Origin of the sequence: Amycolatopsis sp. NPDC049691 (assembly GCF_040675005.1) — a bacterium.
GTDB lineage: Bacteria > Actinomycetota > Actinomycetes > Mycobacteriales > Pseudonocardiaceae > Amycolatopsis.
Genome location: NZ_JBFANX010000024.1, coordinates 1 through 112,305 on the forward strand (window position 1 = coordinate 1; position 112,305 = coordinate 112,305).

A 112,305-nucleotide genomic window follows, 5' to 3' on the forward strand; every position below is an offset into this window, starting at 1 on the left:
TCGGGGTGTTGTGGGGGGGGGGGGCGCCTATGCCCGCCCGGCGGGCGGTCGGGGTGTACAACAGCCGGGGGGCGGCCCGCGCGGGGGGGCGGGCGCCCCCCCCCCCCACCACCGTCAACGCCAGCGCGACGAGCGCCTTCCGCATTTAGCTGTTGCCTCCCGACTTGGCCGTGGCCTTGCGGGCCCGGATGGTCGCGCCGGCCCCGACGCCGAGGCCGATGGCGCCGACGAGCAGGCCGGCGCCGCCGAGCCAGCGGGCCGTGCTGTCCGACGTCGCCGCCGCGGCTTCAGTCTGCTCCCCGGTGGTGGACGCCGTGTTCGCACCCATCGCGGCGTGGTCGCCGTCACCCTCGGCCTTCGCCGCCAGCTTGACCGACGGTGCCGGGTGCTCCGGCTCCTCACCGCCCGCCGGGGTCGGCTGGTTCCAGTCGACGACCTTGCCGTCGCTGTAGGTCTGGTGCGCCGGGAACTCGATCTGGTCCACATTGGTCGGCAGCGGGCCGAAGGAGACCGAGAACTCCTGGTAGTCGGTGGCCTTGAGCTCGCTGCCCGGCTGCGCGGTCCACGTCACCGCGGTGACGGCTTCGGTGATCTGCGTGCCGTTGTCCTTGGTGACCGGGGTCGGCAGCTTCGACTTGGTCACCTGGGCGGTCCAGCCGGGGACGGGCTTGGTCCGCACCGAGCCGATGCCGTAGTCCGCCTTGAAGTCGACGGTGACCTTCGTGGTGGTGATCGGGTCCTTCTCCTCGCTCGGCACGCGGAACACGATCGCCGCGTACCCGCCCTTCGTCGGCTGCGGGCCGTAGACGTTCGCGGTGACGTGCGCGGAGGCGACGCCGGCGCCGAGGAGACCGGCGACACCGACCGTGGCGGCGAGGAAACCGGCGCGCTTGAAGACGTTCTGGGACATGGGTTCACTCCTGATGAACTCAAGAAGGGGCAGCGGACTCGGGGGTCCGCTGTTTCGGGGATGAGCTGGGTTCAGGAATGAACCGGCGGGCCGCGCCGCCCGCGGATCCGGCGCAGGTCGACGCCGACGAGGTGCCCCGGCGCCGCGGTGCGGGCGGGGACGAGTGCGGGGGCCGCGGCCGGCACCGGCAGCGGGGTGAGCAGCCGCGGCAGGATCGCGCGCAGCACGGCCAGCACCGTGAGCAGCGTCGCGTCCGCGCGGGCGAGCAGGAGCGCGGTGACCAAGGTCGCGATCGAGTGCGCGGCCACCATGCCGAGCCCGGTGCTGCCGGGCATCGTGTACATGTCGTGGTGGCCGGCGAGCGTGGTGAGCAGCAGGTGCATCACGAGCTGGGCGGCGCCGAGCAGCGTGATCGTGGCGAGCGGTCCGCGTGCCTTCCGGGCCAGCGCGGTCGCGGTCCAGCCGAAGAGGCCGGTGAGCAGCACGGTCATCGCCGGGTCGGGCAGGCCGCCGTCGGCGAGCCGGTGGGCAGTGACGGAAAGTGCCGCTGCGGACACGGCGAGCGACACACCCCGGGTAGCACCGAGCACGGCGGGACGCCGTGCCGGGACACTCATGAGGAGCAGCCTAAGGGACCTCGCCCCACGTGAGCGTGTGATCCCGTGAGGTGAGCACACATGAAGTTCACGTTTCGCGTCACGACGTGGTTCAGGTCATTTGTTGCCGATCACGTCGGTGCAGGCCAAGGTGGGCGGAACCGGTGGGCCGAAACGGGGGTTTGGACCGGCCATGAGCTGGGTACTGAGCCGTCGGTCAGGAACTAGCCCGTTCGGGTGAGAGCCTGCGCAAAGGGCGGGAGAGCGGACACGGATGAACCTCTTCGACTACATCTCCGACCGGGCGAGCAAGCTCTGGCTGGAGGCTTACCTGCACACCAGCATGGTGGTGCAGTGCACGATCCTCGCCGCGGTGCTCGGCGTGCTGATCGGGATCGCGGTGTACCGCAGCCCGATCGGTTCGGCGGTGGCCACGGCGCTGGCGAGCACGATCTTGACGGTCCCGTCGTTCGCCCTCCTGGGCCTGCTGATCCCGCTTTCGGGGCTCGGCCCGACGACCGCCGTGATCGCGCTGGTGCTCTACGGCCTGCTGCCGATCGTCCGGAACACCATCGTCGGGCTGGACGGCGTCGACCCGGCCGTCGTCGACGCCGCGCGCGGCATCGGGATGAGCCGCTTCGGCGTGCTGACCCGGGTCGAGCTGCGGCTGGCGTGGCCGGCGATCCTCACCGGCATGCGCGTGGCGACGCAGATGCTGATGGGCATCGCGGTGATCGCCGCCTACGCGAAGGGCCCCGGCTTCGGCGCCGAGGTCTTCTCCGGGCTCACGAACGCGGGGAGCACGAACTCCCTGAACCAAGCCGTCACCGGAACGGTCGGGGTCGTCATCCTCGCGCTGATCCTCGACGGCATCTACGTCCTGATCAAGCGCTTCACCATTTCTAGGGGTGTCCGTGGCTGAGAACGAGGAAGTCTCCGGCGTCGAGATCGAGCTGGAGCACGTCACCAAGCGGTACCCCGGCACCCGCGAAGCGGCCGTCGACGACTTCTCGATGGTCGTGCCCGCGGGCAAGATCGTGGTCTTCGTCGGCCCGTCCGGGTGCGGCAAGACCACGACCATGCGGATGATCAACCGGCTGGTCCAGCCGACGTCCGGCAAGATCACCATCGGCGGCGAAGACGCGCTCAAGCTCGAAGTCGACACCCTGCGCCGCCGGATCGGCTACGCCATCCAGCAGGCCGGCCTCTTCCCGCACTTCACCGTGGCGCAGAACATCGCGGTCGTGCCGGGCCTGCTCGGCTGGGACAAGAAGAAGGTCAACGACCGGGTCGAGGAGATGATGGACCTGGTCGGGCTCGACCCGGCCGACTTCCGCGACCGCTTCCCGCGCCAGCTGTCCGGCGGGCAGCAGCAGCGCGTCGGGGTCGCGCGGGCGCTGGCCGCGGACCCGCCGGTGCTGCTGATGGACGAGCCGTTCGGCGCGGTCGACCCGATCACCCGCGGCAACCTGCAGGACGAGCTGCTGCGCCTGCAGAGCGAGCTGAAGAAGACGATCGTGTTCGTCACGCACGACTTCGACGAGGCCGTGAAGCTCGGCGACAAGATCGCGGTGCTCGGCAACCAGTCGTCGATCCTGCAGTACGACACGCCCGAGGCGATCCTGGCGAACCCGGCGGACGACACGGTCGCCGGTTTCGTCGGCGCGGGCGCGTCGCTGAAGCAGCTGACGCTGCTTCGGGTCCGGGACGTCGAGCTCCAGCAGGACGCGCTCACGGTGACGGTCGACGAGACGCCGGCGTCGGTCCGGGAGAAGCTCGACAAGTCCAAGCGGCACTTCGCGCTCGTGCTCGACGCGCGCCGCCGCCCGACGCGGTGGGTGCACGCCCGTGAGCTGACCTCCGCGACGTCGCTGGCCAACGTCGGCAAGCCGCTGCGGGACGTCGTCAGCCTGCAGTCGACGCTGCAGGACGCGCTCGAGGCGATGCTCGCCGAGGGCGGCTCGGTGCCGGTGACCGGCGCGCGCGGTGAGTACGCGGGCACCATCCAGCTGGACACCGTGATCGCGACCATCCAGCAGCTGCGCGACGAGCACACGAACGGTGAAGAGGTGTCCGCATGACGGCTGCCGTCGATACCGGTTTCAGCACCGAGTCCGGCTCCAAGCGCGCGGAACGCGTCCGCCTCTTCGCCCAGCCCGTCGCCGTGCTGGTCATCGTCGCCGTGACGCTGGTCTCGGTGTTCTCCAGCGGGCTGACCGCGACGGAGAATGAGACGCTCAACGCGTCGTCGCTGCTGACGGCGTTGTGGGACCACGTGCTGATGACGCTCGTGGTCACCGCGATCGTCGTCCTGGTCGCGGTGCCGCTCGGGATCCTGGTGACGCGGCCGTGGGCGCGTTTCCTGGCGCCCATCTTCCTGGCCATCGCGAACATCGGGCAGGCCGCGCCCGCGCTGGGCGTGCTCGTGCTGTGGTTCATCATCACCGGCGCGACCGGCGGGATCTGGGTGGCCGCGCTGCCGCTGGCGTTCTACTCGCTGCTGCCGGTGCTGCGGAACACGATGGTCGGCATCCAGCAGGTCGACCCGGCGCTGATCGACGCGGGCCGCGGCATCGGGATGTCGTCGGCCGCGGTGCTGTGGCGGGTCGAGCTGCCGCTCGCCGTCCCGCTGATCCTGGCCGGCCTGCGCACGTCGCTCGTCCTGGCGGTCGGCACGGCGACGTTCGGCATGTTCGTCAACGCCGGCGGGTTCGGGCTGCTGATCGACACCGGCTACAAGCTGAACCTGACCTCGGTGCTGGTGACCGGCTCGGTGCTGGCCGTCGCGCTGGCGCTGCTGGTGGACTGGCTGGGCGCGGTCGCCGAACAGTACTTCGGACCGAAGGGGCTGCGATGAAACTCCGGCGACTGCTCTGCGTGGCCCTGCTGGGGGTGACGCTCTCGTCGTGCGGCCTGACGGTCAACCAGGCGGTGCCCTACGACATCAAGCCGGGCTCGATCCAGCCGATCCCGTCGCTGCAGGGCGTGAAGGTGACGGTGGGGTCGAAGGACTTCACCGAGAACATCATCCTGGCGTACATGGCGGAGATGGCCCTGACGGCGGCCGGCGCGGACGTCGTGGACCTCTCGGACATCAAGGGCTCGAACTCCTCGCGCCAGGCGCTGCTGTCCGGCCAGACCGACGTCACGTGGGAGTACACGGGCACGGGCTGGATCAACTACCAGGGCAACGAGCTCCCGGTACCGGGCGGCGAGAAGGCCCAGTACGACGCGACGGCCAAGGCGGACGAAGAGAAGTTCGGCGTCACGTGGCTGAACTACTCGCCGCTGAACGACCAGTACGCCTTCGCGGTGACGGAGGCGTACGGCGCGCAGAACAACCTGAAGACGACCTCCGACCTGGCGGCGTTCATCAAGCAGAAGCCGGACCAGGCGGTGTTCTGCCTGGAGACGGAGTTCACCAGCCGTCAGGACGGCTTCCCGGCCGCGGTCAAGGCGTACGGCTTCCAGAACCCGACGGTGAAGAACTTCGGCATCGGCACGATCTACTCGGCGGTGGCGAGCGGGACCTGCCCGGTGGGTGAGGTCTTCACGACCGACGGCCGGATCTCGGGCCTCAACCTGCGGGTGCTGGAGGACGACAAGAAGGCGTTCCCCCAGTACAACGCCGTGGCGACGCTGCGAACGGAGTGGCTGAAGCAGCACCCGGAGGTCCGCGGCCCGCTGGAGAAGGTCAGCGCGGCAATCACGAACGACCAGATGGTCGAGCTGTGCAAGCAGGTCGACGTCGACGGCCAGGACGCGGGCAAGGTCGCCCACGACTGGATGGTCAAGAAGGGCTTCGTGAAGTAGCGCCCGCGGGGGCGCCCCCCGTTCTCTACGCTACCGGCCGGCACCGACAGTTTCGGTGCCGGCCGGTAGCGTCAGATCCCCAGCCGGTGCAGCAGCTGGCCTTCGAGCCGCTCCAGTTCGCCGGCCACCGCGCGGTGCACGGCCTTGCGCCGCGCCGCCGGCATCCGCTCCGCCGCGCGCACCGATGCCGACAGCTGCTCCAGCGTGCTCAGCGAGTCCTTCACGAATTCCTGGTCCGCCTTCGACGCCTTCTCCGACTTCTGCAGGTCGCGGCAGCCGTCGGCGAGGCCCGCGATCCGGGCGTGCAGGGCCGCGCCGCGGCCGGTGTACTCGCCCAGCTTGTCGACCGAGACCCCCAGCTTGCGCGCCTGGTAGCGGTCGTACGCGTCCCGCGCCGCACCCGCCGCGCGCACCGCGAACGGCGCGACCACCGGGATCACGGCCGGGCCGAGCACCTTCGCCACCGCGACCGCGTTCTTCGCCCTCTTAGGGGTGAACCTGGCATCACCCTCGACCTTGGCCTTGCGCGCCATGGCACCTCCTGCGACGTGTCGACGTCGAACTTACTGGTCTCGCACGTGGCGGGCATGTCGGCTCGGCGGTGGGAATCTAGAGTGATCGCCATGCAGAACGGTGAGGTGGTACTCGACGCGGGCGCGGTCAGCCGCTGCCGTCGTCGGGTGCACCTCGAGCACGACCCGGCGATGCGCGAGGTACCGCTTTCCCCGCCGGACCCGACGGCGCAGCAGCGGATCGCCGACGCGACCGCCCACCGCGAGGACATCGTCAGCAGGCTGATGGCGGCCAACCCCGGTCACTGGGTGAAGATCGACCGCGACCTGCCCGCCCACGAACGCGTCGAGCGCACCGAGCAGGCCTTCGCCGCCGAAGCGCAGTACATCTGGGGCGCGCTCTTCCCGGTCGACGCGGCCGGCCACCGGCGCGGCGGCATCGACCTGCTCGTCCGCACCGGCCGCGGGTACGTCCCGGTGCTCGTCGTGCGCCACCGGATCTCCGATCGCGGCGCCGGCGCCGTCGTCACCGAGCTGACCGACCTCGACCCGGCGCACCGCAAAGCCGACGAGAGCCGGAAGGTCCGGTCGCAGCCGCGCGACCAGCTCCGGCTCGTGCACACCCGCCGCATGCTGCAGACGCTCGGGCAGGCCGACGAAAGCCTCGCCATCGGCGGCGTCATCGGCCTCGACGCCGACGTCGTCGTCTGGCACGACCTCACCGCGGGCACCTGGCCGGGCGGGCGCAGCGCGCTCACCGAGTACCAGGTCCGGTTCGCCGACCGGCTCGCCATCGCGACGGCGGCCGCGAACGGCGAGGAGCCGCTGGCCGAGCCGTCGCGCGTGCTGGAGTGCCGCCGCTGCCCGTGGTGGCCGACGTGCGAAGTCGTGCTGACCGAGACCCGGGACGTCAGCCTCGTCGTCCGCGGCGAGGACGCGGTGGAGCTGCGCCGCGCCGGCGTGTCCACTGTGGACAAGCTGGCCGCGCTCGACCCGACCGGCGACGCGCCGGACGTGAACTGGACGGGCGTGACGTTCCCGGACGCCGTCGTCCTGGCCCGCGCGTGGCTGGCCGACCTGACGCTGGTCCGCCGGGTCGACCGCGTCGAGGTCCCGCGCGCCGACGTCGAGGTCGACGTCGACATGGAGAGCTTCGGCGACGCCGGCGCGTACCTCTGGGGCTGCCTGCTCACCGGCGCCGACATCGGGATCGAACCCGGCTACCGCGCCTTCGCGACGTGGGATCCGCTGCCGACCGACGACGAGGCCCGGTCGTTCGCCGAGTTCTGGGCCTGGCTCACCGACGTCCGGGAGCGCACCGAAGCGGCTGGGCTGACCTTCCGCGCGTACTGCTACAACGCGCTCGCCGAGAACCGCTGGCTGTTCGGCTCGGTCGAGCGCTTCGGCGACCACCCCGGCATGCCTTCGAAGAAGGAAATCCAGTCCTTTGTGGACTCGGACGAGTGGGTCGACCTCTTCCGCAGCGTCACCGACCAGTTCCTCTGCTCCCACGGCAAGGGCCTGAAGGTGATCGCCCCGGTGGCCGGCTTCTCGTGGCGCGACCCGGAAGCGGGCGGCGAGGCGTCGATGCGCTGGTACCGCGACGCCGTCGGCATGGACGGCGAGGCACCGGACGCGGCCCAGCGCGAGCGGCTGCTGCGCTACAACGAGGACGACGTCCTGGCAACGCGCGCGCTGCGTGAGTGGATCGACGCCCGGGCGCAGGCCGAAGTGCCGTACATGTTCGATCTCTGAGTAGTTCGTCGACTAAGACACTTGCCCGCTGGCGCGTCTTGCGTATACTCGTCGACGAGTACTCGTGAACGAGGAGTCGGCATGAAGAAGCGGAAGGTCGGCAGCATGCTCGGCCTGGCCGTGCTGTCCGTCGCGCTGGAACGCGCGATGCACCCGTACGAGATGGCGGCCGTGCTGAAGGAACGCGGCAAGGACGCCGACATGCCGATCAAGTGGGGATCGCTGTACACGGTCGTCGCGAACCTGGAGAAACACGGCTTCCTGGAGGCCGTCGAGAGCGTCAAGGACGGCGGGCGGCCCGAGCGGACCGTCTACCGGATCACCCCGGCCGGCCGGGCGGAGTTCGAGGACTGGGTCCGCGAGCTCGTCGGCACGCTCGACCGGGAGCCGCCGCGGTTCAAGGCCGGGCTGTCGATGATCGGCGTCCTGGGTCCGGACCAGGCGATCAGCCGGCTGCGGGAGCGGCTCGCCCAGCTCGACGAGCACGCCGGGGCGCAGCGGGCGGCGTTGGAACAGCTGCGGCCGCTGATGCCGCGGCTGTTCCTGGTGGAGGTCGAATACGACCTCGCGATGACGGAGGCCGAGGGGCGCTGGGTGCGCGGCTTCCTCGAAGAACTGACCACCGGCGCGCTGCCCGAGATCGAGGCGTGGCGCCGTTACCACGAAACCGGCGAATTCCCGGACGACCTGGGGGAGTTCGTGGAGAGGTAGGAACCGATGGAGACCACTCGCAAGCACAGGGTGCCCGAGATGGAGGGCTTTCAGGCCCGCTGGTACGCCAAGAACCGCGGCACGGACGCCCAGATCGCCCAGTACCGGCGGCTGGCGGCCGAGGTCACGGCGGGCTGGCCGGACGGCGCCGACGTCCTGGAGGTGGCGCCCGGGCCGGGCTTCTTCGCCGTCGAGCTGGCGAAGCGCGGCTTCCACGTGACCGGGCTGGACATCAGCCACACGATGGTCGAGATCGCCCGGGAGAACCGTGGCGACCTGGAGATCGACTTCCGCCAGGGCGACATCACGCACGCGCCGTTCGCGGACGAGTCGTTCGACTTCCTCGTCTGCCAGGCCGCGTTCAAGAACTTCCGGCAGCCGGTGACGGCGCTGAACGAGATGCACCGCGTGCTGCGGCCGGGCGGGTTCGCGGTGATCCACGACCTCAACCACGAGGCCACGAGCGCCGACATCGGCCGCGAGGTCGACCGGATGAACGTCGGCGCGCTCAGCGGGTTCACCGTCCGGCAGACGCTCGCCTGGCTGCGGCGCCGGGCGTTCACGCGGGAGCAGTTCGAGGAGCTGGCCGCCGAAAGCGCTTTCGGCGGCTGCTCGGTGACGGCCGACGGCATCGGCCTGGAAGTCCGCCTGACCCGCTGACCACGGACGCCGGGGCACGCACGTGCCCCGGCGGAAGGGTCAGCGCGGGGCCATCCGGAGCGAGCCGTCCATGCGGACGACCTCGCCGTTCAGGTAGTCGTGGTCGATGAGCGACAGCGCGAGCTGCGCGTACTCGTCCGGCCGCGCGAGGCGCTTCGGGAACGGGACGCCGGCGGCGAGGGACGCGCGGAACTCGTCGCTGACCGTGGCGAGCATCGGCGTGTCGACGATGCCGGGCGCGATGGTCAGCACGCGGATGCCGTGCGAGGCCAGGTCGCGGGCCGCGGGGAGCGTCATGCCGACGACGCCGCCCTTGGACGACGAGTAGGCGACCTGCCCGATCTGGCCGTCGAAGGCGGCGATCGACGCGGTGTTGATGATGACGCCGCGGGCGTCGTCCTCAAGCGGTTCGGTCTTGGCGATGGCCTCGGCCGCGACGGTCAGCACGTTGAACGTCCCGACCAGGTTGATCTGGATGACCTTCGCGTACAGCGCGAGGTCGTGGCGGCCCTTCTTGGACAGGATCCGCGCGGACGGCCCGATGCCGGCGCAGTTCACGACGGTCCGCAGCGGCACGCCCGAGCCCGAAGCGGTCGCGACGGCGGCCTCGACCTGCTCGACGTCGGTGACGTCGGCCTCGACGTAGGTGATGCCGTCGACCTGCTCGGCCTTCTCGATGGACGACGCCAGGTCGAGCGCGAACACCCGCGCGCCCTTGGCCGCGAGGGCCTTCGCCGTCGCCCCGCCGAGGCCGGAAGCGCCCCCTGTGACGAGCGCCGCGGTGTCGGTGATCTGCATCTTTGCGGTTCCCTTCGTGCTCCGATTCGCGGACTCAGGTTAACGCTCGTTCGCACGCGGGGTTCGTGTCTTCGCTCACCGCTCCCGGGGGCGACCGGTTCCGTTAGCGTCGTGGTCAACTCCGGCTGTCACCTTCAGCACCATGACGCCAGCTCGGATCGTGGTGGTAGGGACCGGTTACGTCGGACTGACCACGGGGGCCTGCCTGGCCAGTCTGGGTCATTCCGTCACGTGCGTGGACGTCGACCGGGCGAAGGTGTCACGCCTCGCCGCCGGTCGTGTGGACATCCTCGAACCGGGGCTGGCCGACCTGGTCACCCGCGGGATCGCCGCGGGCCGCCTCCAGTTCGTCGTCGGCGCGCGGGACGCGGTCCGCGACGCCCAGGCGGTGTTCCTCTGCGTCCCGACGCCGATGGGCGCGGGCGGCTCGGCGGACCTGCGCGCGGTCGAGGCCGTGGCCGCCGAGATCGGCGACGTCCTGCCCGCCGGCTGCGCGCTGGTGACCAAGTCGACCGTGCCGGTCGGCACGTCGAAGCGGATCCAGGCGATGCTCGGCCGTACCGACGTGCCGGTGGTGTCGAACCCCGAGTTCCTCCGCGAGGGCACGGCGGTCGCGGACTTCCTGGGCCCGGACCGGATCGTCGTCGGGTCGGCCGACTTCGCGGCCGCGCACTGGGTCGGCGAGCTGTACGCGGAACTGGACGCGCCGGTCGTCGTCGCCGACGCGGCGAGCGCCGAACTGGTCAAGTACGCCGCGAACTGCTACCTCGCGCTGAAGCTGTCCTACGTCAACTCGATCGCCGAGCTGTGCGAACGGCTGGGCGCGGACATCGACCTCGTCACCGAGGGCATGGGCTACGACCGGCGGATCGGGCGGACGTTCCTCAAGCCCGGCCCCGGCTGGGGCGGCTCGTGCCTGCCGAAGGACACGAGCGCGCTGGTCAAGGTGGCCGAGTCGGTCAACTACGACTTCAAGATGCTGACCTCGGCGATCGACGAGAACATCGCCCAGCGCGACCGGATCGTCGCGAAGATCGCCGGCGCGGTCGGCGGCACCCTGGCCGGCGCCCGGATCGGCGTGCTGGGCCTGGCGTTCAAGGCGGGCACGAACGACCTGCGCGACTCGCCCGCGCTCGCCGTGGCTTCGGTGCTGTGCGCGCTGGGCGCGGACCTGGTGGCCTACGACCCGGCGGTCGACGGCGAGATCGCCGGGATGACCGTGGTCGACGACGCCTACCAGGTCGCGAAGGACGCGGACGCCGTCGTCGTGCTGACCGAGTGGGCCGAGTTCAAGCACCTCGACTGGGCGGCGATGGCCGAGCTGATGGAGGGCATCGACGTCGTCGACACGCGCAACCTGCTGGACCCGCGGGTGATCGTCGACGCCGGGTTGTCCTGGCAGGGCGTCGGGCGGCCGCGGGCGGCGGCGCGAATCAAGGTTTCCTGACTGCTTGATCTTGGTTAAGGTGATCGGCACGGCATCGCGTGTCGGTCACCGGCTGGGTGAGGCATGGAGGTGGCGGGAGTGCCCGTGGAGGCATTTCAACCGTGTCAGTTTCCGTTGAATTGAACCATTTGATCATTCCGTCCCGGAACAACCGGGAATCCGCCGAATTCCTGGCGAACCTGCTCGGCCTCGAAGTCGGGGAGGAATGGGGTCCGTTCATCCCCGTCGAGACGCGCAACGGCGTCCGGCTGGACTTCGCGACCGTCCCCGAAGAGGACCTGCGCCTGCAGCACTACTGCTTCCTGATCCCGGAGGACGACTTCGACGCCGTGTTCGCGCGGCTCGTCGAAACGGGCGTGACCTACCACGCCGACCCGATGGGAAAGCAGGTCGGCGAAATCAACCACAACCACGGCGGCCGTGGCGTCTACTTCCTCGATCCCGGCGGGAACGGGATGGAGGTCATCACGCAGCCGTACGAGCCGGAACGGCTGCGCCCGGCGTCCTGGTGAAAGTTCCTTAGCAATGCGTACTATCGGGGCATGTTCACGACGAGGCCGGAGCTGGCCGGCACCTTCGGGATGGTGGCATCGACGCACTGGCTGGCCTCGGCCACCGGGATGGCGGTGCTGGAGGACGGCGGCAACGCGTTCGACGCGGCGGTCGCCGCCGGGTTCGTCCTGCAGGTCGCCGAGCCGCACCTGTGCGGGCCGGCGGGCCAGGTACCCGGCCTCTTCGTGACGGCGGACGACCCGACCCCGCGGGCGCTGGCCGGACAGGGCCCGTCGCCCGCGGGGGCCACCGTCTCGCACTTCGCGTCGCTGGGGCTCGATTTGATCCCGGGCAGCGGCCTGCTGCCGGCGACCGTCCCGGGTGCGTGGGACGCGTGGCTCCTGCTGCTGCGCGACTACGGGACGAAGCCACTGCGGTCGGTGCTGTCGTACGCGATCGGCTACGCGCGCAACGGCGTCCCGCTGGTGCCGCGCGTCGGGGACACGATCAGCGCTGTCGCCGGGTTGTTCACCGAGCACTGGCCGACGTCGGCGGCGCTGTGGATGCCGGACGGCAAGCCGGCGTCGGGCCTGCACCGGAACCCGGCGCTGGCGGACACGTGGGAGCGTCTCCTGCGGGAAGCCGAGTCGGTCCCGGGCCGCGAGGCGCAGCTCGACGCTGGACGTCGTGCCTGGTCACAGGGTTTCGTCGCCGAAGAGATCGAAAAGTTCAGCCGGACCGCGTTCCGCGACGACTCGGGCCGCGACCACGCGGGCCTGCTGACCGGAGAAGACCTGGCGTCGTGGTCGGCGACGTACGAGGAACCGGCGTTCGTGGACGTCGACGACTGGCGCCTGGTCAAGATGGGCGGCTGGACGCAGGGCCCGGCGCTGCTGCAGCAGGCGCTGTTGCTGCACGGCTTCCGCGCCGAGCTGTCCTATGTGGACGGAATTCCGTCGGAGCGCACGGTGCACTTGGCGACCGAAGCGGCGAAGCTGGCCTTCGCCGACCGCGAGGCTTGGTACGGCGACACGGACGTGCCGCTGGACGTGCTGCTGTCGGCGTCGTACACGGACTCCCGCCGCGCGCTGATCGGCGAGTCCGCTTCGGCTGAGCTGCGGCCCGGCGACGCCCGCGGCCCCGCGCGTCTCCCGGCGATCTTGGACTCGCTGCGGGGAGTGAAGTCGGAGGGCGGCGCGACGGGCGAGCCGACGGTGGGGCCCCAGGGCCAGACCCGCGGCGACACGGTCCACCTGGACGTCGTCGACGCGGCGGGCAACCTGGTGTCGCTGACACCGTCCGGTGGTTGGCTGCAGTCGAGCCCGACGATCCCGTCGCTGGGCTTCTGCCTGGACTCGCGCGGGCAGATGTTCTGGCTGGAGGAGGGACTGCCGAACTCGCTGGCGCCGCGCAAGCGCCCGCGAATCACGTTGTCGCCGTCGCTGGCGTTGCGTGACGGGGTCCCGACGCTGGCGTTCGGCACCCCGGGCGGAGACCAGCAGGACCAGTGGCAGCTGTGTTTCTGGCTGGCCCACGTGTACGGCGGCCTGAACCTGCAGGAATCGATCGACTCGCCGGCCTGGCACACGACGGCGTTCCCGAGTTCGTTCTACCCACGCTCGTGGAACCCGCGCGAGCTGGTGGTGGAGTCGCGGCTGGGGGCGTCCACATTGGACGCATTGCGCGAGCGAGGCCACTTGCTGGTCGACGCGGGCGACTGGGCCCTGGGCCGCCTCTCGGCGGTGTCGCGCACGGACGGCCTCCTCCACGCGGCGGCGAACGCCCGAGGCATGCAGGGCTACGCGGTCGGCCGTTAGAGGGACAGCGAAGCCCAGCCACCGCCCTCGGCGAGCAGGGTTCGCACGCCGAGGGCGTGGTCGGCGAAGCCGGCGAGGTCGCCGTGCAGCATCGCCATCCGCTCCTCGTCGAGCGGTGCGGTGTCCCCCTGCCACAGCTCGCAAGTCCAGCTCGCGGCCAGGTACATCGACCTGAGGAGCCCGGCTATCGCGGCGTCGGCCGAGCCGCCGGCGGCGAGGTAGTCGGCGAGAATCCGGTCGCAGGTGGCGGTCAGCTCCCGAATACCGCGCACCGCTTCGTCCGGGCTGCCGTCCCACCCCGGCCGCGGCCAGGCCGACGAGCCGAGTTCGAGCCACAGCCGCCACCCGGCGGTCAGCTCGTCGTGGTCACGCGGCACCCATTGCCCGGCCATGCTTCGAGTGTGCGCCCGAACGCACGGCCCGGCGGATGGGATTCCTCACTTCCCGGGCCGCTCCCACAGCCAGAACTCGATGCCCTGGTTGTCCGTGCAGTCGGCCGTCGTGCCGTACGGGTGGTTCTCGACCTCGCCCGTCCGGCCGCCCTGCTCGCGCACCCGGGTCAACGCGGCTTCGAGGTCGTCGACCGCGTACATCAGCTTCCAGCCCACCTGGCGGTCGCCGGCCCACAGGCCGCCCTCGAGGCCCGGGCCCGAGAAGCCCCACGCGTCGGACGTCGAGCCCGGCGTGAACTGCCAGCCCAGCACCGCGCCGTAGAACGACTTCGCCGGCTCGGCTTCCGGGACCTGGAACGTGAAGTACATGGCCTCGCCGTGGCGAGCCGGGCGCGGGCCCGCGGCCGGGGACGCCGCCTGCGAGACCAGCCACCGCTGCCCGAACGGGTCGCGGAACGAGCCGCCGCGGCCGTATGGCGAGTCGCTCACCGCGCGGATCAGCGTCGCGCCCAGCTCCAGCGCCCGGTTCACCGAAACGTCCGGGTCCGGCACCTCCACCCGCACGGACGCGCCCCCGTCGCGCGGTGCGACGTGGCCGATCTCGGGGTACTCCTCGGCGAGCATCAGCACCGCGTCGCCGATGGCCAGCTCCGCGTGCCCGATGCGGCCGTCGTCCATCAGGATCGGCTCGCCGCGGCGCACGGCGCCGAACACCTCGACGTAGAAGTCGAGCGCGGCCCGCGCGTCGGACACCGCGAGGTACGGCGTCAGCGAGCGCAGTTCGGCGGCGGTGGACGGTGCTTCCGAAGTGGTCGTCATATCGGCTCCGTTCAAGATCAAGCGACGCAGGTTGTCGCGTAGTTCGGCGGCGAAGTCCGGGTCGGGGGCCACCCGGGCGGAGGGACGGCGAAGCGCGTCGAAAGGCTCAGGCATCGCGACCCTCCTTCTCCTCGTAGGCGCGCCGGAACGCGGCACGGGCCCGCACGAGCAACGCCTCCGTGGCGTGCACGCTGCGGCCCAGGTGGCCGGCGACTTCGGGCACGCCGAGACCGTCGACGTACCGCAGGGTCAAGGCCGCGCGGTGGTGCGACCCGAGGGATTCGAGCACCTGTCTCGCGCGCAGGGCGTCGAGCTGCTCGTCCCACGGGTCCTCGACGTCCGGCTCGCTGTCGTGCACCAGCCGCAGCCCGCGTTCCTCACGTTCTTTGCGCCGCCAGTGGTCGGCGAGCTTGTGCCGGGCGACGCCGATCAGCCACCCGGTGCTCACTGGAGGTGCGTACTCCTTGCGACAGGCGGCGACCGCCCCGAGGAACGTCTCGGACGTCAGTTCCTCGGCGAGCGTGCGGTCACCGCACCGGGACAGCAGGTACCCGTAGACCTCCGGCAGCGCGGTCTCGTAGAGCCCGAGCAGCGCGAAGGCCGGGTCCGGTCGTACCCGAGGTTCCGTCACACCCTCATCGTCGTCCGGCGCGCGGCTTTTCCGACGGGTGAACTTTCGCTTTTTTCGGCGGCCACGTCACCCGGATGGTGACGACGTGGTCCCGCCGCCCGGGGAAGAGCCGGTAGACGCTGACGACGAAGGTGCCGGGCCGGGCGCGCTTGCGGGACAGGTAGTCGTGCGCGCAGGCGGTCCCGTACCGGACGGTCCACCCCTGGTACCGCTCGCTGCGGTGCTCGAGGACGAACCCCATGTCATCGACGAGTTCGGTGTATTCGTGCACCCGCGAGCCGTCGGCCTCACGCCGGTACTCGAGCTCGTGGGGGTAGCCGTACCTGTCCATGACCTGCAGGTTCGCGTTCCGACCTCGAACGAGGGCGCCAGAAACGTGGGAATCCCACAGCCGGGATCGCGGGAGCGAGCGGGCTGACCCACTCGGCAGGCGGAGCCGGGCTGAACCCGGCTCCGCCGTGCGTCACACCCGGGGGTCCGGCAACCGCCGTCCGGTGATCGCGACCACCGTCGCCAGCAGCGCCACGATCCCGATCACCCACGCGAACGCGTCCCGGCTCCCCAGTGACCCCGAAAGCGCCGCGTACAAACTCCCCAAGGTCGCCACGCCCAAAGCCAGCGACGTCTGCTGATTGGTCGTCATCACACCCGACCCCACGCCGGCCAGATCCGTCGGCACGTGGGACAACACGATCCGGAACAACGTCGTCATCGCGAGCGCGTTCCCGACCCCGATCGCCACCATCGACGGCGCCAGGTCGAGCACCGTCACGTGCGGCCACGCCGACAGCGTCGTGCACAGCAGCGCCACCATGCCGAGAGCCGTGATCGCACCCCCGACCGGGACGACCTTCTGGCCGTACCGCGCGACCAGCTTGCTGCTCAGCATCGACACCGTGAAGTACGCGACGGCCAGCGGCGTCAAAGCCACACCCGCGCCGAGCGGCCCGAAGTGCAGCCCCTCCTGCAACGTCATCGCGTACACGAACATGAACGAACCGAACGCGCCGAAGAACGGGATCGCCACCATCAGCCCACGCCGGACGCTCGGCAGCCGCATCACCGACGGCGGCAGCAACGGCGTCCCACCGAGACGCTCCTGACGCCGTTCGACGTGCACGAACGCCGCCGCGGCGAACGGCGAGACGATCAGCAGCGCGATCGTCCACGCCGGCCAGCCCAGGGCCCGGCCTTCCATCAGCGGGACCAGGAACGACATCAGGGTGACCGCCAGCAGGAGCGTCCCGAGGCGATCCACACCCAGCGGGTTGTGCGCGCGGCTCTCCGGCAGGCGGCGGGCCAGCACCAGCACGACCAGGCCGATCGGCACGTTGACCAGGAAGATCGGCCGCCAGCCCGTCCCGAAGACGTCCGCCGCCACCAGGGCGCCGCCCAGGAGCTGACCGATGACCGTCGAGAGGCCGCCCGTCGCGCCGAACAGCCCGAGCGCCTTCGAACGCGCTTCGCCGGACGTCGTCGCCTGGATGATCGAGAGCACCTGCGGCAGCAGCAACGCCGACGCCGCCCCCTGCGCGGCGCGGGCGATCACCAGCGTGGTCGCCGTCGGGGCGATTCCGCAGGCCAGGGACGTCAACGTGAACAGCCACAGGCCCGCCAAGAACAACCGACGCCTGCCGAACGAGTCGCCGAGGCGGCCGCCGACCACCAGCAGGACCGCGTACGCGATGCCGTACGCCGCCACCACCAGTTCGAGCGTCGCCGTGGACGCGTGGAGGTCGGCATCGATCGTCGGGAGCGCGACGTTGACGATGAAGAAGTCGATGATGGGCAGTGCCGCCCCCAGCAGCACCGTGACCAGGCCGGCGGGGGTCAGTCCCGGCCGTGCCGGGGCGCCGAGGGTTGTCGGCGCGAGTTCTGTCGTGGTCATGAGTACTACGATCACCCCGGATTTAAACTGGTACCAGTTGCTGTTTATCCGGGTACTGCCACTACCTGGTACCAGGGTCCGGCGCATGCGATCCTGGCACCATGACCACCGCCGTCGAATCCGAACTCCGCCGTCAGGAGCTGGCGAGGTTCCTGCGCAGCCGTCGCGAGCGGATCACGCCCGAGCAGGTCGGCCTCCCGCTGCTGGGCCGCCGCCGGACGCCGGGGCTGCGCCGGGAAGAGGTCGCGCAGCTCGCCGGCGTCGGGGTCACCTGGTACACGTGGCTGGAGCAGGGCCGCGACATCAACGCGTCCGAGCAGGTGCTGCAGGCGATCGCGCGCACGCTGCGCCTCGACCCGCACGAGCACACCCACCTCTTCCGCCTGGCCGGCGCGCCCGAGCCGGAGAGCGAGAAGGACTGCCAGGTCATCACGCCGGCGATGGAGCTGATGCTCAAGAAGCTGGAGCCGTACCCCGTCGCGGTGCGCAACGCCCGCTGCGACCTGCTGGCCTACAACCGCGGCTACACCTGGCTGATGGGCGACGTCGACGCGATCCCGTTCGAAGACCGCAACACCCTGGTCCAGTGCCTGCTCAACCCGGAGTGGCGCAAGCGGATGCTCGACTGGGACACGAACATCCCGCGCGTGATCGCGTCCTTCCGCGCGGCGATGGCCGAGCACGTCGCCGAGCCGGCGTGGAAGAGCCTGGTCAAGCGCCTGAAGGCGGAGTCGCCGCTGTTCGCCGAGCTGTGGCCGCACCACGACGTCAACTCCGAGCCGATCCGCACCAAGCGGTACCTGCACCCGGACGTGGGCCTGCTGCGGTTCAACTTCACGTACCTCTACTACGGCCGCCGCTCGGAGATCACGATGTCGACCTACACCCCGGCCGACGAGGAGACGGCGGCGAAGCTGCCCCTCATGTTCGACTGACGACGTACGCCGGGAGCGCGCTCCGAGACGGACGCGCCGCCGTCCGGCGACCGGTAGTTTTCGCGGCATGAGATGGCCGCCGTGGGTTGGACGCGTGGTGCGCACCGTCGTCGTCCTGGGCTTCGTGCTCGGGGCGACCAGTGCGTCTTCGCGGTGGCAGCCCGGGGCGTCGCCGCTGACGCCGCTCGGGGCCGCCTGGCTCGCCGCGACCGTCCTCACGCTGCTGTTCGTCCACCGCTTCCCGCTGACGCTCTTCCTGGCCACGGCCGCCTCCGCGTTCGGCTACTACGCCTCCGGGCTGCCCGGTGGGCCGGTCATCCTGGTACCGACCATCGCGTTGTTCGTCCTGACCCGGCAGCGGGGGCCGCTCACTGCGGGCATCACCGGCGCATCGGCACTGGCCGCCGCCTACGTCGTGCACGTCGTCACGACCGGGTCCTTCGCCCTGCAAGCCGGGGCCGCGTTCCTCGTCGTCTGGCTGACCGCCGTGATCGGCGTCGGGACCGCCGTCCGATACCAGCTCGACGCGCTCGCCGCCCGGCGCGAGCAGGCCGACGAGCACCGGCACCGGCTCGCCGAGCAGGAACGGCTGCGGATCGCCCGCGAGGTCCACGACGTCGTCGCGCACAGCCTCGCGATGATCAACGTCCAGGCCGGCGTCGCCGCGCACGTCGCCGACCGGCGGCCCGAGCAGGCGAAAGAGGCGCTGCTCAACATCAAGGCGGCCAGCGCGTCCGCGCTCAAGGACCTGCGCGCGACCCTGGCGGTGCTGCGCTCGGGCGAGGACAAGGCACCCGCGCCGAGCCTCGCCCAGGCCGCCGAGCTGCTGGACCACGCGCGCGACGCCGGGCTCACGGTCGACGTCCACGGCGAACCGGGCGACCTCCCGGCACCCGTCGACGCGGCCGCCTACCGGATCCTGCAGGAGTCGCTGACGAACGTCGTCCGGCACGCCGACCAGCCGAACCACGTCGAGGTCCGGTTCGGACGCCAGAACGGGACCTTTTCGATAAGGGTCCGCGACGACGGCCGCGGCACCGCCCAGCCGACGCCGGGACACGGCCTGCGGGGCATGGGCGAACGCGCCGCCGCGCTCGGCGGGCGGTGCACCGCCGGGCCGGTCGACGGCGGTTTCGAAGTCCGCGTCGAGCTACCGATCGAGGGGGAAGCATGATCCGCGTCCTGCTGGCCGACGACCAGGTCCTGGTCCGCGCCGGGTTCCGCGTGCTGCTGGAGACCGAAGACGGCTTCGAGGTCGTCGGCGAGGCCGGTGACGGCGAGCAGGCGGTCGCCGGCGCCGTCGAACACAAGCCGGACATCGTCGTGATGGACGTCCGGATGCCCGGGGTCGACGGCCTCGAAGCCACCCGCCGGATCACCGCCAACCCCGACCTCGCCGGAACGAAGGTGCTGGTCCTGACCACCTTCGACGTCGACGAATACGTCTACGAAGCGCTGCGCGCGGGCGCGAGCGGCTTCCTGCTCAAGGACACCGAACCGGTCGAGCTGCTGCGCGCGCTGCGGGTCGTGGCGAGCGGGGAGGCGCTGCTGGCGCCGACGGTCACGCGCCGGCTGATCCAGGAGTTCGTCGGCCGCCCGGAGAACCGGCGCATCGACACCAGTGCCGTCCGCGAGATCACCGACCGCGAGCGCGAGGTGCTGGGCCTGGTGGCCGGCGGCATGTCGAACGACGAAATCGCGGCCCACCTGGTGATCTCCACCGCGACGGCCCGCACGCACGTCAGCCGCATCATGACGAAGATCGGGGCGCGCGACCGGGCGCAGCTGGTGGTGCTGGCCTACGAGTCGGGGCTGGTCACCCCACGTCACTCCGCCTGACCCGGCGCACCACGCGGAACGCCCGGACCAGGAACACGACGGCGAGGACGCCGACCAGGAGGATCCAGACCATGTCGCCTCCTCTCGGTCCCGATGCTCTGCTCAGAAGGCGTGCGGGGGTGGGACGGCGTTCACCGACACGGCCGAAGTCACACCTTCGGGCTAAGTGACGGTTACTACCCGGCTATCCTCAGCGGGTGCGACGTGCGTTGATCACCGGAATCACCGGTCAGGACGGCCAATATCTCGCCGAGCTGCTCCACGAGCAGCAGTACGAGGTCTTCGGCCTGGTCAAGGGGCAGAACAACCCTCGGATCGACATGATCCGCACGGAGTACCCGTACGTCGAGATCGTCGAGGGCGACCTGCAGGACCTCTCCAGCCTGGTCGGGGTCCTGGAGCAGGTGCAGCCCGACGAGGTCTACAACCTCGGCGCGATCTCCTTCGTCGCCCTCAGCTTCAAGCAGGCCGAGCTCACCGCGAACGTCACCGGCCTCGGGGTGCTGCGGCTGCTCGACGCCGTCCGGATGGTCGGCGGCAGCCAGAACAACCCGATCCGCTTCTACCAGGCCTCCAGCTCGGAGATGTTCGGCAAGGTCCGCGAATCGCCGCAGACCGAGCAGACGCCGTTCTACCCCCGCTCGCCCTACGGCGTCGCGAAGGTGTTCGGCCACGACATCACCGTGAACTACCGCGACAGCTACGGCCTCTTCGCCTGCTCGGGCATCCTCTTCAACCACGAGAGCCCGCGCCGCGGCATGGAGTTCGTGACGCGCAAGGTGACCAACGCCGTCGCGCGGATCAAGCTCGGGCTGCAGGAAAAGCTGGTGCTCGGCAACCTCGACCCGCGCCGCGACTGGGGCTTCGCCGGCGACTACGTCCGCGCGATGTGGCAGATGCTGCAGCAGGACGAGCCGGGTGACTACGTCGTCGCGACCGGGCGCACGCACAGCGTCCGCAACTTCGTCGACCTCGCGTTCAAGCACGCCGGCCTGGACGACTGGGAGCGGTTCGTCGAGCAGGACCCGCGGTTCTTCCGGCCCGCCGAGGTCGACCTCCTGGTCGGCGACGCCACCAAGGCCCACACCGAGCTCGGCTGGAAGCCCGAGGTCGGGTTCGAGGACCTGGTCGCGATGATGGTCGACCACGACCTGAAGCTCGAAGCGGGGAAGGCCGGCATCTCGCTGCCATGATCAGCTACGCGCAGCAGGCCGAGGACGTGGTGCTCGCGCGCGTCTTCGCGGGGCAGGACACCGGTCGCTATGTCGACATCGGCGCCGGGGATCCGCTCGTCGCGTCGGTGACGAAGCACTTCTACGACCTCGGCTGGCGCGGCATCAACATCGAGCCGATCCCGGCGAAGGCCCGTGAGCTGCGCGCGGCCCGGCCGGACGACCTGACGCTGGACGTCGCCGTCGGCGCGCGTCCGGGCACAGCGAAGCTGCACGTCGTCGAGAACGAATGGGGCTGGTCGACGCTCGACGACGGGCTCGCCGGCCGGTACCGCGAGGACCGCGGCTGGCGCGTGAACACCGTCGAGGTCGAGCTGACGACGCTGGCCGCCGTTCTGGACGAGCACCCGGGCGCGGTCGACTTCCTCAAGATCGACGTCGAGGGCGCCGAGCGCGCGGTGATCGAGGGCGGCGACTGGACGCGGCACCGGCCGCGGGTGCTCGTCGTCGAGGCCACCGAGCCCGGCGCGCAGACGCAGACGCACGCCGAGTGGGAGCCGATGCTGCTCGACGCGGGTTACCGCTGCGGGCTCTTCGACGGCTTGAACCGCTTCTACGCGCAGTCCGACGACGCTGAGGCCCTCGATCGGCTCGCCGCGCCCGCGAACGTCTTCGACGACTTCGAGCGCTACGACGTCCTGCAGCAGGCGAAGGCGCTGGAGGAGCTGCGCACCGGCCGCGCCGCCGAGATCGGCTACGCCCGACGCATGGAAGCCGAGCTGCGAGAGCTGCAGGAGACGCACCGGCGCGCCGCCGACTACCTCGCCGAGCTGGAACAGGCCCGCGCCGAGCAGGAGCGGCAGCGCACGCGCAGCGCCCGCTACACCGCCGGCCTGGAGGCGCGGGTCGCCGAACTGGAAGCGCAGCTCGCGGCCGCGTCCGGCCGCATCGCCGAGCTGGAGGCCCGGCGGGGCTGAGCCCTCACTTCGGGAGGGCCGCGATTCTCCTGAGCACGACGTCCGCGACGGCGTCCGGCCCGCACACGGCCTCGACGGCTTCCGCGGCCCGCTCACCCATCGACGTCCGCAGCTCGGGGTTCCCGGCCAGGGTGCGCAGCCACTGCGCGGCCTGGTCGACGTCGGGTTCGGCCCACGGGTGCCCGAGCGGGTAAGAAGTCGTGAAGCCGTTGGTGAAGCCGGGTTCGGCGCCCTTGGCGACGTACGTTTCGAAGCCCACGAGCGCGGCCGCGCCCGGGGGCATGAAGTCGAGGTTGCCGCCGTGGCCCGTGGTGACGACCGGCTTGCGCCGCGCCATCGCCTCGGCCAGGTCCAGCCCGAACGTCTCGAACCGGTGCAGCGAAAGGTAGACGTCGCACGACGCCAGCAGCAGGCCACGGTCCACTTCGGACAGTTTGCCGCCGAGCAGCGTCCCGCCGACGGCCGTCACCTCGCGGTCGAGCCACGCCGCCGTCCCGGACTCGACGTCCAGGTCGACCGCGGCGACGGCCAGGTGCGCCCCGCCCGCCGGGAACGCCCGCCGGAACGCCGTGAGCGCGCCGCGGACGTTCTTCCGTTCGAGATCCGACGAAGTGTGGAACGTCGTGAGCACGACGAGTTCGTCGGAGGGCAGCCGGAAGCGCCTGCGGTCGCCGATGCTGCCGGCGGCCGGAACCACCTTCGGCACCACGGTGATCGGGACATCCGTGCTCCCGCGCAGCAGGCCGGCGGCCAGCGCGGACGGCACCCACAGTTCGTCCACATCGGACAGCTGGGGGAGCCCGGTCGCGGGCACGTCCGGCAGCTCGCCGGTCCACCGCGCGATCGTGTAGCGGTCGAAGGAGTGCTTCGGGATCAGTGGGAATTCGGCGGCGTCGACGAGCCACAGGTCGGCCGCGTAGTCCTTGCCGCTGCGCAGGTCGGCCAGCTCGCGCGGCACCTCGTAGGGCCGGTCCGGCACGCGCGTGTTGAACTCCGTGAACGTCGCCCGGGGCAGCCGCTCGGCCAGCACGGTCGCCAGCCGCCGGGTCGCTTCGGCGCTGACGCCGGCCGCGCGGACGTCGCCGAACATGTTGATCCCCGGCCGGTCCCGCGACGGCTTGACCGGCGGCGGCAGCGGTCCGCGCACGGCTTCGGCGGCGTCGCGGTAGGCCGCGGCGACGACCGGCCAGGACGCGTTCCGCCGGACCCACTCGCGTGCCTTGCGGCCCGCTTCCCGCGCTTCCTCCGGCCAGGACACGATCCGTTCGAGGTGCGCGACCAGCTCGACCGCCTCGCGCTGCGGGTCGATCGAAACCAGCCGGCAGAACTCCCGGTCGTAGTGCCGGTGCTGCGGCAGGTCGCTGGTGATGAACAGCCGGCCGAGGCCGTACGAGCGCATCATCACCGCGCTGGTCTCGCCCGCGGTCGGCCAGCGCAGGCCGATCAGCGCGTCGGTCGCGACGATCAGGTCCTGGAACTCCTCGATGTCCGGGCTCGGGATGATCCGCACGGCGTCGCCGACGCCGAGCTCGGCGATCGCGCGGTGGACGTCGGCCTCGATGTCCTTCTCGCGCGCGTGCCCGACGATCAGCAGCTTCGCCTGCGGCCACCGGCGGCGGACCTGTGCGAACGCCAGCACGGCGACGCGGATCCGCTTGATCGCGGTGAACCCGCCGAAGATGCCGAACACGACGTCGTCTTCGGACCAGCCGAGCTTGGCGCGGACCGCCGGGCGCTTGTGGTCGTCGTCGATGACCGGCGCGGCCGAAGCCACGGTGAACACGGGCACCTCGGGGTAGCGCTCGCGCAGGTGCCGCGCCCGGAACGGGTCGTGCACCAGCACCCCGCGGCTGGCCGAGACGATCCGCCGTTCCAGGCTCATCGCCTGCCGGTCGAGGTGCTTGACGCCGTCGACGTCGACGGCGGGCCAGCCGAGCACCAGCGCCGGGTCGGCCGGGTCGCCCCAGATCGGGCCGTGCGCGTAGGCCAGCTCGTCCTTGAACGCCGTCGACTCGATACCGCCGTGGTAGCTCAGCGAGAAGTCCAGCAGCGAGGGGTCGTGCAGCACCACCAGGCCGGGCACCGCGAGCGCCCGGTGGTAGATCCACTCGTGGAACTCGGTGTTGTTGCCCATCTGGTAGATGTCGACGGCGTCTTCGGAGTCGTCGACGTCGTCCGGGCCCAGCAGCGGAACGGGCGAACGGGCTTCGCCGGGGTGCCGGCCGACCGCGGACACGTCCGCGATGCCCGCCATCGTCTCCAGCAGTTCGAAGCTGTAGTCGGCGATGCCGCTGCGCTCGGGCGGCAGCGGCGTCCACATCCGGTGGCGCACGGCCGTCACCGCCACGCGAGCAGGCAGTACCGCTCCCGCCCGCCGGGTGCGGTGACCGGGATGTCCGCCTCACCGGGCAGCCGGACCTCGACGTGCGAGAAGCCGGCGGCCTCGGTGAGGAACCGCAGGAAGTCCGGGTGCACCGGGCGCTGGGCGAAGGGGTCGAGGTGGAAGTCCGGGCCCGCCAAGGGCGTCTCGACGACGAGCGGCGCACCCGGCTGCAGCGCGGCGGCCGCCAGCTCGGCGAACCGCGCGAGCGCCGCCGGTTCGAGCCGTTCGGCGAACCGGAAGGCGGTGATCGCGCCCAGCGAGCCGGGGGTCGCCTCTTCGAGCAGGCGCATCGGGTCGGCGTCGGTGACCTGGACGTCCACAGCCGCGCATTGCTTGCGCACCAGGGCGTTCCGCGACGCCGTCCGGTACCGGACGTCCGCCGCCGCGAGGACCTCCAGCCAGCCACCGCGGCCGGGGGCCATGTCCAGCACCGCGCCGGTGGCGCCGGACTTCCGGGCCTCCTCGATGACCGGCAGGTACGCGCGCACGGCGTCCCGCGCGCGTTCGGCGGACCCGTCGAGCAGGGCTTCCACGGCGATCTCGAGGAAGGAGTCACGCCCCGGCACGGCTTCGGCCGGCTCCGGGGTCTTCGCGTCGCGGCGGGAGCGGTCGAGGAGCAGGTCGACCTGCACGTTCCGCAGCCGGACCTGCTCGGCCGCGGCCAGCAGCCGCTCGAGCTGCGCCTCCAGCTCCTTGAGCCGGGCCTCGACGTCGCCGGAGCGGTCCGCGGACTCGGTGACCTGCATGGCCAAGCCGGACAGCTGGGTCTGCAGCCCGCCGACGGCGCTGTAGAGCCGCTGGTTGAGCCCGGCGGCGAGGTTCTGGTCGTTGCGGTACAGCGACTCCAGCTCGCGGTGCAGCGACTCGGCGCGCACCAGCTCGCCGCGTTCGCCCAGCCAGCGCTGGAAGTGGCCTTCGGCGGCGCGGACTTCGTCGGCCAACGCGCTGACCGCGTCGCGCGCCGCCAGGTTCGTCTCGATCTGCCACTTCAGCTGGCGCCGCCAGAGGAACCGCAGCGCGAGCCGGCCGAGCAGGTCACCGCGGCGCAGCGGGAGGTGCAGGTTGGCGTGCTGCTCCAGGCGGTCGAGAGCGTCCGCGACACGGGCGTGAGACATGCGGTGGTCCATCTGTCAGGGGGTCAGCGGATCGGGCGGGCCGCGAGCTCGCCCAGGACGTTGTCGACGACCTGCGGGGCCAGCAGGCCGAAGTTGCCGGACGCCAGGGTGCGCTCGGCGACCTCGATCGCCACCACCTTGTTGTCGGCGAACATCTTGCCGACGGTCTTGCCGGTGTCGGCGAGCAGGGCGCTGTGGTGCTGGGCGGTCATCTGGCCGAAGGTCGCGGCGAGGTAGGGCAGCGCGCGGTAGGTGAAGGAGTCGCCGAGCAGCGCGACCGAGCCCTGGTAGGTGCCGGTGCCGGTGGCGGACTGCAGTTTCAGCGGGGCCTTGAGGTCGCTGAGGACTTCGCGGGTCTGGTCGCGCTTTCCGTCGGTCAGCACCTCGTAGTGGCGCCCGCTGGTCTGGCCGGTGTGGCCGATCAGCGGCGGCAGGTCGGCCGCCATCTGCCACGGGTCGCTCGGCTTGATCACCCAGGACGCGGTGCTGCCCGGGCTCATCGACTCGGCCAGCGAGCGCGCCATGAGCATGCCGCCCTCGTCGGACCAGTGCGCGTCCTGCGGCCCGTAGACCGGCGCGCCGACCGCCCGGCCCTGCGCTTCGAGCCCGCCGCGCAGGTCGAGGATCGCGTTGTCGGCGTCGACGCGCTGCCAGAACTCGGCCGCGGTCCGCTCGCGGCACTCCTTGCCCGCGTAGGCCGACGGCAGGTACTCCGGCGCGATCGTCGTCTTGTCCGGCGCGATGACGACGATGAACTGGCGGCCGGACGCGCGCACGCCGTCGCGCAGCCGGTCGAGCTCCGCCATGGTCTGGTCCAGCGGCTTGCTGAGGTTGCAGTGGCTGGCGATCTCGTCGCCGAGGTACAGCCAGCCGTTCTTGCCCTCGAGGACCTTCGGGTAGTTGACGACCGGCGCGGGCGTGCTCGGCTGCGCCGGGATCGGGCCCTCCGGCGCCTGCGGCTGCCCGCCCAGCGGAGGGGCCTCGCCGAAGAGGCCGCGGCTGAGGCCGTCGGCGGCGTGCACGGCCTGCTCGCGGAAGGCCAGGTGGTCGGTCGCCCACTGGCCCAGCTGCGGGAAGAACGACCAGCCCTGCCCGAGGCTCGGGAACTCCGTCAGCGCGCGGTTTTCGAACTGGCCGGGGTGCACGCCGAGGATCGACGCGAGCACCGGCGTCGCGAAGAACACCGCGGCGCAGGCCAGCGCGACGGCTTGGCGGCGGCCGTGGCGCGGCCGGTGCAGGGCGTGTTCGCGGGGCAGGAAGGCCTCGTGCACCGGGGGCAGCGCGCGCGAGGCCTGGGACGTCTTCTGCTGGGTCATGCCGGCGGCCGGGGGTCGTCGGAACGCCGCGCCTCGAGCCGCTCGATGCGCGCGTTCTGCTGGGCGAGCTCGGCCTCGAGGATACCGAGCCGCCGGTCCTGCGCGGTGGCTTTCTCGTCGATCGTGCCCGCCAGCCCGCTGATCGCCTCGCCGGTGCTTTCGGTGAGCGTGCGCAGGATCCGGCGCTGGGTGCCGTCGTAGTGGCTCAACGCCCGCCGGACCGCGCGGCGGAACACCGGGGCGAGCGGGAACCGGTGCGGGCTGTCCGGGTCGGGCTGCCACTGCAACGCGGCTTCGGCGCGGGCCAGCGGCGACTCCGGCCCGTGGCCGGCCTCGCCGGGATCCCGGCGGCGCCAAGTCGCGTACGCGGCACGAAGTTCCGTCTCGACCCACGCGGCGGCGACGTCCATCGACCGGACGCGCAGCACGTGGGCGCGAGCGGCCGCACCCCGACGCCGGGCCTCGGCGGGGTCGTCCGCGACCTCGCGCATGGCCTTCGCGGCGGCGTCGAGGTCGGGGTCGGCCCACCGGCCCTCGGGCTGGTACGGCGGCCAGCCCTCGCCGACCTCGACCATCCGGTACGGGATCGGCCAGCCGGTGCCGTCGTGGAAGAACTCCGTGGTGCTGGAGTAGTCCGTCGCGATCACGGCCAGCCCGCGCACCATCGCTTCGGCGACGGTCAGCCCGAAACCCTCGCTGCGGTGCAGGGAGACGTAGGCGTCGCTCGTCGCGTACAGGCTGTTCAGCTCTTCGAGGCTGAGGTAGGCCTCCAGCAGATCGATGCGCTTGTCGTCGCCGATGACGTACCGCAGCCGCTCGACGGCGGCCGCGTGCAGGTGCCCGTTGGTCGCCTTGATGACCAGCCGGACGTCGTCGCGGCCGGGGAACGCGCGCTGGAACGCCGCCACCACGCCCCACGGGTTCTTGCGCTGGCCGGTGCTGTTGAAGTCGAAGGCGAACAGGAACCGGACCGGGTCGCCCGGCTTCCGCGGGACGCGCTCCGGCACGCCGGGGTCGAGCACCGGCATCGGGAACGTCTTCACCGGCACCGGCGAGTGGGGCTCGATCGCGCGGCGGGTGAAGTCGCTGATCGCCCACACCTCGTCGACCAGGTCGAAACCGCCGTGCATCGACGTGGGGAAGTCTTCGAGTTCCCAGGCCCACAACCCGATCCGGTACCGCCGGTGCCCGAGCTCGGGGTGGCTGTCCAGCAGCAGCCCGGTGTAGTCGGAGTTGACCGCGAGGATGCTGACCGGGAACCGCGGCCTGCTCACGGTGTCCGGCTCGGCGAGCCCGGTGCGGACCGCCGCCGACAGCGACCGCGACTCGACGACCGACACCACCGGGATACCCGCGGCGGCGACGGCGCGGTGCACGATCCGGCCCATCTCGCCCAGGCCCAGCTCGGCGGTGAGGTACCCGGAGACGTTGACGCCGAACTCGTCGACCGGCCCGGCCACCGGCGGCGGTTCGGTGGGCAGGGCCCAGCCGGGCAGCAGGCCTTCGTCGATCCCGTGCGTGGCGCACCAGCGCCGGAACGCCGGGCCGTCCGCGTGCTCCGGCTTGCGGAACGCGGTCTGCAGGTCGATCCGGCTCGCCCACAGCCACAGCGCGAGCCTGCTGAGCCCGGCCGAGCGGGCCATCGGGGAGCCGGGGGCGCGCAGCCACTCGCGGAAGGCCGCGCCGCCGTCGTCGCCGAACGGCGGGGGCGGGATCTCCTCGACGACGGTGGGCGCGAACTGCGCCGGGGTCGTCGCCGCGCGGTGCGCCCGCAGCCAGGTGTCGCGGTAGAGCGTCCGCATCGGCGTGGTCAGCGGCGTGCCGTCGGGCAGCTTGTCGAAGCCGTACGGGACTTCTTCGCCGGTGTGGCCGGCATCGACCAGTTCGGTGGCGTACTCGTCGCACAGCTTGCGCAGCACCGGATCGGCGGAGAGGACGACCCGCGGACGCACCGGGCACTGGCTGCTCAGCAGCCATGGCCGGTCGGGGTCGAAGCCGTAGAAGTTCAAGAACCGCAACGGAGTTCCGCCCGCGGTCACGCCGCCGTCCGGGCCCTCGGCGAGCTTGCGCTCGTGCAGGTTCCAGAAGCCGGCGGCGACCCCGGGGTCGCGCGTGACGACGTTGCGGTAGAGCGCCGGAACGCGGTCGAAGAAGTGCTCGACCGGCGGCGAGGGGTGCGAAGGCGGCGGGACCGGCGCGTACCGGCGGCCGTCCGCCCAGGCGATCAGGAACGGCCGCGCGCCCTTGCCGACCGCGACGAAGTCGTCGTGGAAAGCGCTGTCCGCGGCGCTGCGGCCGGGTTCGAGACCGTCCTGCGGGAGCGGGGCGAGCACCCGCGGCGCCAGCACGACGTCGTGCTCGGCGGCCTGCGCGGTCAGCTCGGCGAAGGGGGCGAAGACCCGGATCTGCGAACCGAGGTACACCGCGACGTCGGCGTCTTCGAGGATCTGGTGCAGCAGCAGGGGTTTAACCGCTTCGACCAGCTCGGCCGCGGAGAACCAGGTGGCCATCCGGTGGAACTCGTCGCGGTCGAGGTCGAGCCAGTCGCCGCCGACGACGCGGCAGCCGTCCTCGGTGGTGCTGCCGGTCCCGTCGACGACGAGGACGAGGAACCCGTGGCCGGGGTGGTGGGCCCGGTAGGTCCGGGCGAGCACCCGCGCCGACGGCAGGCCGGCCCGGGTGACCACCGTGCAGGCGGTGGTCACCCGGCCGGCGCGCTCAGCCATTGGCCGGCAGCTCCGCGAGCTGGGCCGCCAGGATGTCGTCGAACACGCTGCTGATCTTCGCGAGGTCCGAACCGGACACCTCGACGCGCACGAGCGTGCCCTTGTGCACGTAGTGCGCGCGGATCACGGCGGGGAAGTCCGCCGACTTGGCGAACTGCGACGCCTTGACGCCGTCCGGCACGTCACCGGTGTACGGCTTCATCGTGAACTTGGTCTGCAGTTCGGCCAGGTCGTCGCGGGCCACGGTCGCGGCGCTGCTGGACGACGTCTGCGCGGTGAGCACCAGCGCCTTGACCGTGTCCGGCAGGCCGGCGGCGGCCATCCGCACCTTCGAAGCGCCCGCGGTCTTGTAGACGGCGTTCTCCTCCGGGGTGAGGAACCCGGCGCGCTCGACGTCCGCGAACGTCTGGATGTCGGTCTTCTCGCCGGGCGGGGCCGGCAGCTTCGCGATCTCCAGGTCGTCCTTCGGCCGGACGGTGCTGGTCGGCGCGGCCGGCGACGAGGAGCTCGCCACCGGCGGGTTCTGGCCGCCGGAGTCCTTGCCGAAGATCAGCCAGCCGCCGACGCCGAGTGCGGCGACGACCACCACGGCGACCACGGCGATGACGACCTTCTTCTTGCCGCCGGACGAAGTCGTCTCGAAGGTCTCCGGACCCTGGCTGACCCACTCCGGGCCCGGCGCCATCTGCGGGTACTCGCTCGCGCCCCACGGCGGGGCCGCGTTGCCGGCGGTGTTCCACGGCTGCTGCGGGGGCTGCTGCTGCGGGAACGGGCCCGACGTCGGGCCGCCCGGCCGCAGGCCGCCGGAGGCGACCGCCTGCGGGGGCACGCCCGGCACGGCCTGGGTGCGCTCGGCGGAGTCCGCCGACCACGGCGGCTGGTACGGCGGCGGCTGCTGCTGCATGCCGGACACGACCTGGGTGCGCTCGGCGCCACCGGAGGCGTCGGCGCTGCTCACGATCTGCGTCCGGTCCGCTTCGGAGCCGCCCGGCTGCTGCGGGTGCGGCTGCCCCTGCGGCGGGCTGACCGGGGTGATGATCTGGGTGCTGTCGGCCGATCCGCCGGCCTGCGGGGCCTGCTGGGGCTCCCCGTTCACCGCGGAGGACAGCACGGCGTCTCGTCGAGCCCGGTAGTCGTCGGCCGAGATCTGGCCGGCGGCCAGCTCCTCGTCCAACCGGCGAAGTTCCTCCTGCCAGGACAAACCTGCCCCCCTTCCTCGTCGCGGACCCGTGCTCGCAGACTCACGCACATTCTGCACGCAGGGCCGACCGGTGCCGTGGCCGAGGGTCGTTTCGTGACCGGGACCCGGCCGATGTGCGCGCGGTGTCCGGATCAGCCGGGCGGGAGGACCGCGCGCAGGTCCTCCAGCACCTGGCCCAGCCGGGCGGTGAGGGCTTCGTCGCCCAGCTTCTGGGTCTGCGAAACCCCGACGTTCACGACCATGCCGCCGGAGGTGTACCAGGTCGCCCTGACCTGGGTGTCGCCCGTGGTGGCGACGGCGGTGCGCAGGTCGGACTGCACGGCGTTGAACCCGTTGGCGAGCGCGCTGGTGTAAAGCGCTTCCACGGCGGCTTCGGCGTTCGTCGGACCGGGCATCGGCGCCACCATCAGCAGGTTGCTGCCCGCCGCCACGGCCGAGCCGCGGAAGATGACCTCGGTCGCGCCGTTGCGGCGCAGGACGTCGGCCGTGGGCCGGGGGAACACGCCGAGCTCGACGGCGCGGTCGATCGACATCGTCGAATTGTCGGAGTTCTGCGTGCCCGGCAGCTTCGGCAGCCGGTCCTCGACCCCGCCGAGCAGCCCGGAGGCCGACGTGCTCGGCACGGTGGCCGGTCCGCTCGCCTGCCCACCGGGTTGGTCGTCCGAGCCGAGCCACATCGTGACGCCGACGACCATGACCAGCACGAGCAGCACGCCGAGGCCGACGAACAGCCAGGTGGGCCGGCCGCGGGCCGGGTCGTTCCAGCGGTGCTTGCCGCGCGAGTCGTCCGGCTCCTGGCCCGCGGGCGGGGCGCCGCCGGGGTCGATGGGCGGGAACCGGCTCGCCGCGGCGGCGCCCGGCACCTGGCCGTCCACGGTCAGGTACCGGGTCGGGGTGATGTCGGCCGGGCTGGGCGCGGTCGTCATGTGGTCGGGGATCGGCGGCACGGCGTTCGTCGCGGGCGTCTGGAACGAGCGCGGCCCGGCCGGCTGCTTCGGCGGCCGCGCCCACGGCACCTCGACGCGCGCGGGCGGCGGGGCCGGCGTCGCCGTGACCGGGTGGACCGGCGGCGGCGGCGGGGGGTTGGCCGCGGGGTTCGCACTGTGCCAGGAGGGACGGCGCAGCGGCGCGGGCACCGGCGACGGCACGGTGGACCCGGACGCCTGCGCGAGCAGCTCTTCCCGCTGCTTGCGGTGCGCCGCGGGTTCGATCCGGCCGGCCGCCAGGTCCGCGTCGAGACGGCGCAGTTCTTCCTGCCAGCTCATGGTTCCGACCCCCATCCACCGTTCGGGGCATCAGTCTGGCACGCGCGGCCGACCTGCGAGGTTGCGTTTTGAAGTTGATCGGCAACGTAGCGCACGCGGCGCCGTTTCGGGAGTCCTTCCCGCGGGCATCGATGACGGGGAGGCGATCGAGAGGGGACGTTGTTGATCACCGACGAGCACCCGCGGGTCGTCGTGGGGCGCGTGCGCCCCGGTCGCGGGCCCGCGCGGGAAGGCGTTTTCGCCGTGCTCACGGGGTTCCTGCTCGCCGCCGCGTTCAACCTCCCGGTCGTGCTCCATCCGAAGTCGACGGTCGCGGGCGAACCGGGCGACCCGCTGCTGCAGGCGTGGCAGCTGGCGTGGCAGCACCACTTCGTCACCTCCGGCGGGGACCTCTGGACGGGCAACACGCTCTTCCCGGCGACCGGCACTTACGCCTTTTCGGACTCCCTGCTCGGTTATCTCCCGCTGAGCCTCTTCGGCGACGGCCCGTACGCCGCGCTCCTGCGCTACAACGCCGCGTACCTGATCGCTTGCGCGCTCGCCTACGCCGGCGCGTACGTGCTCGTCCGCCAGCTCGGCGGCACCTGGCCGGCCGCGGTGCTGGCCGGTCTCGCGTTCGCCTGGGCGCCGTGGCGGCTGAGCCACGCCGGCCACCTCAACATCCTGTCCACCGGCGGGATCGCGCTCGCCCTGTTCGCGCTCGCCAGGGGACACGGCTTCTCGCTGCAGCGCGGGTGGCGGCCCGGGCTGTCCCGGCCGTGGTGGGCGTTCGCCGGCTGGGTGGTCGCGGCCTGGCAGATCACCCTGGGCTTCGCGATCGGGCTCCCGTTCGCCTACCTGCTCGGCGTGGTCGGCGTGGTCCTGGTGGTGACGGCGGTCCGGCACCGGCACCGGTTCGGGGTCCGCACGGCGCTCGCCGACGGCGCTGGCGGCGCGGTGTTCGCCGTCGTCACCTACCTGATGACCATCCCGTACCGCCGGGTCGTCGACCAGTACGGCTTCACGCGCTCCTGGCGCGAGGTGCAGCAGTTCTCCCCGCCGCCGCAGGGGCTGCTCGCCGCCCCGACGGAGACGTGGTTCTGGCAGCGCGGGCCGTTCAACCTCAAGAGCGGCGTCTTCGCCGACCCGGGGTGGCTGTCGGCGACGGGTGCGCCGGAGAAGCTGCTCTTCCCCGGCCTGGCCCTGCTCGTGGTGGCGGTGGCGGGCTTGTTCGTCAGCGCGTGGCCGGTCCGCGTGCGGGCCTGGCTCGGCGCCGGCGTCGTGCTCGGGACGGTGTTCGCGCTCGGCTCGCAGTTCTTCGGCGGGTACTTCACCTATTACCCGCTCTGGCACTTCCTCCCGGGCTGGGACGCGCTGCGCACGCCGGGCCGGTTGGTGCTGTGGGTGATCCTGCTGCTGGCGCTGCTCGCCGCGGGCGCGATGACGAGGTGGGGCGAGCTGGTCCGCGAGCGCCAGGACGCGCCGTACCTGCGGGCGCTGATCGGCGTCACGCTGCTGGTGGCGCTGCTGGAAGGAATCCCGGCCCAGCCGCACTCGTCACCGGCGGGCATCCCGCCGGACCTGGCCCGGGTGTTCGAGAGCTCGCCGCCGCCGACGCTGGTCCTGCCGGTGCGGCAGGGGGTGGGCGAGTTCAGCGAGTACGTCTACCAGCTCTGGTCGACCGACGGCTTCCCGTCGCTGGTCAACGGCCACAACGGCCTGCTGCCGCCGCAGTACGGCGAGATCGTGCGGGCGACCAGGACGTTCCCGGACGCGCGCAGCGTCGCCGTGCTGCGGAAGTACGGCGTCGGGCAGGTCGTCCTGCTGAAGGCCGCGGCGGCCGGCGGCCCGTACGCGCAGGTGCTCGCCCGGCCGCTCGACGGGCTGGGCATCACCCGGACCGACTCGACGGACCTCGTCACGTTCACCCTGCGCTAGTCACCTTCTCGGCCGCCGAAACTGTCGTACATATGTTCTAAAATGGGCGTTGTCCAGGGGAGATGCCGCCCGCGTCCGCGGGTGGCGTGATGGAGGAAGGCAGGGCCATGGCCTACATCACCCTGTCCACGTTCGTGGGCTACAGCGCGAGTAACGGACCGTCGCGGTCGTCGTTCGTCCGGCGGCAGCGCCGGCAGTACGAGGACCCGGCGCGAGCCGCGTTCAACTACTACCGGCGGGCGGCGGGCGCCGTGCGGTCCGGGCGGGCGGCGGGGCAGGACGCGACGGCGTTGCGCGCGCTCGTCAACGCCGCCGACGACCGGACGAAACCGCACTACGCGGCGATTGCCGAGGGCTGGCTGCGCTGGCTCGGCCGGAAGTCGCCGCGGCTGGTCGAGGTCGGGCGCGGCCGCTGCCGGATCGGTGACCTCGAGATCGGCGTCAGCCCGCAGCTCGGGCTGCGCAAGAGCGACGGCCGCCGGTACGCGACCTGGCTCTACTTCAAGGAGGAGCCGCTCACGAAGGACTCCGCGCAGCTGGCGCTGTGGGTGCTGGAGCAGGCGATGCCGGACCTCCTGCCGGGCGGGCACGCCCTGGTGATCGACGTCCGGCGGAGCAAGGAGTTCCAGCTCTCGGCGCGTGACCGCGAGCGGCTGCGCCCCTGGGCCCGCAGCGAGGCTTCGGCGTTCCTCACGCTCTGGGACGCCGCCTGAGCCGGGGAGGCGCCGGGCCCGCCCGGCGCCTCCCCTAGCATCGGCCCCCGAGCGTTCAGGGGGACGACGATGCGAGTGGTCGCGGGGCGGTACGCGATCTCGGCCGAGCTGGGCCGGGGCGGCATGGGCGTCGTCTGGCGCGCCGAGGACACGGTGCTCGGGCGGCCGGTCGCGCTCAAGGAGCTGGCGACGCCGCCGGGCACGAGCCTCGAGCGGGTCATGCGCGAGGCGCGCACGGCCGGGCGGCTCAACGACCCCGCCGTCGTCACGGTGTACGACGTCGTCAGCGAGCACGGCGCCACGTTCATCGTCATGGAGCTGGTCGTCGCGCCGACGCTGGCGGACGTCATCGACCGCGAAGGGCCGCTCGACAACCGCCGCGTCGCCGCGCTCGGCCTGCAGGTGCTCGGCGCGCTGGCGAGCGCGCACGCGGCGGGCATCGTGCACCGGGACGTCAAGCCCAGCAACATCATGGTGCTGCCCGGTGACCGCGTGAAGCTCGCCGACTTCGGCATCGCGCGGGCGCTGGACGACCCGTCGCTGACGCAGACCGGCGGCGTCATGGGCTCGCCCGGCTACATGGCACCCGAGCTGTTCGCCGGGGCCGGCCCGTCGCCGGCGGCCGACCTCTGGTCGCTCGGCGCGACGCTCTTCCACGCCGCCGAAGGCCGCGCGCCCTTCCAGCGCACGACGACGGCCGCGACCCTGCACGCGATCATGTACGACCAGCCGGTGCTGGAGCGCACCCGTGGCCCGCTCGCCGACGCCGTCCGCGGGCTGCTCACCCAGTCCACTTCGGACCGGCTGACCGCGCCGGAACTGCGGCGGCTACTGGAAACCGCGCGCACCGGCGTGCCGGCCCCGCCGTCGCGGACCGCGTGGCTCGCCGCGCCGGCACCAGCCACAGTGGACGGTCTGCCGACGAAGAAGCGCCGCCTGCCGCTGGTCCTGACCGGGGTGGCGGTCGCGGTGATCGCCGCGCTCGGCGCGATCTTCCTCCTCAAGCCGGACCGCACCACGCCCGTGCCCGTCGCCGGTCCCGCTTCGACGTCCGCGACGCCGACCACCACTCCGAAGCACAGCACCAAGAAACCCACGCCGTCCACGACTTCGGCCACTTCGCCGTCGTCGACCGCGGCCAAGCCGCACCCGGCCGAAGTGCCGCTGATCCGCTACCACCAAGCCGACGGCGGCCACTTCAGCGGGACGAAGAAGGTCTCCCCGCCGGCCGGCTTCACCAAGGAAGGCGTGTTCGGTTCCCTGGTCGAGAAGGCCGAGCCGGGCACGCGGAAGCTGTTCGCCTGCAAGGTGAAGGACCAGAAGGACTGGTTCACGTCGACCGACCAGAGCGGCAAGTGCGAGGGCCAGCAGGCGCTGGGCCTGCTCGGCAACATCTACGCGAACCCGCCGTCCTGGGCGGGCGCCCGCGCGATCTACCGCTGCAACGCGGGCGCGAGCCACTTCGACTCGCTCGACGCCGGCTGCGAGGGCAAGACCAAGGAGTTCCTGATGGGTTACGTCATCGTCTGAAGCACTTCGGCGACCAGCTCCGGCCGCGTGACGAACGGGTGGTGCGCGACGGGTAGCTCGACGACGTCGGTCGCGCGCGCGGCCTGCTTGCGTTGCGTCTCCGGCAGTGTCGCGCGGTCGTCGGCGCAGACGATGTAGGTGGACGGGACCTTCCGCCACGCCGCCTGCGTCACGGGCTGGCCGAAGACGGCTTCGTTCTGCGGCGTGAGCCGGGCGGCGGCACCGGCGTAGGTGGCGTCGTCGAAATCCTGGGCGAACAGCGGCCGCACGAACCCCTCCCGGACGCTTGCGGTGCCGTCGCCGTGGGTGACGTGCCACGGGGGCGGCTCGCTGCCGCCGAAGCCCGCGAGGGCCTCGCCGGCGTCCGGCAGGAACGACGTCACGTAGCCGAGCCGGCGGACCGCGGGGTGGTTGCCCGCTTGTGTGATCACCATCCCGCCGTACGAATGTCCGACGAGCAGAGCGGGCTCGTCGGAGGCGTCGAGCAGCGCGCGGACGGCCTCGGCGTCGTCGTGGAGATCGCCGCGCGGCGCACGCTCGCAGCTCGGCAGCACGACCGCTGAGCTGCGCAAACCGCGGCCGGCGAGGAGGTCCGCCGTCGGCCGCCACCACCAGGCGCCGTCGCGGACGAAGGCACCGTGGACGAAGACGATTCGCATGGTGACAACCTGACAGAACCCACCCGGTCGAGTGACACAGTTCGCGGCGGGCGGACGAGGACTGGACAAACCGGAGGGCGAACACGAAGCTTTCGCGTGTTCTTCCGTGCCCGGCCGAGTCAGAGGTCGTAACAGTGAATGCTGCCTGGGAAGCCGTCTCCCGCGTCGCCGACGAACCCGCCTGGTACTGGGTGTACGACAAGCTGGCGTTCTGGCCGAGCACCTACGCCCACGCCTGGCCGGGCTTCCGCGAGCCGGTGCCGTCGCGGACCTGGGACCTCTCGCCGGGCGACCTGGACCGCGCGTCGGCCGAGTTCCGCCTCGGCCCGTACGCCGTCGAGGAGCACCAGGTCGCGGCCATCGCGCTGGCGGCGTTCCGCGAGGTCTGCGGCCCGGACGACTGGCTGTGGGCGCTGCACTGGCAGCACCAGTCCTACCGCGTCCGCCCGCACCTGATGACCGAGGGCGCGCGCTGGCCGGTGCCGGTGTTCCCGCGCGCGGACTACCACCTGTTCCTCGCGTCGGACTTCTCCTTCGGCACGCTCGGCCACCCGTGGGAGCGCACGCTCTGCGTGTTCGGCGACAAGCTCGTCGCGGCGTTCGAAAAACACGGCGAAGGCGTCCTGACGAACGTGCTGCGCCGCGACGGGAAGCCGTCCGCGCTGGCCCGCTGAGCTCGCGGTTGATCTCTTGCTACCGTTCTGCGGGTGTTCGAGTATCACGGCTGGGTGACCATCCAGGCGACCGCGAGCGGCGACGACGACGCGGCGCTCCTGGAGCGCCTGGTCGACCGCGTGCACCGCGCGATCCGCGACGCGGGTGACTTCGACCTGGTCGACCTCCGCTGGAGCGCGGGCATGCCGATGCTCCACTTCGGCGGCTTCGACAAGCACGGCGGCCGCCTGGGCCCGGAACTGCTCGAGCTGTTCACGAGGGTCGGCGAACTGGCGGCGGGTTCGTACGGCCTGCTGCACGTGTGGGACGACCAGGACCCCGAGCACGACAACGAGTTCCGCGTGTACCGCATGGCCAGGGGCCAGGTGACGGAACGCGAAGACCCGCACCTGACCCCGGTCGCCCCGACGGTCCTGGACATCTACGAGCTGTAGTCGCCTGCCCCTGCGCGCGCCCGGTTGTCCACAACCACCCGCGGATGTGGACAACACCGCCCGGGTCCCGCTCACCGCGCCGTTTTCGTCCGCCCCCGCCGATACGCTGGAAGCGGGGCCGGCCCCCAGGGAGGGCGGGGGCTGCCTACGCGCGGGGGTTGCCTACGCGCGGGGGTTGTCCCCACAATGGCCTCGCCCTCGGCGCGCTCTACCTGGTCACCTCCACCTTCACGCTCGCCAAGTGCGTCCGCGACAGACAGGAGGAGACCTCCGTGGTCTCCCGCGTCGACCAGGCCCGGCTCGACAAGCTCCTCGCCGAGCACGACCCGTTCAAAGCCCCGGCGATGTAAGGGACTGCCGAGCATCACCCGAACAGGTGGCATTCAAGGAGCGACGACACTCACTGAGGACCGCGCCGTGGGGGCTCCGGGGGCTCGGCCCCCGGGTGAAATGGCGAGAGGGCTGTGTCGGCGCTTTCTGCCGACACAGCCCTCTCGCACTCGAGCGGATGACGGGATTCGAACCCGCGACCCTCACCTTGGCAAGGTGATGCGCTACCAGCTGCGCTACATCCGCACTGCGTTGCTGTTGAAGAGCACTCTATACCAAGCGAAAACTGCTCCGATGAGCGGGTCCCCCCGTGCCCTGACCCGGTGCTTCGGTGTCACAGCTGGCGTACAAGGGGTGACGACGGCTGAATCCCTCCGTATGGTGTCCCCATTCGACCGAATGGGGAGACCTTCGGGGAGGAGGTGCCGGGCCGGATGACCGAGCTGGGCACGGTGCCGCCACCAGCGGCCTCGGAATCCGACGAGCAGGCACTGCTGCAACGACTGCGAAACGGCGAGGACGCCGCCTTCGGGGAGCTGTTCGAGCTGCACGCCGCCGCCGTCCGCCGGCTCGCCCAGAGCCTGGCCGCCGACCGGTCCGAGGCCGAGGACATCACCGCGGAGACGTTCTTCCGCGTCCTGCAGGCCCTCCGCCGGGGCGCCGGCCCCCGGGACTACGTCCGCGCCTACCTCCTGACCGTCGCCCGCCGCGTTTCCTGGGAGTGGCACGGTGCCCGCCGGGACGTCCCCGTTTCCGACGACGAGCTGACCTTCCGCGCCGGTGCGGGTGCCGACACGCACGCCCGCACGGCCGAGCACACGCTGATCACGACGGCGTTCACCAGCCTGCCCGAGCGCTGGCGGACCGTCCTGTGGCAGACCGAGGTCGAGGGCGAGCAGCCCGCCATGGTCGCCACCCACTTCGGGCTGAGCGCGAACGCCACCGCGGCGCTGGCCCGCCGCGCCCGTCAGGGCCTGCGCGCGGCGTACTTGCAGGCACACCTTTCGGTGAACCGCGGGCCCGATTCGTGCCGGGCGGTCGTCGAGAAGCTCGGCGGGTTCACCGCGGGCAGCGTCACCGGCGCCGAGGCCGAGCGGATCAAGGCGCACCTGCACGGCTGCTCGTCGTGCCGCGCGACCCAGGACGAGCTGCGCGACGTCTGCTCGTCGCTGCGCGCGCACGCCGGGGTGCTGGTGCTGCTGGTGCCGGCCGCGGGTGCCGCCGCGAGCGGCGGCGGCGTGCTGGCCGGGCTCGGCACGACGATCAAGGGCGTGCTGGTCGGCTCCAAGGTCAAGATCGGGCTCGCGCTGGCGTCCACCGCGGCCGTGGGTGCCGTCGGCGTCGCCGCCGGCCCGGTGCTGTTCGGGTCGACGCCGGTGCAGGACGTCGGCCTCACCGGCGGTGCGCCCGAGCTGGTCGTGGTGCCACCCGCGGAGTCGCACCACCAGCCGCCCCCGCAGCCGCAGCAGGACCCCCGGATCGGCATCGGCGTGCTCAACGGCCGCGGCACCGGGGTCGCCGTCCCGGCGCGGCAACGCGGCGGCACCAAGCAGATCGCGGCGAACGAGGTGTCGACCGTGCCGGCGGCCGACGTCCCGGTCGGTGACGTGGGCGGCGCCCCGCAGCCGGGCACGAACGGCGAGACCCCGCGCGACGACCTGACGTCCTCCACGTTCAGCGCGCCCGACCACTCGTCGACGTCGCCGCGGCTCGATTCCACGAGCACGGAGATGACGAAGACCTCCGACGAGACCTCGCCGGAGAGCGCCGACGCGCCCGAGCTGTCGCCGTCCGGCCGGCCGGGGACCACCACGACGACCGCCCCGACCAAGCCGGCGCCGACCGAAGGTGACTCGGGCACCACCGAGCCGTCGACGACGGTGACGCCGACCTCCGGGAAGCCGTGCCCGAGCAGCGTCACCGAATCGGGCGAACCGGCGGATTCGACCCCGACCGCCGCTGAACAGCAGTGATCAACTTCGCCGGGTGGGATGTCCGTTTCTTCCCTCGCGCGGCCGAGCCCGGGCACGGTACCGTTGTGGTGCTCACCCTGCGGGCGCCCCGGGAGGCAACTGAATGAACCGGCTGGTACGCGGCGAAGACGGCCGCGACTGGGTGGTCCGTGCCCAGATGGAATGGCGCGCACCGGCGACGGCCGACGACTTCGAGCACGACGTCGCGGGCAGCTACGGCCCCGGCATCGCGATGATCGTGGTGACCGCCCTGCTGGCCGTGATCCTGGTCGTCTGGACGCCGAACGAGGTCAACATCCCCGCGTGGGTGCTGCTGGCGCTCCTGCTGGTGGTGCTGTTCTTCCCGCTGCGGTGGATCCTGCGCCGCCCGTGGACCGTGGTCGCGGAGACCGACGGCGACCACGACCGGCCGTCCGAACGCTGGGTCGGCACGATCCGCGGCATGTTCACCGTGCAGGGCGAGGTCAAGAAGATCTCCAAGACGATCCAGCGGCACTCTCTGCCCGATTTCGACGGGCCGCTGCACCCGGTCGAGTAGCCGGTACCGGAATTCGGCCGAAGGGGTGAAACTGGGGACATGCCCGAACTGCCCGAGGTCGAAGCGCTGGCGCACCACCTGCGCGAGAACGCGGTCGGCCAGACGATCTTCCGCATCGATGTCGCATCCCTGAGCGTCCTGAAGACGGCGACCCCGCCGTGGACGGACCTGCACGGCCGGGAGATCACCGGCGCGACCCGCCACGGCAAGCACCTCGACGTCATCGCCGGCGACCTGCACCTGGTCGTCCACCTGGCCCGCGCGGGCTGGCTGCGCTGGTCGGACGGCCTGGCGGCGGCGCCGCTCAAGCCGGGCAAGGGCCCGATCTCGCTGCGCGTGCACCTCGAGTCCGCCACCGGTCCCGGCTTCGACCTCACCGAGGCGGGCACGAAGAAGGGCCTCGCGGTGTGGATCGTGAAGGACCCGCAGGAGATCGCGAGTGTCGCGCGCCTCGGCCCGGACGCGCTGTCGCTGGACGCCGCCCAGCTGCGGGAGCTGTTCGCCGGCAAGAACACGCGGCTGAAGTGGGCGCTCACCGACCAGTCGCTGATCGCCGGCATCGGCAACGCCTACTCCGACGAGATCATGCACCGCGCGAAGCTCTCCCCGTACGCGACGATCGGCAAGCTCGACGACGGCGCGCTGGAGACCCTCGCCGAGGCGATCGTCGAGATCGAGTCCGACGCCGTCCAGCGCTCGGTGGGCCAGAAGGCGGCGCGCCTGAAGGGCGAGAAGCGCTCGGGCCTGCGCGTCCACGCGCGCACCGGCCTGCCGTGCCCGGTCTGCGGCGACACGATCCGCGAGATCTCGTTCGCGGACAAGTCGTTCCAGTACTGCCCGACCTGCCAGACGGGCGGCAAACCGCTGGCCGACCGCCGGATGTCGCGGCTGCTGAAATAGCAGATTCGCCCGTTCGGCCGCACGTGCTGCGCCGGGCGTCACCGGCCGCCCGGCCGACGGCGGGGAAACCGGGCTCTGCCTGCCGCTTTAGCGAGATCGGGTGGAACATGCCGGGCCCGTCGCGTGTTGCGGACAGTGACCGTGAAGGCCCGGTTCCGACTCTCGGTAGGGTCCCTTCAACCCTCGGTCATCACAGTTGGACAGAAAGTGGGAACAGGCCTTGCACCCGGTTGGTCGAGCGCAGAGCATGGACGCCGTGTCCGGGTTTCCGCTTGCGCAGATCGTTCCGTGGGGTCTGGCGGTGCTGCTCGGCATCGCGGTGATCGTGCTGCTCGTGAAGCAGCGCAAGCCGGCCAGCGTGGTGGAGGACGCCATGCTCCAGGCCGTCCACCGGATGTCGAAGGCCGCCCCGAACCTCCGCTCCGGGCTGGACGAGGACGCCGCCGACAAGATCACCACCCAGCTGCTGCAGATGCTCGACTGCGTCGCCGTCGGCATCACCGACAGCGAAGGCACGCTGCTGTCGTGGGACGGCGAGGCGAACGAGCACTACGTCGACCTCGTCGACGCGATCGGCGCGGCCATCCGCAAGCACCGCCGCGAGGTCGTCGCGCACGACCGGATGCCGTGCAACCACCGCGGCACCTGCCGGATGAAGACCGCCGTCATCGTGCCGCTGCTGGTCGAGGGCGAGACCGAGGCGGCGCTGATCGTCGTCGGCCGCACCCGCGGGCGGCTGGTGCAGATGGCCGACGCCGTCGCCCAGTTCGTCTGCACCCAGTTCGAGCTCGCGCGGCTCGACGAGTCCAAGCACCAGCTGCAGCAGGCCGAGATCAAGGCGCTGCGCGCGCAGATCTCGCCGCACTTCGTCTACAACGCGCTCAACACGATCTCCGCGCTGATCCGCACGGACCCCGAAGAGGCGCGAGAGCTGCTTCAGGACTTCGCCGACTTCACGCGCTACTCGTTCCGGACGTCGGGCATGTTCACCTCGCTGGCCGAGGAGCTGCGCAACATCGACCGCTACCTGACCATCGAGAACGCCCGCTTCGGCGGCCGGCTCGAGGTGCGGATGAAGATCGCGCCCGAGGTGCTCAGCGTCGTCGTGCCGTTCCTGATCATCCAGCCGCTCGTGGAGAACGCGGTCAAGCACGGCCTGGCCAGCAAGCCCAGCGGCGGCTGCGTCACGGTGATCGCCCAGGACCACGGCACCGAGGCGCTGATCAGCGTCGAGGACGACGGCATCGGCATGGACCCGCGGCGGCTGCGGGACGTCAAGAACGCGCACAGCACCGGCGCGCACGTCGGGCTCGGCAACATCAGCCAGCGCATGCAGCAGGTCTTCGGCAGTGACTACGCGGTGATGGTCGAGACCGCGCCCGGCGCCGGCATGAAGGTGACGCTGCGGGTGCCGAAGTTCGTCCCGGGCGTCCGGCCGAACATGCCGGACTACAGCGCCGACGCGGACGCCGAGGTCCCGGCCCAGGGCGGCCCGGCCCAGCTGAACGGCGCCGAGGTGAACGGCGTCAACGGCACACGCTCCGGCATCCTCCCCATGGGCTAAATCCCGCTAGCCTGGCCCTATGAGCGTTACGGACAAGCTGGCTTCGCGGATCCCGGTGCTCGCCGACCGGGTCGAGCGCAAGGACGTCGTGGCCGTGGTGAAGCTGCACGGCGTGATCACGCCGTCGCCGTCGCCGCTGGGCCGGGGCGCGATCAACCTGGCCGCCGTCGAGTCGGCCCTGACCAGGGCGTTCGGCCACGACCGGCTGAAGGCGGTCGCGCTGCTGATCAACTCGCCGGGCGGCGCGCCGACGCAGTCCGGGCTGGTCGCCGAGCGGATCCGGCAGCTGGCCGACGAGAAGGGCGTGCCGGTGCTGGCGTTCTGCGAGGACGTCGCCGCGTCGGGCGGGTACTGGCTGGCCTGCGCGGCCGACGAGATCTACGCGCACCGCACGTCGATGGTCGGCTCGATCGGCGTGATCAGCGGCGGCTTCGGCTTCACGGGGCTCTTGGAGCGCTTCGGCATCGAGCGCCGCCTGCACACGGCGGGCGCGAACAAGTCGCGGCTCGACCCGTTCTCGCCGGAGAAGCCCGAGGACGTCGAGTGGCTGAAGAAGATGCACGCCCAGCTCCACGAGCTGTTCGTGAACTGGGTGAAGGAACGCCGCGGTGGTCGCCTCGCCGACACCGAGGACCTGTTTACCGGCGACGTCTGGCTCGGCGCGAAGGCGGTCGAGCTGGGGCTGGTCGACGGCCTGGGCAGCCTCCGCCAGATCGTCACCGACCGCTTCCCGGACGCGGAGATCTCGGTGGCGGAGCCGAAGAAGGCCCTGCTGGCCCGCCTCGGCATCGGTGCCCCGGCCGCGGCGTCGGCGGTGCTGGAAGCGGTGACGCAGAAGGCGGCCTGGTCCCGCTTCGGTCTCTGAACCCGGTGTCCGGTTTGAGTACTTGCGGGCAGACTTTGTGACCTGGATCACTCAAGCCGGGTAACGCCTCTGGAGTTGTGAAGGGCCATCGGTTCTCCTGGTGACGGGCTTTGTTGTGAACGGCAACAAATCCGGTCGACAAGGAGGTCGTCCCCGATGCCCCACTCCCGAAGACTCGCCCTCGGTGCCGTCGTCGGCGCCGCGCTCATCACCGTGCCCCTCACCCTGACCGCCGAAGCGTCCATCCCGCCGCCGGAGTCCGGCTGGACCACCGTCTTCGCCGACGACTTCACCGGCGGCTCCGGCTCGTTGCCCTCGAGCGCGAACTGGATCATCGACACCGGGCACAGCTACCCCGGCGGTCCCGCCAGCTGGGGCACCGGCGAGATCCAGAACTACACGGCGAGCACCAGCAACCTCTCGCAGGACGGTGCCGGCAACCTCCGCATCACGCCGTTGCGCGACGGCGCGGGCAACTGGACGTCGGCGCGGATCGAGACCCAGCGCACCGACTTCAAGCCACCCGCCGGCGGCGTCATGCGGATCGAAAGCCGGATCCAGATGCCGAACGTCACCGGCGCCGCGGCGCTCGGCTACTGGCCCGCGTTCTGGGCCCTCGGCGGTCCCTACCGCGGCAACTGGTGGAACTGGCCCGCCATCGGCGAGTTCGACATCATGGAGAACGTCAACGGGATCAACTCGGTCTGGGGCGTCCTGCACTGCGGCGTCAACCCCGGCGGCCCGTGCAACGAGACCACCGGCCTGCCCGCCAACCGCGCGTGCCCGGGCAGCAGCTGCCAGTCGGCCTTCCACACCTACCGCTTCGAGTGGGACGCGAGCACCAGCCCGCAGGTGTTCCGCTGGTTCGTCGACGGCCAGCAGTTCCACTCGGTGAGCCAGAACCAGGTCGACGCCACGACCTGGGCGAACATGACGACCCACCAGGGTTACTTCGTGCTGCTGAACGTGGCCATCGGCGGCGCGTTCCCCAACAACAACTCCGGCACCACGACGCCGGGGCCGGGGATCGTGCCCGGCCGCCCGATGGTCGTCGACTACGTCACCGTCACCACTCGGGGTGGGAGCGGGGGCGGCACGACGACCCCGCCGACCACGACCACGCCGCCCAGCGGCGGCGGCAGCGCGTACAGCACCATCCAGGCCGAGTCGTTCGGCCAGCAGTCCGGCGTGCTCACCGAAGCCACCACGGACTCCGGCGGCGGCCAGGACATCGGCGCGATCGCCAACGGCGACTGGGCGCTCTACCCGAACATCGACTTCGGGAGCAGCGCGGCGACGAACTTCCAGGCCAGGGTCGCGTCCGGGGCGGCGTCCGGCGTGAGCGGGCTCGTCGAAGTGCGGCTCGACAGCCGGTCCAACGCGCCGATCGGCAGCTTCGCGGTGGGCAACACCGGCGGCTGGCAGAGCTGGCGGACCGTCCCGGCCAACATCAGCGCCGTCACCGGCGTGCACAACGTGTACCTGACGTTCACGAGCGGCCAGCCCGCCGATTTCGTGAACCTCAACTGGTTCACGTTCGTGCATTGAGACGAGGGACCCGCGGCCCCGGCCGCGGGTCCCCTACTTCAGGCAGACGGGGGCTGGACATTGCACTCGGCAATGGGCAGGATGCGTTTCACTGTGAGTGCTCACGATGACACCCGGAAGCTCGTGGTCCTGGCCGTGGACGACGAGCCGAACGGTCTTGACGAACTCGTCCACTGCCTGCGCAACAGCCCGCACGTGGCGAAGGTGTTCCCCGCGATCGACGCGTCCGAGGCGCTGCGGTTGCTGTCCACCGACGACCCGAGGCTACGCGAACGCAAGGACCGCGGCCTGCCGATCGTCGACGCCGTCTTCGCCGACATCGACATGCCCGGCCTGTCCGGCATGGAGATGTCGCGGGTGTTCGCCGCGCTGCGGCCGTCGCCGGCGCTGGTGTTCGTCACCGGCCACGCCGAGGAGGCGGTCAACGCCTTCGACCTCGGCGCGCTGGACTACGTGCTCAAGCCGTACCAGCAGGACCGCCTCGACCGCGCGATCTCGCGCGTGATCGACAAGCTGGCCTCCGCCGCCGCGCCCCCGCCCGGCGCCATGGGCGGCGAGCCCGGCGTGAAGAACGACGACGAGGTCATCCCCGTCGAGCTGGCCGGCACCACCAAGCTCATCCCGCGCTCCTCGGTCCGCTGGGTCGAGGCGCAGGGCGACTACGCGCGGCTGTTCACCACCGAAGGCAGCCACCTGGTCCGCATCCCGCTGGCCCAGCTCGAAGAACGCTGGGAGAAGGCCGGGTTCGTCCGGATCCACCGGTCGTTCCTGGTCGCGCTGCCGCTCATCACCGAGCTGCGCATGGGCCAGGGCGGCTACCAGGTCGTGATCGGCAACGAGGAGAAGGTGCTGCCGGTCAGCAGGCGGCACACGCGCGCGCTGAAGGACCGGCTGGTCGGTTCGGGCCGGAACGGCTGAGCCGGGACCGGTCATGACCGACGACTTCTACGAGCGCCGCGCGAACGGCGTGCGAGAGCCCGATCCGACGCTCGGCAGGCGCGTCCGCCAGCAGCGGCCGCTGCCGCAGCCGACGGACCGCGCCGTCGTCGAATCGCTGCCGCCCGCCCCGGAGAACGAGCCGCCGAAGCCGGAGCACCACGCGAAACCCAAGCGGGAGCGGGTGATCCTCGCCGATCCCCGCCGCGGCGCCGGCACCCTGCGCGCCCGCGTCGAACTGGAAGAGCAGACCAGCTGGGGGAAGCTGCTCGTCAAGGACCACCTGGTGAAGGTCCAGCTGCGGACGGCGCTGCTGCTGGCCGGGCTCGTCGTCGTCGTATTCGGGTCGCTGCCGGTGCTGTTCTACCTGGTGCCCGGGTTCTCCCGGCTGAGCGTGGTCGGCATCCCGGTGGCCTGGCTGATCCTCGGCGTGCTGCCGTTCCCGTTCCTGTTCGGGGTGGGCATCTGGTACAACCGGCTGGCCGAACGCAACGAACGCGCGTTCGTGGACATGATCGAAAACTAGTTTCCGCACGAGTCGTGCGAGGATTCCCCCGTGCAGCTGAACCCGTGGGCCTTGACCGGCATAGTGCTGGTCGCCGTGGTGACGTTCTTCCTCGGTCACCGCTCTTCGCGTTCGGCCACGAGCACGCACGACTTCCTGGTCGCCCGGCGGACCGTCCGGTCGCGCCGCAACGCCGCCGCGATCTCCGGTGAGTACCTGTCCGCGGCGTCGTTCCTCGGCATCGCGGGGATCGTGCTCAAGGACGGCGCCGACGCCCTGTGGTTCCCGATCGGCTTCACCGCGGGCTACCTCGCGCTGATGCTCTTCGTCGCGGCGCCGCTGCGCCGCTCCGGCGCGTACACGCTGCCCGACTTCGTCGAAATGCGGCTCGGCTCGAAGGGGCTCCGCCGGTTCTCCACCGGGTTCGTCGTGTTCATCGGGATCCTCTACATGGTCCCGCAGCTGCAGGCCGCCGGCCTGACGCTGGCGACGATCCTCCCGGTGCCGGTGTGGGCGGGCGCGGTCGCGGTGATGGTCCTGGTGGCGTTCAACGTGATCGCCGGCGGCATGCGCGCCATCACCGTCGTCCAGGCCTTCCAGTACTGGCTCAAGCTGTTCGCGATCGCGGTCCCCGCGTTCGTGCTGTGCATGGTCTTCTTCGCCGGCGGCGGCCCGGACGGCTTCCGCCCGCTCGGCGCGGCCGCGCCGCCGGTGTTCCCCACCGACACCACAGTGGACGTCCAAACCGACGTCACGCTCACCGTCCGCGCCGACACCTACCTCTGGGCCTACGGCCGCACCGACAACGGCCCGGCCGCCGGGCCGACGCACTGGACCCCGCTGGCCCCGCACCAGGTTTCCGAGGGCACGAAGCTGAAGTTCCTGGCCGGCACCCCGGTGCCGGTGGTCAGCGATTCGGTCGCGGAGAACGCGAACTGGCTGCACCCGGCGTCGGGCAGCCTCACCGACCTGCTCCAGACGTACTCGCTGATGTTCGCGACGTTCCTGGGCACGATGGGCCTGCCGCACGTCCTGGTCCGCTTCTACACCAACCCCGACGGCAAGGCCGCGCGCCGCACCACCGTGCACGTCCTGCTGCTGCTGGGCCTGTTCTACCTCTTCCCGACGCTGCTGGGCGCGCTGTCCCGGATGTACGTCCCGGAACTGCTGGTCACCGGCAAGACGGACGCGGCGATCCTGCGGTTGCCCTTGGCGATGCTGCCCGGCGTCGGCGGCCAGATCCTCGGCGCGGTCACCGCGGCCGGCGCGTTCGCCGCGTTCCTCTCCAGCACGTCGGGGCTGCTGGTGAGCGTCGCCGGCGTCGTCTCGACCGACCTGCTGCCCGGCCGCGTCCGCGACTTCCGCGTCGCGACCGGGCTGGTCGCGCTGTTCCCGATCGGGCTGGCGGTCGCCCTGCGGCCGGAGGACATCTCGCTGTCGATCGGGCTGACGTTCGCGCTCGCGGCGTCGACGTTCAGCCCGTTGCTGGTGCTGGGCATCTGGTGGCGCAAGCTGTCCTGGCCGGGTGCGCTGGCCGGGATGTTCGTCGGCGGCGGGCTCGTGCTGGCCGCGCTCGTGGTCAACGTCGTGAGCGGCTACACCGGCGGCTGGGCGCCGTGGTTCGTCAACCAGCCGGCGCTGATCACCGTGCCGGTCGCGTTCGTGACGACGTACTTCGTCAGCCGCGTGACCGGCTACGGGCGCCCGGACCACGTGCACGACATCATGCTGCGGCTGCACGCACCCGATCCGCTCGGTTTCATGCGGGACCGGGCGGTCGCGCGATTCGGACAAGCCGAAGAAAAGACCCGAATCGCCGGTCGGGGTCGGCACCGCAAGTAATGCGTTGACAGTCAGTAAGAAAGTATTACCCGATCGAGGGATTACGAACTACACAGTCGACCCATACGTTCCGTTGGTTTCTACCAGTACGACCAGTACGAAAAAACGGGAAGGTGGAGATCCGCTGTGAGCAGCACCGAACACGACGTCGGTGGCGCGGAGCCGCAGACCGACTGGGAGAGCATCCAGGGGAGTCCCGAATTCACGGACCTGCGCCGCCGGTTGCGGGTGTTCGTGTTCCCGATGACCGCGCTGTTCCTGCTCTGGTACCTGCTGTACGTGCTCCTCGCCGACTACGCGCACGGGTTCATGAGCACCAAGCTCTTCGGCAACATCACCGTCGGCCTGGTCTTCGGTCTCCTGCAGTTCGTTTCGACTTTCGTCATCACCGGGCTTTACGTGCGCTACGCGAACCGGAAGCTCGATCCGGTCGCCGACGGAATCCGCGCCAGGATCGAAGGGGAGCCGGTCGAATGACGCTCGCGGCGGGTGTGGAGGGCAGCAACTCCACCCTCAACATCATCATCTTCCTGGTCTTCGTCGCGATCACGCTGGTGATCGTGTTCCGGGCCAGCCGCAACACGAAGACGGCGTCGGACTACTACGCCGCCGGCCGCGCGTTCACCGGGCCGCAGAACGGCATCGCGATTTCCGGTGACTACCTTTCCGCGGCGTCGTTCCTCGGCATCGCGGGCGCGATCGCCATCAACGGCTACGACGGCTTCCTCTATTCGATCGGCTTCCTGGTGGCGTGGCTCGTCGCGCTGCTGCTGGTCGCGGAACTGCTGCGCAACACCGGCAAGTTCACGATGGGCGACGTGCTGGCGTTCCGGATGAAGCAGACGCCGGTGCGCGCGGCGGCCGCGATTTCCACGCTGGCCGTGTCCTTCTTCTACCTGCTCGCGCAGATGGCGGGCGCCGGTGGCCTGGTCAACCTGCTGCTCGGCATCTCGGGCGAGGCGGGGCAGGACATCGTGATCGCCGTCGTCGGCGTGATCATGATCCTGTACGTCCTCATCGGCGGGATGAAGGGCACCACCTGGGTGCAGATCATCAAGGCCGCGCTGCTGATCGTCGGCGCGTTCGCGATGACGCTGTGGGTGCTCGGCAAGTACGGCTTCAACCTGTCCGACCTGTTCCAGGCCGCCGTCGACAAGGGCGGCAAGGGCGGCGCGGCGCTGCTCGACCCGGGCAAGCAGTACGGCAAGACGGGCACGACGAAGCTGGACTTCCTGTCGCTCGGCATCGCGCTGGTGCTCGGCACGGCCGGCCTCCCGCACGTCCTGATGCGCTTCTACACGGTGCCGACCGCGCGCGACGCGCGTCGCTCGGTGGTCTGGGCGATCGTGCTGATCGGCGTGTTCTACCTGTTCACGCTCGTGCTGGGCTACGGCGCGGGTGCGATCGTCGGGCCGGACAAGATCTCGAAGGCCCCGGGCACGACGAACTCGGCGGCCCCGCTGCTGGCGTTGGAACTGGGCGGCCCGGTGCTGCTCGGGTTCATCTCCGCGGTCGCGTTCGCGACGATCCTCGCGGTGGTCGCCGGCCTGACGATCACGGCGTCGGCGTCGTTCGCGCACGACGTCTACGCGAACGTGATCAAGAAGGGCCAGATCTCGACCGGCGGCGAGGTCCGGGTCGCCCGGATCACCGCGCTGGTGATCGGCGCGCTGGCCATCGCGGGCGGCATCCTGGCGAAGTCCCAGAACGTGGCGTTCCTGGTGGCGCTGGCGTTCGCCGTGGCCGCGTCGGCGAACCTGCCGACGATTCTGTATTCGCTGTTCTGGAAGCGGTTCAACACCCAGGGCGCGCTGTGGTCGATCTACGGTGGCCTGCTCGTCACGATCGTGCTGATCGTCTTTTCGCCGGCGGTCTCCGGCAAGCCGGTGGACGCCAAGACGGGCAAGAGCGCGTCGATGATCCAGGGCGTCGACTTCCACTGGTTCCCGCTCGACAACCCGGGTCTCGTCTCGATCCCGGCCGCGTTCCTGCTCGGCTGGCTCGGCACGGTCCTGTCGAAGGAGCGGAACACGGCGAAGTACGCGGAGATGGAGGTGCGCGCGCTGACCGGCGCGGGTGCCGAGAAAGCTGTTACGCACTGACCGCTGTGCGGGGGCGTTGACCTCACGCGCGGGCAACGCCCCCGCATGGCAGCATGGAGATCGTGGTGAGCCCTGCTGAACTGCCGACCGCCGAGGTCCGCGACCTGCCCAAGGACGGCCTCGTGCTGCTCGACGTCCGCGAAGACGACGAGTGGGCCGCCGGCCACGCGCCCGGCGCCGTGCACATCCCGATGGGCGAGCTGCCCGCCCGCGTCGGTGAGCTGGCCGATCTGCCGGACGACCAGCCGATCCACGTGATCTGCCGCAGCGGCGGCCGGTCCGCGCGGGCGACCGCGTGGCTCAACCAGAGCGGCTGGGACGCGGTGAACGTCGCCGGCGGCATGGGCGCGTGGCAGCGCGAAGGCCGGCCGATGGTCGGCGAGCACCCCGGCATCGATCCCGAAGTGATCTAGCCTTGCAGCCGCCTCCGCCTGGGTACTGGCCACGTCAGGTGCCGCCGCCTTCGGCGCAGCAGCTGCAGGGCCGGACGCTGGCCGCCCAGCCGGAGCCGTACCCGTACCACCGCCGTCCGACGTACCGGCCGAAGCTGCGCTGGGTGGCGACCCCGCCGCCGGGCGCGTGGCCGCGCCGCCGCGTGACGCCGCCCGAGCGGTACTACGGGCCGCCGTCGTACCCGGTGCCGCCGCGCTGGGGCTTCCCGAACCTGGTCTGGCGCCGCCCGACGTCGGTGCCCGGCACGGCGTCCGACGGCGTCCGCCCGATCGACCGGATGCCGGTGCTCAGCCGCAGCCTGGTCGGCATCCTGTTCGCGTTCGCCGTCCTCGCCGCGGTCGCCGCCGGCGCGGAGATCTGGCGGTACGTGCTGCTCGTCGAGGGCCGCGAATCGGCGCTGAACCGCTCGGTGGTGGCGTTCTCCGACGGCTTCGTGCTCACCGCCGGCCTGCTGGCCTCGATCCTGGCGCTGCTGCCCGCCGGGCTGTCGCTCTGGTGGCTGCTGGTCGCCCGCCGCGCGGCGGCGGACGTCTCGGGCGACGACCCGCCGCGGCCGGTGTGGCAGGTGCTCGTCGGCATCCTCGTGCCGGTGGCGAACCTGCCGATGGCGCTGTCCATCGCCGGCGAGCTGGAGCACGCGGTGCTGAACCGCCCCCGCGACGTCCGGCCGAAGCCGTCGCGGCAGCTGCTCGTGTGGTGGGGCGCCTGGCTGCTGAACTGGGTGCTGCTGGGCGTGACGATCGCTTGGCGCTTCCGCGACGACGTCCAGTCGATGGCCGACAGCGTCGTCCTCGTCGCACTGACCGACCTGGCCGCGGCCTTCCTGGCCGTGATGACCGCCCTGGTCGTGCGGCGGTTCTCGGCTCTGCTCGCGCCGTCGGACGCGCGGGCCGTGCGCTCGATGCGCGTGCTGAAGGTGACGGACGCCCCGGAGCCCGAGCTGCGCCGGGCGCGGCCCGCCGGCGCGGCGCGCTAGTACCCGCCCAGTACCGGTTCGAGCCGGTCGAAGGCCGCTTCCGCGGCCGGCCACACGGCGTCGACGATCTGGTCCTTCGGCTGGTCGTCGAGGATCCGGTCGAAGACCTCTTCGAAGAGCACGCGCAACACCGTCGCGAGGTGCGCGGCGACGAGCCGCGGCTCGAGGCCGTCGTCGGGGTGCCGCCCGGTCAGCAGTTCGGTCAGGGTCGCTTCGCGCTCGCGGTGGAGTTCGTGCAGGGCGTTCGTGAGGATCGGGCTCTGCCGGATCATGCGCGCGAAGCCCTGCCCGGAGAAGCCGACCAGGGCGTGCTGGGCGTCGAGGGCTTCGAAGTAGAGCTCGCGGGTGTCGTGGAAGACGCTGTCGTGGATCAGCGTCGTGGGCCAGGCCGTGAAGTCCGCGCGGATGTCGAAGACCAGGTCTTCCTTGCGCGGGAAGTGGTTGGTCACGGTCATCTTGGCGACCCGCGCCTCGGCGGCGATCTCGGCGATCGTCACGTCCTCGAAGCCCTCGCGGATGAAGAGCTTCGTCGCGACGTCCGAGATGTTCTTCCTGGTCTCGTGCTTCTTCTGGGCCCGGAGTCCCTCGCTCATGCCGTCACTCTACTGGGTCGGACCCAACTTTGTGCTTGACCCAGTGCGTGGGTCGAACCTAATCTGAGGTCCAACCTAATCTCCTGGGGTGGATGTGACTCTGACCGCGGCTCGTCCCGACGCCGCGCTGTGGCGGCTCGGCGGCGTGCTGATCATGGGCGCGGTGCTGTCGATCCTCGACGCGACGATCGTGACCGTCGGGATCGACTCGATCGCCCGTGACCTGGGCAGCCCGGTGACGACGGTGCAGTGGGTGGCCAGCGCGTACCTGCTCGCGGCGTCGGCGGCGATCCCGCTGTCGGGCTGGCTGACCGACCGCTTCGGCGGCCGCGCGGTGTGGCTGACGGCGGTGGCGATCTTCACGGCGGGCACGCTGCTGTGCGGCTTCGCCTGGTCGGCACCGGCGCTGATCGCGTTCCGGGTACTGCACGGCCTGGGCGGCGGCCTGATGCAGCCGGTCGGCCAGGCGGTGTTCGCCCAGGCGGCGGGTCCGGCGCTGGGGCGGATGATCGGCGTGGTCACGCTGCCGGCGACGGTGGCCCCGGTCCTGGGCCCGCTGCTGGGCGGGGCCTTGGTGGCGGACTTCGGCTGGCGCTGGATGTTCTTCGGCGTGGTCCCGCTGGGAGTGGCGACGTTCGTGGTCGCGCGTTCGGTGCTCCCGGCCTCTTCGCCGTCCGAGGCGCGTTCACCGTTGGACGTCCGCGGGATCCTGCTGCTGTCGCCCGGTCTTGCGGCGTTCGTCTACGGCTTGGCCTCGAACGTGGTCGTCGCTTGGGTGACGGGTGCCGTGCTGCTGCTGGCGTACGGCGTCCACGCGGCCCGGGCGCCGGCGCCGGTGCTCGACCTGACGTTGTTCCGGGACAAGGGTTTCCGGGTGGCTTCGGTGAGCACGTTCCTGCTGGGGGCGTCGCTGTACAGCTCGATGCTGTTGCTGCCGCTGTACTACGAGCAGGTGGCGCACGCGAGCCCGTGGGAGGCGGGGCTGCTGCTGGCACCCCAGGCCATCGGCTCGGCCGCGGTCCTCCTGGCGGGCGGCCGTCTCCTGGCCCGCTTCGGTCCCCGCCGGATGATGCTGGCCGGCATCGGCTTGTCCCTGCTGGGCACGGTGGCGTTCACCCAGCTCGGTTCGGCGCCGAGCGGAGTGGTGCTGACGTTGTCGCTCCTGATCCGCGGCGCCGGCCTGGGCGCGGCAACCGCACCGGGCATGACCACGCTGTACGGCTCGCTGGAGCGGTCCCGCATCCCGCGGGCGGCGAGCGCGTTCAACGTGATCAACCGCGTCGGCGGCTCGCTGGGCACGGCACTGCTGGCGGCGATCCTCCACAGCGCGGCTTCTCCGCTTTCGACAGCGTTCGCGACAACGTTCACGTGGTCCTTGGCGCTGTCGGCGCTCACTCTGGTTCCCGCAGCGTTCTTCCCCTCGAGGAGTCCCCGATGACCTACCGCCTCTTGAGCGTCCACGCCCATCCGGACGACGAGTCCAGCAAGGGCGCGGCAACCCTGGCCCGCTACGCGGCCGAGGGCGTCGACGTCCTGGTAGCGACCTGCACCGGCGGCGAGCGCGGCGACATCCTCAACCCGGCGGTGGACACCCCGGAGAACCGCGCCGACCTCCCGGCGATCCGCCGCCGCGAGATGGCCGCGGCAGCCGAGATCCTGGGCATCCGCCAGCGTTTCCTGGGCATGACCGACTCCGGCCTGCCCGCCGACGGCGCACCGTTGCCGGACGGCTGCTTCGCGGCCCTCCCGCTGACCGTGGCCGCGGAGCCGCTGGTGGCAGTGATCCGCGAGTTCCGCCCCCACGTGGTGATCACGTACGACGAAACAGGCGGCTACCCCCATCCGGACCACATCCGAACCCACGAGGTGACGCTGGAGGCGTTCAAAGCCGCCGCCGACCCGTCCCGCTACCCCGGCACCGGCGCCCCTTGGCAACCACAGAAGCTGTACTACCAAGCGGCATTGAGCCGAGCGTGGTTCCAAGCCCTCCACGACGCAACTCTGGCGGCCGGCCTGGAGTCCGCAATGGCCGAAGTCCTGGCGGAGTTCCCCACGGACCCACCATTCCCGGTGACGACCAAGATCCGCTGCGAGCAGTACTTCGCCACGCGCGACAGGGCTCTCCTGGCCCACCAAACCGAGGTCGACCCAGCCCACCCGTTTTTCACCCACTCCCGCGAGATAGAGCGCGAAGCCTGGCCCCACGAGGATTACTACCTGGCCCACCCAACCCCAGGCGCCGACCTCGAAGACGACCTGTTCACGGGAGTAACGCCATGACCGCAAACCCCGGCCAGCCGCCTTGGCGGAGTCTCAGCGGGCGGTTCGCAGCCGGACGGGTCCAGCGCACCAACGGCACCCCGTCTCGACCAGCGAACTCCAGCCCCGGCTGTCGCCTGCCCCAGGCGAGGCCAGCCCCGCAGACCGCGGCTCATCCCGTGACCCGAAGCTCCCACGCGAACTTCGACCGCCCCGGCGGAGTCTCGACCAACCGCACCCGGCAGCTCCTCCGCGAGCGAACTGAACGGCCGCGCTCCCGCCCACCCGTCAGTCGCCCGGTCCCGCAGCCCAGGCGAGCCCGGCCCCGCGGACCGCGGCTCACCCCGTGACCCGAAGCTCCCTCAGCCCCCGAATCACGAACTCCGGCCGCCGCGGCGGAGTCCCGACCAACCGCAACTCCGGCAACTTCTCCACCAAAGCACTCAAAGCGGCAGCGATCTCCACCCGAGCGAGAGGAGCCCCCACGCAATAGTGAATCCCCAGCCCGAACCCCAGGTGCGCGTTAGGCGTCCGCCCGATGTCAAGCCGATCCGGCTCGTCGAACACCTTCGGGTCCCGCGCCGCCGCCCCCAGCAGCGCGCCGATCTTCTGCCCCCGCGAAACCTCGAATCCGCAAATCGACACGTCCTCCGTCGCCGTCCGCTCGAACAGCTGCAGCGGCGCGTCGAACCGGATCAGCTCCTCGACGCACGAATCCAGCAAGGAAGGAGTCGCCACCAGCCGTTCCCACTGATCCCGGTGCGTCAGCAGCGCCGTGATGCCGTTGCCGAGCACGTTGACCGTCGCCTCGTGGCCCGCCATCAGCAGCAGCACCGCTGTCGCGACCAGCTCGTCCGGCGTCAGCTCGCTGCGCAGCAGGTCGCTGATGATGTCGTCACCCGGCGAGGTAGCACGGTCCGAAGCAACCGTCCGGACGTACGCGACGAACTCCGCGGCCGCCCGCTCGGCGGCGTCGCGGCCCTCCTCGGACAGGCCGTACTCGTACATCTTCACGATCGCGTTCGACAGCTCGACCATCCGCGGCCCGTCCGTGCCGGGAACGCCCAGCAGCTCCGCGATCACCGCGACCGGCAACGGCTGGGCCAGGTGCTCCAGGAGGTCCGCGCTGCCGTCGGCGGCGATCGCGGCCGCCAGGTCGTCAACCATTCGGGTGGCGAGTGTCCCGACCATGGGACGCAACCGCTGCACGTGGCCGCGGCCGAACGCGCCCGCGATCAGCCGGCGGAGCCGCGTGTGCGCCGGTGGCTCGTTCTCCAGCAGGGAATTGCGGTGCAGCAGGTTGAACGACGCGAACCGCTCGAGCGGCTGCGCGTCCTGCCAGATCCGGCCGAGGCCGCGGTGGCGCAGCACCGCCGACGCCGCGGCGTGCGACACCGCCACGGCCAGGCCGAGGCCCTCGTGAAAATGGACGTCGCCCTGCTCGCGCAGTGCGGCGAACGCCGGGTACGGGTCTTCCAGGAACGCGGGATCGCGGGGGTCGAACACGTCGCGAGACTAACCCTTCGATAGCGTTCCAAGCCGAGCCAGAGGAGGCAGCAGTGGGCAAGGGCGCGCGCAAGAAGGGTCCCAAGCAGGCGTCGGACCGCAAGCCGAAGGTGCGCGACGTCTTCGTCGGCCAGCCGTTCGAGGGGCTGGCGGCGGAGCCCGAGCTGATCGCGCTGCGCGAGTTCGTACCGTCCGCGACGGCGAAGCTGACCCTCGCCGACGGCGGCGACGTCACCCTCGGCACCGTCCTGCCGATGGCCGCGGCCGCGTTCGTCCGCTCCGACGGCGAGCGCTACCTCGGCCTCCAGGTGCAGACGCGCTCGTCCGACATCAGCCGTGACCTCGGCCGCTCGCTGAAGTGGCTGCTGGACGCCAAGGAGGGCGACGTCCTCGGGGTGCCGGACACGACGACCCCGCCGTCCGCCGACGAACACGCCCGCCTCCAGGACCTGCTGACCCCGGGCGCCGAGCTCGACGTCACCCTGCACAAGGACTTCGCCTGGTGGCTGCCGGAGGACGCGGACGCCACCGGTGACGTCGCGGTCTCCCTCGAGCGCGCGAACGCCGCGATCATGCCGACCGAACGGCTCGGCTCGGGCGCCTACTGGGTCCTCGCCGGAGAGAAGGCGCACCTGCGCTGGGTCCGCCCGGAGCCGGAGAACCTGCTGCTCCAGGCCCTGGCCCGGCTGTCCGCGGCCGGCGAGCTCAGCCTCGGCGAGGGCTCGCGTTACGCGGGCTCGTTTCGCGCGCACGGCCTCCTGGTCCCGGTGTGGGACCTCGACGCCGAGGCCCACGCCCGCGAGTGGGCGGAGGCGAAGGAAGCCCTCGGCACCCGCCTCGAGACGGCGCTGAAGTCCCTCGACACCGAGCCGCTGAACGCGGCAGAGCGCCGAGCCCGCGACGGCCTCATCGGCCGCCAGCTCACCCTGCGCTGACCCGAGCAACGACGACCCGCCGCCGGGCCCCGCTCGACGGCGGGTCGATCAACCTCGCCACGCCGGGCCCCAGCCGCGAGCGCCCACCCGGCGGCAATCACCGGTCGCACCGACGGTGGCCACCGGGCGGTAGAGGGCTCGCCGTGCCCAGCCAGCACCCCGGCAGCCGCGCCGCCAAATCTCAGTCGGCCACCCGGAGGCCGGCCGTCGAGCGGCCGCCTGCCGCCGCCGAGCCGGCGAACCCAGCGACCGGCCGTCGAGCGGCAGCCGACCATCCCCACCGGCGCCCCGCTCGCCGCGACCGCGAGGCCCGTCGAAAACTTTCGTCGGAAAGCGCCGGACCGCCGGTCCGTCCCGGTGACCGGAAACCGGCTCGATGAGCGTTCAACCAGGCCTTATGTGGCGCACGAGACACCGCCGCCGGAACGTCGTGGTGGGACGATTCTCCGCGTGATACTCCACATCTGCGGGGCGGCCGACTGGGCCGAAGTGGGCGAAGGCGGCGAATACCGGCCGTCGTCACTGGGGGATGTCGGGTTCGTGCACTGCTCCGACTTCGGCACCGTGCACCTGGCCGCCAACATCCGCTTCCGGGGCCGTACCGATCTGGTGCTGCTCGAAATCGATCCGGCCAAGCTCGACGTGCCCGTCCGGTGGGAAGACGGCGAGCCGCCGCATCCCGAGGGGATCTGGTTCCCGCACGTCTACGGTCCGATCTCGCACTCCGCCGTCGTCGGGGTGCATCCGTTCACCGAAAGCGCGGACGGCGGCTTCCGGCTGCCGGACGCGCTCGCCCGCCGCTGAGGTGGGCAACTCATCACCCGCCCGCACGTCTCCGAAATCGGGCGGGAACGCGGGCAACCTGAGGGGGCTGTGATGCGTGTTGGGGAGGAAAGCGGCTCAACCCCGATAGGAGGCGATACGGTGACCGCTGCGGCACCCGTCTTCACCGGGGGAGATACCTGGGTGACCAGCGCAGGCCGAGGGAGGGCCGCGACGTTGCCGGGCGAGTTCACCGACTTCGGTGACTTCGTGCAGGCCACCCTGCCGGGGTTGCTGCGCTACGGCCACGCGCTCACGGGCAACCCGCACGACGCCGCGGACCTGGTCCAGACCGTGCTCGAAAAGATGGGCTCGCGTTGGACCTACGTGCGCGAAAAGACCGGTGACCCGCTCGCCTACGTGCGGCGGTCCATGGCGAACGCGCACGTCAGCCGGTGGCGGCGGACGCGGCGCGAGAACCTCGTGGCCGACCTGCCGGACACCGGCCCGCACGTGCCGGACGACCCGTTCGAGCACGAGCCGCTGTGGCGCGCGTTACGAACGCTGCCGCCGAGACAACGGGCCGTCATGGTCCTGCGTTACTACGAGGGGCTGTCCGAGGCGGAGATCGCCGGCGCCCTCGGGGTCACGCAGGGCACCGTCAAGAGCCAGGCCAGCAAGGCGATCGCGTCGCTGCGGATGAAACTCACCGCGGCCGACATCCAAGGTGAAGGGAGTGACGCGGGTTGAACATCTCCGAGGACGAGCTGGAGCAGCGCCTGCGCGCGCTCTTCGCCGACGAGCGGCTGGACTTGCCGCCACCGCCGGACGCCCGCACGGCCATCGTCGCCGGTGCGCGGCGCCGTCGCCGGCGGCGCCAGGGCGTGCTGGCCGCGGCCGGGGTCGCGGCGGCCGTCGTGGCCGTCTCGGGCGGGCTCACCATGGTGCGTCTCCACGCCGAGGACGGCACCGCGGTGATGTCCGCCGACGGCCCCTCCCTCAGCGTCAAGCCACCCGAGAACCTCACGGCCGGGCGGCAGCCCGACCCCTCGGTCCCGGGCCCGACCAGCACCCAGGACATCCACGTCTCGGCACCACCCGCTTCGCCGACGTCGAAGGCCTCACGGCCGCCGTCGGCCCACCCGTCGTCGAAGCTGCCGCCCGTGCTCAGCGGCCCGCTGCTCGACCCCGACGGCTTCGGCACCCTCAAGCTCGGGATGTCCGAGACCCAGATCGCCGCGCAGGGCATCACGCTCAGCGACGCGCAGGCCGGCGGCAGCTGCACCGTCTACACCGCCCAGGGCGGCGGCGTGCCCGCGGCCGCGACCGTCGTGGTCTCGAAGGCGCTCGGGCTCACGGTCGTCACCCCCACGCAGGCGGCGCACACCGCCGAGGGCATCGGCGCCGGGTCGACCAAGGAACAGGTGCTCGCGGCCTACCCCGGGGCGAAGGAAGAATCGGGTGGCGTCGTCGTCCCGGTCACCACCGGCGCCGACTACCACTTCCGGCTCGGCGACGCCGGGGTCGTGCAGACCAGCCTCGCGAGCGTCAACCAGGACTGCGCCGGCTGATTCGCCGGCGACATGCGGAAACCCGGGCTGTCCACAGGGGGAGAGCCCGGGTTTCCTTTTTCGAAGCGCTTACAGGGCCCCGCCGGCCACCGGCGGCATCCCCGAGTCGCGGCCGCCGTCGCCGACGGACTCGCGGTACAGGTGGTTTTCGACCTCGAACAGGTTGCCGTTCGCGCGCTTGACGACGTTCAGCAGCGTGTTCATCTGCGAGATCTCCTCGACCTGCTCCTTGAGGAACCACTGCGTGAACTGCTCGCTGATGTAGTCCTCTTCGGCGCGCGCGGCCTTGGCCATCGCGGAGATGTCGGCCGCGACTTCCTTCTCCTGCTCGAGCGCGAGCTCGATGAGCTCGGTGACGCCGGAGAAGTCGTTGCGCACTTCGCCCGTGCCGGGGATCTCGACGTGGTGGTCGCGGTCGAGCATGTACTGCACGAGCGCCATCGCGTGGTTGCGCTCCTCGACGGACTGCTTGTAGAAGTGCTTCGCCAGCTGCGGCAGGTCCTCGGCGTCGAACCACACCGCGAGCGCGATGTACTGCTGGGACGCGTTGAACTCGTTGTGGATCTGCGCCTGCAGCAGTTCGAAGAACTTCGAGCGCGGTTCTTTCTTCTTGGTGAGGGCCATGCCGACCAGAATAGATCGTTTTTGCCGTAAATGCCACTCGGGGCTGGTGATCTCAACCCTATTAGGGTTACCATTCCTAAAGAAGAAGAACCTTATTTAAGTAAGCCTTCCCTAAATTGTCGTGCACATTTAGGGAAGGCTTACTTCGTTTACTTCAACGGTTCACGGCGGATCGGGCACGACATGCACCGCGGCCCGCCCCGGCCGGAGCCCAGCTCCGAGCCCGCGATCGGCAGCACCTCGATACCGGCCTCTTCCAGACGCTCGTTCGTCTCGACGTTCCGCTCGTACCCGACGACCACGCCCGGCGCCAGGGCGAGCGTGTTGTTGCCGTCGTCCCACTGCTCGCGCTCGGCCGTCACCGGGTCGAGGCCGGTGTCGATGACGCGCAGCCGGTCGATCTCCATCGCCTCCGCCGCGGCGGCCAGGAACGGTGCCGGGCCGGCCACCTTGACGCCGCCGTCGCCGGTCGGGCGCAGCGTGAACGCCGTCAGCGAGTCGCGCGCGAGCGGGTACATCACCACCGCGTCGGCGTCGACCATCGTGCACACCGTGTCCAGGTGCATGGTCGCGCGGGACTGCTCGATCGGCACCGCCAGCACGGTGTGCGCGATGCCGTCGGCGAACACCGACCGCGCGAGCGACTCCGCGCCGGCCGCCGTCGTCCGCTCGCCGACGCCGATGGCGAGCACGCCCGGCGCCAGCAGCATCACGTCGCCGCCCTCGATCGGCGCGGAATGGGCGCCGTACGCGCGGGCCGCGTGCCGGAAGTACGGGTGGTAGGCGTAGATCAGGTCGAGCACCGCGGTCTCGCGGCGCCGCGCCGGCATGGTCAGCGACGAGATCGCCACCCGGTCGGCGATCCACGCCGACGAGTCGCGGGTGAACAGCAGGTTCGGCAGCGGGTCGACGGCGAAGTCGTGCGGGTGGTTCATCATCCGCACCAGCGACGCGCCCTCCGCCGACGGGAGCTCCTCGAACGTCATCCCGGCCATCAGCACTTCGGCGAGCCCGCCCGCGTCGACGCCGGAGAGGTGCGACCGCAGCGAGTCGGCGAGGTCGCCGCCCAGGCGCCGGTCGTCGACCGCCGCGTGCACGCCCGCCGCGTGGGCGCGGTCGTCTTCCAGCGCCGTCCGCAGCGCGTCGGCCAGCAGCAGCACCTCGACGCCGCGGCTGCGCAGCACCTCGGCGAACGCGTCGTGCTCGGCCTGGGCCCGGTCGACCCACGGGATCGAGTCGAACAGGAGCTGGTCGTTGTTGCGGGGCGTCAGCCTTTTGAGCTCGTTGCCGGGCCGGTGCAGCAGCACCGCGCGCAGGGGTCCGACTTCGCTGTCCACCCGGGGAGGTGTCGTTTCGTCGATCACCTGCCGAGCGTACTCAGGGAAGCCAGGAAACGTGCCCCTTGAGCAGCGAGTATCCGACGAAAGAAACGAAGTCGAACAGCGTGTGCGCGGCGACGAGCGGCCACAGCCGGTTCGTCTTCTGCCACAGCCGCCCGAACACCAGCCCCATGACGAAGTTGCCGACGAACCCGCCGAACCCCTGGTACAGGTGGTAGGACCCGCGCAGCACGGCCGCGCCGAACACCGCGGTGTTCTCCCGGACGCCGAGCTGGCGCAGCCGCGTCAGCAGGTACCCGATGACCAGGACCTCTTCGGCGAACGCGTTGCCGAACGCCGAGAGCGTCAGCGTGATCGGCCGCCACCAGGTGTCGCCCAAAGTGGACGGTTGCACCGCCAGGCTGAAGCCCAGGTGGTAGGAGACGAAGTACAGCGCCAGGCCGGGAATCCCGATCAGCGCCGCGAGCCCGAGCGTCAGCAGCGTGTCGCGCTTCGGTGACCGGCGGTCCAGCCCGACCTGGGCCAGCTTGATGCCCGCGCGCCACAGGAAGTACAGGCCGAGCGCGCCCCACCCGACCAGCTGCGCGGCCGAGAGCAGCTGCTTGAGCAGGTCGATCAGGCTGGCCGCGGCCTGGGGCACGTTGAGCTGGACCTGCTGCTGGGCCAGCGGCACCGGCTGCAGCAGCGAGTCCACAAGGGACAGCAGGCTGCGCACGCCGGACAGCCCGAGCGTGATGCCGAAGACGATCAGCAGCTCGACCTTGATCGCCCGGCGTTCGACCGGGTCTTCGATCGCGCCGGGAAACTCGGGCCGGGCCGGGGCCAGCCACGATCGCGCGGTGAACGTCATGCCCGCACGCTACCTTCGGGGTATGCCGAGGAGCATCGCCACCAACGAAACCGTCGACCGCGCCGAGCTGGTCGAGTTCCTGTCCACCCGCCACCGGGCGATCCTGCTGACCACGAAGGCCGACGGCGGGCCGCAGCTCTCGCCGGTCACCTGCGGTGTCGACGCCGAGGGCAGGCTCGTCATCTCGACCTACCCGAAGCGCGCCAAGGTCGTGAACGTCAAGCGCAATCCCCAGGTCTCCGCCTGCATCCTGTCCGACGAGTGGAACGACAAGTGGGTCCAGCTCAACGGCACCGCCGAGGTGCTGGACATCCCGGACTCCGTCGAGCCGCTCGTCGAGTACTTCCGCGCCATTTCCGGCGAACACCCGGACTGGGACGAATACCGCGAAGCCATGGTCAAGCAGGGCAAGAGCATCATCCGCGTGACGATCGAGAGCTGGGGCCCGCTCGCCAAGGGCGGTTTCCCCGCCGAACTAGCCTGACGCGCCGCCGCGCAGGAACGGGCAGCCGACCAGCCGCCGCAGCTCCATCGCGAGCTGCGGCGGGCTGTCGACGGACCTCGAAAACGCCAGCCGGACGTCGTGGTCGCCCGCGTCGGATTCGACGCGCAGCCGCAGCCCGAACCGGTCGAGCCCGAGCGGGCGGATCCGGCCGCCGCGCAGCTCCGCCGGCAGGTGCTTGGCCAGCCGGCCGACGACGTCGGCGTGGTCGCTTTCCAGGTGCCGCAGCCACTGGGCCTCGTAGTCGTGGAACGGGTCCGGTGGCGCCGCGCTGAACATGTGCGGGCGCAGCGAGTGCGTGCCTTCGGCGTCGGCGAGCACGAGCGACGCCGGGGTGAGCCGCAGCAGCGTCACGCCGTGGCCGACGTCGAGGAGCCGTTCGTCCAGCCGCGTCTCGGCGATCGCCACCGCCCGCGCCCGGGCCGACACCGGCGAGAGCGGCCGCAGCCAGCCGGTGATCCAGAGCAGCCCGCGGATCGGCTCGCGCAGGTCGACGGGCGCGCGATCGGCCAGTTCCACCATCACGGCCAGCTCGCCGCGCTGGGTCCGCTTCGCCGCGCCGACCATCGGGTGGTCGTCGGCCAGCAGCACGCTGACGCTGCCGCTGTGGTGCACGTGGTGCAGGACCGGGGTCACGCGCTCGCCGTCCAGGCCGGCGCGTTCGCAGGTGGGCAGCAGGGACGCGGGACCGCCGCGGGTCGCGATCGTCTTGGCGCGCTCGGCGGGGTTCGGCGCCGGCGGGCGGCGGATGGATGTCGGGGCCTCGGTCACGGCTCACCTCCTACTTAGGTGAGCCTAACCTGAATCCAGCGGTCTGGGTAGTCGCTCGATTGCGGTTCGGGTCACGCTTGCTCCGCTGGACGGAATATCCGGTAACGCCCGTGTGCAAATTTCCGAAAAGGCCGGTGACCAGTGAGGCTTGGGGGCCCGACGTGCAGATCGTCCCGGTACCCGAACGCGTGCCCGCGTTCGAGCTCGACCCCGCGATGCCGTCCGGCGCGCTGCCCATCTTCGGCGAGTACCTCGACCGGATCGGCCGGAGCGCCGGCGACCGGCGGTTGCTGACCTGGTTGTTCCTGGCGTTCGGGGTCGCCCAGTTCTTCGCCGGCGCGGGGGTGGCCCTGCCGGTCGGCACGCTCGCGCTGGCCGGGTCGGTCGAGGCGTGGTGGTTCTGCCGCGCGTACGCCAGGGTGCCGGAAACGCGGCTGAAGCGGGAAGCGTTCCGGCAGGTGGACATCGCCGCCGACGGTCTGGTCGCGGCCGGGCGGACGGTCGGCGTGCACCTGCCGGACGGCCGGTGGCTGCGCGTCCGGCTCGACGAGCCCTACCGGTTGCTGGTGGCCGGGCACCGGCGGGTCTGGCTGCTGGGCCGCGGCCCGAAGGTGTTCGTCGGCTTCTCCGGGGTGGTGCGGGTCCGCCGCGCCCGGATCCACGACGCGCCGCCGCCGGGTGCCGTGGCGGTGCCCGCACCGGTCTGGTCCGGTTCGCCGCGGCTCGATCCGGTGCTGACCGCGCACCGCCGCCAGATCGCTCGGGAGCTGCGTGCGACGGCGGCGTTCCTGCTGGTCCTGGCCGGGTTCGCACTGTGGGTCCGGCTCGACTTCCCGGCCGTGGGGTGGGTTGCCTGGTCGGTCGCGGCAGGCGCGTTGCTGGGTGCGTTCGCGGCCGTGCTGCGCTCGTTGGCCCACGGGCGCCCCCTCCCGGCCGAGCACTGGACCGAGCTGCGCGCGGTGCTGGACGGCCCGGTCCGGATGAGCCGCCGCGGCACGGCCCGGTTGAGCGGGCTGACGATGCTGGCCGACGGGACGGTGGTCCGGTTCCGGCTGCCGAAGGCGGATCCGTCGATGGCGGCGAACATCTCGGCGACGGGCCGCCTGTGGATCGCGGGCGTCCCGAAGCCGGGCGCGGCGAAGACGGGCGTGCCGGGCTACCCGGTGCTCGGCACGGTCTGGCTGGTCTGAGCCCAGCCGGGCCGCCACGCGCCGGCGGCCCGCTTCTCCCGGCTGAGGTACGTCCGCAGCGCGGCCAGCGCCGGGTGCGCGTTGTCCCGGCGCCAGACCAGCGAGTGTGGGTAAACCGACACGGGGTACTCGATCGGCACGCGCCGCAGGTCGTGCCCGGGCGGCCACAACACGCGGCTCCCCGTCCCGACGAGGGTCGCCACCGCCGCCGATTCCGCGACGGTGTCCAGCACGACCTCGGTGCCGAAGTTCGGCCTGGCCGCGTCGATCGACAGCCCGAACGCGGCCGCGAACTCGGCGTAGTAGGCACCCCACTCGGTCCCGGGCACCACGCCGGGCATCCAGAGCCGGTGCCCGGCCAGCTCGGCGGGAGTCACCGAAGACGCTCCGGCCAGCGGGTGCGCGGGTCCGCACAGCAGCTGGATGGGTTCGTCGTAGACCCAGTGCGCGGCAAGGTCTTCGGGGAGGTCGACGACGGCGCGGAAGGAGGCGTCGACCGAGCCGTCCCGCACCGCGGCGGTGTCGAAGAGGGTGACGACTTCGAGTTCGGTGTCCGGGTGGGCCTCGTGGAACCCGCGAAGCAGCGAGGCGGGACAGAGCCGCCGCCCGATGACATCGACCCGAAGCGCCCGCTGCATACCGATGCGAGCGCCCCCGCACCTCGGCCCGCAGCAGCTCGCTGGGGGTACGTGAATCCGGCCGCGCCGTGCCGACGAGGTGGCTGCCGTGCGCCTCATAACCTCGCCTCGACCGCCGCCGCGCGTGCCAGGGGCCCCAGAGAGACCAAGACATCCCCCGCCGCTCCCAGGGGGGTGTCCCTATGTGGTTGTCAAGCCGCGGCTGGGGCCGGGGTGGGTTCGGGGTGGCGGTAGTGGGTGCGGTTGCTGATCCGGGTGGCCTCACCGGCCAGGTCGTCGTCGAACCCGACGAGCACCTCCAGCTCGGCCAGGGCCTCGTCCCCGACATCCACGGGCCGGAGTGTGTGGGGCAGGGAGCGGGCGGCGTCGGCGAGGACAAACGCATCCCGCGCATCGGTCTGCGCCCGCCCGGGGTAGAGGTCGGCGATGCGGCGCATGGCCAGGCCGGGCAGGTAGGCGACTTGGTCTCCGGCGGCGCGGGCGACCGCGACCGGCAGTGCCCCGATCGTGGCGGGCTGGTCGACCACCACCAGCAGCGGCCCGTGGGCGGCGAGCTCGGCGAACAGGGCTTTCAGCTTGGATTCGGTGTTGGGCAGGGGCCCGTCATGCAGCCGGTTGCCCTCGGGGTCCAGGCCGACCGCGTGGTGGGCGTCCTTGCCGACGTCCAAGCCGAGAAACACGCTGAAGCTGCTGCTCACCCACCACGCCGTTTCGTTCGCCGCGACGTGGTCACCGGGTCAGGCATCGAGCGCCGGCACCCACGTTACGACCAGACCGACCAAGCTGGTGGCCGTGTCCCTATCAGCGGTCCCTCGATGCCACCAGACCCGGTGACACCACCCCCCCCGGATCATGGGTTCGACTGGGGGCGTCAGTCATGCCGGGCCTGGCGACCACAGCTCCTTGATCAGGAACTACGAAAAGGTAACGGGGCGTCCCCGGTCCCAGTCTATCGGCTGGGTGCGACACAAAACCGGAAAACCGCCCCGGCGACCGAAGTTGTCCACAATCGGTGGCGGCTGTGGATAACCCTTGCGGTGCAACGGCTTGCCGCGCGGCTGGTTGCTCCCGCTGTCGATCCTCGCTTTGATCTCACGGTGATGCGCGGGCGGTCGCTGGGGCCGCGATTCCGATGGCTCTGGTCGGCGTACGCGGTGAGCGCGTTCGGTACCTGGCTCGGCTTCGGGGCCTTCCCGATGCTGGCCATCCTCGTCCTGCACGCCGGTCCCGCCGCCGTCTCCGCGCTCGCCGCCGTCGGGCCTGCTGTCGGGGCTCTCGTGGCCGTTCCGCTCGGGCCGTGGGTCGACCGGCGGCGCAAGCGGCCGGTCATGATCGCCATGGACCTCGTGCGGTTCGCGGCCCTCGTCAGCGTGCCCGCCCTCTACGCCCTCGGCGCCCTCAGCTTCGCGCAGCTGCTCGCCGTCTCGGTCGTCGTCGCCGCGGCGGACATCACCTTCACCTCGGCCGGCGGTGCCTTCCTCAAGGGCCTCGTGCCGCCCGAAGACCTGCTGCTCGCCAACGGCCGGTTCGAGTCGACGAACTGGACCGCCACCGCGCTCGGCCCGCCGCTGGGCGGCGCTGCCTTCGCGCTCTTCGGCCCGGTGACTTCCGTCGCCGCCAACGCCGTCAGCTTCCTGCTCTCCGCACTCGGCATCCGGGCGATCGGCGGGGACGAACCGCGCCCGCACCGGACCGCCCGCCCCACCGCGCGGGACCTGGCCGGCGGCTGGCGCACAATCCTGACCCACCCCGGGCTGCGGCCGCTCTACTTCAACGTCCTCCTCTTCAACGGCCTGATCATGGCCACCGAACCGCTGCTCGCCGTGCTGATGCTGAACCAGCTCGGGTTCACGCCGTGGCAGTACGGGCTCGCGTTCGCCGCGCCGTGCCTCGGCGGGCTCGCCGGCTCGCGGCTGACCCCGCGGCTCGTCCGGCGGTTCGGCAGGCACCCGGTCCTGCTGACGTCCGGGGCGATCCGCGCCTGCTGGCTGCTCGCGCTCGCCTTCGTCCCGGGCGGCACCGGCGGGCTCGTCTTCGTGATGCTCGTCGAGCTGGGCATCATCGCCAGCTGCAGCGTCTTCAACCCGGTGCTCGCGACCTACCGGCTCGAGCAGCTCCCGGCGGACCGCGTCGCGAGCACGCTCTCGGCGTGGTCGGTCAGCACCAAGGCCTCGATCGCCACGCTGACCGCGCTCTGGGGCGTCCTCGCGAGCTTCACCGGCCCGCGCGTCGCGATCGGTGTCGCCGGGGTTCTGGTGCTGGCGACGCCGTTGCTGCTGCCGCGCCGCGACCGGACGCCCGTGGCCGTCTAACCCAGCGACTTCCGCGTCGCCTGCTCGGTCTCCAGCACGCCCTGCCGGATGCCCTCGAGCTGGTCGCTCAGCTCGCGCACCGCGCCGGTGTCCACCGCGAAGTCCGTGGTCGCCGCCGTCAGCTCCGCGACCCGGGCCACCAGGCTGTCCAGCCCGAGAGCGCCCGACTGCAGCTGGGCCAGCAGCTTGTCGCGGGCGCCCGAAAGCCGCGTGTGCACGTCCTCCTGCGCCTGGACCGCCGCCAGCGCCTGCTCGAGGTCACCCCGGACCTCCTCGCGCGCCGACGACAGCGACCCCTCCAGCCGACGCCGTTCGCGCGTCACGGCGTCGAGGTCGACCCGCGACAGCGCCTTCCCGGTCGCCGACGCGCGGCCGGCCAAGCGCCGCAGCGTTTCCAGGGTCTCCCGCACCACCGGTTCCATGTCCGCGACGCGGTCGGCGAGCGGGCCGGCGTCGAGGGACGAGCTCAGCGAGGTGAACCCGTCGGCCGCGCCTTCGGCCCGGCGCAGCCAGTTCTCCTCGTCGGACCCCTGGACGACGTCGAGCACCCGCGCTTCCCGCCGCCGCGGTGCCGGCTCACTGCCCAGCGCGGCCACGCCGGCGCGGGCGACCAGCACCGCCACCCCGATCAGGACGGCGAGGAGCACCGGCAGCTGGACGGCCCACGCCACCCCGGCCGACGTGGCGGCCAGCAGCAGCCCCCACGGTTCGGCGAGCTCACGGGCGAACTTCATGTCAGAAATTCGAGATCACGGAGGTGAACACCTGGTTGATCGAGTCCGGTTTGGACGAATCGTACTCCGATCCCTCGGTCGCCTCCGCGATCTGCTTCAGCACGCCCTGGTCGGCGTCCGAGCCGTAGGCGATCGTGAACAGCCGGACCGTCTCCGCGTTGCCCTCCGGCCGCAGCTGCGGCAGCAGGTGGTCGAGGTCGATGCCGCCGGAGTCCTCGTTGCGCCCGTCGGTCAGCACGACGACCGCGTTGATCGCCGCCGGGTCGAGGTGCGCCTTCATGTACTCGTACGCGGCCTGCGAGGAGTCGTAGAGCCCGGTGCCCGCCTGTGGCGTGAGCCCGCTCAGCCGCATCGCGAGAGTCTCCTTGCCGCTGTTCCCCAGCGCCTGCAGCGGGACCAGCTCCTGGTAGTCCTTGTCGCCGTCGAGGTGGGTCGAGAACTGCCAGAGCCCGACCTGGTCGCGCGGCACGAACTGGCCGAGCGCGTCGATGGCGGCCTGCTTGGCGAGGTCGATCTTGCTCTTGCCGGTGCCCTTGACCTCGTCGCCCATCGAGCCCGAGACGTCCACCACCAGCAGCACGTTCGCCTTCTTGCGCAGCTCGGTCCACGTCGTGAGCAGCTTCGAGAGCACGGTCGGCGACGGCGGCCGGATGAAGTTGATCTTCGCGTCCGGCTGGACGCCGTTGGCGGCGGTCGCCTGCGGGCCCGGCTGGCCGTCGAACGAGCGGAAGCCCAGCGCGGCGAACTTCTGCTGCGTGTCCGGGCCGCGCAGGTAGCCCAGGAAGTCGGCGGCGATCTGCTTGCGCGTCGGGTCGGCCCAGTTCAGCGTCACGAACGGGTGGTCGGAGTTCAGCGTCCCGTCGGCCGGGTAGATCCCCACGAGCGGCACCTTCGGGGGCGCGTGCTGGCCCGCCTTCGCCGGATCGGTCGTCGGGTTGCCCTGGTTGTAGCCGATCAGGGAGTTCTCCTCGACGGTCACCGCCGAGATGTACGACAGTGCGGCGCCGCGGTCGTCGGCCTTCTGCAGGTTCGTCAGGAACGTCAGCGTGTTGTCGCCGTAGTGCACGATCGCCTGCTCGATGTTCGAGACGAACTGCTTGGCCTCGGGCTTCTCGAGCGCGGCGGCGGTGAGGTCGGACGACGTTCCGGTGGCCGCGTAGTACGCGCCGATGGTGGCGTTCAGGCCGGCCGTGGAGATGTTCGGGTTCGTCTTGCCCAGCCGGAACTTCCCCCACTCCGGGTGGCCGTACTTCGCCCAGCCCGCCGGGTCGGTCGCCAGCGTGGCGAGGTCCTTCCAGCCGATCGGCTTGGCCGGCCAGCCCAGCGCCTCGGCCATCGGCTTCGGCATCGCGACGGTCAGCGGCGAGTTCGCGATCGACTGCGGGTCGCCGTCCGGCACGATCGACGCCGTGTCGCCCTTCGCGTTGACGCGCAGCAGGTTGACCCAGCCGCTCGCGGCCGGCGTCCAGACGTCCGGGCGCGGCCCGTCGGTGGCCTCGTTCCAGCCGTTCGCCAGCGCCTGCATCGCGACGCCCGACGACTTCGACTTCACGACGACGTCGACGCAGTGCCCGGCGACGGTCCGTCCGGAGTAGGCCTTCGCCGCTTCTTGGACGATTCCGGCCTTTTCCGGTGAAGAAGCGACGGTGAGCGCGATCGCGTCCGAGCCCGTGCATTTCGGAGCGTCCGCGTCGTCGCTCGAGCCGCTGGTCCAGGCCCGGATCCCGATGATCAGCCCGGCGGCGACCACGACCGCCGCCACGAACGGGAGGATCTTTCTCTTTCGCCGTGCTGGTTGGGAATTGATCATCGAACCCTCCCCGTTCCGCTGCCGGAATTCCATTATCCGGCAAGGGAACGGGGAGGGGACGGTATTTTGACTATCGCTTAGGGCCGCGGCGCGACCACGTCCACGCGTAGCCCGGGTCTTCGGACGCGTCGGCGGCCTCGCCGAGCTCCAGCGGCGCGAACGTGTCGACCATGACCGCGGTCTCGTCGAAGAACTCCGCGCCGATCGACGCCTCCGCCGCGCCCGGCTGCGGGCCGTGGGTGAACCCGGACGGGTGCAGCGACAGCGAGCCGACGCCGATGCCCGAGCCCTTGCGGGCCTCGTAGTCGCCGCGCACGTAGAACATCAGCTCGTCGGAGTCGACGTTCGCGTGGTTGTACGGCACCGGGATCGAGTCCTCGTGGTAGTCGACCTTCCGCGGGCAGAAGGAGCAGACGACGAAGTTCGGGCCCTCGAACGTCTGGTGCACGGGCGGCGGCTGGTGCACGCGGCCGGTGATCGGCTCGAAGTCGTCGATGTTGAACGCCCACGGGTAGAGGCAGCCGTCCCAGCCGACGACGTCGAAGGGGTGCGTCGCGTACGTGTAGCGCGTCAGGCCCGCGCGGTGGCGCACGAGGACGTCGACGTCCTCGCCGTCTTCCAGCAGGGGCTCCGACGGCCCCCGGATGTCACGCTCGCAGTACGGCGAGTGCTCCAGGAACTGGCCCTTCGCCGACAGGTACCGCTTCGGCGGCCCGATGTGCCCGCGCGCCTCCAGGACGAAGAGGCCGACCTCGCCGTGGGGGAGGACGCGGTAGGTGCACGACGTCGGGATGACGAGGTAGTCGCCGTCGCCGACCTCCAGGCGGCCGTAGATCGTCTCGACGGTCGCGGAGCCGCCCTGGACGTAGAACAGCTCGTCGCCCGCCGCGTTGCGGTACAGCGGGCTGGGCGCGGTCGCGGCGACGTAGGAGATGGTGACGTCGTTGTTGCCGAACAGGCGCCGCCGGTCGGTCACGGCGTCGGCCTCGCCGCCGAACTTGAGGTCCCGGGTCTGGAACGCGCGCGGCTTGAGCGGGTGGTTCGGCGTGAGCGGCCCGCGGTCCTCGTCGACGGCGACCGCGTCGACGATCGCCGTCGGCAGGCCGCGGTGGTAGAGCAGGGCGGAGTCGGCGGAGAAGCCCTCGACGCCCATCAGTTCCTCGGCGTAAAGGCCGCCGCCGGGCTTGCGGAACGCGGTGTGCCGCTTGTGCGGGATCTCGCCTACTTGCCGGTAGTAAGGCATCGGCGCTCCCTCCAAAAGGTGTCCGTTGTGCGAACGATTTTGTCCTCATGTCGTACGCTACTAGCGTGTCAGTCGTGTCAAGCGCTGTGGAACTCACGCCCCCCGGCCCCCGTGGAATTCCTCCCCTGTTCGCGAGGCTCGTCGACGACTCGGCGCTGTTCCCTCCGGGCGATGCGGCCATGCCCGAAGCCCTGCGCGCGCACTTCGCGAGCCGGGAGTCCGAACACGCCGGTGTCCTGGGGGTTTTCCTCTGCCAGGCGTCCCGGCTGCCGGAGCTGATCACCGAGCTGATCAAGATCAAGCCGAAGCAGCCGCTGCCGCTTTCCTTGATCATCGACACCGGTCTCGGCGGCGTCCCGAAGGCCATCTCCATCGTCGAGTCGCGCAGCGAGCTGCTGGCGCTGCGGATGGTCGAGATGCCGGCGCCGTCGGACGTCGACGAGGTGTGGCTGGAGCGCGTCTCGGAGTTCGTCCCGGAGGACGTCATCCGCGTCGTCGAGCCGCGGCGCGGCGTCGGCTGGCTGGACGGCGTCCGCAAGGTGATCGAGCACGGCAGCTGGCCGAAGATCCGCTGCGGCGGCCAGGCGGGCGAGAACTTCCCGAGCGTCGACGAGGTGGCGGACTTCCTCGCCGTCGTCAGCGGGGCGGAAGGGGCGTCGTTCAAGGCGACGAACAGCCTGCATCGCGCGGTCCGGCACGCCGACCCGGACACCGGGTTCGTGCACCACGGCTTCCTGAACCTGCTCGTGGCCTCCGCGCGCAGCCTCTCCGGCGGCGACGTCCGGGCGGCGCTGGAGTCGACCGACGCCGAGGCGCTGGCGGACGAGGCCCGCGCGTTGTCCGAGCCGGCCGCGAAGGCCGTCCGGGCGCTCTTCGCGTCGTACGCGGCGGCGTCGTTCGAGCAGCCCGTGCGCGACATGGGCGAACTCGGCTTGCTGTGACCAGCCGGGAGGGGTCGCTGACGCTCGACCGGGGGCTGGCGCTGCTGCAGGCAGTGGCCGACGCCGGCGGCGACGCGGCGACCATCTCCGAGCTGGCCGTGGCCATCGGGGCCAGCCGCGCGGCCGTCTACCGGCTGCTCGTGCCGCTGTCGGAGCGCGGGCTGGTCTGGCGGGACGGCACGAAGGTCCGGCTCGGCGTCGGCCTGCTCCGGCTGGCCGGACAGGTGCTGCCGCAGCTGCGGGACGCCGCCGGTCCGGTACTGCGCGAGCTGGCCGAGAAGGTCGGCGCGACCGCGCACCTGTCGGTCGCGCAGGGGACGCAAGCGCTTGCGGTGGCCGTCGTCGAGCCGTCGTGGACGAGCTTCCACGTCGCCTACCGCGTCGGGAGCCGCCACTCGCTGACGGCGGGTGCGGCGGGCAAGGCGATGTCGCTGCGCCCGGGCGGCGACGGCTGGGTGACCTCGACGGGCGAGCTGCAGGCGGGCGCGTCCGGCGTCGCGGCGCCGGTCCGCGGGGTGCCCGGGCTGAAGGCGAGCGTGGGTGTCGTCTCGCTGGAGCCGCTGAATGCCGCCGAGGTGGGCCCTCAGGTCGTCGCGGCCGCCGCCCGGCTGGCGGACATCCTGAAGGCCTAACGCAGCGGCTTGACCATCGTCAGCAGCAGCGTGACGTCGATCGTGAACAGCAGCCGCTCGAACAGCCCCAGCGTGACCTCCTGGTTGGCCGGGCCGAGGACGAGCGTGAGGACGAACCCGCCGAGCACCACGCCGACGCTGGCGAAGCTCGCCGCGGCCAGGCGCCGGATCGTCGTCCGGCGCGGTTCCCACGGGCAGCGCTCGCGGCCTTTCCGCGTGAGGACGAACGCGGCCGCGGGCAGGGCGACGAACGCGGTCAGCGCGGCGAGGTTGTGGATCTGCCCGGCCGTCGAGCGCGCCTGTCCGTCGGGGTCGACGGGTACGAGCCCGCACACCAGCAGGCCGGCCGACCAGACGCCGAGGAGCACGCAGACGGCGGTGGTGCCGGGCCGGTGGGCCTTGGCGATGCCGCCCAGCAGCGCGACCGAGCCGAGCGACAGCGCCAGGCACATGACGCTGAACAGGGGCGCGGCCGAGGACGAGCCGAGCTTGCCGTAGACGTACTCCGACAGCGTCTGCCAGACCGGGCTGACCTGGCCGGACAGGCGCAGGTGCAGGTCGATCGAGATGGCCACGGCCAAGCCGATGCCGCCGAGCGCGAGCCGCCCGTGCAGTGGCGAGACGGCGGCGGTCAAGGGCTTGTTCACCGGGCGCTCATCCTTTCGTTCCCGAAAGGTTACCCGGCGAACCTGTGAAAGATCGGTCAGAAGGCGAGCTGGAGCAGGGCGAACGCCGCGAACCCGGCGAACGCGAACCCGGCGCAGCGCTGGATCAGCTTCGGCTTGATCCGGCTGCGGATCTTCCCGCCGATGAACACCGCGAGCCCGGCGACGACGATCAGCGCGGCGAAGGCGCCGACGCCGACCGCGACGGGGTTGCCGATCCGCGCGGCGAGGCTCGCCGTCGCGAGCTGGGAGGCGTCACCCCACTCGGCGGCGAAGAGCACGCCGAACGACGTCATCGCGGAGCGCAGGAAGGACAGCGGCGCGGGGCCGATGCGCGAAGCGTCGTCGCCGGCTTCGTCCGCTTCGCTGAATCCCTCGCGAAGGAGCATGAAAGAGCCGAGGCCGAACATCGCGGCGACGACGAGCGAAAGGACGACGTCCGGTAACAGCGTCAACACGCTGCCGAACGCGACCGCGATGATGCATTGCACGGCGAACGCGGCGCACACCCCGGCGAATACCGGACCACCGCGGAAACGGGTGGTCAGCACCAGGGTCGCCACCAGCGTCTTGTCCGGCAGCTCCACGGCGAGGACCAGGCCGAACGCGCTGATCAACGCCACCATCGCGGCAGTCATGAGTATTTCTTCGCCCCTTTCACTGCAACGATAAAGGGGAGCTTCGGAACGCCGCAAGCTGATGGCTTCCGCGAAATTGCCGGATCGGCGGCCATGAATTTGTCGTCAAGCCGTGTCGCACAATTTTCTTCGGCGCGCCGAAAATTTGATTGTGGCCTCCGGTAGGTTGACGGCATGGGGTCTGAAGCGCGTGCTGCGCAGGTCGAAGAGGTCATCCGCCGGTTGGAAGCGCACTACGTCTTCCCCGACGTCGCGGCGAAGCTGGCGGAAGTGCTGCGCCAGCGGCTCGGCGAAGGCGCGTACGCGGACGTCGACGACGCCGTGTTTGCGACGCTCGTCACCGCGGACCTGCAGTCGGTCAACGGCGACAAGCACCTGCGCCTGCGCCACCACGCCGACCCGGTCGCCGACGACGGCGACGCGGCGATGAACTCCGACGAGTACCGGCTCGAAGCCGAGCTGGAGAGCTTCGGCATCGCCGAGGTCAAACGGCTCGCCGGCAACGTCGGCTACCTCGACACGACGATGCTCTACCCGCCCGAGCTGGCCGGGCCGGCGATCGCGGCGGCGATGACGCTGCTCGCGCCAGCCGACGCGCTGCTGCTCGACGTCCGCCGCAACCGCGGCGGCACCCCGGGCACGAGTGCGCTGCTGCAGACCTACCTCGTCGACGAGCAGGTCCACTACCTCGACATCTACGAGCGCGAAGGCCACAAGACCACGCAGATGTGGACGCTGCCGTACGTCCCGGGGGCGCGGTTCGGCGGCACCAAGCCGGTCTGGGTGCTGACCGGCCCGCGGACGTTCTCCGGTGGTGAGGACCTCGCGTTCTCGCTCCAGCAGCAGGGCCGCGCGAAGACGGTGGGCGAGGCCACCCGTGGTGGTGCTCACCCGCGTGAACAGTACAAAGTGGACACCTACCTCGACGTGACCGTCTCGATCGCGCGCTCGCTCCACCCGGAGACGGGGGAGAACTGGGAGGGCGCCGGCGTCCGCCCGGACATCGCGGTGGCCGCGGACCAGGCGTTCGACACGGCGTACGAGCTGGCCTTGCGGCACGTCCTCGAGCTGGGCGCCGACGGGCCGCGGCGGGGTGTCGCCGAGGAGGCGCGGCAGGCACTCGACCAGGTGAAGGACGTTGGTCCCGGGAGGGACGGGACCGTTTGATCTAGCTGGGTCCGGCGGCCCGGAGCACGCTGGACCACGTGGAGGTCCTTGAGCTAGCGCGGTGGCAGTTCGGCATCACCACCGTCTACCACTTCCTGATGGTCCCGCTGACCATCGGGCTGTCGATCCTGGTCGCGGCGATGCAGACCCAGTGGGTCCGCACCGGCGATCCGCGGCACCTGAAGATGACCAAGTTCTGGGGCAAGCTGCTGCTGGTCAACTTCGCGATGGGCGTCGTGACCGGCATCGTGCAGGAGTTCCAGTTCGGGATGAACTGGAGTGCGTACTCGCGCTTCGTCGGCGACGTCTTCGGCGCGCCGCTGGCGATGGAGGGGCTCGTCGCGTTCTTCGTCGAGTCGACCTTCCTCGGCCTGTGGATCTTCGGCTGGGACCGGCTGCCGAAGAAGGTCCACCTGGCGTGCGCGTGGGCGTTTTCGCTGGCCACGATGGCGTCGGCGTACTTCATCCTGGCCGCGAACTCGTGGATGCAGCACCCGGTCGGCGTGACGTTCGAGAACGGCAAGCCGACGATGAACTCGATCTGGGCGGTGCTGACGAACAACACGGCACTGGCCGCGATCCCGCACACCCTGGCCGGCGCGTTCTCGGTCGCGGCGGCGTTCCTGGTGGGCGTCGCGGGCTGGCACCTCTGGCGGCGCCGCTCGAACCAGGACGTCTGGCGGTCCTCGCTGCGCCTGGGCGGCTGGGTCGGCGTGGCGGCGTTCGCCGTCCTCGCGATCACCGGTGACGCGCAGGGCAAGCTGATGTTCGAGCAGCAGCCGATGAAGATGGCGTCGGCGGAAGCGCTCTGCCACACGGAGAAGCCGGCGAGCTTCTCGATCATCGCGATCGGCGACGTGGCCGGGTCGAACTGCGAGGACGTCAAGACGTTCAACGTCCCGGCGCTGCTGTCCTTCCTGGCGCACAACGACTTCAAGACCGAGGTCAAGGGCGTCGAGGACCTGATCACCGAGTACCAGGCGAAGTACGGCACGAACTACCCGGACGACCCCGACCTGGGTTCGCTGGCGGGCAAGCCGATCGACTACGTGCCCAACCTCCCGGTGACGTACTGGGGCTTCCGCATGATGATCGGCTTCGGCGCGGTGTCGGCGGGCATCGGGGTGCTGGCCCTGTGGCTGACCCGCCGCGGCCGGATCCCGGGGAGCCGGTGGTTCCCGCTGCTGGTCCTGGGCGGCATCGCGACGCCGTTCCTGGGCAACAGCGCGGGCTGGATCTTCACCGAGATGGGCCGTCAGCCGTTCGTGGTGGCCCCCAACCCGAGCGGCGTCGACGGGGTGTGGATGTTCACGGCCCAGGCGGTGTCGAGGTTGACGACGGGCGAGGTGTGGACGTCGCTGATCGCGCTGACCACGGTGTACGCGGCACTGGGAGTGGTGGAGCTGTACCTGATGCGCAAGTACATCCGCGGCGGCGTCGAAGCGGTGATGCCCCCGGAGAAGAAGGACTCCGACGAGGCCGAGGGCGACACGCTCGCCTTCGCGTACTGAGGGGCCAAGATGACAAAACCGCAGCTCAGCGCCTGTGCAGCAGCCCCAGACTCCCGAAAGGCAGCCCCCACCCTTCCCGGGGGGCGTCCCCGAACCCAGCGTATCGGCTTGGTCACTCTCGCGGGTTACCCACAGCAAATCTGTGGACAACTCGCCCCGATGTGGATAACTCCCGGCGACCGTGCGAAAGGTGGGACCCGATGACCCTCGAAACGGTCTGGTTCGCCGTCATCGCCTTCTTCTGGCTCGGCTACCTCTTCCTCGAAGGCTTCGACTTCGGCGTCGGCATGCTGCTGCCCGTCCTCGCGAAGGACAACACCGAGCGCCGCGTCATGGTCAACACCATCGGGCCGGTCTGGGACGGCAACGAGGTCTGGCTCATCGTCGCCGGCGGGGCCATGTTCGCCGCCTTCCCCGGGTGGTACGCGGGGCTCTTTTCGGCCGCCTACCTGCCGCTCCTCATCGTCCTGGTCGCGCTCATCGGCCGCGGCGTCGCCTTCGAATACCGCGGCAAGGTCGACTCCGACCGCTGGCGCCGCACCTGGGACCGCGTGATCATGACCGGCTCGTGGGTCGCTCCCCTCGGCGTCGGCCTCATCATCGCCACCACCGTGCTCGGCCTGCCGCTCGACGCCGAGGGCAACCGCGTCGGGTCCGCGTTCGCCGCCTTCCGCTGGGACACCCTGCTCGGCGCGGTCGCGATCGCCGCCTTCTCCCTCACCCACGGCGCCGCTTTCCTCGCCCTCAAAACCAATGGTGACCTGCGGGAACGCGCTCGCAAGCTGGCGCTGAAGCTGCTGCCGGCCGCCATGGTGCCGATCGTCGCGTTCCTCTCGGTCGTCCAGTGGCGCGAAGGCTCGCTGTGGACGCTGCTCTCGTTTGGGATCAGTGCTCTCGCCGCCGTCATCGCCTGGCTGCGCCTGCGCGCCGACCGCGACGGGCAGGCCTTCGCCGCGCTCGCCGTCGTCATCGCCGGGGCCGCCGTCACGCTGTTCGGCGCGCTCTTCCCGAACGTCCTGCCCTCGACGCTCGACGCCGCCAACAACCTCACCGTCGAAGGCACCGCGTCGAGCCCGTACACGCTGACCGTCATGACCTGGGTCGCCGTCTTCGGCGCCCCCGCCGTGCTGGTCTACCAGGGCTGGACCTACTGGGTGTTCCGCAAGCGCATCGGCACCCAGCACATCCCGGCGGTCCACGCGCCATGACCAAGCTTCCCGGACGCGCAACCCTTTCCGCCTCGGAGTCCACAGTGGACTCAGCGCGGCCGGGAAAGGGCCCGCTCGGCGCATTGCCGGCCCTCGTGCCGGCCGTGCGCCGGGCGTTGGCCCTGGTCGGATTCCTCTCCTTCCTCCACGCCGCCGCGCTGGTGGCACAGGCATTCCTGCTCGCCGACCTCCTCGCGGCGATCGTCGGAGCAGGTTCCGGGGGACGCGCCGCCCAGCTGGCCGCGCTGCTCGCGCTCGTCGCGACGCGCGCGTTGACCGGCTGGGCGGTGCGCACGGTCTCCGCCCGCGCGGCCGCCACCGCGCAACGCGAGTTGCGCGCGCGAGCCGTCGACCACGCCCTGCGTCTCGGCCCGGAGTGGATCGCCCGCCGCGGCCACGGCGAGCTGACGGCGTTGACCACCCGCGGCCTCGACGCGCTCGACGCGTACTTCCGCGAGTACCTGCCCGCACTGGTGACGGCGGCGGTCGTGCCGCTCGGCGCCGGCGCGGCGATCCTGTTCGCCGACTGGCCGTCCGGTGTGATCGTCGCGCTGACCGTGCCGCTGCTCCCGGTGTTCGCGATCCTGGTCGGCAAGTTCACGGCCGGCCGCGTCGCCGGGGCGACCGACGCCACGCACCGCATGTCCGAACGGCTCCTGGAGCTCGTGCGCGTGCTGCCGGTGCTGACGGCGTTCCGGCGCGCGACCGCTCAGGGCGAGACCGTCTGGCGGCTGTCCGAACGTCACCGCCGCGCGACGCTCAAGACGTTGAAAGTCGCGTTTTCCTCGGCGTTCGTCCTGGAACTGATCGCGACGCTGTCGGTCGCGCTGGTCGCGGTGGTGATCGGCGTCCGGCTCGTCGGCGGGAGCCTGCCGCTGGCCATCGGCCTGGGCGTGCTGATCCTGGCGCCCGAGTGCTACCAGCCGCTGCGCGCGGTCGGCGCCGCGTTCCACGCCAGCGAAGACGGCGTCGAAGCGGTCCGGCGCGTCGCCGATCTGCTGGCGGTGCCGGCTGTCCGGTCCGGCACGGCGGTTCCTGCGCGCGGAGAGCTGCAAGTGTCTTCCCTCCGCGTCGCGCGGCGTGGCGGATTCGCGCCCGACGGCGAAACATTCACGGTCCGGCCCGGCGAGACAGTCTGGCTGCGCGCCCCGAGCGGTGGCGGCAAGTCGACGACGCTCTCGGCGCTCCTCGGCTTCGTCCCGGCCGACGACGGCGCCATCACGGTCGGCGCGACGAACCTGGCCGACGTCGACCTCGCGCGCTGGCGCGAACAGGTCGCGTGGGTGCCGCAGTCGCCGGTGTTCACCGGCGGGACGGTCCGGGAGGAACTGGGCGGCGAGGACTTCCTCGCCGAACTCGGCCTCGACGGGCTCGCGGACCGCCCGGTGGCGCAGCTTTCGCTGGGACAGCGCCAGCGCGTCGCGGTGGCCCGGGCCCTGCACCGGATCCGCGACGGCGCGTGGCTGCTCCTGCTCGACGAGCCGACCGCCCACCTCGACGAGGCCAACGCGCGCCTGGTGCTCGCGGCGGTCCAGCGCGCGGTCGACGACGGCGCCGCGGCGATCATCGCGGCCCACAAGCGCACCGCCGCGGTCGACATGTCGCCTGACGTCCCGGTCGCGCCACCTTCGTCCACAGTGGACGATTCGGGCGCGCCGCTGCCGTGGCGAGCACTGCTCGACGGAAGGCTCTTCGCCGGCGCGGCACTGGGCGCGGTGGCGCTGCTGGCCGGGGTGGCGCTGACGGCGACGTCGGGCTGGCTGATCGCGAAGGCATCGCAGCAGCCGCCGATCCTGACGCTGACGGTCGCGGTGGTCGGCGTCCGCGCGTTCGGCCTGGGCCGCGCGGCGCTGAGGTACGTGGAAAGGCTGGTCACGCACGACGCGGCGTTCCGCATCGCCGGACGTCTCCGGGTCCGGCTGTGGAATTCCCTGGTCCGGCTGGGCCCGGCGCGCGGATTGCGAGCGGGCGAGGGGCAGCGGCGGTTGGTGGCCGACGTCGACACCGTGCGCGACCTGCTGCCGCGGGTGGTGTCGCCCCCGCTGGTGGTGGCGCTGGTCGCGACGGGGGCGATCGCGGTGCAGACGTGGGTCCTGCCCGCTGCCGGCCTGACGTTGCTGGCGGCGGTGGCGGTGGGGCTGTGCGCGCCGTGGGTGGCGTTGCGGGCGGAGCGCCGGGCGACGTCGGCCCTGGCGGACGGCCGCCGCGAGGTGGCATCGCGGGTACTGGTGCTGTTCGAGGCGGCGGCGGAGTTGCTGGCGTTCGGCAGGGATCGCGAGCACCGCCGGGCGTTGTCGGACGCGGACACGCGCTTGGTGGCGGAAGCGCGCCGCCAGGCTTTCGGCGCGGGCGCGGCAGAGGCGCTGGTAACGCTGGCATGCGGCGCGGGCGCGGTGATCAGCACGGCGTTCGCGGCGCGTGCGGTGGTGGCGGGTGAACTCGACCCGGTGCTGGCGCCGCTGCTGGCGTTGGTGCCGTTGGCGCTGGCGGAGGTGCTCGCACTGCTGCCGGCGGTGGCCCAGCACTGGGACACGCTCCAGCAGGCACGCCGCCGCTTGGCCGACACGCCGGCGCAGGTTGAGGACGCTGGCGCGCCGAGTGAAGACAGCGCGCGGGAGGGGAACGACTTCGATCGCCGCGTTTTGCCGGACCAGGACATCAGCTCGCCCCGTGTGGCTGCCGACGAAGCCAGGGGCCGTGTCGTGTTGCGCGGGGCTGATCTCGGGTGGCCTGGCGGCCCTGTCGTGCTTTGCGATGTCGATCTTGATCTCGCGCCCGGCACCTATGCCGCCGTCGTGGGGCCCAGTGGGGCTGGGAAGTCCACCCTTGTTGCCGCTCTGCTTGGCTTTCTCGCGCCGCGGCGCGGGCTGATCGATGTTCCGGGACGGGTTGCCTGGGCTCCTCAAGAGCCGATGCTCGCCGCCACCACTGTTGCCGAGAACCTCCGGCTCGCGCGGCCGGGCGCGACCGCCGACGAGCTTCGTGAAGCCCTGCGGCTGACGGCCGTCGGCGATGTCGATCCCGAGACTCTGCTCGGCAGTGGTGGCAGTGGGCTCTCCGGTGGGCAGGCGCAGCGCGTCGCTCTCGCGCGGGCCTTGCTTGGGGCGCCGTCGGCTGGGCTCGTGTTGCTCGACGAGCCGACCTCGCACCTCGACGAGCCGACCGCGCACCTCGTGCGCGCGCACCTGCGGGAGGCGCTTGCCGGGCGGACCGTTGTGCACGTCACCCACCGCGCGGAAGAGGCCGACGGCGCTGACGTCGTCCTCGAGGTTCGCGATGGCCGCGTTGTCACTCGGGTGCCCGTGTCGTGATCGGTTCCCCCAGCGCGCTTGGCGTGCCGCCGCAGCGTCGCGCGATAATGACGGAACTCATGGATCCGACGCTTGCCGCGCGGGCGCTGTCCGCCGCCACCGAGATCACGAGCACCGCCCTGTCCGGCGACGATCCGGGCGCGGTGCTCGACACCGTCGTCGCCCGGGCGGCCGAACTCGCCGATGCCGACCTCGGCCTGGCCATGGTCAGCGCCGACGACGGCCGCGTCGTCGTCGAGGCCGCGCACTACGCCACCGCCGACGAACCCGAAGACGCAGGCGAACCGCGAGACGATTCGCTGCGCGGACTCGCCCTTCCCGCCGACTCGGCGGCCGGACGCGTCGCGCGCGGCGGCGAGCCCGTCGCGAGCGAGGACTTCACCGTCGACCCGCGGACCGCGCCCTTCGTGCCCGCCGAGCTCCAGGGCTACGGGCCCTTCGCCGCCGCGCCGTTCGGGTCCGGGGGACGCGTGCTCGGCGCGCTCACGGTCTACCGCAAGCGGGGGCGCGAGCCGTTCTCCGCCGGGACCGTCGAGATGCTCGTCGCGTTCGCCGCCCAGGCCGGCGTCGTGCTCGCGCTCGCCGAAGGCGCCAACGCCCGCCACCGCGTCGCGCTGTACGAAGAGCGGGAGCGCATAGCGCGCGAGCTCCACGACGTCATCGTCCAACGGCTCTACGGCGCGGGCATGCAGCTCGACCGGGTCCGCCGCAACATGCGCAAGCGGTTCGCCCAGGCCGACGGCGCTCGCCTCTCCGACGCCATCGACCAGCTCGACCAGACCATCGAGGAGATCCGGGGCACCGTGCGCGCGCTGCGGTCACCGGAGCCTCGCCACGACACCGGCACGCCCACCGACCTCGCCGAGTCGGCGCGCGGCGAGGTCCGCATCGCCGGCGAGCTGCTCGGGTACCCGCCGACCCTGGAGCTGTCCGGCGAGTTCGCCGACATCCCCGCGGAACGCGCCGACCACATCCGGGCCGCCCTGCGCGAAGCACTGTCCAATGTGGTCAGACACTCCGGCGCCAGTGAAACCCGCGTGACCTTGACCAGGGACTCCGACGGCGTGAAACTCCGTGTCCGGGACAACGGTTCCGGTGTCCCCCAAGGCGTCGCCACCCGTGGCCTGCGTCATCTCGCCGAACGCGCGGACGCCGCGGGCGGCAAGTTCTTCCTGAACTCCTCGCCCAGTCTCGGCACGCTCGTCGCGTTCGACCTCCCACTCGACTGAACCGCTTGACTGACCGCGTTCTAACCTTCTCGGGTCATCCAGCCTCCCTTCATCGCCCTCACTGAAGATCGTACCGGCTTTTCGAACACCCATTCGACTCACGTTCGAGTGAAAACCGCAGGTCAAAACCGCCGATCGACGTGGCGGACCGTGACGACGGCTGAAAAGGACGCAGCGAACGGCGGCTTGCGGACGCGGCCGTCGCGCGGGGTTACTTCTCCCGGCGCGCGATCCAGGCGGCGGCCTGCGTGCGGCGCTGCATCCCGAGCTTCGCCAGCACCGACGTGACGTAGTTCTTGACCGTCTTTTCGGCGAGGAACAGCCGTTCGGCGATCTCGCGGTTCGACAGGCCCTGGCCGATCAGCTCCAGCACGTCCCGCTCGCGCTCGGTCAGCGTCGCCAGCTCGTCCGTCGGCGGGTGCCGCATCTTGTCGAGCACCCGTGCGGTGCTCACCGGGTCCAGCAGCGACCGCCCGGCCGCGACCTCGCGCACCGCGTTCACGACGTCCTGCCCGCGCACCTGCTTCAGCAGGTAGCCCGCCGCACCGGCCATGATCGCGCCGACCATCGCCTCCTCGTCGTCGAACGCGGTCAGCATCAGGCACGCCGGCGGGTTCGACTTGGACCGCAGCTCGCGGCAGAGGGTGATGCCGTCGCCGTCGCCGAGGCGGACGTCGACCACCGCGACCTCCGGCTCGACGTGCATCGCCACCGCCAGCGCCTCTTCGACGCTGCTCGCCTCGGCGACGACCTCGATGTCGGGCTCGTCGCCGAGGAGGTCGCGAAGCCCGCGGCGGACCAGTTCGTGGTCGTCGACGAGCAGTACCTGGATCGGCATATCCCCAGGTTACGGGGTACGTGGACGCCGTGGTGCCCGCTGGTCCGCACGTCACACCGGACGATTACGCCCAAAGTGTGACCGCGGATCTCGTAACATTTCCGCGGGCGCCCATTTACGCCGCCGATTCCGCAGGTCAACGGCGAATGGCAAAGAATCACGAGCCTCGTGATTTGTGGTGGAGGGCTGACGTTCCCGAAATTCCGGAAAGGTCCGTAACAGGCTGCTTGGCGCCGCGATAGTAACCACGCAATCGCCCCGATTCTTCCTCGAAAGGACTTCCGGTGTCCTTGTTTCGTCGTGCCCTGACGACGGCCGCGGCCGTCGCCGGGCTCGCTCTTCTCGGCCCCGTTTCCCTCGCGTCCGCGCAGCTCGCGACGCCGCTCGCGGCCGATCTCGACTGCGGCGACTTCCCATACCAGGAAGACGCGCAAGCGGTTCTCGACCAGGACAAGTCCGACCCCAACCACCTGGACGACGACAAAGACGGGATCGCCTGCGAATCCCTGCCGCACCGCCCGCAGCACAACACTTCCACGCCGACGTCCGAACAGCAGTCCGCGACGACGAAGACCCACACCGCACCGAAAACCACCACCACGAAGAAATCCACGACGGGCAGCCAGGTGAAGGTGAAGCCGGTCGGCGGCGTGGCCACCGGCGGCGGCGAGCCCGACGAAGACGTCCCCGGGTTCCTCGTACTGAGCGGCGCGCTGCTCGCCGCGGCGGCGTCCGGCGGCATGGTGCTCCACCTGCGCCGGCGCGCGAATTGAGGCACCCGCGCCTGTGGCCGGCGGTCACGGCGGTCGTCGCCGCGCTCGGGTCGGTGCTGGTGGTGGCCCTCGTCCTCGCGTTCTCGCCGCACGCGCCGGAGCAGGTCGCCCCACCGTCCGCCGTGCCCGTCGAGGTCGCGCCGTCGACCACCGCCACGCCGTCCGGCGGCGGGCTCCCGGCGGCGAAGCCGGCCTCCCTGACCATCCCGGCGATCGGCGTGCGCGCCGACGCGATCAAGGACCTCGGGCTGACCCCGGAGGGTGAGCTCGAGGTCCCGGGGGACGCCACGACGGTCGGCTGGTTCACCGGCGCGCCCTCACCCGGCGAGGTCGGCCCGGCGGTGCTGGCGGCGCACGTCGACTACAAGCACGTCCCCGGCGCCTTCTCCCGGCTCAAGGAGCTGAAGCCCGGCGAGCAGGCGCGGGTCGGGCGGTCCGACGGCCGGACCGCCGTCTTCACCGTCTACCGCGTCGACCGCTACGCCAAGGCGGAGTTCCCGACCGACCAGGTGTACGGCGACACCGCCGAGCCCGAGCTGCGGCTCATCACCTGCGGTGGCGCGTTCGACCGGTCGAGCGGCAACTACCTGGACAACGTCGTGGCCTACGCGCGGCTCACCGGCGTCGAGGGTTAGCCGAGGTCGATCTTCGCCAGCTCGAGCCGCCGGTACGCGTGGTCGCCGAGCGACCAGACGTCCAGGACGTCGCCGTCGAGCTCCGGGTAGGCGATGACCAGCCGGGCCGGGCCGTCGTCCTCCTGGTAGACGACGTCCGCGGGGATCCCGGCTTCGAGCTGCCAGCAGAGCTGCTGCTGCTTGGGCGTCAGACGTCCGGCGTAGCGGTCGCTCATGGCCCGCGCCAGCTGTCCGCGCAGCAGGTTCGGGCCGCTCGGCGGCGCCGCGAGCAGCCGCTCGGCGTGCTCGCGAGGGTCGGGCGGCCGCTCGTCCGGCTCGGGGTCGCGGAAGGTGACCGTCGGTGACGCCGGCTCGCGGGCGGGCAGCACGATGCTGCCGTCCGCGGCGTGGTGGGTCGGCGAGTAACCGGCTTCGCGCAGGGCGTCGAGCGTGCCGACAGCGTCCACAGTGGACGTCAGGACGGTCGGCGCCACCGCGCGCAGGCCGAGTTTCGCGAGCTTCCGGTGCGCGGCGAGCTCGGCGAGCACGGCGGGTTCGCCGACGACGACGCTGGCGACGTCGAGGACCTGCGCCTCGCCGTGGCGCCGTGCGACGTCGTTGACCAGGTACACCAGCGGTTGCGGCAGTTCGCCCGCGGCGAGCGCACGCAGCTCGTCGAGCAGTCCCTCGGCCGTCGCGCCCTGATCGAACGCCCGCCGGACGGTCGCGGGGGAGAACCGCCAGCTGGTCGCGGTGCCCTGGGCCTCGCGATCGGCGACGCGGTCGAGCGACGCGGCGAGCCGCGCGTCCGGCGAACCGGGCACGATCGCGGTGAGGTCGGTGCCGAACAGCGCCGTGGTCCGTGCCCGGGCGACCAGCCCGTCGGTGACCTCGACGAGCCCTTCCTCGGTGAGCAGCGCGCGGCCCACCGCGGTGACGGCGCCGTGCGCGACGACGCCGAGGAGTTCGGCCGCCTCGAGCGCGTCCGCGACGTGCCCGGCGAAGTCGTCGGTCGGCAGCATGGGCGCGTGCCACTCGGCGAGGCCGGTCAGGCCGTCGGCGATGGCGGTGCCGGGTTCGAGGCGCGCGAGCAGCCGCACGACCAGCCGCCGCACCAGCGCGCCGACGTCGGTCCCCAGCTCCGGCGGCGCCGGGTCCCACCAGGTCGTCAGCAACAGGCGGTAGAGCAACGCCGGCTCGGGCCGGGCGAGGTCGGGGTCCGGGGCGAGCGTGGGTGGCGCCGCCTTCTGGCCGCGGCGCGGCGCCGGTGGTTCGTCGGCCAGCAGCAGCCCGGCCTGCGCCGCGAGGTCGATGGCCAGCTCGATCTCCGCGGGCGTCGCACCGGTCTCCTTGGCGACCTTCTTGACCAGCCGCGCGCCGATCGTGCCGTCCTTGAGCAGCGGGAACGGCTCCGCGGCGGCGAGGTCGAGAACGGCCGAGACGCGGTCGAGCAGCCGCAGCGCGGCGGCCGACGACGTCGCTTCGGCCGACTCGGTTCCGACGTGCGTGACGGAGTAGCCGGGTTCGTCGGGTGTGAACGGCAGCTGGTGGTCCGGGCCGCGAAGGGCGAGCGATACCTCGATCGGCATGGCCGCGCTGCCGTAGTAGGTGCTGATGAGGAAGCCGTGTTCGAACGCCCAGCCCTCCTCGGTGTGGAACGGCAGCACCCCCTCGGCTTCGGGAACGCCGTCGGCCATGTCCCGCAACAGTTTCCGCGTCGGCTCGGGCGCGGTGCGGAACAGCTCGCGCACGCGGTCGCCGTCGCGGTAGAAGTGGACGAGCTCCTTCAGGCCCTCGGGCAGCCCGAGAGCCTGGGACAGCCGCGCCATGCGGCTCCGGCTCAGCTCCACCAGCAGGTCCGCGACCGGTTGGCCGAGACCTTCGGCGTGGAAGCTGCCGCGGCGCAGGAATTCCGGCAGCGTGACGCGGTCGTCGTCGCGCCACAGGAGGGCGCGCTCGGCGAGATCGTCCACATAGGACTCGACGGCCGTGGTGCCGAGGAGCTTCCCGACTTCCGCGATCGGTGTCGGCCGCAACCCGAGCGTGTGGCCCAGCTGGATGGCGCGCAACACCTGCACATGCGGCAACGAGAGCCCGAGGACGGCTTCGTCGAGCGACTCGGCCGAGGCGAGCCGCGCCGCGACGACGTCGAGCCGCCGCGGCCACGGTTCGCGCAGCACGTCGGGCCGGTGGGCGAGGACTTTCGCCAGGCCATCCCGATCGAGGGCGGCGAGCCTGCCGAGCAGGTCGTCGGCGGTGGTCATCAACCCAGGTTAGATCACCGTTCGCAGGCCACGCCGTCGCCGTCGCGGTCGAGCGCGGACCGGTAGCCGGGTTCGCCGCGGTGCAGCGGGGCGGCCCCGGCGGCCTTCGCGGCCGAGCAGTTCTTGTAGTACACCGAGGAATCGGGCTCGGGAGCGGCCTCGGTGGTCTCCACCGGCGGGGCCGCCGGAGGCTCCTTGGTAACCGGTGGGGCCGGCGTGAGCGTGGGTGTCGGCGTCGGGGTCGGTGCCGGAACGTCGATGTTCCCGTTGCACGGCGGCCCCCACAGCCCGCTGACGGCCTGCTTCGCCGCGGTCTCGGCGGCCGCGAGCGCGGGCACCCCGGCGTCCGCCGCGTATTTGAGATATCCGCCCTGAATCGCGAGAGCCGCGTAGTCCTGGCCGCCGGCCAACGTCACGGCGACGCCTCGCGCTGTTTCCGCGCCGAGCGTCACGGCTTTCCCGGAAAGCGTCGTGGTCGCCCAGCCGAGCGATTCCAGCCCGTAGCACCCGTTGCCGACGATCGGCGCGGTGACGCCGAGGACGTGCACGGTCTTGCTCGAGCCGTCACTGCCTCGCACGATCACGGTCGCGCCGTCCGTCACCGCCGAGACCGTGTAGCTGACCGGAACCGGTGTCGCGCTGGTCGTCGGGGTCGTCGAGGTCGGCGGCGACGTGGCGGCCACCGGCGCCGGCTCCGGGGCCTTCCCGAAGATCGCGCCCAGTACGAACAGGACGGCGAACGCGGCCAAGACGATCTTCAGCCAGTTCGGAAAGCGTTTCATCCCCGGATTCCCCCGTTCCTCGAACACGACGTGCCGACGGAGTACTCGGGAAATCTCCCGCCGTTGTTACGCGTGGGCTCGTGATCGACCACCAGTCGTTATCCGGCGGAATGTTGCCGTCACGATCACGTCACGAACTGCGGTTCCGCGCCGAAAAGCTGTCACAAGACCCGCCCGCCGAACGACCCGGGTGGACGTGATCGAACCTCTTTCGCTGCGCGGCGCCGGCGGTTACCCCGCGCACGGCACCGATTTCGCCGCCGTCGACATCCGGACCACCGGGCTGCGCCCCGGGCGCGTCGTCGAGCTGGCCGCGGTGCGGGTGCACGCCGACGGCTCGATCGCCGGCCAGCTGACGACGCTGGTGGACCCCGGCCCCGGGGTGCCGCCCGGTCCGGCGCACGGCATCACGCGCGCCGAACTCGACGACGCGCCGTCGTTCGGCGAGGTGCTGGGGCCGCTGCTCGACCTGTGCGCCGGCAGCGTCGTCGTGGCGCACGACCTGGCGTTCGTCTCGGCCTTCCTCGACGCCGAGATCGGCGGGCTGGGGGTCCGGATGCCCGTGCTGCCGGGCGTTTCGACGCTCGAGGTGGCGCGTTCGGTGCTGCGGCTGCCCAACTACCGGCTCACCACCGTCGCGCACGCGCTGGGCGTGCCGGCCAGGCCGGGGCAGCCGGCGTTGCCCGGCGCGAGGACGGTCGCCCGGCTCGTGACGAGCATGGTCGAGCGGTACGGGTTCACGTTCGCGGCGCCACCGGCCTTCCCCGGCCTGCCCCGGTTCGCCGGCGGCCGGCTGCTGCCGCGCGGCGAGGTGGTACCCGCGGAACCCGGGTGGATGGCCGACGCGGTCGAGCGGGTCGCGGCCGGCCGGGACGGCGACGCCTACCTGGACCTGCTCGCGGAAGTCGTCGCGGACCAGCACCTGACGCCGGACGAGGTGACGGCGCTGGCCGCGTTGGCGACCGAGGCCGGGCTGTCCGACGCCCGGGTGCGGTCGACGCACGAGCAGTTCGTGACAGCGCTGCGCGAGATCGCCGAACGGGACGGCGTCGTGACGGCGGCGGAAGCGCGCGAGCTGCGGCAGGTGGCGACGGCGCTCGGCGTCGCCGGCGTCGAGGTGCGGCAGGCCGGCGGCAGGAGGGCGACCCGGGTCCTGGTGCTCGGGACGAGCGTGGACGCGGACCGGATGCGGGCGCGCGTGCTCGAAGAGGGCGTCCAGCTGGCCAAGAAGCTGACGGCGAGCGTCACGCACCTCGTCGTCGACGCGACCGTGCCCGCCGGGGAGCCGCGGGTGGCCAGGGCCGGCGAGCTGGGTGCCGAAGTGCTCGACGTCCGGGCCGCACCGGTGGCTCTCGGGTTCGAAGCGCCCGCGGCGCCGGCCGCGCCCGCGGCGCCGGCCGCGCCGGCGGGCCGGCCGGCGAAGGTGCTCGGCGGCCGGGTCCTGATGGGGGCCGGGTTGCTGCTGATGTTCATCGTCGTCGTGGCGATGTTCGGCGGTACTCCGCTGGCGGGCGGGATCTTCCTCGCGGTGCTCGGGGTCGGCGCACTGGTCGGCGGGTGGTGGATCGCCGAGCCCGCGCCGCGGTGAGCGGGGTTTCGGTACCGTCGAACCGGTGCCGAGACTGATCCACTTGAACGGGCCATCCGGGATCGGGAAGTCGACGATCGCGCAGGCCTACGCCGAACGGCGGCCCGGGGTGCTGAACCTCGACACCGACCGGGTCGTCTGTCTCATCGGGGGCTGGCGGGACACCTTCTTCGAGACCTTCAAGGCCGCGCAGCTGCTCACCCTCGCCATGGCCGAGACACACCTGCGGACCGGGCACGACGTCGTCATGCCGCAGCTCGCCACCCGCGTCGCCGACATCCGGGCCTTCGAGGAGGCCGCGGTTCGCTGCGGTGCCGAGTACCGGGAAGTCCTGCTCACCGCCGACAAAGCCGTCGCCGGAGCGCGGTTCGCCGGGCGGGCCGCGACGGCGGACGCCACCACCAAGGGTGTCGACGATGTCCTCCACCAGCGCGGCGGGATCGCCGTCGTCGAACGGATCCACGACCAGCTCGCCGCCTACCTCCCGCAGCGGCCCGGCTGCCTCGTCGTGCCCACCGGTGGCCGCGCGCCTGAGCAGACCCACGCCGACGTCGTCGCGGTCCTCGGCGAAGCCGGCTGATCGCCGTGCGGTTCACTGGACGCATGGCGGCGATACCCGAGCTCGCGTTGCGGCAGATCGAACGGTGGTGTGCCCAGCGGGTTCCCGAGCACCTTCAGGACCAGGTGCGCGTCCAGTGCCGGACGCGGGGGCGGACGGTCACGATCGTCGAGTGCCGGGCTCCTTGGGCGGCGGATGCCGGGGCGGAGTGGACCGAGCAGAAGATCGCGCAGCTGCGGCTCGACGAGTTCGGGATCTGGTCGGTTCTGTGGGCCGACCGGAACGGGCGGTGGCTGACCTACCCCGAGGCGCCGGTAGCGAGTTCGCCACCGGCGCTGCTGGCCGAGATCGACCGCAACCCCGACGGCATCTTCTGGGGCTAAGCCGGGAACCGTTTCTCGTTGCGGTCGATCTTCGCGTGGGCCGCGGCCGTCAGGTCCACGCCCAGGCGGTCCGCCAGCTGGAGCAGGTACAGCGTGACGTCCGCGATCTCGTCCAGGACGTTCGCCTCCAACGCCGGGTCCGCGCGCCACGCGTCGGACTCCTCCGGGGTCAGCCACTGGAACAGCGACGTCAGCTCGCCGACTTCGCCGGACAACGCCATCACCAGGTTCTTCGGGGTGTGGTACGGCTCCCAGGCTCGGGCCGCCGCGAAGTCGCGGAGGCGCTGGGTCACGTCTTCGAAGGTCACCCGCCGATTGTCCTCGGCCGTCACGGTGCGCTAACGGCCGTATGGCGGACCGGCGTTGACCGGTGAATCTCTCACTCAATAGGTTGAACGCCGTCGGGATGCTTGCGGGGCTTGAGGCTGGGAAAGGAACGTCTTGAAGTACCTGCGATCCGTCCGCGGCCGCATGCTGTGCATCGCGTTCGTGCCGGGTGGCGCGCTCGTCGTCGTGGCCGTCGTGATCGCGTTCTTCCTGGTCCAGCAAGCGAACCGGACCAGCGACGGCGCCATGGAGACGGCCGAAGCCGCGGGCCGGACGGCGAGCGCCGTCGGGTCGCTGCAGGGGCAGCGCAGCGCCGCCATGTCCGTACCCGACCAACGGACCGCCGCGTACGCGAATTTCACCCAGCGGATCGACACCGCCATCGCCGGGCTGCGCGAGTACGCCCGGCACGCGCCCGACGCCGAGTCCGCCTACCAGCAGACCACCGCCGTCGAGCTGCTTTCCGTCGCCGAAGGCATGGATCGCTCCGATTCCCTCGCCCTGGCGGGGATCGACGCCGTGACGCGGCGGCCGTTCACCGAGGCCGTCGCCGCCTACCGGGCCGAACTGGACCGGATCGCGCCGCAGCTCACCGAAAGTGGCCGTACCGCGTACGAGTCGCTCACCCGCAGCGCCGATTGGAGCAGGCTGGCGGCCGTCGAGGACGCGCTGGCCGCCGCCGAACCGTTGCCCGTCCCCGAGTCCACGTGGCGCAGCGCCGCCTACAGCGTCTCGCAGCAGCTGGGCAACCTGTACTCCCAGCAGAGCCAGTACGCCGTGCAGCTCACCCTCGACGACGGGCGCCGCACGCTCGCCGGCGCGATCGCCGCGAGCGCGGCCCTGCTCCTGTGCGCCGGGCTCCTGCTGGTCGTCGTGCGCCGGCTCGTCGCGCGGGTGCCGGTGCCGGTCGTGCCGATCATGGTGCCGACGATCCAGGCGGCCATCCCGCGGCCCCGGCACGCACGGTCACGACGCCCGCGCGCACCCGAGCCGTGGCCGATGAAAGCCGTGCTCGACGACCTGCGCCGCCGATGAGCGCGTCACGACCCGTAATCGGCTACGCCGAAAAGAGCACGCGGTTGGACCACACGCCGGACTGGCGCGGTCGGGCAGACTGGTGCGCGTGAGTCCCCACTCGGATCTTCGCCCCTACCTGCGCACTTTGGACGCGGAGACGCTGGCGGACCTCCTGCACGCCCAGGCCGAGCGTGACCCTGAGTTGCGGCACTCGCTCGAACTGCGGGCCGCCACCCAATCCGGTGACGTCAGCGAAGCGCACCGGCTGCTCGACACGGCGGTGACCGACGGGAACGGCGAATACACCGCGAAGGTCGGCGCCGTCCTCGACACGCTGCAGCGGATGCTCGACGCCGGCAGCCGGGCCGACCTGGCCCCGCTCGCCCGCCGCACGGTCGACGACATCAGCGAGGTGCTGGAGCAGTCCGGCGACCACGCCGGCGACCTCGGCGACCGGCTGGACCGCGCCGTCGAGCTGTACGCCCGCGCGTGCGCCGCCCGGCCGCCGGACCCGGAGAAGCTGGCCGACTGGATCCTCGAGGTCGAGTTCGACGGCCCCGGCCGCCCGTCGATCGACCTCGCCGACTTCGCGGCGGCGCTGGGCGAGCCCGGCCTGCGCCGGATCAAGTCCACTGTGGACGACGTGCTGGCGGCGAGCGGGCCGGGCCACCGCCGCGACGTGGCCGAAGGGCTGCGCGAACAGCTGGCCGAGGTGCTCGGGGACGTCGACGAGCTGGTCGCGATCCTGTCCGCCAAGCCGCCGCGGCGCGACGTCAGCCTCAAGATCGTCCGGGTGCTGCGCGCCGCGGGGCGGCACAGCGAGGCCATCGCGCACGCCGCCCGCGCGCTCACCCAGGACAAGAAGCCGCCGGAGCCCGACGACGAAACCGCACGCCGTCGCCAGGAGTTCGACGCCGAGCCGGGCCGCGAGACGTACGCCGCGCTGCGCGAAGCCGCGACCGCCGACGGGAAGTGGCCGGCGCAGCGCCGGGCCGCGCTGACCCGCCTGCGCGAACGCGCCGCGGAGGGCGGGGCCGACGAGCTGGCCCGCGTCCTGCTCGACGACGGCCGTCCCGACGAAGCGTGGCGCGCCTGCGTGCGGTTCGGGGCGTCGCCGGAGCTGAAGCTCGAACTCGCCGAGCAGCGCGCCGCCGAGCACCCGGCCGAGACGATCCCGGTCATCCGCGAGCACGTCGACGAGCTCATCGAGCGCAAGGACCCGCAGGCCTACCGGGAAGCCGCGCGCCGGCTGAAGCTGTTGCGCACCTTGCACAAGCGCACCGGGACGCCCGACGAATTCACCGCCTACCTCGCGACGCTGGTGGAAACCCACCGCCGGAAAACCCGGCTGATCACGGAAATCCGTGCCGCGCGAATCGCTTTGCCGAAAGCCGTAACCCCGTCCCGCACCCCTCGTTGACCGAAGTGAACCGGTGATTCACGTGCACCGGGACACCGCAAGCCCGCCAAGGCGGTCACCCGCTCTGGCCAGCGACGTCGCGGTGGCCCTGTTCCGCCGTCCGGCTCGGCGCCTCCCCGTCGAGCACGCGGCCGGGACCCGCGCCAGGGCCACCGCGACCGGCTCGCGGCCAGGTGAAAACATGGGCACATGAGCCCGGTGAGTCGCGCCCGCAAGAAGGCACCGCAGCCCGTCACCCACAGCGTGACCGGCCTGTTCAAGGACGTCCTGAACGACTTTTCCGCGCTGGGCGCCGACCCCGCGCCGGTGGACGTCGAGCTGCTCGCCTCCGAGGTGCTCGGCCAGTTCCGCGACGTGCCCCTCGAAGAGGGCGACGAGCCGCTCGGCCTGGAGCTGATCGCCTTCGCCCAGCGCAAGATCACGCCGGGCGCGGCCGCGCTCTTGGCCGCACTTCAGGTCGTCGCGGAGACGGACGTCGAGCGGAAGGCCGCCGAAGACGGCCTGCAGGTCGTCCTCGGCCGCGGCATCCCCGCTCCGAGCTGGGCCGGGGCACTGGGCGACGTCACCGCCGGCGAGTGCTGGCGGACCGGCGACGTCTACGGCGACGAGTCGTCGCTGCTCTGCGTCTTCACCCACGGCGACCAGGCGCACGGCCTGCTCGCGCTGCTCGACTTCACCGAGGGCGGCCGGGTCCGGGACCTCGTCGTGATCGAGCAGCCCGGCGAGGTGCTCGCCGAGATGCGCGCCCAGGCCGACGCCGACCCTGAGCTGGTCGCCTTCGAGGCGGTCGACCCCGCCGAGGCGCACCGCCTGCTGTCGGACGGCCTCGCCGCGACCGACCACCTGGACGACGCCGACGTCAGCGAGGACTACGCGCGCTTCCACGCGGTCGCGCTGCTGTGGTCGCGCGCGCTGCCGGAGCCCGCGCTCGTCCCCGAGGTCGCCGAGTGGTCCGAGACCGAACGCGCCGCCGTCGTCGAGCAGTTCGTCGCGGCCAGCGGCGAGGACGCCGACGCCGCCCGCGTGATCGGGGCGCTCCTGCTGGAACACGGCGTGCGCACCGATCCGGCGAACCCGCTGCGCGTCGGGCCGGAGAAGATCGCGCGGTTCCTCGAAGGGCTGCTGGGCGGCGAGTTCGAGCTTGACGCCGAGCACGAGGAGGCCGTCGAGCCGGTCGTGCTGGCCTGGGTGCAGTGGACGGCGGACCGCGCCGGCCTGACCGAGACCGCGGTCGCTGCGCTCGACGAGGCCGTCGCCGACTACCTGAGCGAGTACGCCGACGAGGACGACTCGCCGCTCGAGCGCTACTTCGGCGACGTCGGCGACCTGTCGCCGACCGAGCTGGCGGACGCGCTCGAACGCCGGATGTTCGCCGTGCCGTCGCTGACCACGGAGATCGAGGACGAAGAGGTCGACCTCGACCCCACCGACCCCGAACAGCGCCGGGCGCTGGTCATCGCCGAAGCCGACGAGGACGAAGAAGAGCAGCGGCTGGTGCTGCGCGCGACGATCGTCGACCAGCTGTGGGACGACGAGCCGGCCGAAGCCTGGCAGGCCGTGCAGCGCCTGCAGGAGGGCGAGCTCGACCGCGACGAGATCTTCGAGCAGCTGATCGACGCTCTGGAAGGCAGCTTGCTGGAGTCCGAGGAAACGCTCGAATACGACGCCGACGCCTACGTCGAGGCGCTGACCGAACTCTGACGCGCTAGGGGAGGGGGTTCGCCGACTTCGCCTTGCGCCGGCGCTCCTGCAGCCGGTCGTCGAAGTCGACGACGAAGGTTCCGGCGGCCATCGCGATCAGCAAGGCCAGACCGAGCACCGCACCGACCCACGTGAGGATCATCGCGAACATCGTGGGCCTCCTCCCCAGCTCAGAGCCGTTTTCCTGACTCCTTCAGGGTCGCTTTCCCCAGCCGCCGGGGGTATCGGCCAACCGGTTACGGCTCAACGGCCCACCTCGGCCGATCGGCCGGTTTCCGGCGCGGAGAGTCGCGAGACCGCGACGAATCGTGGCCGCGCATTCGCTCAGCGTGCGAATGCGCGGCATGTGGGTGACGCGGTAAGTAATCGGGTCAGAGCTTGCGCAGCCGCACCCGGTTGATGGCGTGGTCGCAGTCCTTGCGCAGCACCAGCGTCGCCCGCGGCCGGGTCGGCTTGATGTTCTCCATCAGGTTCGGCTCGTTGATCGAGCGCCACAGGTGCCGCGCCTCGGCGCGGGCCTCGTCGTCCGGCAGGCCGGCGAAGTGGTGGAAGTGCGACGCCGGGTCGGCGAACGCCGTGTGCCGCAGCTCCAGGAACCGCTCGATGTACCAGCGCTGGATGTCGTCGGTGTGCGCGTCGACGTAGATCGAGAAGTCGAAGAGGTCGGACACCATCAGCCGCGGGCCCGGCTGCAGCACGTTCAGGCCTTCGACGATGAGGATGTCCGGCTGCCGCACCACCTGCTCCTGGCCGGGCAGGATGTCGTAGGCCAGGTGCGAGTACACCGGCGCGGCGACGCGCTCGGCGCCCGACTTCACCTCGGTGACGAACCGCAGCAGCGCGCGGCGGTCGTAGCTCTCCGGGAAGCCCTTGCGGTGCATGATCCCGCGCCTCATCAGCTCGGCGCGCGGGTACAGGAACCCGTCGGTGGTGACCAGGTCGACGCGGGGGTGGTCCGGCCAGCGGGCGAGCAGCGTGCGCAGGATGCGGGCGGTGGTCGACTTGCCGACGGCGACGCTCCCGGCGATGCCGATCACGAACGGGACCTTCGTGCCGCGGGAGTCGTCACCGAGGAACGTCGTGGTCGCTTCGTAGAGCCGCTGGCGCGCGGCGACCTGCAGGTTGATCAGGCGGGACAGCGGGAGGTAGACGTCGGCCACCTCGGCCAGGTCGACCTGCTCGCCGAGACCGCGCAGCCGCAGCAGCTCGGCCGCGGTCAGCGGCAACGGCGTCGAACTTCGCAGTTCTTTCCATTGTTCCCGGTGCAGCTCGACATACGGGCTGAGTTCGCGGACCCGGGTCATCGCACACTCCTCCGGCCGTCGCCTGCACTGGCGGACGTTCACCTGCGTATCAACGGTAGGGCTTACGGCCGGTGAACGCGCTGTGATGTAGTCCACCCCGGGTTTCGGGTGATCACCGGGTGTGACGGAAAACTTCTTCCCACGCGGCCGCGACCTGGCGCGCGCAGGTGGCCGGGTCGACGCCGCCGACACCGGTGCCGAGGCCGGGCATCGCGATCGTGTCGACGAGCTCGCGCACCGGGCCGTCGTCGAGGTGCCCGTCGCGCCACTGCAGGAACACCGCGCGCGCCGCGAGGTAGGGGTGCACGGTGTCGGCGGGCAGCCGCTCGCCCGGCTCGCGCATGGTCGGCGCGCTGATCAGCCACGCCGGCTCGGCCTCGCCGGTCGGCACGACCACGGCCTCGCCGATCGGCAGTTCACCGCCGTGAAAAGCCAAAACGGCACTGCGGACGCTCTGTTCGACCCCGGGGAACGCGCGCGCGTAGACGGCGTCGATGCCGCCGCGCATCCAGCCGTAGGAGTTGGCCGGGCTCACCACGGCCTGGGCGACGACGTCGAGGACCGACCCGCGGTGCACCCTTACCCGGCCCGTCAGCTTCTTCGCGGCGGCGGACCAAGCGGTGGCGAGTGGTTCATCGACGGCGCACAGCACCAGCTCCGGTGTGCGAGGGGAGACCGGCGGGTGCGTGCCCTCACGGCCGGTGTGCGTGCCCGAGTCGGCGGTCACGCCCTTAGCATCGCAAAAAATGCCACCGGGCGTAACCGGTTGGCGTACCGGCTGTCCGAGTGAAAGTCGCCACCCCCGTAACCTGGGGATGTGTCACGGATCGCATACTTCGGCCCCCAGGGGACCTTCACCGAACAGGCCGCGCGGGTCCTCGCCGGCGGCGGAGAACTGATTCCGGTCGAGACCGTCCGGCTGGCGATGACGGCCGTCCGCGAGGGCGAGGCGGACGCCGCGTGCGTCCCCATCGAAAACTCGGTCGAGGGCGTGGTGCCCGCCACCCTCGACGCGCTCAGCGAGTCGACCCCGCTGGTCGCCGTCGCCGAGGCCATCCTGCCGATCCACTTCAGCGTGCTGACCCGGCGCGGCGGGGGCGACATCAAGACCGTCGCCAGTCACCCGCACGCGCTCGCGCAGGTCCGCGAGTGGCTGGAGGCGAACCTGCCGGACGCGCACCCGGTGGCGTCGTCGTCGACGTCGGCGGCCGCGGTCGGGGTGCTGGAGGGCCAGTTCGACGCGGCGGTGTGCGCGCCGGTCGCCGTCGAGCACTACGACCTCGAGGTGCTGGCCACCGAGGTCGCCGACGTCAGCGACGCGGCCACCCGGTTCCTGCTGGTCCGCCCGCCGGGCGAGCTGCCGGAGCCGACGGGCGCCGACCGGACGTCCGTGGTCGCCGCGGCCGCGAACCGCACCGGCACGCTCGCCCAGCTGCTCACCGCGCTGGCCGACCGCGGGATCAACCTGACCAGGCTCGACGCCCGGCCGACGCGCAACAACTTCGGCGAGTACCGCTTCTTCATCGACTTCGAGGGGCACGTGGCCGAGCCGCGGATCCTCGACGCGCTGACGGCGTTGCGCCGGCACTGCCGCAACCTGCGGTTCCTCGGCTCGCACCCGCGCGCCGACGGGACGCGCACCACGATCCAGCCGGGGTCCGGCAACGACGACTTCGTCGACGCCGCCGTGTGGGCCGACGCGGTCCGCAAGGGAGACCTGGCGTGAGGTTGCTGCTCATCCGCCACGGGCAGACCGATGGGAACGTCCGTGGCGCGCTCGACACCGCCCTGCCGGGCCCGCCGCTCACCGAGCTCGGCCGCACGCAGGCCGAGGACCTCGCGTTCCGGCTGGCGGAGGAGCCGATCGCCGCGGTGTACGCGTCGCAGGCGATCCGCGCGCAGCAGACGGCCGCGCCCTTGGCCGCGCGGTTCGGCCTGGAGGTCCAGGTCGTCGACGGCGTCCACGAAGTCACCGCCGGCGACCTGGAAGGGGCGACCGACCACGAGTCGATCCGGACGTACATGGAGACCGTGCGGCGGTGGACGCTCGGCGAGCTGGAGCCGGCGCTGCCCGGCGGCGAGCGCGGCACCGACGTGCGCACCCGGATGCTCGACGCGGTCGGCAGGCTGCGCGCCAAGCACGAGCAGGCCGATCCCGACAGCGTGATCGCCCTGGTCAGCCACGGTGGCGCGATCCGGCTGTCGGGCGAGTGGCTGGCGTCGAACGTCCACGCCGACGTCGCCAACGCGGCCCTGATCCCGAACACCGGCCTGGTGGAGCTGGAAGCCCGCCCGGACGGCCAATGGCACTGCCTGACCTGGGTCGACACGCCGCTCTGATCGTCCCGAGAGTGTGATCCCGTCACGTTTAAGACACGTTTGGTGGGGAATTAACGAGGCGAACCAACCTGCCGGAGATCCGTACGTCTACCCAGTAGCACCACACCAGGGAGGCGATTGACATGGTTCGGACGAAGCTTTCTCGGTTGCTGCCGGTTGTCGCGGCTTCGGCGGGCGTTCTCGCGCTTTCCGCCTGCGGGAGTGGCGGGACCACCAACGCGGCGAGCAGCTCGACACCGTCGACGACGGCCTCGCCCACCTCCACCACCGTCACCTCGACCGCGCCGAGCGCGACCAGCACCACCGCGGCCGCGCCGCCGGTCGCCCAGCCCGCCGACAACGGACTCTGCAAGGCCGGCGACGTCACGCTGTCGCTCGGCCAGGGCGACGCCGGCGCCGGTTCGGTGTACCGGCCGCTGCTGATCAAGAACACCAGCTCTAAGCCGTGCGAGATCCAGGGCTTCCCCGGGGTCTCCTACGTGGCGGGCAACGATGGGCACCAGGTCGGCAAGGACGCGTTCCGCGAAGGCACCAAGGGCAACGCGGTCAAGCTGGACCCGGGCCAGACGGCGGCCGCCGACATCCAGTTCGTCAACGTGCGGAACTTCGACCCGGCCACCTGCCAGCCGACCGCGGTGAAGGGCCTGCGCATCTACCTGCCGCAGGAGACGGCGTCGAAGTTCGTGCCGACCGACGGGACCGCGTGCGCCAGCACGAAGATCCCCGGCAACCAGCTTTCGGTGAAGACCGTTCACCCCGCCTAGATGCGGCCGCAGATCTCCTGCGCCTGCACGAGGTGCCGCTGGCCGGAGATGTCGTTGAAGTGCAGGCTGAGCACCATCCTGGCCACGCCGTCGATGTGGTCGGCCAGTGGCTGGTAGGTCGCGTTGACCTGGGCCGCGGCCGCGGACAGCTCACGCGCCGCGGTCATCCGGTGCAGCCGTTCGGGCGTGAGGCCCGGCGTCAGCGACGGTTGCGTGTCCCGGCTCGTGTCCGGCAGGTCGCCGACGCGGTCGAGGGCCTGGCACGCGGCCAGCGCGTCGTCGAGGGCGCCCGCGTGCACGCCGGACAGGCCCCACAGCAGCCCGATCACGCCGCCGCCGAGCACGAACCCGGCCACCGCGCACAGCACGAGCAGCCGTCGTGACTGCGGTGGTGCCGTCTTGGCCTCCTCGGACTCGCCCGGAGGCTCGTCGAAGTCGGGGCCGGCGTCGGTGCCGGTTCCGGGGTCCACGGTGCGCATAGCCGCCTCCTCACCACCTGGGCGATGAGATATTTCAGCTCACAAACCCGGTTCCTGGTGCTGTAGCGGCGCGGCTGAGTCCGATTTGTCATCCAGCGGGAAACGGCGCAGCGCGACGGCCGCGAACGCGGCGATCACCAGCATCGCCAGGCCCGAGACGGCGAACGTCCGCGCCGCCGTGCCGAGCGCCGTGGTCAGCACCCCGCCGAGCAGGGCGCCGAGCGGGATCGCGCCCCAGACGACCGTCCGCCACACCCCGAGCACCCGGCCGAGCAGCTCGCCGGGCACGAGCGTGTGCCGGGCGGTCGCGAGCACGACGTTCACCGCGACGACGGCGGCCGCGAACAAGCCGAACAGCGCCGCGCCGGCGACCGGCGAACGCACCAGGCCCATCCCGCCGAAGCCGGCCCCGCAGCAGAGGATCCCGCCGGTCACGACCACGCGCCGCCCGGCCACGCGCACGAGCCGCGGGGTGACGCCCGCGCCGAGCAGGCCGCCGATCCCGCCGACGAACGCGAAGAACCCGAAGGTCGCGTCGGACAGGTGGAGGTCGTCGAGCGCGTAGAGCACCAGCTGCGCCTGCGCGAGCTCGCTGACCAGGCTGAGCAGCCCGGCGATGACGACCAGCCGCAGCAGCAGCGCGTGGCCGCGCAGCCAGCGCAGGCCGTCGGCCAGCTCGGTCCGCAACCGCGCCGGCCGCTCCTCGCCGCGACCGCGGTAGGTGCCGACCAGCCCGAGCAGGACCGCCGCAGCGATCGCGAAGCCCGCGGAGTTGAGGAAGAACGGGAAGGCGGCGAAGAGCGCGAAGGTCATGCTGCCGATCGGGCCGCCGAGGAACGTCTGGCCGACGATCTCGCACGCTTGGAGCTTGCTGTTGGCGCTGTCGAGCGAACCGTCGCCGACGACCGCCGGGACCAGGGCGTTGGCCGCGCTGTCGGCGATCGTTTCGGCGGTGCCGATGACCAGCGCCGTCAGGTAGACCAGCCAGATCGTCATCGCGCCGGTGGCGACGAGCACGGCGAGGGTGCCGACCGCGACCGCGCGGGCGGTGTTCGCGACGACCATCGCGCGCCGCCGGTCGATCCGGTCGACCAGCGCGCCGGCGACGGCGGCGAAGAGCAGCCACGGCAGGAACTGCGTCGCGGACAGCCCGGCGATGAGCACGGGATCGTGGGTCAGGGTCGTGGCCAGCAGGGGCAGGGCCACCTTGCCGATGCCGTCGCCCAGGTGGGAGGCCGCGCTCGACGTCAGCAGCCACGTGAGTCTTCGAGCAGGGTTCACCGGATCCCCCAGCACGCATCGCAGTCGCCCAATGACTTCGGGTAACAGGATAAGCGCGTGGTCAGCCGGTGGTGGTCACGTTGTGGCTTCAGCCCCAGCCGAGCTCGTGCAGCCGGGCGTCGTCGATGCCGAAGTGGTGGCCCAGCTCGTGCACGACGGTGATGAGGACCTCCTCGACGACCTCGTCCTCGTCTTCGCACATCGACAGGATCGGCTGCCGGTAGATCGAGATCCGGTCGGGCAGCACCCCGCCGTACGACGACGTCCGCTCGGTCAGCGCGATCCCGTGGTAGAGCCCGAGGATGTCCGGCGCCTCCTCGTTGAACTCCTCGACCAGCACGACGACGTTGTCCATCGCCCGCGCGAACTCGGCGGGCACCTCGTCCAGTGCTTCCGAGACCAGTTCCTCGAACCGCTCCCGGCTCATCTCGACGGGCATCAGCCGTTCGTCTTCGACGAAGGCGGGGCGGAGCTCGACGTCGCCGGGCCGCCGCCGCCGTCGGAAGGCGGGCCGTCCGGGGGCGGGCCCCCGTCCGGGCCGCCCGGAGTGGCCTTGACGCTGCCGGTGACCGCCTGCAGGCCGCTCTTGTCCGGCAGGAGCGCGGCCACCTTGCAGTTGACCTTGGTCGAACCGGCGTCCCAGCTCTCCTGCTCCCGCAGGTCCCAGGTCAGGATCAGCTTCTTCGCGTCGAGGTCGGCGCCGTCGGTGTAGGTCGCCGCCTGCTTGGTGCACTCGGTGTCGAGCCAGGCCTTCTGGTCGTCCTGCTTCGGGTAGGTGTCCTTGAACTTCGACTTGAGGTCGAGGGTCGCGATGATCTCGTAGGAGTGCGGCTTCGCGCAGTCGATCGGGTCGCCGACGCCCTTGCCCTGCAGCGCGAGGCAGGTGCCCGGCTCGAAGACGAGCGACTGGTCCTGCTCCTTCGCCGGCCCGGTGGTCGGCAGCAGCCTGCCGCCCGGGCCCGCCCACTGCAGGCCGCACCGCAGCTGGCGGTCGCCGTCGTCCCACTGCGACGGCGTCGGGCGCAGCAGGTTCGTCGTCAGCTTCCCGTACGGGTCGAGGTTGTGCCCGAGGTAGGGCTTCACGTCCGAGGTGCACTTCTGCTGCGCGATCTGCTGCCACTGCTCCAGCGACGGCACCGGCGCGCCCTCCGGGTACTGGGCGCCGATGTCGACGAGCGCGGTCACCTCGAACAGGTGCGGCTGGGTGCAGGCCACCTTGCGCGCGTCGCTCGCGTCCGGGTTGTCCCAGGTCAGGCAGCTGCCGGGGGGTGAGTGGAAGGCCTCCTCGGCCTGGGCCGAGAGCTTGCCCGTCCCGCCGCCGGCCCCGCCGGCGAAGCCGCCGCTGCCGCTGAACAGGACGCTGAGCGCGAGCGCGATGAGCGCGCCCGCGAAGATCCCGCCCATCACGACGCGGGTGCGCAGCGTCTGCGTGGCGGTGGGGAACCGATCGGCGCTGGGAGACATCGCAGTCCATGATGCCCGCGCCGCGCATGACGTGCGCGATCCGGGTGGTTAGGGTGGTCACGGTTTCGCGGTGGCCGGTGATTACGGAGCGCACATGACGCAGGACAGCAATACTGGGGACCAGCCGCCCCCCGAGCCGCCGAAGCGCGGTTCGATGAGGTTCCAGGACTCGAACACCCGTCCCAAGCAGCCCTCGCTCGCCGAGCAGCGCGCGCGGCAGCAGGCGCTGGCGCAGGAGGAGCGGGACGAGGAACTCGCCCGCCAGTCCGACGCCAAGGCGGCGACCCGGCGCAAGATCCTCATCGGCAGCGGGGTCACGGTCGGGCTCGTCGGCCTGGTCGCGACGTTCTACTCGGTCGCCAAGACCGAGAACGTCACGGCGGTCTGCACCGACTCGAACGGCGTCGTCCAGAACGACGACTACTGCGACGACACGTACGTGACCAGCCACGGCGGCTACCACAGCGGCGGGTTCCTGTTCCTGCCGATCCCGGGTGGCGGCTACAACAGCTACCGCTACAACTACGGCGGCAGCGGCGTCATCGGCCAGCACGTCACCGGCGGCTCCTACGACCCGCCGTCGTCGCGCACCAACGTCACGACGAAGACCGGCAAGTCCGTCCAGCGCGGCGGGTTCGGCATCAGCGGCAAGAGCGGCAGCACCGGGGGCACCGGCGGCAGCGGCAAGAGCGGGGGATCGTAGGTGTACCGGGACCGGCGGGAGCCGCGGCGCGACTGGCAGCGGATCGTCGAAGAGCAGGGGCTCGTCTACGGCACGCCGGCCCGCGACGCGAGCGGCCGCATGCGGCCGTACTGGGACGAGTCGGTGCACTACGTCTTCGACATGGACGAGGTCCTGTCGCTCGAGGCGGACGTCGAGCTGCTGCACTCGATGTGCCTGGAGGCCGTCGACAACGTCGTGACGACCGAGGGCTACCAGCGGTTCGGCATCCCCGAGTGGGTCTGGCCGCACATCGCCGAGTCGTGGAAGCGGCAGGACCCGCACGTCTACGGCCGGTTCGACCTGCGCTACGACGGCAAGTCGCCGGCCAAGCTGCTGGAGTACAACGCGGACACGCCCACCACGCTGCTGGAGGCGTCGCTGCTGCAGTGGCACTGGAAGACCGACGTCTTCCCGGACGACGACCAGTGGAACTCGATCCACGAGAAGCTCGTCGAGCGGTGGACCCAGCTCCAGGACAAGCTGCCGTCGAACGAGCTGCACTTCACCTGGTCGGCGGCGGACCCGAGTGGCGAGGACAACGTCACCACGGCGTACCTGCAGGAGACCGCGGCCGAGGCCGGCCTCGACACGGTCGGCCTGGCGATCGAGGAGATCGGCTGGGACCCGGTGCTCAAGCGGTTCGTCGACCTCGAAGAGTCGCAGATGGCGACCGTGCTGAAGCTGTACCCGTGGGAGTGGGTGGTCGACGAGGAGTTCGGCCGCCACGCCGTCGAGTCGCTGCCGCGGACGCTGTGGATCGAGCCGCTCTGGAAGATGATCCTCTCCAACAAGACGCTGCTGGCGATCCTGTGGGAGAACTACCCGGGTCACCCGAACCTGCTGCCCGCGTTCGCCGACGACCTCGGCCTGCTCACCGAGTACGTCCGCAAGCCGAAGCTGGGCCGCGAAGGCGCGAACGTCCAGATCGTCGCGACCGGCTACGAGACCCAGACCGACGGCGTCTACGGCGCCGAAGGGTTCGTCTACCAGGCGTTCGACCCGCTGCCCGAGTTCGACGGCTACCGGCCGGCGCTCGGCGCGTGGATCGTCGGGGATAGCTCCGCCGGCCTGGGGATCCGGGAGACCGGCGGCCTGGTCACCGACGACGGTGCCGCATTTGTCCCACATCGCATCCCCGAAGCGTGATACAACACCGTCGCTGATCAGCCCTTTCTCCTGGGAGACAATTCGTGAACACGACCCTTGCGCTGTCCGACACGTTCGGCTCCGACCTCGTGCGGGGGATCGGCGCGATCCTGCTGTACGGCGTCGTCGGCCTGCTGCTGATGTTCGCCGGCTTCTACGCGATCGACTGGACCACGCCGGGCAAGCTGTCGAAGCTCGTGACGCAGGGCCTGCCGAACGCGGTGATCGTGACCGCGTCCGGGATGCTCTCGATGGCGTTCATCGTCGTCGTGGCCATCTTCAACTCGGCGAGCGACCTGACCGAAGGCCTGATCACGTCGCTGGTCTACGGCCTGCTCGGGATCGTCGTCCAGGTCATCGCGGTCCGGCTCCTGGAGTGGGCGACCCGCATCGACGTGGCGTCGACCATCGAGAGCGAGAAGTTCGCCCCGGTGAGCATCGTCGTCGCGGCGGCGCACATCGGCCTGGGCCTCGTGGTGGCGGTCGGCATCTCCTGAGCGTGGCCACGCTCGTCCGTTCGCACTAGCGTGGGGTTCGTGCGCCTGCTGAGGACACCGGACGACCGGTTCACGGACCTGCCCGACTTCCCCTTCGAGCCCAAGTACGTCGAGCTCGACGACCCCCACGGCGGCGTGATCAGAGTCGGTTACGTGGAGGCGGGCCCGGCCGACGGCCCGGTCGTCCTCCTGCTGCACGGCGAGCCCAGCTGGTCGTACCTGTACCGCAAGATGCTCCCGGTCCTGGCGGCCGCGGGCTTGCGCGCGATCGCCCCGGACCTGGTCGGCTTCGGCCGGTCGGACAAGCCGGGTGACCTGACGGACCACACGTACGCGCGCCACGTGGAGTGGATGCGCGGGTTCGCGTTCGACGCGCTGGACCTGAAGGACGTGACGCTGGTCGGCCAGGACTGGGGCGGCCTGATCGGGCTGCGGCTGGTCGCGGAGAACCCATCCCGGTTCTCGCGGGTGGTCGCGGCCAACACGGGCCTGCCCACGGGCGACGTCGACATGCCGGCGGTGTGGCACTCGTTCCGCGAAGCCGTGCAGAAGGCCCCGGTGCTCGACATAGCGAGGTTCATCCAGTCGGGCTGCAAGTCGTCGCTGTCGGAGGAGGAGCGGGCGGCGTACGACGCCCCGTTCCCGAACGAGATGTACAAGGCAGGCCCACGCGCGATGCCGGGCCTGGTGCCGTACCGCCCGGACGACCCGGCGTCGGAGGCGAACAGGGCGGCCTGGAAGACGCTGACGGAGCTGGAGATCCCGTTCCTGGTGGCATTTTCCGACGGAGACCCGATAACGGGCGGAATGGGCCCGATCCTGAAGCGCGCGATGCCCGGCGCTGCGGGTCTGGACCACCCTGTCATCGCGGGCGCGGGGCACTTCCTGCAGGAGGACAAGGGCGAGGAGCTGGCCCAGCACGTGGCAAGGTTCGCCAGGGGCTGAGCCAGCGAAACGGGCAGCCGGCAGAGCAGAACGACCACGAGGTCGGACCCGACTCAGCCGCGGCAGAAGGGCTTTTGCCCCTGCCGCTGGAAAAGACAAAAGACTGTCCTCGCCGGACGGGCAGGCTCCGGGATGACCGGGGCTTTCCGAGTCCTGTCACCTTTGAGAGGTGGGTCGCTGGGTGGTCATCCCGTCGCCTGAACGAGGCCTATCACTTTGAGCCGGGCCCGCAAGCCTGGCATGCTCTCTCGCCTTGGTCTTTTGGTTGCGGGCCCGGCTCAAAGTGATTTTTGCGGCCTCAGGCGACGGGATGACCACCCAGCTTCTTCTGGTTCAAAGCGCCGCGTGCGTTGCCTTCAGTGCTTCCACCAGGATTTCCAGGCCCTCCTGGGCCTCCTCCTGTGTCAGCGTCATCGGTGGGCCCAGGCGTAGGACGTTTCCGTGCAGTCCGCCCTTGCCGATCAGGAGGCCGCGCTTCTTCGTCTCCTCCAGCATTCTTGCCGCCGCCGGGACGTTTGGCTCCGTTGTTCCCGGCTTGATCAGCTCCACACCGATCATCAGGCCCTTGCCGCGCACCTCCGCCACGATCGGCGACTCGGCCGCGCGCAACCCCGACAGCAGCTGCTCGCCCCGGGCCGCGCAGTTGGCCTGCAGGTCGTGGTCCTTGATGTAGTCCAGTACCGCCGTTGCGCCCGCCATCGATACCGGGTTGCCGCCGAACGTCGAGAACGACTGGGCCTGGAAGCAGTCCAGGACGTCGCCGCGGGCCACCACGCCGCCCACCGCCAGGCCGTTTCCGAGCCCCTTCGCGAACGTCATCATGTCCGGTGTCACCCCGTGGGCCTCGATGCCCCAGAAGTGCTCGCCCGTGCGGCCCCAGCCCGTCTGGACCTCGTCCGAGATGAACAGCACCCCGTACTCGTCCAGGACCTCCTTCATCGCCCGGAACAGGCCGTCCGGTGGGAGGCTGAAGCCGCCCACCCCCTGGATCGGCTCCGCGATCAGGCACGCCACGTCGCCCGCCGTCGCCGTGTCCAGGACGTCCACCAGGTCCGCCACGCACGCCTTGATGTAGTCCGCGTCCGACAGGTCGCGGAACGGGCTTCGGTAGCGGTAGCCGCCGTGGACGTAGTTGACCTTCACCGGGCTCAGTGCCGAGGCCGACCAGCCGCGGTTGCCCGTGATCGCCACCGTGCCGAACGAGCGCCCGTGGTAGCTGTTGCGCATCGCCAGCACCTGGTTGCTGCGCCGGAACTGCGTCGCCAGCATCAGCGCCGTGTCGTTGGCCTCGCTGCCCGAGTTCGTGAAGAACACCTTCGCGTCCGGGATGCCCGACAGCTTCGCGATCCGCTCGGCCAGCTCGACCTGGGAGCGGATCAGGTACAGCGTCGAGGTGTGCAGGATGCCCGTGTCGAGCTGCTTGCGGACCGCGTCGCCGATCTCCGCGACGTCGTAGCCCATCGAGTTGGTCAGCACGCCGGCGAAGAAGTCGAGGTAGGTGCGCCCCTGGGAGTCCGTCATCCGCCGGTCGTGGGCGTGCACGATCTCGATCGGCTCTTCGTAGAGCAGGGACATCCAGGACGGCATGACAGCGCGGTGCCGGGCGAGCAGCTCATCGGTCATCGGGGCGCCTCCTCGGTGTTTCCTCGGAGTATGAGGACGCCGTGAACAGCGCTTCAACGATCAGACTGTCGGGATAACCCAGTAGGGACGCACAGTCTGTACGGACTACCCTCTGTCTTCGTGATTGACCCCAGGACTCTGCGCGAAGACCCGGAAGCCGTGCGCGCGTCGCAGCGCGCCCGTGGTGAAGACGAGGGAGTGGTCGACAAGCTGCTCTCCCTCGACACCCGGCGCCGGTCTTCGATCGCGGCCGCCGACAAGCTGCGCAACGAGCAGAAGCTCCTGGGCAAGCAGATCCCGAAGGCGCCGCCGGAGGAGAAGCAGCAGCTCCTGGCCACGGCCAAGGAGCTCGCCGCGCAGGTCAAGGCCGCCGAGGCGGAGCAGAACACCGCGTCGGAGGAGTTCGACACGCTCTTCCGGACCGTGCCGAACCTCGTCCACCCGAGCGCGCCCGTCGGCGGCGAAGACGACTTCGCCGTGCTCAAGCACGTCGGCGAGCCGACGAAGTTCGACTTCACCCCGAAGGACCACCTCGAGCTGCTCGAAGCGCTCGGCGGGGTCGACATGGAGCGCGGCGCGAAGGTCTCGGGCTCGCGGTTCTACTTCCTCACCGGCGTCGGCGCGCAGCTGCAGCTCGGCCTGCTCAACATGGCCATCGCGCAGGCGCTCGAGAACGGCTTCACGCCGATGATCACGCCGTCGCTGGTGCGCCCGGAGATCATGGCCGGCACCGGCTTCCTCGGGCAGCACTCGAGCGAGATCTACCACCTCGAGGAAGACGACCTGTACCTCGTCGGGACGTCGGAGGTGCCGCTCGCCGGCTTCCACGCCGACGAGATCCTGGACCTGAACGACGGCCCGAACCGCTACGCGGGCTGGTCGTCGTGCTACCGCCGCGAGGCCGGCTCGTACGGCAAGGACACCCGCGGCATCATCCGCGTCCACCAGTTCGACAAGGTGGAGATGTTCGTCTACGCCAAGCCGGAGGACGCCGAGGCGGAGCACGACCGGCTGCTCGGCTGGGAAGAGCAGATGCTCGCCAAGATCGAGGTGCCCTACCGGGTCATCGACACCGCGACCGGTGACCTCGGCACGTCCGCGCACCGCAAGTTCGACTGCGAGGCGTGGATCCCGACCCAGGACACCTACCGCGAGCTGACCTCGACGTCGAACTGCACGACGTTCCAGGCCCGCCGCCTCTCGGTCCGCTACCGCGACGAGAACGGCAAGCCGCAGATCGCCGCGACCCTCAACGGCACGCTGGCCACCACCCGGTGGATCGTCGCGATCGTCGAGAACCACCAGCAGGAGGACGGCTCGGTCCGCGTGCCGGAGGCGCTGCGCCCGTTCGTCGGCGGCAAGGAAGTCCTCACGCCTCGCTGATTTGGGCGGATCCCCGGTGCTGCTCCGTTCGTCCCAGTAGTGTCCGGGCCGAACGGGAGGATTCATGCGCATGAAGTGGCAGGTCGTGGCGGCGGTGGCGGCCCTGACCGTGGTCTCCGGCTGCTCGGTGGCCGTCAACGGGACGGCCTCGCCGGTGCCGGGTCAGGGCCCGATCGTGACGGACTTCGACGCCTGCACGCTGCTCGACCAGGAGCAGGTCGACGCGCTCGGCTACGAGTCCCCCGGCCGCTCGGTGAAGGAGAACAAGGAGCGGCTGCAGGCGCCAATGTGCCTGTGGAGCACGAAGGACGACATCGACCCGTCGGCCACGCTCAACGTCGGCTACACGACGGACCTGGACTTCAACGAGTACATCGCCGGCGCCGTCCCGAAGTCGCAGCCGCAGCAGCTCGGCGGCTTCACCTGGACGCAGTACCCGTCGATCCTCGCCGACGACTGCGTCTTCTACGCCATCCTCGGTGACCAGTCCTTCGCGTTCGTCAGCGTCTCGGGCCCGGAGCTGGCCAAGTCGTGCGAGCTGGCCAAGACCGTGGTCCCGCAGGTCGCGGCCCACCTGCCCGGCGGGCAGCCCGCGCCGCCGATCACCCCGGCCGGGCCGAAGAAGGCCGAGCCGGGCGGGCCACTGCTGTCGGCCGACCCGTGCGCGATGCTGAAGCCGGAGCAGGTCGCGCAGCTGAAGAACATCTCGCCCACCGGCGAGAAGGACACCTCGTCGACGGTGCCCAACGCGACTTACTGCCTCTGGGACGACACCGACGGCAACGAGGGCCAGAAGGCGTTCGAAGTCTGGTTCGGCCCGAGCACGCCGGTGACCGACTGGCCGGGCGTGAAGGGCGTCACCCCGCTCGAGACCGTCGACGTCGGCGGCAAGAAGTGGGGCATCTACCCGAACCTGGGCGGCCTGCGCGTGACCTGCGGGGCGTTCCTGCCGATCACCGAGACGTCGTCGGTGCAGGTGGTCAGCGGGTTCATCGGTGACGACACCAAGACGTGCGACGTCGTCAAGCAGGGCCTGTCGCTGGTGACGGCGAACCTGCCGGGCTAGTCCTTCGCCACCTGGTCGGCGATGTGGCGCGCGATTTCGAGCGCGCTCGTCGCGGCCGGCGACGGCGCGTTCAGGACGTGCACCTGGTCGCGCGCGGTCTCGATGAGGAAGTCGTCGACGAGCGAGCCGTCGCGGCGCATCGCCTGCGCGCGCACGCCGGAGCCGTGGCGGACGATGTCGTCCGCGGTGACGGCCGGGACGAGCCGGGCGAGGCTCGCGGCGAACCGCTTCTTCGAGAACGAGCGGCGGACCTCGTCGAGGCCGGTCGGGAACGCGTACTTCTTCGCCAGCCGCCAGGCACCGGGAAAGGCCGCGACCTCGGCGACGTCCTTCGCGGAGAAGTCGCGCCAGCGGTAGCCCTCGCGGCGCAGCGCGAGCACGGCGTTCGGGCCGGCGTGGACGCTGCCGTCGAGCATCCGCGTGAGGTGCACGCCGAGGAACGGCAGCGTCGGGTCCGGCACGGGGTAGATCAGGCCCTTGACCAGGCCGCGGCGCTCCGGCTTGAGCTCGTAGTACTCGCCGCGGAACGGCACGATCTTCGCCGACGGCGTCAGCCCGGCCAGCCGCGCGACGCGGTCGGAATGCAGGCCGGCGCAGTTCACGAGCGCGTCGGCCCGGACGACGTCTTCGCCGGTCGCGACCTCGACGCCGCCGTTCGCCCCGGCGCGGATGGCCAGCACGGGACTGTTCAGCCGCAGGTCGACGCCGGCTTCGTCGAGCAGCCGGACGAGCGCGGCGCAGACGCCGGGGAAGTCGATGATCCCGGTGGACTCGACCCGCAACGCGGCGACGCAGGCGACCTCGGGCTCGTACTCGCGCGCTTCGGCGGGGGAGATCTTCTTCGCGGGGACGCCGTTGGCCTCGGCCCGCTCGGCGAGGGTGTTCAGCGCCGGGATCTCCCGCTCGTCGGTGGCGACGACGAGCTTCCCGCAGACCTCGACGGGCACGCCGTACTGCCGCGCGAAGTCCACGATGGACCGGTTGCCGGCGACGGACATCCGCGCCTTGAAGGAGCCGGGCTTGTAGTAGAGCCCGGCGTGCACGACGTTCGAGTTGTGCCCGGTCTGGTGGGCGGCCCAGCGGGGTTCCTTCTCCAGCACGGTGACGTCCAGCCCGCGCCTGGTCAGCTCCCAGGCCACGGCCAGACCGACGATCCCGCCCCCGACGACTACGACGTTGCGCACGATCGACCAGGCTACGCGAGCGGGGAAGGGTCAGTCCGCCAGCCCGGCCGTGGTCAGCGCTTTCTGGGTGTTCATCGCCAGCCCCGCCGCGTAGGCGCGCTCGAAACCGGCCGCGCCCAGCGACTCGACGGCCCGCGTCCGCACCGAGGAGACGTCCGGGTCGTCGACGATCGCCGTGCCACGCACGGTCGCCGCCGTGCCGAGGAGCAGGGCCGCCTGCTCCGGGCGCGACTCCGCCGCGGCGACCCCGGCCAAGCCCTCCAAGGC

Annotated in this window: 109 protein-coding genes, 1 tRNA gene and 1 pseudogene (1 of these 111 only partly in view); 67 read left to right on the top strand and 44 right to left on the bottom strand. The window is 71.4% G+C overall.

Annotated elements, in window-relative coordinates:
- Nucleotides 1–145: 145 nt before the first annotated feature.
- Together AB0J40_RS38675 and AB0J40_RS38680 are read right to left on the bottom strand one after the other, a co-directional pair.
- Nucleotides 146–910 (bottom strand): YcnI family protein, encoded by a 765-nt coding sequence (locus AB0J40_RS38675; RefSeq protein ID WP_364463840.1) that lies wholly within the window; start codon nt 908–910, stop codon nt 146–148.
- Nucleotides 911–981: 71 nt separating this feature from the next.
- Nucleotides 982–1,527, bottom strand: a complete 546-nt coding sequence (locus AB0J40_RS38680; RefSeq protein WP_364463843.1) for a hypothetical protein — start codon at nt 1,525–1,527, stop codon at nt 982–984.
- 253 nt (nt 1,528–1,780) lie between these two features.
- Here AB0J40_RS38680 and AB0J40_RS38685 point away from each other — a divergent pair, with 253 nt between their 5' ends.
- Genes AB0J40_RS38685 through AB0J40_RS38700 form a run of 4 tightly spaced genes read left to right on the top strand, consistent with a single transcriptional unit; the run spans nt 1,781 to nt 5,319 of the window.
- Complete coding sequence (locus AB0J40_RS38685; protein WP_364463846.1) at nt 1,781–2,428, top strand: ABC transporter permease; 648 nt, start codon at nt 1,781–1,783, stop codon at nt 2,426–2,428.
- A complete protein-coding gene (locus AB0J40_RS38690) occupies nt 2,421–3,587 on the top strand; it encodes an ABC transporter ATP-binding protein (protein WP_364463849.1) in 1,167 nt (388 codons plus the stop codon). The genes AB0J40_RS38685 and AB0J40_RS38690 overlap by 8 nt, the downstream gene beginning before the upstream one ends.
- Nucleotides 3,584–4,363, top strand: a complete 780-nt coding sequence (locus AB0J40_RS38695; RefSeq protein WP_364463851.1) for an ABC transporter permease — start codon at nt 3,584–3,586, stop codon at nt 4,361–4,363. The genes AB0J40_RS38690 and AB0J40_RS38695 overlap by 4 nt, the downstream gene beginning before the upstream one ends.
- Complete coding sequence (locus tag AB0J40_RS38700; RefSeq protein ID WP_364463853.1) at nt 4,360–5,319, top strand: glycine betaine ABC transporter substrate-binding protein; 960 nt, start codon at nt 4,360–4,362, stop codon at nt 5,317–5,319. Before AB0J40_RS38695 ends, AB0J40_RS38700 begins: the two co-directional genes overlap by 4 nt.
- A gap of 71 nt (nt 5,320–5,390) precedes the next feature.
- Here AB0J40_RS38700 and AB0J40_RS38705 read toward each other — a convergent pair whose 3' ends face one another.
- Nucleotides 5,391–5,852, bottom strand: a complete 462-nt coding sequence (locus AB0J40_RS38705) for a DUF6474 family protein (RefSeq protein ID WP_364463854.1) — start codon at nt 5,850–5,852, stop codon at nt 5,391–5,393.
- A gap of 90 nt (nt 5,853–5,942) precedes the next feature.
- On the opposite strand from AB0J40_RS38705, the gene AB0J40_RS38710 reads away from it, so the two are divergent.
- The 3 genes from AB0J40_RS38710 (at nt 5,943) to AB0J40_RS38720 (ending at nt 8,957) form a co-directional block, all read left to right on the top strand.
- Complete coding sequence (locus AB0J40_RS38710; protein ID WP_364463856.1) at nt 5,943–7,586, top strand: TM0106 family RecB-like putative nuclease; 1,644 nt, start codon at nt 5,943–5,945, stop codon at nt 7,584–7,586.
- Nucleotides 7,587–7,667: 81 nt separating this feature from the next.
- Nucleotides 7,668–8,297, top strand: coding sequence for a PadR family transcriptional regulator (locus AB0J40_RS38715; protein WP_364463859.1), 630 nt, complete (start codon nt 7,668–7,670; stop codon nt 8,295–8,297).
- 6 nt (nt 8,298–8,303) lie between these two features.
- The gene (locus AB0J40_RS38720; protein WP_364463862.1) at nt 8,304–8,957 is read left to right on the top strand and encodes a class I SAM-dependent methyltransferase; all 654 of its coding nucleotides are present in this window, start codon (nt 8,304–8,306) and stop codon (nt 8,955–8,957) included.
- A gap of 39 nt (nt 8,958–8,996) precedes the next feature.
- Here the strand turns inward: AB0J40_RS38720 and AB0J40_RS38725 are convergent, their stop codons facing one another.
- Complete coding sequence (locus tag AB0J40_RS38725; RefSeq protein ID WP_364463864.1) at nt 8,997–9,755, bottom strand: SDR family NAD(P)-dependent oxidoreductase; 759 nt, start codon at nt 9,753–9,755, stop codon at nt 8,997–8,999.
- Nucleotides 9,756–9,897: 142 nt separating this feature from the next.
- On the opposite strand from AB0J40_RS38725, the gene AB0J40_RS38730 reads away from it, so the two are divergent.
- The 3 genes from AB0J40_RS38730 (at nt 9,898) to AB0J40_RS38740 (ending at nt 13,511) form a co-directional block, all read left to right on the top strand.
- Nucleotides 9,898–11,202, top strand: coding sequence for a UDP-glucose/GDP-mannose dehydrogenase family protein (locus AB0J40_RS38730; protein ID WP_364463867.1), 1,305 nt, complete (start codon nt 9,898–9,900; stop codon nt 11,200–11,202).
- Nucleotides 11,203–11,330: 128 nt separating this feature from the next.
- The gene (locus AB0J40_RS38735; RefSeq protein ID WP_364463870.1) at nt 11,331–11,714 is read left to right on the top strand and encodes a VOC family protein; all 384 of its coding nucleotides are present in this window, start codon (nt 11,331–11,333) and stop codon (nt 11,712–11,714) included.
- Between the two features lie 30 nt (nt 11,715–11,744).
- On the top strand, nt 11,745–13,511 hold the full coding sequence (locus AB0J40_RS38740) for a gamma-glutamyltransferase (protein WP_364463873.1): 1,767 nt from the start codon (nt 11,745–11,747) through the stop codon (nt 13,509–13,511).
- Here AB0J40_RS38740 and AB0J40_RS38745 read toward each other — a convergent pair.
- From AB0J40_RS38745 to AB0J40_RS38765, 5 genes are all read right to left on the bottom strand, one after another.
- Nucleotides 13,508–13,903, bottom strand: a complete 396-nt coding sequence (locus AB0J40_RS38745) for a hypothetical protein (RefSeq protein ID WP_364463875.1) — start codon at nt 13,901–13,903, stop codon at nt 13,508–13,510. The two genes, AB0J40_RS38740 and AB0J40_RS38745, sit on opposite strands and share 4 nt — an antisense overlap.
- 45 nt (nt 13,904–13,948) lie before the next feature.
- Complete coding sequence (locus AB0J40_RS38750) at nt 13,949–14,836, bottom strand: VOC family protein (protein ID WP_364463878.1); 888 nt, start codon at nt 14,834–14,836, stop codon at nt 13,949–13,951.
- The gene (locus tag AB0J40_RS38755) at nt 14,829–15,353 is read right to left on the bottom strand and encodes a sigma-70 family RNA polymerase sigma factor (RefSeq protein ID WP_364383981.1); all 525 of its coding nucleotides are present in this window, start codon (nt 15,351–15,353) and stop codon (nt 14,829–14,831) included. The genes AB0J40_RS38750 and AB0J40_RS38755 overlap by 8 nt, the downstream gene beginning before the upstream one ends.
- Nucleotides 15,354–15,357: 4 nt before the next feature.
- Nucleotides 15,358–15,684, bottom strand: coding sequence for a hypothetical protein (locus AB0J40_RS38760; RefSeq protein ID WP_086675050.1), 327 nt, complete (start codon nt 15,682–15,684; stop codon nt 15,358–15,360).
- A 132-nt stretch (nt 15,685–15,816) separates the two neighbouring features.
- On the bottom strand, nt 15,817–17,241 hold the full coding sequence (locus AB0J40_RS38765; protein ID WP_364463881.1) for an MFS transporter: 1,425 nt from the start codon (nt 17,239–17,241) through the stop codon (nt 15,817–15,819).
- 101 nt (nt 17,242–17,342) lie between these two features.
- Here AB0J40_RS38765 and AB0J40_RS38770 point away from each other — a divergent pair, with 101 nt between their 5' ends.
- The 5 genes from AB0J40_RS38770 to AB0J40_RS38790 all read left to right on the top strand — a co-directional run bounded on the left by AB0J40_RS38770 (nt 17,343) and on the right by AB0J40_RS38790 (nt 22,164).
- Complete coding sequence (locus AB0J40_RS38770) at nt 17,343–18,176, top strand: helix-turn-helix transcriptional regulator (protein WP_364463883.1); 834 nt, start codon at nt 17,343–17,345, stop codon at nt 18,174–18,176.
- 94 nt (nt 18,177–18,270) lie between these two features.
- A complete protein-coding gene (locus tag AB0J40_RS38775) occupies nt 18,271–19,350 on the top strand; it encodes a sensor histidine kinase (protein WP_364463886.1) in 1,080 nt (359 codons plus the stop codon).
- On the top strand, nt 19,347–20,015 hold the full coding sequence (locus tag AB0J40_RS38780) for a response regulator transcription factor (RefSeq protein WP_364463889.1): 669 nt from the start codon (nt 19,347–19,349) through the stop codon (nt 20,013–20,015). The genes AB0J40_RS38775 and AB0J40_RS38780 overlap by 4 nt, the downstream gene beginning before the upstream one ends.
- A gap of 197 nt (nt 20,016–20,212) precedes the next feature.
- The gene (gene gmd / locus AB0J40_RS38785; RefSeq protein ID WP_364463892.1) at nt 20,213–21,208 is read left to right on the top strand and encodes a GDP-mannose 4,6-dehydratase; all 996 of its coding nucleotides are present in this window, start codon (nt 20,213–20,215) and stop codon (nt 21,206–21,208) included.
- Nucleotides 21,205–22,164, top strand: a complete 960-nt coding sequence (locus AB0J40_RS38790) for an FkbM family methyltransferase (RefSeq protein WP_364463895.1) — start codon at nt 21,205–21,207, stop codon at nt 22,162–22,164. Before gmd ends, AB0J40_RS38790 begins: the two co-directional genes overlap by 4 nt.
- Before the next feature lie 4 nt (nt 22,165–22,168).
- On the opposite strand, the gene AB0J40_RS38795 is transcribed toward AB0J40_RS38790, so the two are convergent.
- The 6 genes from AB0J40_RS38795 to AB0J40_RS38820 form a co-directional block, all read right to left on the bottom strand.
- A complete protein-coding gene (locus AB0J40_RS38795; protein WP_364463897.1) occupies nt 22,169–24,511 on the bottom strand; it encodes a glycosyltransferase in 2,343 nt (780 codons plus the stop codon).
- Nucleotides 24,502–25,662, bottom strand: a complete 1,161-nt coding sequence (locus AB0J40_RS38800; RefSeq protein ID WP_364463900.1) for a hypothetical protein — start codon at nt 25,660–25,662, stop codon at nt 24,502–24,504. Before AB0J40_RS38800 ends, AB0J40_RS38795 begins: the two co-directional genes overlap by 10 nt.
- 23 nt (nt 25,663–25,685) lie before the next feature.
- Nucleotides 25,686–26,978 (bottom strand): hypothetical protein, encoded by a 1,293-nt coding sequence (locus AB0J40_RS38805; RefSeq protein WP_364463902.1) that lies wholly within the window; start codon nt 26,976–26,978, stop codon nt 25,686–25,688.
- Nucleotides 26,975–29,704, bottom strand: a complete 2,730-nt coding sequence (locus tag AB0J40_RS38810; RefSeq protein ID WP_364463905.1) for a glycosyltransferase — start codon at nt 29,702–29,704, stop codon at nt 26,975–26,977. The genes AB0J40_RS38805 and AB0J40_RS38810 overlap by 4 nt, the downstream gene beginning before the upstream one ends.
- Nucleotides 29,697–30,905 carry a hypothetical protein gene (locus AB0J40_RS38815; protein ID WP_364463907.1) on the bottom strand — a complete coding sequence of 403 codons (1,209 nt, stop codon included), beginning with the start codon at nt 30,903–30,905 and terminating at the stop codon, nt 29,697–29,699. The genes AB0J40_RS38810 and AB0J40_RS38815 overlap by 8 nt, the downstream gene beginning before the upstream one ends.
- A 131-nt stretch (nt 30,906–31,036) precedes the next feature.
- A complete protein-coding gene (locus AB0J40_RS38820) occupies nt 31,037–32,170 on the bottom strand; it encodes a hypothetical protein (RefSeq protein WP_364463910.1) in 1,134 nt (377 codons plus the stop codon).
- A gap of 162 nt (nt 32,171–32,332) precedes the next feature.
- Here AB0J40_RS38820 and AB0J40_RS38825 point away from each other — a divergent pair, with 162 nt between their 5' ends.
- The 3 genes from AB0J40_RS38825 to AB0J40_RS38835 all read left to right on the top strand — a co-directional run bounded on the left by AB0J40_RS38825 (nt 32,333) and on the right by AB0J40_RS38835 (nt 36,330).
- Nucleotides 32,333–34,087, top strand: coding sequence for a hypothetical protein (locus AB0J40_RS38825; RefSeq protein ID WP_364463912.1), 1,755 nt, complete (start codon nt 32,333–32,335; stop codon nt 34,085–34,087).
- Nucleotides 34,088–34,194: 107 nt separating this feature from the next.
- On the top strand, nt 34,195–34,800 hold the full coding sequence (locus tag AB0J40_RS38830; RefSeq protein WP_364464187.1) for a hypothetical protein: 606 nt from the start codon (nt 34,195–34,197) through the stop codon (nt 34,798–34,800).
- Between the two features lie 69 nt (nt 34,801–34,869).
- Nucleotides 34,870–36,330: a serine/threonine-protein kinase gene (locus AB0J40_RS38835; RefSeq protein ID WP_364463915.1), complete on the top strand. Its 1,461-nt coding sequence runs from the start codon at nt 34,870–34,872 to the stop codon at nt 36,328–36,330.
- On the opposite strand, the gene AB0J40_RS38840 is transcribed toward AB0J40_RS38835, so the two are convergent.
- Entirely contained in the window at nt 36,315–36,989 is a 675-nt protein-coding gene (locus AB0J40_RS38840; RefSeq protein WP_364463918.1) for an alpha/beta hydrolase, read from the bottom strand. The genes AB0J40_RS38835 and AB0J40_RS38840 overlap by 16 nt on opposite strands.
- A gap of 134 nt (nt 36,990–37,123) precedes the next feature.
- Here AB0J40_RS38840 and AB0J40_RS38845 point away from each other — a divergent pair, with 134 nt between their 5' ends.
- The 3 genes from AB0J40_RS38845 to AB0J40_RS38855 all read left to right on the top strand — a co-directional run bounded on the left by AB0J40_RS38845 (nt 37,124) and on the right by AB0J40_RS38855 (nt 38,448).
- The gene (locus AB0J40_RS38845) at nt 37,124–37,663 is read left to right on the top strand and encodes a DUF2716 domain-containing protein (protein ID WP_364463921.1); all 540 of its coding nucleotides are present in this window, start codon (nt 37,124–37,126) and stop codon (nt 37,661–37,663) included.
- A 33-nt stretch (nt 37,664–37,696) separates the two neighbouring features.
- Entirely contained in the window at nt 37,697–38,098 is a 402-nt protein-coding gene (locus tag AB0J40_RS38850) for an immunity 7 family protein (protein ID WP_364463924.1), read from the top strand.
- A 158-nt stretch (nt 38,099–38,256) separates the two neighbouring features.
- Nucleotides 38,257–38,448, top strand: coding sequence for a hypothetical protein (locus AB0J40_RS38855; protein ID WP_364463927.1), 192 nt, complete (start codon nt 38,257–38,259; stop codon nt 38,446–38,448).
- Nucleotides 38,449–38,601: 153 nt separating this feature from the next.
- Here the strand turns inward: AB0J40_RS38855 and AB0J40_RS38860 are convergent.
- Nucleotides 38,602–38,674 (bottom strand) — tRNA-Gly (locus AB0J40_RS38860).
- Between the two features lie 188 nt (nt 38,675–38,862).
- On the opposite strand from AB0J40_RS38860, the gene AB0J40_RS38865 reads away from it, so the two are divergent.
- From AB0J40_RS38865 to AB0J40_RS38925, 13 genes are all read left to right on the top strand, one after another.
- Entirely contained in the window at nt 38,863–40,401 is a 1,539-nt protein-coding gene (locus AB0J40_RS38865) for a sigma-70 family RNA polymerase sigma factor (RefSeq protein WP_364463929.1), read from the top strand.
- A gap of 103 nt (nt 40,402–40,504) precedes the next feature.
- Nucleotides 40,505–40,939: a DUF983 domain-containing protein gene (locus tag AB0J40_RS38870; RefSeq protein WP_364463932.1), complete on the top strand. Its 435-nt coding sequence runs from the start codon at nt 40,505–40,507 to the stop codon at nt 40,937–40,939.
- Between the two features lie 39 nt (nt 40,940–40,978).
- Nucleotides 40,979–41,839 carry a DNA-formamidopyrimidine glycosylase family protein gene (locus tag AB0J40_RS38875; RefSeq protein ID WP_364463935.1) on the top strand — a complete coding sequence of 287 codons (861 nt, stop codon included), beginning with the start codon at nt 40,979–40,981 and terminating at the stop codon, nt 41,837–41,839.
- A gap of 247 nt (nt 41,840–42,086) precedes the next feature.
- Complete coding sequence (locus tag AB0J40_RS38880) at nt 42,087–43,403, top strand: histidine kinase (protein ID WP_364463938.1); 1,317 nt, start codon at nt 42,087–42,089, stop codon at nt 43,401–43,403.
- A 19-nt stretch (nt 43,404–43,422) separates the two neighbouring features.
- Nucleotides 43,423–44,268, top strand: a complete 846-nt coding sequence (locus AB0J40_RS38885) for a S49 family peptidase (protein WP_364463940.1) — start codon at nt 43,423–43,425, stop codon at nt 44,266–44,268.
- 156 nt (nt 44,269–44,424) lie between these two features.
- Nucleotides 44,425–45,816, top strand: coding sequence for a glycoside hydrolase family 16 protein (locus AB0J40_RS38890; RefSeq protein WP_364463943.1), 1,392 nt, complete (start codon nt 44,425–44,427; stop codon nt 45,814–45,816).
- An 81-nt stretch (nt 45,817–45,897) separates the two neighbouring features.
- Nucleotides 45,898–46,734 (top strand): LytTR family DNA-binding domain-containing protein, encoded by an 837-nt coding sequence (locus AB0J40_RS38895; protein ID WP_364463946.1) that lies wholly within the window; start codon nt 45,898–45,900, stop codon nt 46,732–46,734.
- Nucleotides 46,735–46,747: 13 nt separating this feature from the next.
- Nucleotides 46,748–47,278 carry a hypothetical protein gene (locus tag AB0J40_RS38900; protein ID WP_364463949.1) on the top strand — a complete coding sequence of 177 codons (531 nt, stop codon included), beginning with the start codon at nt 46,748–46,750 and terminating at the stop codon, nt 47,276–47,278.
- Nucleotides 47,279–47,308: 30 nt separating this feature from the next.
- Nucleotides 47,309–49,099: a cation acetate symporter gene (locus AB0J40_RS38905; protein WP_364463952.1), complete on the top strand. Its 1,791-nt coding sequence runs from the start codon at nt 47,309–47,311 to the stop codon at nt 49,097–49,099.
- Nucleotides 49,100–49,225: 126 nt separating this feature from the next.
- Nucleotides 49,226–49,576: a DUF485 domain-containing protein gene (locus AB0J40_RS38910; RefSeq protein ID WP_364463954.1), complete on the top strand. Its 351-nt coding sequence runs from the start codon at nt 49,226–49,228 to the stop codon at nt 49,574–49,576.
- Entirely contained in the window at nt 49,573–51,201 is a 1,629-nt protein-coding gene (locus AB0J40_RS38915) for a cation acetate symporter (RefSeq protein WP_364463957.1), read from the top strand. The genes AB0J40_RS38910 and AB0J40_RS38915 overlap by 4 nt, the downstream gene beginning before the upstream one ends.
- Before the next feature lie 53 nt (nt 51,202–51,254).
- Nucleotides 51,255–51,614, top strand: a complete 360-nt coding sequence (locus AB0J40_RS38920; protein WP_364463960.1) for a rhodanese-like domain-containing protein — start codon at nt 51,255–51,257, stop codon at nt 51,612–51,614.
- Between the two features lie 2 nt (nt 51,615–51,616).
- Entirely contained in the window at nt 51,617–52,630 is a 1,014-nt protein-coding gene (locus tag AB0J40_RS38925; protein WP_364463962.1) for a DUF4328 domain-containing protein, read from the top strand.
- Here AB0J40_RS38925 and AB0J40_RS38930 read toward each other — a convergent pair.
- Nucleotides 52,627–53,223: a TetR/AcrR family transcriptional regulator gene (locus AB0J40_RS38930; RefSeq protein WP_364463965.1), complete on the bottom strand. Its 597-nt coding sequence runs from the start codon at nt 53,221–53,223 to the stop codon at nt 52,627–52,629. The two genes, AB0J40_RS38925 and AB0J40_RS38930, sit on opposite strands and share 4 nt — an antisense overlap.
- A gap of 88 nt (nt 53,224–53,311) precedes the next feature.
- Between AB0J40_RS38930 and AB0J40_RS38935 the strand changes: the two genes are divergently transcribed.
- Together AB0J40_RS38935 and mca are read left to right on the top strand one after the other, a co-directional pair.
- Nucleotides 53,312–54,661, top strand: a complete 1,350-nt coding sequence (locus AB0J40_RS38935; RefSeq protein ID WP_364463968.1) for a DHA2 family efflux MFS transporter permease subunit — start codon at nt 53,312–53,314, stop codon at nt 54,659–54,661.
- Nucleotides 54,658–55,503: a mycothiol conjugate amidase Mca gene (mca, locus tag AB0J40_RS38940; protein ID WP_364463970.1), complete on the top strand. Its 846-nt coding sequence runs from the start codon at nt 54,658–54,660 to the stop codon at nt 55,501–55,503. The genes AB0J40_RS38935 and mca overlap by 4 nt, the downstream gene beginning before the upstream one ends.
- A gap of 318 nt (nt 55,504–55,821) precedes the next feature.
- On the opposite strand, the gene AB0J40_RS38945 is transcribed toward mca, so the two are convergent.
- Nucleotides 55,822–56,988 (bottom strand): cytochrome P450, encoded by a 1,167-nt coding sequence (locus AB0J40_RS38945; RefSeq protein ID WP_364463973.1) that lies wholly within the window; start codon nt 56,986–56,988, stop codon nt 55,822–55,824.
- A gap of 53 nt (nt 56,989–57,041) precedes the next feature.
- On the opposite strand from AB0J40_RS38945, the gene AB0J40_RS38950 reads away from it, so the two are divergent.
- The 4 genes from AB0J40_RS38950 to AB0J40_RS38965 all read left to right on the top strand — a co-directional run bounded on the left by AB0J40_RS38950 (nt 57,042) and on the right by AB0J40_RS38965 (nt 60,256).
- Nucleotides 57,042–57,923 carry a DUF5926 family protein gene (locus AB0J40_RS38950; RefSeq protein WP_364463975.1) on the top strand — a complete coding sequence of 294 codons (882 nt, stop codon included), beginning with the start codon at nt 57,042–57,044 and terminating at the stop codon, nt 57,921–57,923.
- A gap of 450 nt (nt 57,924–58,373) precedes the next feature.
- Nucleotides 58,374–58,727: a DUF952 domain-containing protein gene (locus AB0J40_RS38955; RefSeq protein ID WP_364464190.1), complete on the top strand. Its 354-nt coding sequence runs from the start codon at nt 58,374–58,376 to the stop codon at nt 58,725–58,727.
- A 195-nt stretch (nt 58,728–58,922) separates the two neighbouring features.
- Nucleotides 58,923–59,435, top strand: coding sequence for a SigE family RNA polymerase sigma factor (locus tag AB0J40_RS38960; protein WP_364464193.1), 513 nt, complete (start codon nt 58,923–58,925; stop codon nt 59,433–59,435).
- The gene (locus AB0J40_RS38965; protein WP_364463978.1) at nt 59,432–60,256 is read left to right on the top strand and encodes a hypothetical protein; all 825 of its coding nucleotides are present in this window, start codon (nt 59,432–59,434) and stop codon (nt 60,254–60,256) included. The genes AB0J40_RS38960 and AB0J40_RS38965 overlap by 4 nt, the downstream gene beginning before the upstream one ends.
- A gap of 69 nt (nt 60,257–60,325) precedes the next feature.
- On the opposite strand, the gene AB0J40_RS38970 is transcribed toward AB0J40_RS38965, so the two are convergent.
- The 3 genes from AB0J40_RS38970 to AB0J40_RS38980 form a co-directional block, all read right to left on the bottom strand.
- A complete protein-coding gene (locus tag AB0J40_RS38970) occupies nt 60,326–60,880 on the bottom strand; it encodes a ferritin (RefSeq protein ID WP_364463981.1) in 555 nt (184 codons plus the stop codon).
- A 149-nt stretch (nt 60,881–61,029) separates the two neighbouring features.
- A complete protein-coding gene (locus tag AB0J40_RS38975; protein ID WP_364464195.1) occupies nt 61,030–62,217 on the bottom strand; it encodes an arginine deiminase in 1,188 nt (395 codons plus the stop codon).
- A gap of 40 nt (nt 62,218–62,257) precedes the next feature.
- Nucleotides 62,258–63,070, bottom strand: a complete 813-nt coding sequence (locus AB0J40_RS38980; RefSeq protein WP_364463984.1) for a type II CAAX endopeptidase family protein — start codon at nt 63,068–63,070, stop codon at nt 62,258–62,260.
- 22 nt (nt 63,071–63,092) lie between these two features.
- Here AB0J40_RS38980 and AB0J40_RS38985 point away from each other — a divergent pair, with 22 nt between their 5' ends.
- Complete coding sequence (locus tag AB0J40_RS38985) at nt 63,093–63,554, top strand: PPOX class F420-dependent oxidoreductase (protein WP_364463987.1); 462 nt, start codon at nt 63,093–63,095, stop codon at nt 63,552–63,554.
- On the opposite strand, the gene AB0J40_RS38990 is transcribed toward AB0J40_RS38985, so the two are convergent.
- Nucleotides 63,546–64,343: a DUF2470 domain-containing protein gene (locus AB0J40_RS38990; protein ID WP_364463990.1), complete on the bottom strand. Its 798-nt coding sequence runs from the start codon at nt 64,341–64,343 to the stop codon at nt 63,546–63,548. The two genes, AB0J40_RS38985 and AB0J40_RS38990, sit on opposite strands and share 9 nt — an antisense overlap.
- Before the next feature lie 134 nt (nt 64,344–64,477).
- Between AB0J40_RS38990 and AB0J40_RS38995 the strand changes: the two genes are divergently transcribed.
- A complete protein-coding gene (locus AB0J40_RS38995) occupies nt 64,478–65,533 on the top strand; it encodes a hypothetical protein (protein ID WP_364463992.1) in 1,056 nt (351 codons plus the stop codon).
- Here the strand turns inward: AB0J40_RS38995 and AB0J40_RS39000 are convergent.
- Nucleotides 65,500–66,171 (bottom strand): LysR family transcriptional regulator substrate-binding protein, encoded by a 672-nt coding sequence (locus tag AB0J40_RS39000; RefSeq protein WP_364463995.1) that lies wholly within the window; start codon nt 66,169–66,171, stop codon nt 65,500–65,502. The two genes, AB0J40_RS38995 and AB0J40_RS39000, sit on opposite strands and share 34 nt — an antisense overlap.
- Before the next feature lie 239 nt (nt 66,172–66,410).
- A pseudogene (locus AB0J40_RS39005) lies at nt 66,411–66,869 on the bottom strand (IS110 family transposase); the annotation flags it as partial.
- A 399-nt stretch (nt 66,870–67,268) separates the two neighbouring features.
- On the opposite strand from AB0J40_RS39005, the gene AB0J40_RS39010 reads away from it, so the two are divergent.
- On the top strand, nt 67,269–68,483 hold the full coding sequence (locus AB0J40_RS39010) for an MFS transporter (protein ID WP_364463998.1): 1,215 nt from the start codon (nt 67,269–67,271) through the stop codon (nt 68,481–68,483).
- Here the strand turns inward: AB0J40_RS39010 and AB0J40_RS39015 are convergent.
- The 3 genes from AB0J40_RS39015 to AB0J40_RS39025 all read right to left on the bottom strand — a co-directional run bounded on the left by AB0J40_RS39015 (nt 68,480) and on the right by AB0J40_RS39025 (nt 72,270).
- Nucleotides 68,480–69,217, bottom strand: coding sequence for a hypothetical protein (locus AB0J40_RS39015; protein WP_364464001.1), 738 nt, complete (start codon nt 69,215–69,217; stop codon nt 68,480–68,482). The two genes, AB0J40_RS39010 and AB0J40_RS39015, sit on opposite strands and share 4 nt — an antisense overlap.
- 1 nt (nt 69,218) lies before the next feature.
- Complete coding sequence (locus tag AB0J40_RS39020) at nt 69,219–71,027, bottom strand: substrate-binding and VWA domain-containing protein (protein ID WP_364464002.1); 1,809 nt, start codon at nt 71,025–71,027, stop codon at nt 69,219–69,221.
- A 70-nt stretch (nt 71,028–71,097) separates the two neighbouring features.
- Nucleotides 71,098–72,270, bottom strand: a complete 1,173-nt coding sequence (locus AB0J40_RS39025) for a homogentisate 1,2-dioxygenase (protein ID WP_364464004.1) — start codon at nt 72,268–72,270, stop codon at nt 71,098–71,100.
- 86 nt (nt 72,271–72,356) lie between these two features.
- On the opposite strand from AB0J40_RS39025, the gene AB0J40_RS39030 reads away from it, so the two are divergent.
- Together AB0J40_RS39030 and AB0J40_RS39035 are read left to right on the top strand one after the other, a co-directional pair.
- On the top strand, nt 72,357–73,211 hold the full coding sequence (locus AB0J40_RS39030) for a hypothetical protein (RefSeq protein ID WP_364464198.1): 855 nt from the start codon (nt 72,357–72,359) through the stop codon (nt 73,209–73,211).
- The gene (locus tag AB0J40_RS39035) at nt 73,208–73,843 is read left to right on the top strand and encodes a helix-turn-helix domain-containing protein (RefSeq protein WP_364464006.1); all 636 of its coding nucleotides are present in this window, start codon (nt 73,208–73,210) and stop codon (nt 73,841–73,843) included. The genes AB0J40_RS39030 and AB0J40_RS39035 overlap by 4 nt, the downstream gene beginning before the upstream one ends.
- Here the strand turns inward: AB0J40_RS39035 and AB0J40_RS39040 are convergent.
- Both AB0J40_RS39040 and AB0J40_RS39045 read right to left on the bottom strand, forming a co-directional pair.
- Nucleotides 73,840–74,490, bottom strand: a complete 651-nt coding sequence (locus tag AB0J40_RS39040; protein WP_364464009.1) for a DUF998 domain-containing protein — start codon at nt 74,488–74,490, stop codon at nt 73,840–73,842. The two genes, AB0J40_RS39035 and AB0J40_RS39040, sit on opposite strands and share 4 nt — an antisense overlap.
- A gap of 56 nt (nt 74,491–74,546) precedes the next feature.
- On the bottom strand, nt 74,547–75,134 hold the full coding sequence (locus AB0J40_RS39045) for a TMEM165/GDT1 family protein (RefSeq protein ID WP_364464201.1): 588 nt from the start codon (nt 75,132–75,134) through the stop codon (nt 74,547–74,549).
- A 186-nt stretch (nt 75,135–75,320) separates the two neighbouring features.
- Between AB0J40_RS39045 and AB0J40_RS39050 the strand changes: the two genes are divergently transcribed.
- The 5 genes from AB0J40_RS39050 (at nt 75,321) to AB0J40_RS39070 (ending at nt 83,572) form a co-directional block, all read left to right on the top strand.
- Entirely contained in the window at nt 75,321–76,313 is a 993-nt protein-coding gene (locus AB0J40_RS39050; RefSeq protein ID WP_364464012.1) for a S41 family peptidase, read from the top strand.
- A gap of 38 nt (nt 76,314–76,351) precedes the next feature.
- Nucleotides 76,352–77,824: a cytochrome ubiquinol oxidase subunit I gene (locus tag AB0J40_RS39055; protein ID WP_364464015.1), complete on the top strand. Its 1,473-nt coding sequence runs from the start codon at nt 76,352–76,354 to the stop codon at nt 77,822–77,824.
- 200 nt (nt 77,825–78,024) lie between these two features.
- Complete coding sequence (cydB, locus tag AB0J40_RS39060) at nt 78,025–79,032, top strand: cytochrome d ubiquinol oxidase subunit II (RefSeq protein ID WP_364464018.1); 1,008 nt, start codon at nt 78,025–78,027, stop codon at nt 79,030–79,032.
- Nucleotides 79,029–82,343, top strand: coding sequence for a thiol reductant ABC exporter subunit CydC (cydC, locus tag AB0J40_RS39065; RefSeq protein ID WP_364464021.1), 3,315 nt, complete (start codon nt 79,029–79,031; stop codon nt 82,341–82,343). Before cydB ends, cydC begins: the two co-directional genes overlap by 4 nt.
- A 59-nt stretch (nt 82,344–82,402) precedes the next feature.
- A complete protein-coding gene (locus tag AB0J40_RS39070; RefSeq protein WP_364464024.1) occupies nt 82,403–83,572 on the top strand; it encodes a GAF domain-containing protein in 1,170 nt (389 codons plus the stop codon).
- Nucleotides 83,573–83,783: 211 nt separating this feature from the next.
- On the opposite strand, the gene AB0J40_RS39075 is transcribed toward AB0J40_RS39070, so the two are convergent.
- Nucleotides 83,784–84,410: a response regulator transcription factor gene (locus AB0J40_RS39075; protein WP_364464027.1), complete on the bottom strand. Its 627-nt coding sequence runs from the start codon at nt 84,408–84,410 to the stop codon at nt 83,784–83,786.
- A gap of 284 nt (nt 84,411–84,694) precedes the next feature.
- Between AB0J40_RS39075 and AB0J40_RS39080 the strand changes: the two genes are divergently transcribed.
- Nucleotides 84,695–85,183 carry an excalibur calcium-binding domain-containing protein gene (locus AB0J40_RS39080; RefSeq protein ID WP_364464029.1) on the top strand — a complete coding sequence of 163 codons (489 nt, stop codon included), beginning with the start codon at nt 84,695–84,697 and terminating at the stop codon, nt 85,181–85,183.
- The gene (locus AB0J40_RS39085) at nt 85,180–85,818 is read left to right on the top strand and encodes a class F sortase (protein WP_364464032.1); all 639 of its coding nucleotides are present in this window, start codon (nt 85,180–85,182) and stop codon (nt 85,816–85,818) included. The genes AB0J40_RS39080 and AB0J40_RS39085 overlap by 4 nt, the downstream gene beginning before the upstream one ends.
- On the opposite strand, the gene AB0J40_RS39090 is transcribed toward AB0J40_RS39085, so the two are convergent.
- The gene (locus AB0J40_RS39090) at nt 85,815–88,061 is read right to left on the bottom strand and encodes a helicase-associated domain-containing protein (RefSeq protein WP_364464035.1); all 2,247 of its coding nucleotides are present in this window, start codon (nt 88,059–88,061) and stop codon (nt 85,815–85,817) included. The two genes, AB0J40_RS39085 and AB0J40_RS39090, sit on opposite strands and share 4 nt — an antisense overlap.
- Nucleotides 88,062–88,075: 14 nt before the next feature.
- Complete coding sequence (locus AB0J40_RS39095; protein ID WP_364464038.1) at nt 88,076–88,843, bottom strand: excalibur calcium-binding domain-containing protein; 768 nt, start codon at nt 88,841–88,843, stop codon at nt 88,076–88,078.
- A 196-nt stretch (nt 88,844–89,039) separates the two neighbouring features.
- Between AB0J40_RS39095 and AB0J40_RS39100 the strand changes: the two genes are divergently transcribed.
- From AB0J40_RS39100 to AB0J40_RS39110, 3 genes are read left to right on the top strand one after another with little or no spacing between them, the layout of a single operon-like run.
- Nucleotides 89,040–90,431, top strand: a complete 1,392-nt coding sequence (locus tag AB0J40_RS39100) for an exonuclease domain-containing protein (protein WP_364464041.1) — start codon at nt 89,040–89,042, stop codon at nt 90,429–90,431.
- A gap of 25 nt (nt 90,432–90,456) precedes the next feature.
- The gene (locus AB0J40_RS39105; RefSeq protein ID WP_364464044.1) at nt 90,457–91,011 is read left to right on the top strand and encodes an AAA family ATPase; all 555 of its coding nucleotides are present in this window, start codon (nt 90,457–90,459) and stop codon (nt 91,009–91,011) included.
- 23 nt (nt 91,012–91,034) lie between these two features.
- Nucleotides 91,035–91,373, top strand: coding sequence for a DUF3024 domain-containing protein (locus tag AB0J40_RS39110; RefSeq protein ID WP_364464047.1), 339 nt, complete (start codon nt 91,035–91,037; stop codon nt 91,371–91,373).
- Here the strand turns inward: AB0J40_RS39110 and AB0J40_RS39115 are convergent.
- Nucleotides 91,370–91,681 carry a nucleotide pyrophosphohydrolase gene (locus AB0J40_RS39115; RefSeq protein ID WP_364464049.1) on the bottom strand — a complete coding sequence of 104 codons (312 nt, stop codon included), beginning with the start codon at nt 91,679–91,681 and terminating at the stop codon, nt 91,370–91,372. The two genes, AB0J40_RS39110 and AB0J40_RS39115, sit on opposite strands and share 4 nt — an antisense overlap.
- Nucleotides 91,682–91,814: 133 nt before the next feature.
- On the opposite strand from AB0J40_RS39115, the gene AB0J40_RS39120 reads away from it, so the two are divergent.
- The 3 genes from AB0J40_RS39120 to AB0J40_RS39130 all read left to right on the top strand — a co-directional run bounded on the left by AB0J40_RS39120 (nt 91,815) and on the right by AB0J40_RS39130 (nt 95,838).
- Nucleotides 91,815–92,735: a nitrate- and nitrite sensing domain-containing protein gene (locus tag AB0J40_RS39120; RefSeq protein ID WP_364464052.1), complete on the top strand. Its 921-nt coding sequence runs from the start codon at nt 91,815–91,817 to the stop codon at nt 92,733–92,735.
- A gap of 88 nt (nt 92,736–92,823) precedes the next feature.
- On the top strand, nt 92,824–94,137 hold the full coding sequence (locus tag AB0J40_RS39125; RefSeq protein WP_364464055.1) for a hypothetical protein: 1,314 nt from the start codon (nt 92,824–92,826) through the stop codon (nt 94,135–94,137).
- A gap of 189 nt (nt 94,138–94,326) precedes the next feature.
- A complete protein-coding gene (locus tag AB0J40_RS39130; RefSeq protein ID WP_364464058.1) occupies nt 94,327–95,838 on the top strand; it encodes a hypothetical protein in 1,512 nt (503 codons plus the stop codon).
- A gap of 4 nt (nt 95,839–95,842) precedes the next feature.
- Here AB0J40_RS39130 and AB0J40_RS39135 read toward each other — a convergent pair whose 3' ends face one another.
- The 3 genes from AB0J40_RS39135 to AB0J40_RS39145 form a co-directional block, all read right to left on the bottom strand.
- A complete protein-coding gene (locus AB0J40_RS39135; RefSeq protein ID WP_167379698.1) occupies nt 95,843–95,989 on the bottom strand; it encodes a hypothetical protein in 147 nt (48 codons plus the stop codon).
- Nucleotides 95,990–96,209: 220 nt separating this feature from the next.
- Nucleotides 96,210–97,142, bottom strand: a complete 933-nt coding sequence (gene coaA, locus AB0J40_RS39140; RefSeq protein WP_364464061.1) for a type I pantothenate kinase — start codon at nt 97,140–97,142, stop codon at nt 96,210–96,212.
- Between the two features lie 112 nt (nt 97,143–97,254).
- Entirely contained in the window at nt 97,255–97,869 is a 615-nt protein-coding gene (locus tag AB0J40_RS39145) for a macro domain-containing protein (protein ID WP_364464064.1), read from the bottom strand.
- 90 nt (nt 97,870–97,959) lie between these two features.
- Between AB0J40_RS39145 and pheA the strand changes: the two genes are divergently transcribed.
- The 3 genes from pheA to AB0J40_RS39160 all read left to right on the top strand — a co-directional run bounded on the left by pheA (nt 97,960) and on the right by AB0J40_RS39160 (nt 100,246).
- Nucleotides 97,960–98,868, top strand: coding sequence for a prephenate dehydratase (gene pheA / locus AB0J40_RS39150; protein ID WP_364464067.1), 909 nt, complete (start codon nt 97,960–97,962; stop codon nt 98,866–98,868).
- Complete coding sequence (locus AB0J40_RS39155) at nt 98,865–99,482, top strand: histidine phosphatase family protein (RefSeq protein WP_364464070.1); 618 nt, start codon at nt 98,865–98,867, stop codon at nt 99,480–99,482. Before pheA ends, AB0J40_RS39155 begins: the two co-directional genes overlap by 4 nt.
- Before the next feature lie 116 nt (nt 99,483–99,598).
- The gene (locus tag AB0J40_RS39160; RefSeq protein ID WP_364464204.1) at nt 99,599–100,246 is read left to right on the top strand and encodes a DUF4232 domain-containing protein; all 648 of its coding nucleotides are present in this window, start codon (nt 99,599–99,601) and stop codon (nt 100,244–100,246) included.
- Here AB0J40_RS39160 and AB0J40_RS39165 read toward each other — a convergent pair.
- The 4 genes from AB0J40_RS39165 to AB0J40_RS39180 all read right to left on the bottom strand — a co-directional run bounded on the left by AB0J40_RS39165 (nt 100,243) and on the right by AB0J40_RS39180 (nt 103,470).
- Nucleotides 100,243–100,725 (bottom strand): hypothetical protein, encoded by a 483-nt coding sequence (locus AB0J40_RS39165; RefSeq protein ID WP_364464072.1) that lies wholly within the window; start codon nt 100,723–100,725, stop codon nt 100,243–100,245. The two genes, AB0J40_RS39160 and AB0J40_RS39165, sit on opposite strands and share 4 nt — an antisense overlap.
- Before the next feature lie 39 nt (nt 100,726–100,764).
- Nucleotides 100,765–102,006, bottom strand: a complete 1,242-nt coding sequence (locus AB0J40_RS39170; RefSeq protein WP_364464075.1) for an MFS transporter — start codon at nt 102,004–102,006, stop codon at nt 100,765–100,767.
- An 88-nt stretch (nt 102,007–102,094) separates the two neighbouring features.
- Nucleotides 102,095–102,445: a metallopeptidase family protein gene (locus tag AB0J40_RS39175; protein ID WP_364464078.1), complete on the bottom strand. Its 351-nt coding sequence runs from the start codon at nt 102,443–102,445 to the stop codon at nt 102,095–102,097.
- Nucleotides 102,445–103,470 (bottom strand): septum formation family protein, encoded by a 1,026-nt coding sequence (locus AB0J40_RS39180; protein WP_364464081.1) that lies wholly within the window; start codon nt 103,468–103,470, stop codon nt 102,445–102,447. Before AB0J40_RS39180 ends, AB0J40_RS39175 begins: the two co-directional genes overlap by 1 nt.
- 94 nt (nt 103,471–103,564) lie before the next feature.
- Here AB0J40_RS39180 and AB0J40_RS39185 point away from each other — a divergent pair, with 94 nt between their 5' ends.
- Genes AB0J40_RS39185 through AB0J40_RS39200 form a run of 4 tightly spaced genes read left to right on the top strand, consistent with a single transcriptional unit; the run spans nt 103,565 to nt 106,782 of the window.
- On the top strand, nt 103,565–104,173 hold the full coding sequence (locus AB0J40_RS39185; RefSeq protein WP_364464084.1) for a hypothetical protein: 609 nt from the start codon (nt 103,565–103,567) through the stop codon (nt 104,171–104,173).
- Nucleotides 104,174–105,340 carry a glutathionylspermidine synthase family protein gene (locus AB0J40_RS39190; RefSeq protein ID WP_364464087.1) on the top strand — a complete coding sequence of 389 codons (1,167 nt, stop codon included), beginning with the start codon at nt 104,174–104,176 and terminating at the stop codon, nt 105,338–105,340.
- 44 nt (nt 105,341–105,384) lie between these two features.
- The gene (locus AB0J40_RS39195) at nt 105,385–105,837 is read left to right on the top strand and encodes a DUF350 domain-containing protein (RefSeq protein ID WP_364464090.1); all 453 of its coding nucleotides are present in this window, start codon (nt 105,385–105,387) and stop codon (nt 105,835–105,837) included.
- Nucleotides 105,838–105,876: 39 nt separating this feature from the next.
- Entirely contained in the window at nt 105,877–106,782 is a 906-nt protein-coding gene (locus AB0J40_RS39200) for a haloalkane dehalogenase (RefSeq protein ID WP_364464093.1), read from the top strand.
- Nucleotides 106,783–107,115: 333 nt separating this feature from the next.
- Here AB0J40_RS39200 and AB0J40_RS39205 read toward each other — a convergent pair whose 3' ends face one another.
- Nucleotides 107,116–108,405 carry an aspartate aminotransferase family protein gene (locus AB0J40_RS39205; RefSeq protein ID WP_364464095.1) on the bottom strand — a complete coding sequence of 430 codons (1,290 nt, stop codon included), beginning with the start codon at nt 108,403–108,405 and terminating at the stop codon, nt 107,116–107,118.
- 120 nt (nt 108,406–108,525) lie between these two features.
- On the opposite strand from AB0J40_RS39205, the gene serS reads away from it, so the two are divergent.
- Nucleotides 108,526–109,788, top strand: a complete 1,263-nt coding sequence (gene serS, locus AB0J40_RS39210) for a serine--tRNA ligase (RefSeq protein ID WP_364464097.1) — start codon at nt 108,526–108,528, stop codon at nt 109,786–109,788.
- Between the two features lie 64 nt (nt 109,789–109,852).
- Entirely contained in the window at nt 109,853–110,854 is a 1,002-nt protein-coding gene (locus AB0J40_RS39215) for a DUF3558 family protein (RefSeq protein WP_364464100.1), read from the top strand.
- Here AB0J40_RS39215 and lhgO read toward each other — a convergent pair.
- Nucleotides 110,851–112,038 carry an L-2-hydroxyglutarate oxidase gene (gene lhgO, locus AB0J40_RS39220; protein ID WP_364464102.1) on the bottom strand — a complete coding sequence of 396 codons (1,188 nt, stop codon included), beginning with the start codon at nt 112,036–112,038 and terminating at the stop codon, nt 110,851–110,853. The two genes, AB0J40_RS39215 and lhgO, sit on opposite strands and share 4 nt — an antisense overlap.
- 30 nt (nt 112,039–112,068) lie before the next feature.
- Nucleotides 112,069–112,305, bottom strand: partial view of a BTAD domain-containing putative transcriptional regulator gene (locus tag AB0J40_RS39225; protein WP_364464104.1) — the 3' end only. 2,865 nt of this gene lie beyond the right edge of the window; 237 of the gene's 3,102 nt are visible here — the last part of the coding sequence; its start codon lies off the right edge, out of view; it ends in the stop codon at nt 112,069–112,071.

Excerpts from the sequence above, each read along its gene's own strand:
- AB0J40_RS38675 (WP_364463840.1), bottom strand. The coding sequence starts at position 910 with ATGTCCCAGAACGTCTTCAAGCGCGCCGGTTTCCTCGCCGCCACGGTC.
- AB0J40_RS38680 (WP_364463843.1), bottom strand. The coding sequence starts at position 1,527 with ATGAGTGTCCCGGCACGGCGTCCCGCCGTGCTCGGTGCTACCCGGGGT.
- AB0J40_RS38685 (WP_364463846.1), top strand. The coding sequence starts at position 1,781 with ATGAACCTCTTCGACTACATCTCCGACCGGGCGAGCAAGCTCTGGCTG.
- AB0J40_RS38695 (WP_364463851.1), top strand. The coding sequence starts at position 3,584 with ATGACGGCTGCCGTCGATACCGGTTTCAGCACCGAGTCCGGCTCCAAG.
- AB0J40_RS38700 (WP_364463853.1), top strand. The coding sequence starts at position 4,360 with ATGAAACTCCGGCGACTGCTCTGCGTGGCCCTGCTGGGGGTGACGCTC.
- AB0J40_RS38705 (WP_364463854.1), bottom strand. The coding sequence starts at position 5,852 with ATGGCGCGCAAGGCCAAGGTCGAGGGTGATGCCAGGTTCACCCCTAAG.
- AB0J40_RS38710 (WP_364463856.1), top strand. The coding sequence starts at position 5,943 with ATGCAGAACGGTGAGGTGGTACTCGACGCGGGCGCGGTCAGCCGCTGC.
- AB0J40_RS38715 (WP_364463859.1), top strand. The coding sequence starts at position 7,668 with ATGAAGAAGCGGAAGGTCGGCAGCATGCTCGGCCTGGCCGTGCTGTCC.
- AB0J40_RS38720 (WP_364463862.1), top strand. The coding sequence starts at position 8,304 with ATGGAGACCACTCGCAAGCACAGGGTGCCCGAGATGGAGGGCTTTCAG.
- AB0J40_RS38725 (WP_364463864.1), bottom strand. The coding sequence starts at position 9,755 with ATGCAGATCACCGACACCGCGGCGCTCGTCACAGGGGGCGCTTCCGGC.
- AB0J40_RS38730 (WP_364463867.1), top strand. The coding sequence starts at position 9,898 with ATGACGCCAGCTCGGATCGTGGTGGTAGGGACCGGTTACGTCGGACTG.
- AB0J40_RS38740 (WP_364463873.1), top strand. The coding sequence starts at position 11,745 with ATGTTCACGACGAGGCCGGAGCTGGCCGGCACCTTCGGGATGGTGGCA.
- AB0J40_RS38745 (WP_364463875.1), bottom strand. The coding sequence starts at position 13,903 with ATGGCCGGGCAATGGGTGCCGCGTGACCACGACGAGCTGACCGCCGGG.
- AB0J40_RS38750 (WP_364463878.1), bottom strand. The coding sequence starts at position 14,836 with ATGCCTGAGCCTTTCGACGCGCTTCGCCGTCCCTCCGCCCGGGTGGCC.
- AB0J40_RS38760 (WP_086675050.1), bottom strand. The coding sequence starts at position 15,684 with ATGGACAGGTACGGCTACCCCCACGAGCTCGAGTACCGGCGTGAGGCC.
- AB0J40_RS38765 (WP_364463881.1), bottom strand. The coding sequence starts at position 17,241 with ATGACCACGACAGAACTCGCGCCGACAACCCTCGGCGCCCCGGCACGG.
- AB0J40_RS38770 (WP_364463883.1), top strand. The coding sequence starts at position 17,343 with ATGACCACCGCCGTCGAATCCGAACTCCGCCGTCAGGAGCTGGCGAGG.
- AB0J40_RS38780 (WP_364463889.1), top strand. The coding sequence starts at position 19,347 with ATGATCCGCGTCCTGCTGGCCGACGACCAGGTCCTGGTCCGCGCCGGG.
- AB0J40_RS38790 (WP_364463895.1), top strand. The coding sequence starts at position 21,205 with ATGATCAGCTACGCGCAGCAGGCCGAGGACGTGGTGCTCGCGCGCGTC.
- AB0J40_RS38800 (WP_364463900.1), bottom strand. The coding sequence starts at position 25,662 with ATGTCTCACGCCCGTGTCGCGGACGCTCTCGACCGCCTGGAGCAGCAC.
- AB0J40_RS38805 (WP_364463902.1), bottom strand. The coding sequence starts at position 26,978 with ATGACCCAGCAGAAGACGTCCCAGGCCTCGCGCGCGCTGCCCCCGGTG.
- AB0J40_RS38810 (WP_364463905.1), bottom strand. The coding sequence starts at position 29,704 with ATGGCTGAGCGCGCCGGCCGGGTGACCACCGCCTGCACGGTGGTCACC.
- AB0J40_RS38820 (WP_364463910.1), bottom strand. The coding sequence starts at position 32,170 with ATGAGCTGGCAGGAAGAACTGCGCCGTCTCGACGCGGACCTGGCGGCC.
- AB0J40_RS38830 (WP_364464187.1), top strand. The coding sequence starts at position 34,195 with ATGGCCTACATCACCCTGTCCACGTTCGTGGGCTACAGCGCGAGTAAC.
- AB0J40_RS38835 (WP_364463915.1), top strand. The coding sequence starts at position 34,870 with ATGCGAGTGGTCGCGGGGCGGTACGCGATCTCGGCCGAGCTGGGCCGG.
- AB0J40_RS38840 (WP_364463918.1), bottom strand. The coding sequence starts at position 36,989 with ATGCGAATCGTCTTCGTCCACGGTGCCTTCGTCCGCGACGGCGCCTGG.
- AB0J40_RS38865 (WP_364463929.1), top strand. The coding sequence starts at position 38,863 with ATGACCGAGCTGGGCACGGTGCCGCCACCAGCGGCCTCGGAATCCGAC.
- AB0J40_RS38870 (WP_364463932.1), top strand. The coding sequence starts at position 40,505 with ATGAACCGGCTGGTACGCGGCGAAGACGGCCGCGACTGGGTGGTCCGT.
- AB0J40_RS38875 (WP_364463935.1), top strand. The coding sequence starts at position 40,979 with ATGCCCGAACTGCCCGAGGTCGAAGCGCTGGCGCACCACCTGCGCGAG.
- AB0J40_RS38880 (WP_364463938.1), top strand. The coding sequence starts at position 42,087 with ATGGACGCCGTGTCCGGGTTTCCGCTTGCGCAGATCGTTCCGTGGGGT.
- AB0J40_RS38885 (WP_364463940.1), top strand. The coding sequence starts at position 43,423 with ATGAGCGTTACGGACAAGCTGGCTTCGCGGATCCCGGTGCTCGCCGAC.
- AB0J40_RS38890 (WP_364463943.1), top strand. The coding sequence starts at position 44,425 with ATGCCCCACTCCCGAAGACTCGCCCTCGGTGCCGTCGTCGGCGCCGCG.
- AB0J40_RS38895 (WP_364463946.1), top strand. The coding sequence starts at position 45,898 with ATGCGTTTCACTGTGAGTGCTCACGATGACACCCGGAAGCTCGTGGTC.
- AB0J40_RS38900 (WP_364463949.1), top strand. The coding sequence starts at position 46,748 with ATGACCGACGACTTCTACGAGCGCCGCGCGAACGGCGTGCGAGAGCCC.
- AB0J40_RS38915 (WP_364463957.1), top strand. The coding sequence starts at position 49,573 with ATGACGCTCGCGGCGGGTGTGGAGGGCAGCAACTCCACCCTCAACATC.
- AB0J40_RS38920 (WP_364463960.1), top strand. The coding sequence starts at position 51,255 with ATGGAGATCGTGGTGAGCCCTGCTGAACTGCCGACCGCCGAGGTCCGC.
- AB0J40_RS38930 (WP_364463965.1), bottom strand. The coding sequence starts at position 53,223 with ATGAGCGAGGGACTCCGGGCCCAGAAGAAGCACGAGACCAGGAAGAAC.
- mca (WP_364463970.1), top strand. The coding sequence starts at position 54,658 with ATGACCTACCGCCTCTTGAGCGTCCACGCCCATCCGGACGACGAGTCC.
- AB0J40_RS38970 (WP_364463981.1), bottom strand. The coding sequence starts at position 60,880 with ATGGCCCTCACCAAGAAGAAAGAACCGCGCTCGAAGTTCTTCGAACTG.
- AB0J40_RS38980 (WP_364463984.1), bottom strand. The coding sequence starts at position 63,070 with ATGACGTTCACCGCGCGATCGTGGCTGGCCCCGGCCCGGCCCGAGTTT.
- AB0J40_RS38985 (WP_364463987.1), top strand. The coding sequence starts at position 63,093 with ATGCCGAGGAGCATCGCCACCAACGAAACCGTCGACCGCGCCGAGCTG.
- AB0J40_RS39000 (WP_364463995.1), bottom strand. The coding sequence starts at position 66,171 with ATGCAGCGGGCGCTTCGGGTCGATGTCATCGGGCGGCGGCTCTGTCCC.
- AB0J40_RS39015 (WP_364464001.1), bottom strand. The coding sequence starts at position 69,217 with ATGAAGTTCGCCCGTGAGCTCGCCGAACCGTGGGGGCTGCTGCTGGCC.
- AB0J40_RS39020 (WP_364464002.1), bottom strand. The coding sequence starts at position 71,027 with ATGATCAATTCCCAACCAGCACGGCGAAAGAGAAAGATCCTCCCGTTC.
- AB0J40_RS39025 (WP_364464004.1), bottom strand. The coding sequence starts at position 72,270 with ATGCCTTACTACCGGCAAGTAGGCGAGATCCCGCACAAGCGGCACACC.
- AB0J40_RS39045 (WP_364464201.1), bottom strand. The coding sequence starts at position 75,134 with ATGGTGGCGTTGATCAGCGCGTTCGGCCTGGTCCTCGCCGTGGAGCTG.
- AB0J40_RS39050 (WP_364464012.1), top strand. The coding sequence starts at position 75,321 with ATGGGGTCTGAAGCGCGTGCTGCGCAGGTCGAAGAGGTCATCCGCCGG.
- cydB (WP_364464018.1), top strand. The coding sequence starts at position 78,025 with ATGACCCTCGAAACGGTCTGGTTCGCCGTCATCGCCTTCTTCTGGCTC.
- cydC (WP_364464021.1), top strand. The coding sequence starts at position 79,029 with ATGACCAAGCTTCCCGGACGCGCAACCCTTTCCGCCTCGGAGTCCACA.
- AB0J40_RS39070 (WP_364464024.1), top strand. The coding sequence starts at position 82,403 with ATGGATCCGACGCTTGCCGCGCGGGCGCTGTCCGCCGCCACCGAGATC.
- AB0J40_RS39075 (WP_364464027.1), bottom strand. The coding sequence starts at position 84,410 with ATGCCGATCCAGGTACTGCTCGTCGACGACCACGAACTGGTCCGCCGC.
- AB0J40_RS39090 (WP_364464035.1), bottom strand. The coding sequence starts at position 88,061 with ATGACCACCGCCGACGACCTGCTCGGCAGGCTCGCCGCCCTCGATCGG.
- AB0J40_RS39095 (WP_364464038.1), bottom strand. The coding sequence starts at position 88,843 with ATGAAACGCTTTCCGAACTGGCTGAAGATCGTCTTGGCCGCGTTCGCC.
- AB0J40_RS39110 (WP_364464047.1), top strand. The coding sequence starts at position 91,035 with ATGGCGGCGATACCCGAGCTCGCGTTGCGGCAGATCGAACGGTGGTGT.
- AB0J40_RS39130 (WP_364464058.1), top strand. The coding sequence starts at position 94,327 with ATGAGCCCGGTGAGTCGCGCCCGCAAGAAGGCACCGCAGCCCGTCACC.
- AB0J40_RS39135 (WP_167379698.1), bottom strand. The coding sequence starts at position 95,989 with ATGTTCGCGATGATCCTCACGTGGGTCGGTGCGGTGCTCGGTCTGGCC.
- coaA (WP_364464061.1), bottom strand. The coding sequence starts at position 97,142 with ATGACCCGGGTCCGCGAACTCAGCCCGTATGTCGAGCTGCACCGGGAA.
- AB0J40_RS39165 (WP_364464072.1), bottom strand. The coding sequence starts at position 100,725 with ATGCGCACCGTGGACCCCGGAACCGGCACCGACGCCGGCCCCGACTTC.
- AB0J40_RS39175 (WP_364464078.1), bottom strand. The coding sequence starts at position 102,445 with ATGCCCGTCGAGATGAGCCGGGAGCGGTTCGAGGAACTGGTCTCGGAA.
- AB0J40_RS39180 (WP_364464081.1), bottom strand. The coding sequence starts at position 103,470 with ATGTCTCCCAGCGCCGATCGGTTCCCCACCGCCACGCAGACGCTGCGC.
- AB0J40_RS39185 (WP_364464084.1), top strand. The coding sequence starts at position 103,565 with ATGACGCAGGACAGCAATACTGGGGACCAGCCGCCCCCCGAGCCGCCG.
- AB0J40_RS39205 (WP_364464095.1), bottom strand. The coding sequence starts at position 108,405 with ATGACCGATGAGCTGCTCGCCCGGCACCGCGCTGTCATGCCGTCCTGG.
- AB0J40_RS39215 (WP_364464100.1), top strand. The coding sequence starts at position 109,853 with ATGCGCATGAAGTGGCAGGTCGTGGCGGCGGTGGCGGCCCTGACCGTG.